Genomic DNA, 115,343 nt, shown 5'->3' on the forward strand with positions numbered 1-115,343 from the left:
AGTATGGCAGCACAGGGCTTTGTTTATTTTGCCATTGGCTATGTATTTTTAGGGATCAACATGGTGTTCGCAGAATTCTTTCAATCCATTGAAAAAATTCGTATTGCTACAACAATTATGTTACTACGTAGTATTATCTTATTTATCCCTACTCTCATCATACTACCCAAGATACTTGGCTCGCAGGCTATTTGGTGGACCTTCCCAGTAGCAGAAGGAATTACAGCATTGCTTATTTACTTGTTCATTAGGAAAAATCCAAGAACCCTTTCATCTCCTGACCATGCTTAAATGAAAGGGGACCTCATCAAGGTCCCCTTTTAATATGTTTGCCTAACAAAATTGCATTTTTAGCGTACCTCTTCCTTCTTCTACTATTACTTCCCCAACTGCTCCATTCACTAGAATTAATTGAGGGGGGACATGTCCAATATCTACTTCATAGAAAACTGGTATTCCCATCTCGTCAAAAATATCCCCTAATGCATCCACCAATGTAAAGTCCCCTAGATTTTCATATAGTCCTGCTCGTCCGATTAGAACACCATTACATTTATTGAACCAACCATTATACTTTAATTGCCATAAAGCTCGGTAGATTTTTGCTGCATCCATACCAACACTTTCTAAATACCATATTGTTCCTTCCTCAGAGCAATATTCGTTAATAAATGATTGAACGTAATCGAAGGGCGTACCTATAAGAATTTGCAATGTATTTAAACAGCCACCTATCAACCTACCTGTCATACGATTACTACGCTCTTGGTTTAGGACTTTCCATTCGGTTTCACTGTCAAAATAAAATCCTGTAGCAGGATTTTTATAAACTTGCTCCCAGCTCGATTGAAAATAGTGAGAAGAGCTTTGAGTTATTGAATGACCAGTCTTACATGTAATTACGTCTATCCATTTAGAAGAAAGTTCATCCCATTGAGGTGCAGATAATTCAGTAAAATTCACCCCATGTGCGGATGCGTACCCCGTCATGGTTGTGTATACAAAAGATAAAGTACTAATATCTGAATACCCTAATATCCATTTGGGTCCAGCTTTTTTTAATTCGTCCCAATCGATTAAAGGTAGTAACTCCATTAAAAAACTGCCTCCCCACGGTGGCATGACAACATCTATTCGCTCATCTAATAAATAGTCCATAAGTTCAGAGACTCGCTTTTCTTTTGTTGTACTTCTACCTTTAAACTGCGTCCAGGTAGTATTTCCAATAATAACTTTCATTCCTCTTTGTATTAATTGTTTTTCAGCTTCTGTTATTAATAGATGAAGATGCTGTTCAACTCCACTAGAGGGTGCTGTCACGCCAATCGTAAGAGGCGTTTTTAAAGTAGGATATTGTATTTTCATTTACCATCTCTCCTTTATGCCTGCAAAAAATAATTGTTTTACAACAACAAGACGATTTTGGGTCTCTTAATTAGTTTTGCTATATCAGATTTAGAATGCATTTTAACTAAAAATACAGCTATGAAAGTTTCAACACTATTTCTGTCCTTCACACACAGAAATTTTTACCAATTATACTTGTGTTCAGAAAAAAAACCAACACAAAAATCTGTGCTGGTTAAATTTCTACTTTTGAATTTTCATATACTCATCACGCAACAGACTCATAATGATTTCATCAGAAAATGTATTATTCATAAACAAGGCCTGCCTCAAAACACCTTCTTTTTTAAAGCCGACCTTTTCATAGGATTTAATTGCTCTACTATTGTGTGAATATACCTGTAATTCTAAGCGATTCAGATTTAGCTCCTCAAATGTAAATCTTTGAGCAAGCCTAACTGCTTCTGAACCCATACCTCTGCCACAATTCTCTATATTATGTAAAGCTATACGGAACACTGCCTTTTTATTATCTAAATCAACCTCCATAATCGCCAAATCACCAATTACCTGATCATTATCAACTAAACAAATAGCAAAATCATAGCGAGAAGAATCTGCTTTATAGCGTTTGATCGCCTCTTTGATTTGTTCCTTTGTTAAAATATTCCGTGTTCCTGTCATATACATGATTTCTTCATTTTGAAAGCATCTTATAATACTATCACTATCATCTTCACGTATTTCTCTTAAATAGACCTGTTGACCTTTTATCAATATAAACACCTCTTGTGCATTAAATAAGGAATCATCATATATGTAGATGATTCCTTTGTTTGGAACTATTCCATTTGTTTTTCAGTGTGTACCTTTACCGATTTCTTCGCAGGGTCTTCCGAGGAGGTTACACCTAGAATATCAAGCAGGAACATAAATAGTGGAATACCTATGATTAGTCCCCATACACCAAGGAAATGCTCAGAAAAGAGAATGACCATAAACGTATAGAAAATCGGTAAATCTGTTTTGGCAGACATAAGCTTTGGATTTAAGAAGTAAGCTTCAATGGCATGTAAAACCATGACAATAACTAAAATATAGACGATGTACATCAAGCCACCAATGCTATATGCGATAATACTTAATGGTATTAATGAGATGATAACTCCCGCGACTGGAACTAAGCCTAAAATAAAGAGCATAATCCCAAGTGCAATCAAATGTGGGAAGCCCATAATAGAAAGGGCAATGACGGATAACACACAGTTAACAGCAGCAATAATAAATTGTGCTTCAATTACTTTACCAAATGAGCGGATGAATATTCTTGAGAAATAATGAAGCTCATCGTAAAGCGGCCCAATTTTACTATCCTTAAACTTAGCTGTAAACTCAATAATACGATTCTTTTCTAACAAGATGAATAAACTCAAAATTAGAGAAATCAATATTTGCATAATGATTTTACCAATATTCGTAATATTTTTAAGAGTTAAATCCACACCTTGCTCTAAATATTTCCCGAGTTCTATTTTCTCAAAAGTCGGTGCTAAGTATCTCGCAATCTCATTGTCATCTGGATCGAGATTAAAACTTGCAATGAGGTCGAAAAGCTGTGTGATCTGCTGGGTCACAATTGGTAAATATTTGTAAATAACAGCTACAATACCCGCAACAAGTAAAAGGTATAATGTTACCGTCACAGCTTTTTCATTCATCGGCGTATATTTTCTTATGCTTTTCGTTGTCTTCGTAGTAAGCTGGTTCATCAAATAAGTAATAATAAACGTAAGTAAAATTAGATTGATCATACTACGCATTAAATATAATGCAAGAGCAATCCCGACTAGAATAATAAAACGCTTAAATCCATTACTCCGAAAGAAATTATTCATTTATTCACTCCTTCTACAAAACGGCCTCGCTGCCTCTGCTACCTAGGGCTACACTATAAAATTGATTTATAACAATACGCATCATTCTTATGTAAAAATTTCCCTCTCATTTAATGAGTATAGCCATCTACCTTCAAAATAAGACGAAATGTATGTTTCTTTTAGAAGTGTCTGTATAAAACCTAAGGCGGGTTTGAAGTGAATTGTATGTCTTGTCAAATTAAAAAGTCGATACTCTTATCCTTTGTGAAAGCTTTACCAGCGTATTAGCCAAAATTCTATAAATCTATTATAACCCTTTAAACCAGCATATCCAATTTGTATGTTCTTTTATAATGGTATTTGTATAGAACTTTTATCAACTATTACTTTATGCTATTTTGATTAGAGATATAAATTAAACAGAGACAAGGACTGATTCTATGAAAATTGCGAGAAACCCTCAGAACATTCATCCACCCGTTGCTCCTTATGTTCATCAAATTGAGGTGACGGGACCTCAGAGATGGTTAACATTATCAGGACAAATTGGCATGATAGCTGATGGATCTATACCTGAAGATGCAATAGCTCAATTGAAGATAGCACTTGAAAATATTAAAAGAAATCTAGATAGTGCCGATATGGAGGTTCAAGATATTACAAAGCTCGTCTTTTATTTAGTGGGGGATATGGATGCTATTCAACGTAAGGAAATTATCAGTGACTTCTTGGGGGAACATCTTCCATGCACAACATTAATGTATGTCGTTGCACTCGCTACGCCAGCTTTAAAGGTTGAGATTGACGCATGGGCTTGTAAGGAATTATAAATTCATCCTATGTTTTATAAACTAAATTTGTGCATTTTTTTCTTATTTTTTCAATACCCCTTTAGCAGTGCTAAAGGGGTATTGCCTTATTATTTAAGTAATGTCAGCGTCGTTGCAATGGCGTTATCAACAAACGAGCGTTGTGGCTGCGATTTCAGCATAACTGTTAAACCTATTAACGCAACAATTAATGCTTGCGCTAAAGACTTTGAATCCGTGTTCGCCTCTAGTTCTCCTGATTGAATTCCCCGTTCAATTGTCTCCTGAAAAATTACTGATAGATAGAGTTGATGCTCTCTTGTCAAAATCTCGAACTTCTCATCATGTGGAGCTAATTCAACCATTGTATTGATACAAAAACAGCCATTACTAAGATCTTTTGTATATTCAGCAGTAATCACATCTTCAAAAAATATAGAAAACGCCTGTTTTACAGAGGCATAACTTTGAAGTTTAGTCCGTATTTCGGATGCGCGAGTTGTCGTATATCTACGAAGGGCCGCTTCAAATAGTTCCTTTTTATCCCCAAACGTTGAATAAATACTAGGACGCTGAATCCCCATTCTAGTAGTAAGATCACTTAAAGAAGTTGCTTCATATCCCTTCTCCCAAAATAATTGCATTGCTGCCTCTAACACTTTTGCCTCATCAAATTCCCGAGCTCTTGCCATTATAGATACACCCCCATTAGGAAAAAATAGTAAGTTAATCATTGAATTTTACGATACTAAACAGTATGTAATTATTTTATATCTGGCTTTTTTTATTGTCAATTTCATTTCATAAACCGAAATAAAAAGAAAATATATACCAAATAAATATTGACAAATCCAATGTAGTTAAGATATATTTACCAATAATTATTTTGTACCGAATGGTATGTTATAATTACAATTCAATTAGAAAGGGAGGTTACAGTGTGAACAATGCAAATGATGATGCAATTCATATAAATCAATCATCTTCTATATCCCGAGCTGTAACATTATTATTCGCTACAGCCTGCGGAATGTCTGTCGCCAATATTTATTTTGCTCAGCCGCTGCTAGATGAATTATCGAATGATTTTGCTATTGATCAATCAATTATTGGTTTGATTATTACTGTCACACAAATTTTCTATGGGCTAGGCTTACTTCTTCTAGTTCCACTTGGAGATTTACTAAACCAACGACGCTTGATTATTGGACAAATGCTATTGTCCTCTGTTGCTTTGCTTCTAGTCGGTACTGCCTCCTATGTTGTAGTGCTATTTGCCGGTATGGCCTTAGTTGGTCTACTTGCAGTCGTGACTCAAACCCTTGTTGCGTTCGCTGCAACTATGGCTTCCTCTACAGAACGTGGTCGTGTCGTAGGCATTGTTACAAGTGGCATTGTCATTGGCATACTACTTGCTCGTACCTTTGCTGGGTTAGTAACAGATCTTGCAGGGTGGCGTTCTGTCTATCTAGCCTCCGCCGCGTTCATGCTTCTAATGAGTGGTATGTTTTTAAAAGTTTTACCAAGGGGCGAACGTGAAGTAAAATCAATCACCTATTCTCAGCTAATTCAATCCGTGTTTACGCTGTTTATTCAAGAGCGAACATTACGTATCCGCTCTATTCTAGCCATGCTAATTTTCGCTGATTTTAGTATTTTGTGGACGCCCCTTGTTCTGCCACTTAGTTCACCACCATTTTCTCTATCACACACTGTAATTGGCGCTTTTGGTCTTGTAGGTGTGGCAGGGGCATTAGCTGCTGCACAAGCGGGTAAACTTGCTGACCAAGGCTATGGACAAAGAACGACAGGTATTGCTTTAACGCTTTTACTTATCTCCTGGATATTTATTAATTATTTAGATAAGTCATTCTTGGCATTAATTATTGGCATTGTGTTACTTGACTTGGCAGTACAGGCAGTACATGTCACAAACCAGACGATGATTCTCCCATTACGTATAGAAGCACGAAGTCGACTGACCGCAGGCTATATGGTGTTCTATTCTATTGGTAGTGCTAGCGGTTCAATCGCATCGACTCAGATGTATGCACATTTTGGTTGGGGAGGGGTTTGCTTACTCGGAGCCTCTATTAGTACAATTGCTCTTCTTTTTTGGGCAATAACTAAACGATTTACTAAATAAAATTAGACTTGGAGAGATAACAAATGGAAATAGGAATTACTTCTTTCGTAGAAACAAAACCAGATGTTCACAGTGGTGAAGTAATTAGTCATGCACAGCGTTTACGTGAAGTAGTAGAAGAAATCATTCTTGCAGATCAAGTAGGATTGGATGTCTTTGGCATTGGTGAGCATCATCGTGAAGACTATGCCGCCTCTTCTCCAGCAATGGTGCTATCTGCTGCTGCTTCTCAAACGAAAAACATTCGACTCACAAGTGCTGTAACAGTCCTTTCTTCGGCAGATCCTGTGCGTGTTTTTCAGGATTTTGCCACATTGGATGGACTATCAAATGGACGTGCAGAGATCATGGCAGGTCGTGGTTCTTTTATCGAATCCTTCCCCTTATTTGGCTACGATTTACATGATTATGATGAATTATTTGAGGAACATTTAGACTTACTACTTAGCATTCGTCAGTCTGAGAAAGTAGTTTGGGAAGGTAGACATCGTCCAGCAATCAATCATTTAGGTGTGTATCCTAGACCTGTTCAAAAATCTCTCCCAATCTGGGTGGCTAGTGGAGGAAATCAACAATCTGCTATGCGTGCTGGCCTTTTAGGATTACCCCTTATTCTAGCAATAATTGGTGGCAGCCCAATGCAATTTGCACCGATTGTACAGCTATATAAAAAGGCAGCACTTCATGCAGGTCATGATTTATCAAAACTTCAGGTAGGTTCTCATTCAATAGGTTTCGTTGGACCGAATACGGAATGGGCAGCAGACACATTTTTCCCATCAACAATGGCTGGTATGAATAAATTAGGCAAGGAAAGAGGCTGGCCTTATTATGACCGTTCTAGTTATGATGCTGCAAGAAGCTTTGAAGGAGCATTATATGTTGGTGATCCAGATACAGTTGCTGAAAAAATTATTCATCTTCGTAAACATGTAGGAATTACACGGTTTATGCTATACGTTCCTTTAAGTACCATGCCGCATGATCAAGTCATGCAAGCTATAGAACTGCTTGGAACAGAAGTTGCTCCCCGTGTACGTGAAGAAGTCGCTAAATGGGAAGCTGAAATGGCTCTAGAAGGAAAGCCAATTCTTTAAGATTCATTATTCAACAGGAGGAGTATATATGACCATCATTAACCGAATTTTACCAGAATTAAGGCAGGCTTACTCAGAATTTCCTGGCTTTCGATTGGAGGAGGATTTAACTTGGAGTCGAGGTCTCTTGTCCAATCCACCTTCAAAAAAATCAGAAGATGTACTTACGACCAACTGTATGATTCCTAAAGGTGACGGGGACGAAATGCTGGTTAAAATCTATGAACCAGCTAAACGGGAGCAGGATAAACTTCCAGCTATGCTTTGGATTCACGGAGGTGGCTTTGTCATGGGGCACCCTGATATGGATGATGTTTTATGTGAACGCTTTGTTGAGACAGCTAACTGCGTTGTCGTATCCATTGATTACCGACTAGCGCCTGAACATCCCTACCCAGCGGCTATTGAAGATTGTTATGCTGGATTAGTTTGGATGACTAATGAGCACCAATCACTTGGTATCGATGTCAAACGGGTGGCAATTGCTGGAGCAAGCGGTGGAGGAGGATTAACAGCAGCACTTGCATTAATGGCTCGTGATAAAGGAGGACCATCAATTATATTCCAGATGCCACTGTATCCGATGCTTGATAACCGAAATGTAACACCTTCCAGCTATGAGATTATTGATGATCATGCAACATGGAGTAGAACAAATAATTTAACTGCTTGGCATTTGTACTTAGGTGAGGAGAAGGACATCAATGCCCGTACTCCGTATGCGGTCCCTGCAAGAGCTGAAAATTTAACAGGATTACCGCCAGCCTATATATGTATTGGCCAACTTGATTTATTTCGTGATGAAACCATTGATTATGTAACACGTCTTGCGCAGGCAGGAGTGGACGTTGAATTCCACCTCTACCCTGGCAGTTACCATTGCTTTGAGGTCTTTGTGCCTGAAGTAAAAGTAAGTCAACAGGCTATTCAGAACTATTTAGATGCCATGGCACGTGCACTCAATTTTTGATTAGCACTTCGCCTTCTAATAATAAAAAATGCGAAAATGTTGGCTATCAACATTTTCGCATTAATTGAAAATCTATTGTGGACGTTCTATCTCATAAATCCCGCCAACTTTAGCTTAGCTTGATCCTGCAAACCCGCTTAATCAAGCTCACGCACTTTAATCGGGATTAATGTTCTTTCTAGTTGTTCACGATGTTGCTCGTATTGAGGTGGCAACATTAATTGGCTACCCATTGTCTCTGGTGTCTCGTCATGAGCAAATCCAGGAGGATCTGTAGCGATTTCAAATAAGATTTCGCCAGGTTCACGGAAATAAATCGCATTAAAATAATTACGATCTTTTACTTCTGTTACATGTTGTCCATGATTCATCACATACTCTTGCCATTCTAAATGATCTGTATTATCTTGGGCTCTCCACGCAATATGATGCACAGTTCCTACACCCATTTGGCCACGTTGACCTGCAACTGTTTTTAAATCCACTGTATTGCCGATCTCTGCACTAGAAGTAAAACGCGTATAGTCACCTTCCGTCGCTAACTTTTCAAGACCCATTACTTCTGTTAAAACTTTGGCAGTTTCTTCAGGGTGACTTGAGAATAGTGTAGCTCCACCAAATCCTTTGATAGCAACCTCAGGTGTTACTTCACCAAATGACCATTCGTTGTGCCCGCCTTTCGCACGTGCCACGAGTTCAATATGCAAACCATTTGGATCATCGAATTGAATGACTTGCTCACCAAAACGTTCAGCTTTTTGGAAAGGAATCGAGTATTTCGCTAAGCGATTAACCCAAAATGGCAGTGCTCCTTCTGGTACAACATACGTTGTAACCCCAACCTGACCATCACCAATACGTCCTTGATAAGCATTAGCCCAAGGGAAGAAGGTAATGATTGTTCCTGGTTTCCCACCTTTGTCACCGAAATATAAATGATATGTGCCCGGATCATCAAAGTTTACTGTTTGTTTTACTAAACGTAAGCCTAATACTCCCGCATAAAAATCAATATTCTCTTGCGGATGTCCTACGATCGCTGTGATATGGTGTATACCTGCTGTATGTTTTTTCATGTTAACAAGCCCTTTCATGACTATATTTCTCACCTATACTATGCCCTATTTATACCTACCTCAATCTGTAAAAGCTTAGCGAATTGTATACAACGCTTTAGACCATGGGATCAATTGATCTAACATTTGGTTTACTGAATCTATTTGTACTTCTTTTGGTTTAAATTCTGTGCCATTTTCAAAATCTGTGAATAATGATAGTGCTGGATGAACACGCACATCTGCGATTAAAAGCTCACCCATAATCCCACGTAAATGTTCTGCTGCACGAGCACCGCCAACAGAACCATAAGATACGATTCCAGCCGCTTTGTTATTCCATTCAACACGTAAGTAGTCTAGTGCATTTTTTAATGCCCCTGTAATAGAGTGATTGTATTCTTGTACGATGAATACAAAACCATCTTGTTTAGCAATAATTTCTGACCAACCTAGTGCTCCTGAAGCATCCTGTCCTGGCTCACCTAATAATGGTAATTTATAATCAGCAATATCAATCACTGTATAATTGGCATCTCCACGTTGATCTGCAATTTCCTTTACCCACTGTGCTACTTGAGGGCTTACACGCCCCTCACGAGTTGATCCAATAATAATACCGATATTTAATTCTGCCATTGTTTGTTCCTCCTCTTTTTTTGAGCTAAAAAATTTATTAAAAAACCCCATAATTGTACCTCCTAACGAAGCTAAAGGTTCGAATTCATTTATCTTGAATTTATTTATCTTGAATTCGAGATAATAATAACACGATATTTTTATAAACGTCAACAACTTTGTTTTGAAAATTAAAAAGGCAGAGATAATTAATTCTCTGCCTTCCCTAAAAGCTTATAAACTTGTGTTTTTAGATAACGATATTGACTATCATTAGTATCTTGAAAAGCCTCTACCCTATTTGAATCAATATCTTGGTAGTCGATTAGATATGGAAATTGTTCCTCGGAGAAATCCTTTCTTTCTCCATTAATAATATTATAAAAGTGCCAGCCTTCCTCAAGAAATGTCTTCCTAATTTCTCCGCCAAGAATATCCTGCACAACTAATGAAGTGACGCCACATTGTCCTTTTGCAGGGTTGTCCACACTCCATTTAGAACTTGATTGAATGGACCATGATTTTCTTAAGGCATTTAATACGTCTTTTTCCATGCAAAAACTCCTTTCAAACACTTTAAAATGGAACTTCATCTATTTTTATTGGTGTTGACTTCCCTACTACCCAGTCATCTTTAATAGCACCATAGACAATACTATCTGTCACAGTACCAACTTCATTTTCCCAAGCATTTATTTTGCACTAATAAATGTACTAAATCATCAATTTCTTCTTCAAATAATTTGATTTCCATACATATCTCCCTTCATCTAAACGTCCTCACATATATCTGAAAAAATAAAGTTAGTTTTCGTATGTGCATATGGCTGTAATGCATCAATAAACTGCTCTACATCAGGAAAAGATTGAAAATGCCCCTTTAATAAAAAACATGACTCACCTGAAATGCGATAGCAGAAGTCTATATTTGTATAAACCTTCAGATGTTCTTTAAAGTCTGCATAGCGGTTATTTTTGATTGTCGCTTCAACAATAGCGTCAATTGGATAACCCAATGCTTTTTTATTAATATCCAATGTATACCTCTTAATAACGTTCTGTTCCTCTAATTGCCGTATTCTTTCGCGAACTGCTGGTGCAGATAAGTGAACCCTTCTTCCTAGTTCGCTCATAGAAATTCGACTATCTTCTTTTAATTCTTTAAGTATCATTTCGTTAATGAAATCCATTTTGTAAATACCCCTTCTTTTTGAAGGAAAACAATCATATTTCCCTTCGAATTGATATGTTAACTTCGTTATGAACATTTTACACTAATTAATAGAAGGAGGAATGATTGATGACACTTATTCAATTATATGACAAGGGCTTAACACCCTTTCAACAATTATTAGGCTACAACAAGGGAATTCAGCTGCACTGGCAGCAGTTGGGGGAGGTACTCGAAAAAGACGGGCATCTATCCGCTTCATTAAAAGAAGAGGTTCGAAAAACTTTAGCTCAAAAAAATGGCTGTCAGTATTGTCAGGCAAAAGGCAAGCCTGATCCCCAGAACTATGATGAGAAAACGGCAGTATGCACAGGTTTTGCGGAAGCATTCTTAGCTGCTAAGGGGCACACCGCCCCCAACGTCACGGCTGTATTAAAGGACTATTTAACAGAAGCCGAGATTAGCGAGCTACTAGCATTTATTTGCTTCACGACAGCACAGCAATATTTTGGCGCACTCATGCAATTAAAATAATAAGGAGCTAGGGGCGAAACCCTAGTTCCTTTTCCAGCTGCTATCCTTTTAATTCCATTTTATTAGCTATATCTATAATAAATTTCCTACTAAGCTCTTCTTTCATATTATTTTCAGCATCCACCATCACTTGTTCAATGAGACAGCCTTGATGATGGAAGGAATGATCGTGTTCAGAGGAACAACTAAATAATGAGGTTTGTCCTTCAATTGCATATATCACATCTAAAAACGATATTTCATGGGGGCGCTTAGAAATTCGATAACCACCGTTGACACCTGGGTTCGACTCAATTAAACCTGCCTTCACAAGCTTAGTTAATATTTTGGAAAGATAGGTTGGAGATAATTTTTGCATTTCTGCTAAAGACTCTACACTCATTGATTTCCCTTTAGGATTGCGTGTTAAAAACACCATTGTATGTAAAGCATAATTTGTTGCTTTTGAATACTTCATCATTCATCACCCTTCATTCAGGACCTTTATTATCTGCAATTAAAACACATTCTATCATAATTCAAGAAAAAAGCATGTTTTGTATGAAAACACGCTTTTATGATCCCTAGTCATGCTGTCCATAACCCGCTTCTCCAGCAAGAGCATCAGCCTTTGTTACTTGTACAGTCCCAAATGGATGATTTGGTGGCGCATAAATCGTGTAAAGCTTTAGTGGTTTATCCCCTGTATTCGTAACATTATGCCATGTTCCTGCTGGTACCATAATAGCCGTATCTTCTGCGACATGTCTCTGATAGTTTAAATAATCTCTAGTTGGCCCCATTTGAGTTAATCCATGCCCCTCCTCAATACAAATGAATTGGTCCACATGTGGGTGTACTTCTAAACCAATATCTTCTCCGACATTAAGACTCATCACCGTTACTTGTAAGTTTGACCCTGTCCACAATGCTGTACGATAATTATTATTGCGCTTTGTAGCCTCTTCAATGTCGATAACAAATGGTGTTGGTCCAAAATCATTCTGGACATTACTTCTTGGCGCTCGTTCTGCCTGATTTGGATAGGCCCAATAAACAGGTTGATAACCGTAATGATACGATTGATAATTACCGTAATAAGGGTGGTACATTTATCTCAATCCTCTCATGCATGATAACGCTATAGTATGCAGTTGAATGAAAGAAGGTACTCACATGTAGTTTGACTTAATTGAGTAATCTTTATATATAGAATGGAGATAGGTATCCTGTTTGCTACATTAGCAGAAAAGCTTGCAGGCACTACTGCGATTAAATAGTTTTCTGGACACGGTGTTGAAGATGATTGGATTGTAGAAGTTGAAGCAGAGTTAGGATTCGAATTACCACCATCCTATTGCTGGTGGTTAAAAAATTATGATAATGGGCAGCTGAATGATGGATCTATTCTCTCGATCGGTCAACCAGCATACAGAGCCATTAATGATCATGGTATTCTCTCTATCCATCCTCTTAACTACTTAATGAATGACATGATCTATGAATATGCCTCTTCTTTCTCAGAATTTCTTGAAAAACTGATTGATGAGCGTAGTCAATAGTATGAGTTGCCTTATCTATGGGCAACTCACAACTCGGAAAATTCCTCTTTCAAGCGCTTACGAAATTTATCATCTGTAAGAAATTTCAATTGAAAACTATTCATACTATTTGAGAGCTTAATCTGCTCCATTGTATTTAAGTTGTTAGCAAAAAAGGCTATCTCTGTTTGATTTCCATCTTTATCTTCCGCATAGGCTGCTAGTGTTAACACAAATGCCGTCGACCCTCCCTTTTGACCAGCATGTTTTAACCATGCTTGATTTCTAGGATTCTGCATCAATTGCTCCAACACGGGATCTAAATATTTATGTACTTCTGCGCTAAAGAAATTTTTACCATTCAATTTTTCTAAAATAGAGATGTAATCACTTGTTGTGGCCCTTATTAAACGATCAGACCATATCTTTTGAAAATCCATATTGAGCATTTTTTGAGCTTTTGTTTTCTCCTCAATTGTTAAAGGATGTTCTATCCAATTCGAATGAATAGCCAATGCACGCTCACGATATTCAACCATATCCATTTTTCGTAAAGCAGTTAATGTTGCTTTTTTCGTTAAATTTTTTTCCTCCATCAAGTGAATGGGAATATAAAGTGCACTTACAATTGGATACAAAGGTTCATGATCCTCTACATTTAACTGTGTAAGCACATCATTAATTATTTGAAAGTCTAATACATGCATTAAATATTCCGTATTTGCATTGGAGCTATAGGCAATCATGCCATTTGCTACTTCACTTAAAGGTACACTATCTGCACCCTGAAGGTTTAACTGCGCCAACCATGCTTTATGTGCGCCGCCATCTGTTTTAGGAATGTAAAATGCCTCTAACTCCTTTAGATTTACTTGCTCTTTAGGATTAATACGGCCATCCGCTGCTTGTTGCGCATAGGCGATGGCTACGATTATTTTAACTGTACTTGCTAACGGTAGCTGTTCCTTGGTGTTTAGCTCCACCCAATGTTGTTGATTATATTGAATGGCTACAGAAATATTTTTATCCTCTTTATGTTCCTTGATAAATTGCACGATATATTCAGGATCGTTCTTCTTGATTTCTTTTTGAAACTTCCAGAAAATAATGCTACATACAAAACCTATACAAAACAAAACACCGCCAATAATCCAATACAACTTTTTCATATTCATCCCTCCATCACTCAGCTGCTTCTAACAACCATTGCTGTAATACTGTAGACGACTGGTTATTTAATCGTAATGCTATTTCTGTTTTTATTTCTGGAGGCATCACTTCAACAAGTATGCATACAGAATCCCTTGCTTGATTCACCTCGAATAACCCTTCTTAGCACAAACTAATTCAGCTCCAATTGCTCGATGATATCGATCGTTGACATACCTCTCCTCCTTAATGAATTAGAGAAGCTCGTAAATTGCTAACCCCATTTTCTAAATATCCTTTGAGGCATGTTAATGTATAGACCCAACCCTCTTTTTGGCCCATCATTTTTGTCACAATTTCTGGGTCATGTGCATTTAACCCAGATTCTACAACAGTAATAATTGTTTCACTTTGTGATTCTTCAAAAGAGATGGCAACCATTGTCACTTCGCCATGCTCTTCTCCCCAAACAAACACAATTTTTTTATTCATCTCCATTTCAAGCACAGTGATCACACCCTCTGCACCATACTCCTCATATTTAAGCGTGATTCTTTTACCTTCTGCCCATCTTTCGGAACTGCTAGAAAACCAATAATGACCGATTTCAGTAGGGGAAATAATGGCTTCAAATACTTTATGGGCTGGTTGATTGATTTTTAGTTTCGTCGTCACATCCGTATTTATCATCATTCATCATCCTTTTTCATATTGTCTATCTACACCTTCGCCGAAATTTTCCATTAACCTTCCTTACTAATAAAAATTCACTAAAAAAGGTGCGATTCTCCTAATGGAATCGCACCTTTTCACTTAAAGTATTTTTTTATTATGAACAGTAAACTGAATATCTGCTACATTGTCGATAAAATTTTTATCATGTGTGACAAAGATTATTGTTCCCTCATAAGCAGCTATAAATTGTTCAAGGGCTTCTAGTGCTTGAATATCTAAGAAATTAGTTGGTTCATCCAACAGCAAAATATTATAATTTCCTAAAAATAGCTGACAAAGCTGAAGGCGTATGGCCTCACCACCACTAAGTGTGGTAATTTTCTTTTGTAAATCAGTGCCAGCAAACTGCATGGAATGAAGTACGCTTCGTAATAAACTTTCATCATATTCAGAGCGATTCTTTAAAAATTGTAGCACTGTTTCCTCACCAGCAAATTGGTAGCTCATCTGATGAAAATAACCTATTTTAGCCTTTGGAGAAATAGTTATTCCCTCACCATTATTGGCTATATGTTTTAGTAATGTACTTTTACCACTACCATTGTTACCCTTAAGCGCAATTTTTTTACCTAACGGGATTTGGAAGCTGACCTCGTGTAATAGTACCTTATCTTGAGCATGTAAAGTGAATCGATCTGCCATAATGGGATACTTATTATGCAATGCCAAGGCTTTTGATTGTCGAAAAACAATTTTTCTTTCTTCCTGCACCGCTTCTGCTTTATGAAGCTTCCCTATCCGATGTTCGATAGCTTTTGCTGCACGCTGTACGGCTTTTTGACTTGTGCCTTTGGACTTTGTCATAAACATACGATTAGGTTTAGCGTTAGCCTCTCTTTTAGACATATTGCCTGCCTGAGCAATTTTTTCAGCTTTTTTCATTTTTTCATCTACAGCTTTTTCAAGTCTGCTCTTTTCTTTCAAGTATTGTTCATGAGCCTGATTTTGTTGATCTTGCTCTAATTGCTTTTGCATGGCATACTCGCTGTAATTCCCTGAGTAGATCGTTACCTTACCACCATCTACCTCCCATATCGTTGTAACCAGCTCATCTAGTACAGCACGATCATGGCTGATGAGTATGAGGGCCCCATAATAATAACGTAATTCATCTAATAAAAATGAGATGCCGAGTTGATCCAAATGTGTTGTCGGCTCATCAATAAGCAAAGCTTCCTCATAAGAAGTAAATAATTGTGCTAGCTTTAATCTTGTTTGCTCTCCACCACTTAATCCTTCAGAATACGTAGGTACTGCTAATTTCCCTAATAACTGTGGATCTGCCTCTATTAACGTTGGTGCCTCCATCTGTTCAAAGTATCCGAAATGAACATGCCTTTTCAATTTCCCACTTACTGGTTGTATCTTGCCAGCAAGTAACTTCATCAACGTACTTTTACCTGCACCATTTTTACCAACGATTCCTATTCGGTCAAATTGATGCACAGCTAATTTTTCAATATTTAATAGTTCTTTATCTAAATAAGTAACGACTACATTTTCTAACTCAAAGCAAACCTTTTCCATTTTGCTACCTCCCGAAATTGATCATTCCGTACCGATAGCGATGGTATCGATACGAGCTTTTAATCAAAGCTCGTATTAAAAGAATAATAGACTATACATTTCACTTTCCTCCCTACATTCAATAAAAAAACACAGACAAATTTGCCTGTGATGTAAAGTAAAAGAGATTTATTATAAGACAAGCGTCTCTTTTTTCTCATGATTATGAAGATGATTAAAAAAGGACAGACTATCCCATTTACTCTGGTGTCACAAAACAGCGTTTGGCCCTATTCAGTTACTGGTTCAACATTGGGAAACGTAGTCTCATAGCATGTGTCATTTTTTAATAACCCTCCTAGCATTGTTACGACTATTATAAATTCTGGCTATAATATGTCAAGTTTCCAAAGTTCTCTCTAAAGACACACTAATTACTGTCGATATATCACAAATGAACATTCCAAAAAGTATATCATTTGCTGAAAACCTGATATAGTATGGAATTTAAGAAAAATAAAATTTGATTTGGTGGTGTTATGTGAATGAAGAAATATGTTATCGATATTTTAATGATTATGCTTGGATCACTGCTTTTTGCCCTAGCAGTTAACTTATTTGTTATTCCTAATGATTTAGGTGAAGGTGGCGTAACAGGCTTAACGATTATTGCTTATTATCTGTTCGGATGGTCGCCAAGTATTGTCAGCTTTGTTATGAACGCAGCTTTACTTATCGTTGGTTATAAATTTTTAAATAGACAAACAACAATTTATACAATCATTGCGGTCTCATTCCACTCTTTATTTTTACATTTAACAGAAACGTGGTCTATTTCTTCAGATGAGATTATCGTCAATACAATTTTTGGTGGCGTATTTGCAGGAGTCGGTATTGGCTTAATTATAAGAGTTGGTGGTACAACAGCAGGTTCTACAATTTTAGCGAGAATCACTAACAAATATCTTGGATGGAGTATTAGCTATGGACTTTTATTCTTCGATTTAATTGTTGCTTTTTCATCTTATTTTATCATTGGTGCGGAGGCATTAATGCTAACAATTGTTATGCTGTATGTTGGTACAAAGGTAATGGAGTTTGTTATTGAAGGGGTTAACCCTAAAAAGGCAGTTACCATTATCTCTAAAAAACCTGAAGACATTGCTGGACAGGTAACTGCTTATATGAATCGTGGGGTAACTGTGCTATCAGGTCATGGTTATTATACAAAGGAACAAAAGGAAATCCTGTATATTGTTATTAGTAAGCAAGAAGTTGTAAAGCTCAAAAAAATTGTCAAAGAAGTCGACAAGGACGCCTTTATTGCCATCCATGATGTAAGGGACGTTTTCGGAGAAGGCTTTATTGAATTAGCAAAATCATAAAACAATCAAAACACCTTTTGTAGGTAACAACAAAAGGTGTTTTATGTTGTTGAAAAAGATTTCACTAGCAGAAAAAGAACTTTTGGCAAAGCGAAGGGTTGATTTCCGTTCCGCCAGCGTCACTCAAATCACCATGTGCAAAAGTGTCTTTTCCTTATCTTTCATCCTAACAGTAAAGATCGAATAACCAATTAGAAGTAGCTTGGAACGGATGTTCATTTTCTCCTTTCACAAAAATTCTATTGGTGGTTTTGTTTTTCGATTTACCTATTTCTATCAATCTGTAAAGAGCTTTGGATAATGCTGTCTAATAGTGCTGAATAGCTGATCCCCGCAGCAAGGGCACTTTTTGGTAGTAGGCTATTTTGCGTCATGCCAGGCAACGTATTAACCTCCAACACATAAGGAACGCCATCCTTCATTAACATATCTACTCTTGCATAGACACTGCATCTTAAAGCCTTGTAACTGATCATCGCAGCCTTTGCCACTCGGTCATGAATTGCAAGTGGTAGTTCCACAGGCTCCTCCACGGTAGAAGCATCGTCATATTTTGCCTGGTAGTCAAAAAATACTGCTGTATGTTTGATTGACAGGACTGGCAATAGCTGTTCATTGAGTATTGGGCATGTAATTTCGTCACCAATCAAATACTGCTCAATAATGATTTCGTTATCCCACTTAAATACTTCTGCAACCGCAGCCAATAAGGCACTCCGATCATGGACAATTTGAACACCCACACTAGAGCCGCCAGCATTTGGTTTAACTACAAGTGGATAACCCATAAGCTCTATATCCTGCAAGGGCAACTCCTCTTCCTTTAGGAGATGCACCCAATCTGGAGTTGCGACACCTTCATATCGAAGGATTTTTTTTGCCATATTTTTATCCATGCACAAACTACTTGCTAGAAGACCGCTTCCTGTATAAGGAATACCCAACGTTTCTAGTACCCCCTGAATCGTACCATCTTCCCCGAACTTACCGTGAAGTGCTAATAAAGCCACATCAATATCACCTACCTTGTCAATTACCTCTTTGTTGTTATCTAATGTGATTGCCACAACTTCGTATTTTTGCTTATCTAATTGAGTGACCATTTCCTTACCTGTCATGATGGAAACCTGCTTTTCAGAGGAAGTACCACCCATAATTACGCCAACCTTCATTTTTTCAACTCCTCATAACGTTTTCAATGTATCACCAATAATTTGAATACCTCGAACAATATCGTCATCTGCTAAACGAGAAAAACCTAAACGAAATGTATTACTACCTCTTCCATTTGTATAAAATACATCACCTGGATAAAATACCACGCCCTTGTCATAGCATTTCTCAAGCAACAATCGTGCATCTACGTCCTCTTTTAGTTCTATAAAAAGGTGAAGCCCCCCATCCCCTGTTATCCTGCTATAGGGAATGTATTGCATACAAGCTTGACGGGCAAGCTCATATTTTTTCTTGTAAACAAATCTTGCTTTCTTTAAATATTTTTCAAAGTAACCATCCTGTAAATATTGATATAATACTGCCTGATCCAGTGTTGATGTATGAATTGTTCGAGCTCTTTTCATACTTTCCAAGCTATCAATTAACTCCCTATCTGCTAAAATCCAGCCAACACGTAAGCCAGGGAAAAGAATTTTAGAAAAGCTACCAATATAGACAATGTTATTACCTATACCGCTAAAAGCGATTAGTGGTGCCAAATGCGAGCTTGAATACCTTAATTCCTCATTAAAACCATCTTCTATAATGGGTATTTGATATTTGGAAAAAAGCTGAAAAATAGCACTCCTTTTCTCGGAGGAAGTGACAATTCCTGTTGGATTATGATAGGACGGGATAAGATAGGCAAAATCAAAGTCCTTATCTGCTAATGTTTTTTCCACCTGTTCCATGTCAATCCCGTCATCTTGCATATCGATGCCATGTACGTCTAACCCATGCAAACGGAAAAGCTTCAATGCTGCATGATGTGTAGGATTTTCACATAGTACACGCCCTGATTTTTTAGCTAAAGAGGACAATAAAATATCTAGACCTTCTGTAAAACCATTTGTAATTAAAATATCTTTATTAGAAATGTCCACACCTTTCATCTCCATATAGCTAAGAAGGTGGTCAATTAAGGGCTTATAGCCCTTGGCATAGCCATAGTTTAAGACAATATCTCCTTCAATGGACATCCTTGTGAGAAATGCCCTTTTGAAATTTTCAACATCAAAAAGCTTTTCTTCTGGAGCTATACTAGTAAATGAAATCATGCCTTTTTTCCAGTGTATATCTTGTCGTATTAAATCAATTTCATCAGCTAATAAAGTTGTTTCATTCAGCCTTTGTTTCCAATCTATTTCAATAGAAGAAGTTTCCAATGTAGTAACCTTTCCGATAAAATGCCCTTTTCCTTTCACTGCATAGATGATGCCATCTAGCTCTAATTCGGCATATGCGTTCAGCACCGTGTTTCTACTGACCGCTAATAACTTACTAAGTTCACGGGTAGATGGAAGCTTTTGATGTTCCAACAGATGCCCCTTGACAATCATGTCTTGAACATAATCCTTCAATTGTACATAAACTGGTCGTTCATCCATAAGCTTAAAATCACTAAACACTTCCTAACCCCCTTGCTTCATTTTTGCATAAACCCTGATAACCAAAAAGGTCCACACATTATGTAATTTCCTGTTAGAGTGGTTGCTCTTCTTTCTATCATATTTCAATATGGTCATAAGCATAAAAAGAAAACTCCTCTTTTGAGAAATATATCAGCAAAAAAGGAGTTTTATTATTATTTTAAAATATCATCCAGACCGTTTTCCTTTTTATCAGGACATACTAAAGACACCACAACTCCAACAATTAAGCAAATAAAGAATGTCGCTGCCTTGGCTGACACTACAGCCTCCATAGGTGACAGGGACCATACAATCGCACTAATAAAACCGACAATAATTGTAGCAATAACCCCAATGCCTGAAACACGTTTCCAGAAAAAGATTAAAAGGATCACAACCGAAAATGTATTGCCAATCCCTGCCCATGCAAAGGATACTAAGGTATAAATTACAGAACCTGATTTGAGTGAAATGATAATACCCACAATCCCACTAATAACAGCCACGAGACGCGAAAGGTGAACTAATTTTTTGCTAGAAATATTCCAACGTAATGTTTTATGAATTATATCCTCACTTATCGATGTTGTGATGACTAACAATTGAGACGAAGCCGTTGACATAATAGCTGCTAAAATACCAGCCACAATAATTCCTGCAACCCAAGGTGGTAAAATTTCAAATACCATATGCGGCAATATCATTTCAGGATCTTCAATAGAACCTTGCTTATACAAAGTGGACGCGAAAATCGCAGATAAAAAGGCACCCACATAGACAATTAATGTCCAAATAATCGCCATATTACGGCCAGTAATTCGCTCTTTTTCAGTCGTAATAGCCATAAAGCGAGAGCTCAATTGAGGTTGCCCCCCAAGCCAGCCAAAGAACCAGGATAGATTTGTAAATAGCATCGCCCCTAAGGCAAGTCCATTTAAGCCTCCAACCCAACTATCCGCACCATTGCCCATTTGAGCTAGCTCTGTTGAAATGCTTAAACCTTGATGTTGAATTTCCATATAAGCTGCAATCGGAACAATAACAAACGAGATCAGCATTAAAAAACTTTGGATTGTATCTGTCCAAACAACGGACATAAATCCTCCCATACATGAATAGGCAATTATTATTGCTCCAATAATAATTGTTCCCCAAGTGATGTTGAGTCCTGAGAATGAATAAATCGTTTTACCCATCCCGGAAAATTTAGCTGCTAAATAGCAAACAAAGAATAACACCATTACTGCAGAAGCTAACCAACGAATTATATCTGCGTGCTTTGGAAATTTAACAGCAATATAATCTGTTAGGCTATTCACCTTATATTTTTGTTGCTCTGTCATAAAGCGCTTTGATAAAAATAGCCATGATGCAACAACGCCTAAAAGCATGCCAGATAAAATCCAAATGCCTGACAGCCCAGCCACATATATAAAGCCAATTGCCCCTAAAAACATATAGGCGGATTCACCCGTTGCACGTTCAGAAAAGGCTAACGCCCAGCCCGGTAGTTTATTTCCCCCTAGAAAGTAATCATTATGTGATAAATCTTTTTTACTGAAGTATATCCCCACTCCTAGCATAGCGAGTAAATAGATAAATATTTCAACATAAACAATTGTATGCATATACCCAAAGTCCTCCATCTGATTAATCTAAACAATCCCAATTGGTTTTATCAGATAATAGTTCGGGTTTTTTTAATTGTCAATAACTAATTTTGTAAAAAGGAGGCAAAGTATTTCGATATTTCTACAAACCTTAAAGCTCCTGGAGAAAGATGAATACTGTGTTTGTGTGCAATTCCAACCTGTCTAATATATGCTTGATAAAATTTTTTTCTAATCAGGTTACTTGGTGCATGTAGTAAAAGCGAGTTCGGCACAACAGAAATGCCTAAATTTTCATTGACCATTGTCAAAATGACTTGGTCAACTGATAATTCATAGACTACATTGGGATGGATTTTATGTTTAGCTAAGATCCTTGATACATCTCGATCAATCGTACGTTTAGGCATAATCCAGCGTTCATCCTGCAATTGCTCTAGAGAGAGCCTCTCTTCCTTCGCCAATGGATGCTCCTGTGCCATAATGCAAACAAGCTCATCATTAAAAATCGCATCGAATACAAGATGTTTAGAATTTGGTTGCACTAAAAAACCGATATCGACAACGCCATTATGAAGCCATTCTTCGATTTGATCATAATCTCCCTCCATCAAACGTATTTGTAGGTCTGGATGATGCTGTTCGAAATACGCTAAAACCTTTGGTAATAAGACCAGAGAAACACTTGGTAGAATACCAACCGATAACGTCCCCCCAATAAGATTTTTTAAATTTGCTACAGAGGTTTCAAGCTGCTGTTGTTGCTGCAATATTTTTGAGATGTGTTCGTAAACAATTTTCCCCTCACTCGTTAAAGCAATACTATTGCGGTTTCGAATAATTAGAGAAAGCCCTAATTCTGCCTCTAAATTACTAATCGTATGACTGATTGAAGACTGTGTGAGATTGAGCTTTAAGCCTGTTTCTGTAAAATTTCCTGTATCGATAAGTGTATGGAAAGCAATATATTGTGCTAATGTAGCCATGCTATTCTGCTCCTTTTATGATTTTTTTTCATAGTTGATTGTGTAAATATTCATTTGATTTAAATTACTAGCCACCTCTATAATAAAAATAAAATCCAAGTAAATCAATATGATTTGTTAATGAGGGGGCTCATAAAATGGCAGAGGAAAAATTAATGATGAAGGCTTTATCTATGGACATAATTACCGCAAAAATGTTTACAGAATTACATCTCTCCATTACAGAGCAGTATGGAGAGCATGGTCGGAGATTAGTACAAAAAGGCTTAGAGGCGTTTGGTTTAAAGGATGCTGAAGCCATGGCGAAAAAAGCAACAGCAGAAGGGGAAAATCATACTTTCTTTGAATACTTACCCCAAATCGTTGTAGGTGAAGAGAAATTTGCTGATTTAACACCGTTTGCTCGATTTTCTAAAATGTTTGCACAGATTGCCAAGCCAGTTGTAGATGAATATGGAGAAGCTGGTGAACAAGTGATTATGCGTGCAGTAGAACGTTTTGGTCATAAGCGAGGCCAAGGTATTGCTCAACGTGCTCGCACAAACGGTCTAGAAAATTCCGTGGAGCATTATTTAACTAACTATGATATGGGTCGCAGTGATTTGTTTGAAATCGATACAGTTTATAAGGAAAATGAGGTTGAACAAACGTTTACTCACTGCCCATTAGGTCAACAATGGGCAGATGACGATATGGGTAAATATGGAATTTTGTATTGTAAAGTCATCGACCCCTCTATTGCTAAAGGGTACAATAAAAGCCTAGAGGTGGTACATGATCAATTTGTTTTACGTGAAGGACAGTGCCACTTCCAATTCCAAATGAAAGAGTGATGTCATGATTAACGGAGTTAGGCTCGTACAGCATCTTCAAGACTTAAGTCAAATTGGTCGTAATGAAAAGACAGGTGGCATTAACCGCTTCTCGTTCACACCAGAAGAAAAGCAGGCAATTGAGTTAGTTACAACTTATATGGAACAAGCAGGTATGAATGTCACAATCGATGCAGTTGGAAACCTTATTGGTACATATGGTGAAGGAAATGAAACCATTATGCTAGGTTCTCACATCGATACAGTACCAGAGGGTGGCAAATATGATGGAGCATTAGGGGTGCTAGCAGCTATTGAAGTGGTACATACTATGCATGAGCAACAGTTGATACCCTCTAAAAAAATTCAAGTTGTCGCTTTTAAGGATGAGGAAGGAACAAGATTTGGCTTTGGGCTCCTTGGCAGTAGTGCAATGGCTGGTCTTTTAACAGAGGAGCAATTACAGCATACAGATGAAGCTGGCATTTCCATCGAAGAAGCCATGAAAGATTTCCATTTATCACCTTATCCTTTAACACAAGTGCATCGTAATGACATAAAAGCTTATTTAGAAATGCATATCGAGCAAGGAAAAGTGTTAGAAAATGAAGACCTACCAGTCGGTGTTGTCACAGGTATTGCAGCCCCATTATGGTTAGAGGTAACCGTAACGGGTGTCAGTGAACATGCTGGTGCAACACCTATGCCGATTCGTCAGGATGCTCTAACTGCAGCAAGTGAAATGATTTTAGCCATTGAGCAACTATTAACCAATACAACAGATTCCGTTGCAACGGTTGGTAAGCTAACGGTCTCCCCAAATGGGACAAACGTTATACCAGGTAAAGTTACGTTCTCGATTGATCTTCGTGATATTGACGAAAATAAAGTAAGTGCATTAGAGCAACAAATTATGCAACAGCTTCAACAAATTGCTGAACGAAGACATGTCTCATTGGCTTCTAAAGTATTACAGCGCATTAAGCCTGCAAAAACCGATGCCTTACTACAACAGCAACTTACTACAAGTATTGAAAAGCAAGGTATACGTCCTTATTCTCTCATAAGTGGTGCTGGGCATGATGCAATGAATATAGCTGAAATTGCCCCGATTGGGATGCTATTCGTCCGTTCAAAGGATGGTATTAGTCACAATCCCTTAGAATACAGTTCAGATGAGGATATTATTCTAGCAACTAATATTTTTTATGATACAGTTGTTGAACTTGCTAAATAGACTACTATATAGAAGAAAGCCATTCTCTAATTTTTTTAGAATGGCTTTTTTAATTTTTTCCATAACCTTCATTTTTAGCTTGAGTAATCACCTTTTGAATAAAAGGCTCTTTTTTCAGAGTATATGTTGGGCGAATCATATTGAAAAAGATAGCCCAATTTGGTTTATAGTCAGACAATACCACTTCAATTTTTTTCATGTGTCATTCACCTCACTTTTTTGAAATAAGCCAACTATAAATAAAGCGTATTTACCTTAAAATAATAAATCTATTTCGTTTTTAAATTTCCCTTTATATAAGAAGATCTCTCTATTTTTGATTGAACTGGTTTCATTTTAGCATAAGTAATATTATCTCTTTTAATATGATATAGTGTAATTATGGTTAATTTTCCAAAATAATTGAAAGGGGCTATAAAATGGAAGAGATTTTAACAATTACGAATTTAACGAAGAGTTATGGAAACAAGGAAATTTTGAAAGGGATTGACCTTCACGCAGCTAGAGGTGAAATCATCGGTTATATCGGCCCCAATGGCGCGGGTAAAAGTACAACTGTAAAACTTATTCTAGGGCTAGAAGGTGATTTTGGTGGCGAAATTAAGCTCTTTGGGAAAAGCATAGGACAAGACCAAATTGATTATAAACGGCGAATTGGTTACGTCCCTGAAATCGCTGATGTTTATGATAACTTAACAGGCTATGAGTATTTAACCTTCATCGGCCAGCTATATGGATTAGAGCTAGAGGAGGCGGCTGACAAATCCAAATCACTAATGGAACTGTTTGGAGTTGGTGAAGCGTACCATTCTAGAATTTCTTCCTATTCTAAAGGCATGCGTCAAAAACTACTAATTATTGCAAGCCTTATACATAATCCAGACCTGCTATTTTTAGATGAACCAATCAATGGCCTAGACGCAAATAGTGTCATGATTTTTAAAGAAATCTTAACGCAACTAGCTGCGAATGGAAAGACTATATTTTACTCATCACACATTATGGATGTCGTTGAAAAAATCAGTAGCCGCATCATTTTGCTGTATGATGGAAAAATTGCAGCGGACGGAACATTTGCCCAATTACAAGCAGATAATACTGAAGGAACATTAGAAAAAATCTTTAACCAGTTAACAGGATTTCATGAACATCAGGAAATCGGAGAAAAATTTGTGTCCGTCGTTCGTGGGGGACAATTATGACAGATTTCAAAACGCTACGATTGCTTGATAAGTTCCGATGGCTTTTTATAAAAATGGGCATTGATTATGACATGATGAGAAAAATCCTCCATATAAAATTAACAATGGATGAACGGAAAGTACCTACCCTATTTAATCAAAACAAAAAGAAAGACAATCAAAAGTATGGCTACATTAAGTCGCTATGGATTTATATGTTATTCGGGCTTATACTCATCCCGCTTATGGGATTTGGTCAAAATTTTCTATTTCAGATGAGTATCGCCTTTGCAATGATCATCTTTTTGATTATGACTTCATTGATTTCTGACTTTTCTTCTGTGCTTTTAGATGTACGAGATAAAAGCATACTTTCAACTAAGCCTATTTCAGCTAAAACCATTAATGCAGCAAAATTTATGCATATTTTTATTTATTTATCCTATTTAACATTGGCCCTAACAGCCATCCCTCTAATAGTCAGCCTTTTTACTCAAGGTATTGTGTTTTTTATTTTAACAGGTCTTGAGATTCTATTAATGAATTTATTTATAGTTGCCATCACAGCCATTTTATATATTGCCATTTTACGCTTCTTCGATGGTGAAAAGCTGAAGGATATGATTAATTATGTACAAATCGCTTTATCTCTAATGCTGATGATTGGCTACCAAGTTCTTATTCGATCCTTTGAATTCGTCAATTTAGATATGGTAGTATCGTTTCATTGGTGGAACCTCTTCTTAATACCGATGTGGTTCGCTGCCCCTTATGAACTCATACTGCATGGTGACACATCTTTATTGACAGTCATTTATACCATCTTAGCAGTGATTGTACCTATTATTTCGATTTGGATCTATATTAAACTCATACCAACCTTTGAACGCAATCTCCAAAAACTGCTAAGTACAAGTAAGTCTAAAAAGGAAAAGAACAATCGAATAAAGTCGTTTTTATTAACCATTGTGTGTAGAACACACGAGGAACGAGCTTTCTATCGCTTCGCAGCTCTGATGATGAAGCAAGAGCGAGAGTTTAAGCTAAAGGTCTACCCATCTTTAGGCTTTTCATTTATTATTCCCTTTATTTTCATGTTTACTTTTAGCAGAGGGGAAGAAGTCGATTATGCTAGTAGTATGAGCTATTTAAATATCTATTTTAGTATGATGATTATACCATCCGCTGTCCTTATGCTTGGTCACTCTGCTAAATATAAGGCTGCATGGATTTATAAAACGCTACCGCTTAAAGATTATACAGATTTACAAAAAGGTAGCTTAAAGGCATTTTTAATTAAATTGTATACTCCGTTATTTTTAGTACTAAGTATAGTCTTTAGCTATATTTATGGTATTCGAATTATCCCTGATTTACTAGCTGTTTTGGTAACAAGCTGGTTATATACCATCCTTTGTTTCGTCATGATGACAAACAAATTACCCTTTACCAAACCCTATGATGAAGTTAATGATGCGCAAGGCTGGAAGATTCTTTTGTTATTGCTCCCTTTAGGTTTACTTGTAGGGCTGCACTATATAATAGCTAGTCAGATAACATACGGCTCTACTATATATTTCATTGTGCTTTTCTTCATCAACATCTTGATATGGAAACTGGTTTTTAAATCGAAAAAATAACCAAAAAACGGCTCAAATCCTATATTAGAGTGGGATCAGCCGTTTTTTCCATGCTATGGTGTTTAAAAGATAAATGCAACGATTTCTTCCTCACCGCTTTTCATATCTTTTATTTTATACATATTTTGATTGACCTCGTTATCTCCTAATACAATAACCTTTGGTGTGTTTTCACGATTGGCTTTTTCCATCGCCTTTTTCACTTTTTTCCCACTTAGCTCAACTTCTATCTTATATTTTTCTCGCCGTAATGCAGTTGCTAGCTTTAGTGCCTCTTTTTCTGTTCCCAGAGGAATAATATAAATATCCACGCTAGGAGCGTTTTGCTCTATTTTTCCCGAAAGCTCCAATGCTGTATAGATGACATCTAAACCAAATGAAATACCAACAGTAGCATAGGTTTGATTTGTCTCTAAAAGGCCACCAATAGCATTGTCATAGCGTCCCCCACTACCAATACTTGAGCGAATTGTTCCATCTGCTAAAAAAATTTCATAAATTGTTCCTGTGTAAATTTCAAGTCCCCTCGCTAAAAATGGATTGAAAATACATTGGTCACTTATTTCAAGTGCCTCTAAATAAGAAGTTAGTTCCATTAATTCCTGTAAACCTTGTTGTAAAAAGACATTCTCGGTCGCGAATCCTTCAAAATACGCCATACTTTTTTGAGGACGTTCATCTAAAAAGTGCTTTATTTTATGAATACTATTATCTGATAACCCCAATGCCTTCAATTCTGCGAGCATTGTTTTCTCGTCTATTTTTTCAATCTTATCTAATGTTAAAATAACTCGATTCATTTGTTCCTGTTCAACCTCAAATAATTGCAGTAAACCAACTAAAAGCTTGCGATTATTATATTGGAGATTAATTTTAAGTTCAAGCTGATCAAAGGCATCTATCGCCATCATCATTAGCTCCGCCTCAGCAGCCTGTGATTCTACCCCTACAATATCTACATCACATTGTGTAAATTCCCGAAAACGACCAGCCTTGATGGGGCCATCTCGAAACACTTTGCCAATCTCATATCGTTTAAATGGCATAGCAATCGCTGGATTCATCGCTACAACTTTTGCAAATGGAATTGTTAAATCATAGCGTAACGCTAAATCTCGCTCACCTCGATCTGTTAATGTATACATCTCCTCTAAAATCTCAGCACCACCAGCATATTTAGAAGCCATCAACTCTGTATAGTTAAGAATAGGTGTTTCTAACGGCTTGCAGCCATAGGCTATAAATGTATCTTCTAACGTACGTCGTATCACACGACGAGTAGCCTCTTGCTCTGGTAAATAATCTTGTGTTCCTCGAACATTCTGATAGTCCATTTTTTTCATCATAATCTCCTCCTCATTTTTTGAGCAATAAAAAAACCGTATAGCGATAAAGCTTCAAATCAGCTTTATTTATACGATTACATGAGAAATAGTCTTCCTATTCAATATTAATAAGTTAATAAGGATAGCAAGACTATTGATGATGATGATGATGATGTTTTGTTGTGAATGATTGGACAAGAGTAATGACCATGTTTATTCCCCCTTTTATATTAAGGGTTACTATAAGACACACCCAATAGAATGTCAAATTTTTTCTAAAATTCACACAGTATTTTTTTCATTTTTTCTAGAGTAGCTAACATTTCAGCTAACTCTTCAGTTGTTAAGTGAGCATGGTACTTTTCTGTAATCTGTTGATTAAAGGCTTCGACTTCCCGTTTATATAATAGGCCCTTCTCACCTAATTCGACAGAAAAGGCACGCTTATCCTCCTCATGCTGCCTTTTCATTATATAGCCATCCTGTTCAAGCTTGGTTAATTGCTGACTCACTGCACTTTTTGTAATAGCCATTTTATCTGCTAATTCTGAAGGCGAGCAGGATGGATGACGCATCACTAATGTTAAAAGAACATATTGCTGATTATTTAAGGAGAAATTAGTATAAGCCCTTTCCATTTTCTCAAGCATGATCCAAATATCTTCAATGGTTTGATTTATTTGCTCCGCTACCTGGTTATTCTTCATTTTTTTGAGTGTCACCTTTTTCTCTCCATTTTTTAGGATTTAGATAGCTTTTAAATTTGTTGGCTACTTCTTTTCCAACAAGTAAAGCACCAAGCCAAAATAAGATTTCAGCCATAATAATACTTCCTGGTATAATCCCTGCCTTTACTTTTGTAGGTATCGGTGTGAAAGGTGTAATAATTGGGATTAACCATAAAGAAAGTGAAAAGATAATAATGCCTAGTCCAAGCTTATAAGCAAAAGATTTTTGTGTTTTTTCGTTAGAGGTCATGTATCTTCTCCTGTACAATAATTAATTTATTTAAGTTAACTAAACTATATGATACATTTCTTTTTATGTAAAGCTTTTAAATCTTTATAACAAAAATCCCCATCTATTTGAATAGTGAGAATCAAATAGATGGGGCTGCTAATACTGTTATTTTCCAAATGTAAGTGGTATACGAAGCTCTGCATCTGGATAATTCGTAGTATATTTCCAAATATAAATATCAAGATCTTTATCTTTAAAATTCTTATACTCATCCATCTGCTTATTATTTTCATCACCAAGTATGCGAGTCATCATAGGCATTCCATAATTTCGCTCTTTATGATCTAGATAATAAGTCTGAGAGACACCACCAAATGTAGGTTCAGTGCTAAAGGATTCCACATAGAGATTGCTATCTTTCTTATAGTAAGTCCATGTAATTGAATACTCTCCAATCGTAGATGTCTTACTTTGAGGTGTATCTGATATATCAGTCAAATGAATCGGTTGCTCGTCACCGTCTTTTATATCAACACGATGTTTAGCTACCAATGCCACAGATTGATTCGCTAACGAGGTCACATCCACTCCAGTCAATTCAAAACGAAGTTCGGTTTTATAAGGCTCGTTTTCTATATCCCATCTACCTCCATCCAAAAGTACGCCACCAATATCCAGCTGATAGTCCATGTAAGGAATATGTGCATATTTTTCCTTATGGGCCAGTATTAAACGTACCTGTGTTGGAGTAACTTTCATTTCATGAATTACTATTCCATTAGATGCATTTTCTAAAGGAATATTGACGACTTTTTTAAATGATCCCTTGTTTAATTGTTCTTTGGATAAATTCATCTCTATATTCCAATTATCCTTTGCAATATCTAATGTATGTTCATAAGTCAGTTGGAACTTTGTATCCTTCGCTCGTAAGCTGTCTGAAGTGAAAATTTGCTGACTAAAGTATTCACCAGTTGCACCAGGAGTTCCAAAAACAGGTGTTTCCGCTTCTTTAATAGTCTGATTTTTATCATCTAGCGCCTTAATTCGTACCCATTTGTTCTTCATTTCAGAATCTGTAAATTGAACCGCTGATTGAAGCATTACTTTCCCGTCTGATTGTTCAAAGGTTTGTAGAATTACATTGTCAATTCCATCCTTTTGAATGGTGAAATTCTGCGTATGAGAGTCATTAGGGTTGTAATTAATAGGCAGTTCTTTATCACCAATAGAATGAATATTCTTCATTAAAAATTTAATGTCTGACTTCTGATTATCTGCCACCCAATCTGTCTCAAAATACCCTTGGAAAAGACCAAGATCTTCATTCCAGCGATGTGAGTAATTCCCTTGAATAAAATCACCATTAGAATCTTGAAGTCCGATTTGATCAAAACTCACATTCATTCCATCCCAAGTGGCATCAGGTTTCAAACTATATAAAAGAAAGGTTCTGTTATCATCGATAAACGCCGTATGTACGGTCAACGTAAACCCATCCTTCGTAACAGATTTCTCAATTGTCTGCCCTAAGCCCTGATCTAATGCAGACTGAATACCAGCTCTATAAGATAGAATAGTTGACCAATCATAGTTCAGTGCTGCATAGACAGGTGTAGCCATTAGAGCAACAGCTAATCCTGCGACCAAAACAAATCTCTTCCTTTTTCGAGGTAGAAGTTCGATCGGTTCATTTACCATTTTTAGTTCATCCTGCTGGATACCATTCCACATTTGTTCAAAGTCAGGATACTTCATGTTATGGTCTGCGTTCATCTCTTTTTTCAATTTCTTTTCAATGCGTTCCAAATTGATTCTCTCCCTTCAACCATAAATTTTGATTTTTTTCTAGTTTTTTGCGCATGATTTTCAATGCCTTATGGAGTCTCGATTTCACTGTTCCCACTGGAATCTTTAGGGTTTCCGCAATTTCCACTAATGATAGCTCACCAATGTAGCGGAGGGTGACAACAGCCATTAACTTTTCTGGTAGCTGTCTGAGTAGTGCCTCCCACTCCTCCTCAGCTGCCTTCTCCAGTACAATGGTGTCTACAGATTTAACTGATGCCGTAGTTTGCTCCTGTAGCAACTGTACCTGACTCACTTTTTTTAACTGTGCCTGCTTTCTTTTAAGCAAATTTAAACATTGATTCATCGCAATTCGTAAAATCCAAGCACGTGTATGCTCTACACTTCTCCAATCCTGACGAAAGACGGTGACAAATACATCATGGCAGAGATCTTCCGCATCTTGGGCATTCCGTAGCATGTAATAACAGGTACGGTAAACATCTTTGTTGTATGAATCGAATAATTCACGTTCTGTCAATCCAAGGCACTCCTTTCTGATGGTTCTACGTTATAAACAAATGACTACTAGAAAAGGTTCATTTTTTTAAGAAATTCATATACGTACTTTTTAATTTAGTGTTTATGTAAAAAGATCGGTTAACATGTGCAAAATAAAAACAGATGGCAATATAGAGGTCCATTATGGAACATCTAATCCATCTGTTTTTGCCTATCGGGTAATGGTGAATATAGGAAATACCACGAATCACATTTGATTCTTCTAGAAACTAATTTTAAACTTCACCTTTTTTTCGTGCTGTCATTTCATCTTTCATTTCATCTTTTAAAGCTTCAATTGACTGTTTACGTCGCTTATTTTTTTCCTTTAGCCTGTTACTTTCTAGAGGATCTGCAAATTCCATACTAATTTCTGCTTCCTGCACTTTCTCCTCAGTATTTTTAACAATATCACGAATGCGTTCAACATTATTGGAGCGATCATCTGGTTTTCGATGTCTTGAATTAGCCATGTTAACCTCCTCAAATTATGACATAAGGTTATTTTGGAATGATTTTATCATTATATGAGTGCTAACTTTTACTAAAATAACATCCTTTAAGCGCTATCTATCCAATAATTCTACCTTCATTAGAAGCAATTAAGTTTCCACCTGACAGGATTTTTAGACAATCTCTTCCTTCAAACCTTCATAGGCAGATTTTGAATGCATAAATACATATAAAACTAGGGAGAGGAAAATAGCTACAATTCCAAAGACAATACAGACCATTTGTAGGGAGAGCCATTCCGCTAGCAACCCTAAGGCTAACGTAAAGACAATCTGTAGCACATTAATGACCATCGTTGAAACACTACCAAAACGGCCCATAATTGATGTCGGTACACTTATTTGATAAAAGGTGCTATAGCCCGCATTACAAAATGACATACATACTCCTAATGCTATAAAGCTAATAATCGCCATTGTCACATTCGGTGAAGAGTAAAACAATGTATAGCAAAGTGTGGTCAAAAGCAGACCATAGACAATATATTGTCTTGTTGAAAATCTTTTAGCATAGCGAGCAGCCATTGCTCCACCAATAATAGCCCCAATTCCAGCGATACTAACGATGACACCATATAGACTATCTGAAGCTTGAAGGTTTTGCTTAATAAATGTAGCTTCCTGTGAATCTAATGCAAAGGCAATCATCAATGCACCTTGAAAATAAAGAAATACTTTGGAAAAGACTTGCTCCTTTTTTATATAGGCGTAGACAATACCATAATCCTCTTTTAGCATCCTCCAAGTAATGGGTTTTCGGTGCATGTCCTGATGATCTTCTACTGCGGGAAGCTTAAAAATTGAGAGTGCACAGATAAAGAACGTCAAAGCATTAAACCAAAACGCTATAGAAATATTGGAAATGGCAATGATAAACCCAGCCAATGCTGGTCCAATTAAAAATGAGCCTGAGCTAAACATTCCTAATATTGCATTAAAGGATTGTTTATCCTCATCTGGTATATATTTTGAAATATAATAGGTACTACTTGGCCCAAAAAAGCTACTTGCTATATTAGATAAAAATAAAACACAATAGATGAGCCAAATAGAGGACGTAAAAGGTAACAATAAAATCAATATGCCACGAATAATATCACTATAAATCATTAATTTTTGTTTATTCGATCGATCAATGATGGAGCCTGCAAAAAAGCTTGTTAAAATTCGAGCAATCGGTCCTACAATAAATATACTCGCCATAGCAGTAGGCGATTCTGTTAAATGCCAAACTAATAAATTGAGCGCAACTAGATTCACCCAATTTCCTAAATACGAGAAACCAAAGCCAAATAGAATGAGCCAATACTTCCTAGCAATGCTCATAAGTCCCCTTTCTATCACCAAAATGAATGATTGGTCTTTTTTGACATAAAAGTATTCCTTTAGATAATCATATCTATCGATGAATAGCTGTGCAACTAAAAATAGCAACCCTTAGCTAAATTCATAGCTTTGGGCTGCCTTTTTAGTTAGTTGAATCTCGATCGATTAATATCGGTTTGAAGCGATATAGTTTTTGGTCATCAGCTAGATGCTCTTTTTTAATTTTTGCTAAGAGCAATGATGCCGCTTTCTGTGCCATTGGTAAAATGGGCTGTTGCAATGTTGTAATGGAAGGTGTTAAAAAATTGGCATATGGTACATCATCCACAGCAATTACTTGTACATCATTAGGCACATGTAAGTTTCTTTTTTTAATATAAAGCATTAATTCTTGGAAAATACGATCATTTGCCGCAATGATTCCTCTTGGTGGTTGCTCCAATGTAAATAATTGATTAAAAATCTCTGTCATCTGAGCTGGCTCACCATTTTTTATATAGCGCTCATCGATCAACAGATTCCTATTTCTGAGCGCTTGACGAAATCCTTCTAAACGTTCGACACGAGGAGTAATCGGTAAGGCTAAAGAAGTAGTGATAATGGCTATTGGTTGCTTTCGAAATGTCTCCACTGCCGTATCCATGGCAGAAAAATTATCAAGCAATACAGCAGGAATATCTACTCCCTCAATAAAACGGTCAATAAAAACGATTGGCATTGCTTGTTGATGAAGTCTTATGTAGAGATTTTTGTTTTCTCCTGTTGGAAAAACGATTAAGCCATCCACCTGTTTTTCTAGTAAAGTTTCGATATGCTTTTTCTCTTTTTTAGGGTTATCCGCTGAGTTACACACAATCATATGAAAGCCTTCTTTATCGAACTCTGCTTCCAATGCATTTATTATTTTTGTTGAAAAGTCATGGATAATATTCGCCACAATAATACCAATTGTAAAGGTAGATTTCTGTTTTAAGCTACGAGCCATTAAATTCGGACGATATTGCAATGCTTCAATAGCCTCTTCAATTTTTTTACGAGTCTCTGCACTCATATATTCATATCGCTTATTCAAATATTGCGATACTGTACTATTCGAAACATTTGCATATTGTGCAACATCGGCAATTGTTGTTTTTTTCACTAAAATCAATCTCCTACCTATAATATGAAAACTCTCCTTGGTATTATGTAGCATAGCATACTTTACTGGTTAAATTAACTATTCAAATAGTTATATACTTGTTCAGGTAAGTCAATGCCCTTATCCATTGTTTCCACACTACGTATCTGTTCAATTTCACCAGGCACTAGTACCTGATCAAAATTTGGTGCTGTTGGCGCATCATGTAATTCATTTATCATTTGCGAGATATTTGCTTTGAATTGATCTACATCTCCAAAAATATTTGGATCTAATACATATAAATATTGTCCTAGATTACGTTTCTGTTCGTAATCACCATACATTTTTGAAATGTGTGGACCAAAAGCTGCACTTGCTAAAATTCCAGAAAGAACATCTACTACAAGTGCCATACCATATCCTTTTGGCCCTGCAAACGGTGTTAAAGATTTTACTTGGTGTGGGTCTGTAGTTGGTGCTCCTTGTGCATCAACTCCCCAGGTATTTGGAATTGTCTCCCCTTTTTCACGTGCATATAGAATTTTCCCTAGCGCTACATTGCTTGTTGCCATGTCCAAAATAATCGGTTTATCGTTGGTTGGAAAACCGTAAGCAATTGGATTCGTACCAAAGTAAGGCTCTTTTCCGCCAAAAGGAACAACTGCGGAGTCCGTTTGAGAGCACATAATAGCAATTAAATTTTCACTCGTGGCTTGTTCAAGAAAATAGCCGAGTGCCCCACAATGGCTACTCTCTTGAATAATCGTTGTACATGAGCCATGTTCCTTAGCCACTTTAATGGTTTCATCCATAGCTTCCTTACAAATGACATGCCCAAAGCCATTATCACCCTTAAAAAGAAGGTGATTTGTGCCTCTTTTTTCTACTGAAAAATGAGGGTTTTTCGTTATTCCACCTGCCTGTAAACGTGTTATATAATGCTCCACGCGCATAACACCGTGAGAACTGACACCACGTAAATCGGCATAAATCAAAACATCTGCTACTTGCGCTGCTGTTTCAGCTTCAACACCTTCAGTTGTGAATTTTTGAACTACTATTTTTTTTAATGCTGGTACAGAAATATTCATTGAAAATCCTCCCCATTATTTAAAATAGATTTGTGCTTTATTTGTGTTGTATTGTTTTGCCTCAAAGTAAGAAATAGCTTCATCGAATGCAATATGCTTCGTGACATAGCCTTTCTTTATAGCTCCTGACTGCATGTAGTTCATAACCGTCTCAAAATCTTCTAACGTAGCATTACGGCTGCTTTTCAATGTTAATTCCTTTGAATGAAATTCAGGATCATTAAATGTAATGGTTTTCTTCATTAAACCAATAAACACTAATGTGCCACTATTTTCTACGTATTGAAATGAGGATTCCATTGATTGTTGATTGCCTGTTGCATCAAAGACAACTGTAGGAAGTTCACCATTAAATTTTTCATGTAACTGCGCCATTATGTCATGGCTACCAACAATCACACCATCCGCTTCCGACCATGCCTGTCCTTCTTTTAAACGTTCTTCGTTCAAATCCATTAATACTGTTTTTGCACCGCGTAACTTAGCAAAACGTGCTGCTCCTAATCCAATTGGCCCTGCACCGATAACAAGTACCGTATCATTTTCTGTTAGTTCCGAACGACGTACTGCATGGGCACCAATAGCTAATGGTTCCACAATGGCTAATTGGTCACCTGACACAGCATTATCAGTAATTACAATACTGTCATCAACTACGATATATTCGCCCATACCACCATCCATATGTACACCTAATACTTTCAAAGATTTACAGCAGTTTGTTTGACCTCGACGACATGCAACACACTCTCCACAATGGATGTATGGAATAACTGTTGCACGATCTCCTACTTGGATGTCCTTAACTGCTTCACCGACTTCTTCCACAATAGCAGCTAGTTCGTGGCCTAACACTCGTGGATAACTAAAGAATGGTTGTTCACCTGCAAAAGCATGTGTGTCTGTTCCACATACACCAATATGCGTGATTTTTAATAAAACATCATGACTTCCTTCAATACTAGGCTTGTCTACTTCACGTTCCACCATTTGAAACGGTTCATTAATGATTAATTGTCGCATGCTATTGCCTCCAATAAACTAGTAATTGTAGATAATTGCTGAATAACCTCTACTGCATCACACTGGAAATATTGTTCGATAAATTGTTGCATTGGCTCTGACTGACCTTGTTCAAAATAGTTATGGATTTCAGTCAGTTTTTCAATAATTTGATCAGATTCACGCACGGAAAAGCGTGTTGGATTCATTGCATATATCCCTATTGCTAAAGCTTGATAGTATATTTCTGTTTCAGCGTAAGGGGCAATACGTGTTTGCCACTTGGATAACTCATTTAATTGAATATCATATAGCTGATGCTCAATAAATGGGTTTAAAAAACGTTCAAAGACATCTTGCTGATAGTGCTCATCCACTTGGAAGCGTTGGGTAAAATCGTTTGTTACTTTTTCAATAAAGGCTCGAACACCTGCATGTGAAAATGCCTCTCTTACAGTTTTATAGTTAAAAATCTTGCCGAATGCTGAAAGCAAAATATGACTACCATTTAAAATGGCAACTTTGCGTTTTCGATACATGTCTAAATCATCAAAGACAAAAGGGAAATCATGACTTGTTGGCCAATGTTTAAATGGCTCTTTTTGATCAATTACAAATAAGAAATACGGTTCACAAACTGTGTAAAGGGCATCCTCCCCCTGATAATCCTGTGGATAACCTGTTACAATACGGTCTACAAGTGTATTACAAAAAGTTAACGTAGCAAGCCAATCATTAAATGCTGTAGGCAACTTCCAGTCTTTAGCATGCTGTAGACAAATTGTTTTTAATGTAGAGCCATTCTGTTCTATTAATTCCAAAGGCACAATTGCCACTTGTTTTTCACCTTGAAAATGTTTGTAATATTGTTCTAGAAAGACGGTTAACTTTGCTGCATAGCTTGTTGGACAAGCCGTAGGATAAGGAATATTTTCATAATAAATCCCTGCCTCTGTTGTATTAGACACAATCATTTCTAATGTCTCAGACTGTGCATATTGTAAAAATGTAGGCCAGTTCTCATATGGATGAATAGTATCTTGAATAATCTTAACAGTGGTTTCTTCTTCTACGACCTCACCGTTTTTTAGCCCACGTTCCATCACAGTGAATTGCAGCTGTTGTTCTTCTAGCAGTTTAACTGTTTTTCCTCTTGCTGTTGCTGCGACAGAAACAATACTGCAAGGGACTTGTAGTTTTTCAACTGCTAGGTCAAAAAAGCCTCTGATAAAATTCCCATCACCTATTTGCATAATTTTAATAGGATGTTTCATGTCATTTCTCTCCTACATCGTCACACCATCTTTAAAAATGGCGATTTCTTTGAATCCATATTTCTCATTATTCGTTTGCACTTCACCTGAAGCTAGCGCTACTATATAATCCATAAATTCATCGACTAATATATCCATCGGCTTCCCATCCACTAACTGCCCTGCGTTAAAGTCAATCCAATTTTTTTTTCGTTCATAAAGTGGTGTGTTTGTTGAAATTTTGACTGTTGGTGTAGGTCCTCCAAAGGGTGTTCCCCTACCAGTTGAGAAAAGGACGATTTGGCAGCCTGTTGAGGCCAGTGCTGTTGTTGAAACAAGATCATTTCCTGGACCGTTTAGTAAATGTAGCCCCTTTGTTGTCATACGTTCGCCATAATCAAGCACTTCTTTTACCTCTTGAAAGCCCCCTTTTTGTATACAGCCAAGTGATTTTTCTTCCAATGTTGTTATTCCACCCGCTTTATTTCCTGGAGAGGGATTTTCATAGACAGGTTGATTATATTTCATAAAATACTGTTTAAAGTCATTTACTAAATGCACAATATCCTCAAAAACAGAGGCATCTTTTGCACGTTCCATTAAAATCTGTTCAGCACCAAACATCTCTGGAACTTCCGTTAACACCGTTGCACCTCCAGCTGAGATCAACTGGTCAGAAAATACACCAATCATCGGATTAGCGGTAATGCCAGAGAAACCATCACTACCACCACATTTCAAACCAATTTTCAGTTCTGAAATAGGTAATGTTTGTCTGTCAAATGTCGACACATAGTCAAAGGCTTTTTCAAGCAGTTGTTGACCCTCTTCCATTTCATCTGCTGATTCTTGAACATTTAAAAAGGAAACGCGTTGTTCATCATAATGACCAATTTTTTTCTTAAAAAGCTCAATATAATTGTTCTCACATCCTAGCCCTAATACAATGACTGCCCCTGCATTAGGGTGATGAATTAAATTAGCTAAGATTTTTTGTGTATACGTTAAATCATCACCAAGTTGTGAGCAACCATATGGATGAGCGAAATGCTGTACACCATCAAAATTGTCAGCCTTCAATAATTGGTTGCCTAACTTCGCCAGATTTTCAGCTACTTTGTTAATACATCCAACAGTATTAATAATCCAAATTTCATTTCGAACACCAACCTGACCATCTTTTCTACGATACCCCTTGAACATGCGCTGTGCATGACGAGACTCGGCTACGGGATGTTTTTTTTGATTAAATTCATAGCTTAATTCACCCGATAAATTGGTTTTCATGTTATGGGAGTGAACCCAGCTACCTGCTAGGATTTCTTCTGTCGCATGACCAATTGGAAAACCATATTTCGTGATGTGTGCATCTTTAGAAAGAGTCTTGATGGCGATCTTATGCCCACGTAGTACTTGTTGCTGTAACGTTATTTCCTTTCCATCCAATGGAAGTAAAAAGCCTTGAGGAAGATCACTCAAGGCTATGGCAACATTGTCCATCGGATGAATTTTAATAACTGATTGATTGTTCATTTGAATCCATCCTTTCTATTTCTAAGCTATTTCTTTATGAACTATTGGTGTAACAAATTTAATAACTGCTAATGAAGCGATAACCGCTAAGCCGCCTGCAAGTAGGAAAGCTGCGGAGAATGTTCCTGTTCTGTCTACTAGGAAACCTGTTAAAGTTGGCCCAATAATACCAGCTGTGTTTGCAAGGAAGTGCATAAAGCCACCAACAGATCCAACATACTTAGATTCCACCACATCATTAATGATTGCCCAGTAAATAGCCCCTGTTAAATATAAGAAGAAAACAGAGGTAGCAACAAGCGCAACAGCACTAACTGTTGTTGTTACAATACCTGCACAGCCAATCGATACAGCTGCTAAAAATAAACATGTCACTAGAACGACTTTACGAGAGAATAAAACTCCCTTACGCATAAAGCGTTTGTAAATGAAATCTGAGACAATTCCGCTCAATGCTAAACCTAGGAATCCTAAAATCCACGGAATAACCGTTACAATACTCATATCTTTTACAGCCATTCCACGAGCTTCTACTAGATAGCTTGGGAACCAAGTTAAGAAAAAGAATAGGATATAGTTATAGGCAAAGAACGAAAAAGCAGTAAATAATACTGTTGGTTGTTTTAAATAATAAGATAGACCACGACTATGATTGATATCTTCTGCTGCAATCTCTAAGTTTGCCATTGATTCTACACTGTCTTCTTTGTTTGGCTTTTCTTTCACCACTTTAAACCATACGATTGCCCAAATAAATCCAAGAATCATGATCGCAATAAATGAATATTTCCATCCATATGCTAATGCAATATAACCAACGATTGGACCTGCGATTGCACCACCAAGTGGCGTACCACTATTGGCTAGCCCTACTACAGAGGCACGTTTATCCGCAGGAAACCAGTTATTCACCATCTTATTTATGGTTGATGACAATGGCCCTTCCGCCATACCAAATACAATACGAACAATAATCAACGATGCGAACCCAACGACTAAAACCATTGCTCCACTAAATAAAGACCATACAATCATCGCTACAAATAGCGTTAACTTGGCACCAAATTTATCGGAAGCCATTCCACCTAAGAAGTTAAAAATGGCATACCCAACAGAGAAGCTACTAAAGATAATCCCTAATTGGGTTGACGTTAGATGAATATCTTCTTGAATAAATGGTGCTGCAATTGATAGTGCTGAACGATCTAAATAGTTAATGACACCCGCTAAAAATAGCATGACAATTACAACCGTTTTGCCGTCTCCAAAAATACCTTGTTGTTTCATATCATTCACCCCTAAATTTGAAATAAATCCCCTTTGCTAAACGCCTGAATAAGCCATAAATCCACCATCAACAGGAATTGTTACGCCAGTGACAAATGCTGAGTATGTATCATCAGCTAAAAATAATAAAGTTCCTAATAAATCTTGTGGTTTTCCAAAACGCTTTTGTGGTGTAGCTGTAATGATTTTTTCTGAACGTGCAGTTAATGAACCATCTTCTGTTAGCAATAAATTACGGTTTTGTTCGGTAATAAAAAATCCAGGTGCAATGGCATTAACACGTAAACCTGCTTCTGCAAAATGCACCGCCATCCATTGCGTAAAGTTATTAATCGCTGCCTTTGCCGCGCTATATGCAGGCACTTTTGTCATAGGGGCATAGGAGCTCATGGATGAAATATTAATAATCGTCCCCTTCGTTCTCAGCAATGCTTCACCAAAAACTTGGGCAGCCAAAAATGTTCCTGTAAAATTATTCGAGAATACGCTTTCAAAACCACTTGGTGTTAATTCAAAGAAATTTGGTGTAGTCGATTGTTCTTTATATACTTCATCAGCCGTAATGGCATCTGGATGATTGCCGCCCGCTCCATTAATCAGTACATCAATTTGACCATATTGCTGTAAAATTGCTTGTCTCGCTGCTATTAACGACTCTTTGTTTAAAACATCCACAGAAAAATTAATTGCTTCTCCGCCATTTTCTGTAATCGATCGGACGACTGCTTCTCCTTTTTGCGCCGTACGATTTAAAATAGCAACTCGCATACCTTGCCTAGCCAATTCTATTGCCATCTCTGAGCAAAGAACTCCACTACCACCCGTTACAACAGCCACTTTATTTTGCAATGCTTCATGCACCTTACTCACCTACTTTTAAAATAACTTTACGTACTTCATTTTGGTTTTTTTCTATATATTCAAATGCTTCTTTTGCTTCATGTAATGAGAAAGTATGTGTAATTAAACCTTGATGCTGTAGCTTTCCAGCATCAACAAGCTTCACTACATTTTCAAATTGGAATGTTTGTAAACGTGAGCCTTTTATCGATAATTCCTTTTTCGTAATTGGTAGTGGGGCAAGCTCAATGGCTTCCTCTCCAAAGCTAAGGACTACTACTCTCCCAGCAACTGAAACAGCATCGATAGATTGCTTAAATGTTAGTGGAATACAAACTGCATCAATAGATACATTGACACCTACTCCATCTGTCCATTGGTTAACAGCCTCTAATAAATCTTGCTCGTTTACATTAACAACTACATCTGCACCAAGTTCTTTTGCAAATGAGAGCTTTGCTGGATCCAGATCAGAAATCATCACGCGTGCATCTATTAATTTAGCCATCTTTAAAATACAAATGCCAATCGGTCCGGCCCCTTGAATCAATAGTGTCTCACCAGCCTGTAATTCACCACGATATACTGCCTGCGCGCCAATTGTATAAGGTTCAATTAAGACTGCCTCTTCTAAAGAAGTGTGGTCTGCTACTTTATGCAATTGCTTTTCAGCTACAACAAAACGCTCACGCATGCCTCCATCTTCATGAACACCAAAAACAGAAAGTTGTTCGCAGACATTTGGTTGTCCTTTACGGCAAGCATAGCACTCACCACAATAACGAATTGGTTCGACTACAACCTTGTCACCAGCTTTTAAACCTTGTACGTCTTGACCAACCTCTAACACTCGGCCAGCAACTTCATGCCCAGGTACACGAGGCAATGTCGCTAATGGATTCGAGCCATGATAAATATGCATGTCTGAGCCACAAATACCAACATATTCTGTTTGAACAAGGACATCTGTTGACTTTGTTATTACTGGTTCTGCTACGTCAATTAAAGCCATTTCAAAAGGTTTTATTACTTGTAGTGCTTTCATACACGTCACCTATTTCTTCAGATTTTCATAAGCATCCCAAAGTCCATTTAAATACATAATGCCAAGTGCTCGATCATATAAGCCGTAGCCTGGACGACATTGTTCTCCCCAAATATGACGACCATGATCTGGACGTACATAACCTTCATAGTTTTGGTCATTTAATGTACGTACAATATTTTTAATATCGATTGAACCATCCGATGTAAAATGTGATGTTTCAAAGAAACTACCATTTTCCATAATCTTGACATTGCGGATATGAGCAAACGGAGCACGATATGCATATTTTTCAGCGATGGCTACCATATCATTTTGTGGGTCTGCTCCCATTGAACCTGAGCAGAACGTAAAGCCATTTGCCATGGAATCAGAGATTTTAATTAATTTTTCATAGCTTTCTGCTCCTGTAATAATGCGAGGTAAGCCAAAGATGGAATACGGTGGATCATCTGGATGAATCGCCATTTGAATACCTACCTCTTCCGCAACTGGTAAAATAGCTTGTAAGAAGTAAGTTAAGTTATCCCAAAGTTTAACTTCATCTACTTCTTTGTACTGCTCAAATAATTCTGAAAGTCGAGCTAATCGTTCTGGTTCCCATCCTGGAAGGGTTAAATCCGAAGATGCGCTTACTTCATTCACCAGTTCTTGTGGATCTAAGTTCATGACCTTTTCCTTATCAAAATAGAGAGCCGTTGAGCCATCTTCTAATGGATGGAATAAATCTGTACGTGTCCAATCAAATACGGGCATGAAGTTATAGCAAATAACTTTGACACCCACTTCACCAAGGTTGCGAATAGATTGTTTATAGTTTTCTATATATTGATCACGTGTTGACAATCCTAATTTAATATCTTCATGGACATTGACACTTTCCACGACATCTGTATGGAATCCGAACGATTGAATATAGTCAACTTCATCTTGAATAGCCTCTTTAGTCCATACCTCTCCTGCTGGTAGGTGATGGAGTGCCCAAACAATACCTTTTACATTTGGTATTTGCTTCACATCTTCTAATTTCACTGTATCATTGCCACGACCATACCATCTAAATGTCATATTCATACGTCATTACCTCCTAGTTTGATAGATTTTCGATATATGCTTTGGCACGTTCCACTACACCTGCATAGCCATCTTTTACAAATGCTTTATTTAAATCACTTCCAATCCCAACTGCAACTGCGCCTGCTTCTAACCATTCATTCATATTAGCCAAACCAACACCACCTGTAGGCATAATTGTGATATGTGGTAGAGGCCCTTTAACGACTTTAATAAAGTTTGGTTCAAATTGATTTCCCGGGAATAGTTTAATAATGTCACTTCCACCTTCAAGTGCTGTCACCATTTCTGTAATGGTCATACAGCCTGGTAAATATGGAATGCTATAGCGATTGCAAAGCCTTGCAATTGCAGCGTTATAGCTTGGACTAACAACAAATTTGGCACCGTTTAAAATCGCATGGCGTGCAGTTTCAACATCCAAAACTGTGCCAGCTCCAATTATTGCATCGCTATTGCGTAATGCTTTAAAAGTTTCTTCAACAAAAGGCGTTGTATACGTTATTTCGATTGCTCGAATGCCACCTGAGATAGCACCTTTTGAAATTTCCGTTGCTTCTTCAGGTGAATCCCCACGAATAACAGCTACAATTTTTGCATCTGACAACGCTTTCAAAATTTCGATTTTTTGCATTCCTGACAACTCCTAACGCTCAATTAGTTTTTCATCACCAATAAATTGCCTTAATTCTTGCAGGGATGGAAGCCCTTCATTATCTCCTTTAATTGTTGCTACCAATGCACCTGCACCATTAGCTAAACGGAGGCGTTCTACGATATCATCACCATTTAAATAGCTATAGACATAGGCAGCATCAAATGCATCCCCTGCTCCAACTGTATCAATGGCACGAACGGAAAATGCTTCTCGATCGTACTGTTCAGTGGCTGTATAAACGGTGGCGCCTTGTTCACCTTTTTTCACAATAATTTCATCTATTTTATAACTCTCTTGAACGTCTTTCACTGTACGCCCTTCAAATAAAAGCTCAAATTCATCCTGTCCTGTTAACAGAAGATTGATAGATGGATACACTTTTTCGTATACCGCTCGGGCATCTTCTATAGTCCATAGTTTTAAACGTAAATTTGGATCAAAAGATATTGGAATATTTTTCGCCTGTGCTAAAGCAATTAATTTCAATGCAACTTCAATGTTATGTTCACATACTGCTAAATACACGCCGCTAATATGTAATAGGTCCACATCATCCAGTACTGACTCATCTATACGATCTTTTGTCAGCTCCAGTAAAGGTGATGGGTTGCGGTAGTAAAACGATTTACCTGCACCGTCTTCCCGAATCTCCTTAAAGTAGATAGACGTTGGAATATGTGGTGTTCGTAAGACATGTGATACATCAATCCCTTCACCACGCGCAAAGTTATAAATTAATTTGCCAAATTCATCGTCTCCAATACAACTAATCCATTTTGCTTCCATATCTAAACGCGTAACACCTATCGCAAAATTTAATTCTGCACCACCCACAGCTCGCTCAAAGGAAGGAACGAAACGTAGAGGACCTGTCTTAGATGGATTAAAAACGACCATTGCATCCCCAATCGTTGCAATTCGTTTATTTCTCAATATGTTCATCCCCTTCACAAGTAAAACGTTTTAGTAAAACGTTTTACTAATACTAACACGATTTTTTTTACGTTGCAACAATAATCCGATTATTTAGATTGTTAGCGTCAAATGACCATTATTGTCTTACATGCATAAAAAAACCTCGTAAAAGACAGAAAATAATCTATCCTTTTACGAGGGCAATCTATTTTATTGATAAAATGGCTTTACCTTGTAGCCGTTTTTCTCTAAATGATAGCGAATATTTTTATCGATTAGGAAGTGACCTGAACCAACAACAACAAAGTACTTACCTTCTTTTTCTTCCAGTACATTCATGATTTTCTTGGCCATTTGTTCATCACGTAGACCAAATAGCATTTCATTAAATTCAGATGATGTACCTTCCATTGCTTGGAAGCTTTTTGCAAACTCTTCAACATTTCCTTGCTTCCAGCTTGTAAACCACTCTTGAAGTACTTCAGATTGATTTTCTTCCGCTGGATGAATGATACTATCCAGTACAGCGACTAATGACTGCTCCTGTGCCTCTGGTGATAATCCTTCAAACATATCAACCTGTGCTCTTGTACCTTCTAATTCAATCACTGGCTTTTGCTGCAACTGTGCATTTAATAAAAAGTAGACATCGATACCGTGCATAGCCATCTCTTGAGGTGTCATACCAAAGGAATCGTCCATAGCTAGCATCGATAATGCACTCGAAAGCATCCACGGCTTTTGAACTGTTAGCTGGTCCATTGGCAGATCATAAAGCTTTGCCACTTGTTCAAGCTTCGCATATGTTTCTGGTGCAACAGCATCTTTCAATGTTGAGCCATCTGTATACATTGCTTTCTCTGAATAGTATTCAAGTGCTTCCGTATCCAAGATATTCGCCTCTACTAGCAGTGCATCAGATTCATCAAATGCCGTTACTAATTTTTTATCGAATGGATATAAGTCTGGTGTTCCTAAATGAATAGAGCCTAATAAGTAGATAAGCGTATCCTCGTCCTCTACTACCCAGGCCACCCCTTTAGAGCCTTGCTCTGCAAGTGCATATGTACTCTGAATGAAACGAACAGCTAGCAAAACAGCCTGTTGAGTGGTTGCCTTTTTCTCTAACTGAAGTCCATTGGGAGAGCCTTGTAATATATTTTGCTCTTTCATAAATTGAACAGCATCTGTACCAACAGGTAAATCATACCGTGCTACAATATTATACAAGCGATTGACAATATCACCACGTGTATTATCGTTTTTCACACTTACTGGTTTGTATTGTTTATTTTCAGCTAAACCTAGAGAGGCAACCTTCTTTTCTGTTAAAGCTAGTAGTTCATTTACTTTGTCCACTGGAATTTCCTGAAGAAAACCATCGAAGTACCATTCAGTTGAGTAAATCCCGTATTTTTCGCCCTCATTTAATGTTTCTATTGCCCATTCGCTTATCGACGGTAATAGGGGTGTTGTTTGCTCTTCAGCATGAATCACAGGGACAACTGTCGTCAGCATTAATGAGGCACCAAGCAACGCTGCACTCGTTCGTTTCATCATCTTTTTCATCAAATTCTTTTCTCTCCCTTTTCCTATTTTATGTATAAGTATCGTATGAAATTATACCATATACTTTCCAACTATTTTATAAGTAAAAGTGTAAATATTGACAAATATGTATTGACATTTCTCTATTTTGAAATAGTGGAGGTCAAATTTAATAAGACGATGACAAATTATTATGTCATCGTCTTTTTCGTTTATTAGTAGAGAAGGTTTATTGAATAAATTTAGGATCTAATATACCTAAACCACTGCCTTCAAGTTCAAACTTCACTTTTGAAACTCCATCTAAATTAACATGAACCTTTACCTTATCTTTGATTGCTCCACTATCATAAACTAATTTCCCATCTGCGTAAATTTTCATGAAACCTATTCCGAAGGAATTAGCTGCTAATTTTTTAATTGGTGCCAAATAGGTTTCGAATCCCTTGTAATTTCCATTGGCTAAGTATTCCACTGTATGGTCTTGAACTGCGCCTCCCCCATGATAACCACCAAGCTGATAGGATCGCTCAAATTTTTCACCTGTACTAATAATGACAGAGCTTGGATTGTGGAAGAAGTGGTCTTCATCACTTCCAATAGGTTTTACATCTTTTAAAGCGATGAATTTTGGAACATCACCAATATAAACGGATTTTGTTTTCCCATCCCATGTTACTTTTTCACCTAAAGATTCAGCAATAAATCGCATTGGGACATATATCGTGCCTTGATAATTAAATCCAGATTGACCTTCTGGCGGTACTTTCTCAACCTTATCTACATAATAATTAATTGGATCCTGAAACACGCTAATCTTTTTCATGTCACTTGCTGCTTCCGTTGTTGAAAAGTAGGTAAAAGTCAAACCTCCTACTATAAAAAACCCTATGTAACTAGTTATTATAAATAGCTTTTTCATAAAATCACTCCTTAAAATAAACATAGATATATGTAATTATACCAGAAATTTCATACAGCCTTTAAAAGATTTTTATATCAGGATATTTTTTAAATTTATTTGTGAGCAATTATACGATTAATGGCAAAAACTCAATCCAATTAATGGATCGAGTTTTACTTTTTAATTATCGAATAACTTTCTTCTTAAAAATAGACGGTAGAACCTCTAACAACCGTTCACGTGTAATGGGATCACAATGATTCCATGTAAAATCTATGAAATGAGTCTTACCAGGAGCAAGCTCGATTAACGTGGCGATTTGTGGGCAGTAAGTAATCGTTAGTAATTCTTTGGGGGAAGCCAAAATAAAATTACGCTCTCCAGCATAGTGATTTATTTGATGCTGCTGAATTTCTATCCATGCTTGCCCTTGCTCGATTAGCTGCATTACCTGAGGAGTAGGACGAAAGCCAAGAGATTCATACAAGCTTGCAGCCAATCCAGTCTGACACATAACATAATATTTAGTATCTAACTTGAGATAAACAGTAGCCGTCTCCCCAGCAACATAAACATCTGCTAATTGCCTACGTACCAATCTTACTTTGTTCTCATATGTAGAAATCCACTTCTCTGCCGCTTTACTCCGTTCAAATAGTTTAGCGATATATCGTAACCGCTCAAATAGACTAAACTTGCTATTCAGTATAATAGTAGGAGCAATCGCATCTAGTTTCTGCAAATCATGTTCAGGATGAAAATAACTAAGCAATAATAACTCTGGCTGCAGCTGTGCGATTTTATCCGGATCTACCCAATGCCCAATACTATGAATGTTCCTTAATTTATTGTGATAAACCACGTTATCTTTCATAATTGAGATGGCCGCACCTATAGGAGGTATGCCTAGAACAAGTAATTCCCCAAGTGTAAATTTGCCATCAGTCACAATACGTGTTGCATCTTTAGGAACATGAATCTTTCTACCAAATGAATCGATAACTGTTCTTTCTGGAGTATGAAGTTGAATGTTTGCATATTCACGTGGGGTGTTTCCGGTTAATTTATGAAAGCATCGACTAAAATAATATTCATCCTTAAACCCAATTTGTCGAGCTATTTTTCTCAATGGCTCAGTTGAATTACTTAGAATTTTTTTTGCCTGGTTTATACGTACATGAGTCAAATAATCCGTCGGCTTTTTACCGGTCAATATTTTAAACTTTTGACTATATTGCCATCTTACCATTCCAGCCATGTTAGCTAATTGTTCAACTGTCAAGTCCTCATCATAGTGCTGTTCTATGTACTGTACAGTTTGTTGAACCAATTTTGTCTTTTCTTCGTGCTGTAACTGGTTAGCTTGTTCATCTAACTGAACCATCATAGCTAGTATTTGCTGAAGTCTACCTTGCAACATGGCCATTTCTAATGTGGATAGAGAGGAACAAAATTGATTATTGTTCGAAGCTTCATTTCCTAATACCTGCTTGACTTGAGAAAACAACAGATGATAGGGATAACCATGAAGCAGGGGTGGATGAGCAATTCGGTTCAAAGTCATTCCTTCTACTTCAAAGGTTTCAAAGGTAAAGCGAGCAAGCTGTGCCTCTTTGTTACTTGACTCTACCGTGTAGCTTTGTATAGGCAAAATGAGCGTACAGCTTCCTTGTCGTAGATCGATTGCCATTTTGTCTACATACAGTCGTATGGCAGGACTGAGTGCTATCAATAATGTGCATAAATTTGTTTCATGATTATTTATTCCCTCATTATGGCTAGTAGCTGACATTATTCGATCAACTTGAAATCGATCATAGTGTTGTAGTCTAATATATAAGGATGTCAGATTCATAAGCAACTCTCCAAACATTGAAAATGATTCTCATTATCGTCATTGTAACATATAATGACCCACTATCAACGATTGTTCGAGTATGTGCTATTTAGAATACTAGCGGTTTAAAAATTGATTGGACGGATACAATTTTTACTGTTTGCGCATCCACTCTGGTAGCTTTTGGAACAATTGCTTCAAAGCTAATAAATTATCTGTATTCCATTCATTAGGAACAACATAAACTTTTCCCTTTTTGACAGCAGGCAAAGTTCCCCATATCGGGCTTTGTAGCAGCCGATCAGCTTCTGCTTCACTTTCACTATCCTCTTGTACAATTACAAACAAATGATCACCAGCAAACTCAGGAAGCACCTCTTCGGAAACCTCTAGGAAAGATACCCCTTCTACATCAATAATATTCTTTTGTACTGCTGGTGGGACAGCAAAGCCATTTTTCCCATAAATAATAGCACCTAGGCTACGATCACCCATAACATAAAGCGTTTTTCCTAGCTGATAGAAAACTGTTGCGGTTTCCCCTTCTGTTAATTGAAACTTGTCAAACATTTCTTTAGACTCTGTTTCAAACTTAGCAAGCAATTGAGCTACTTCTTCCTGCTTATCTAGGATATTCCCCATCTCTTTTACTCGTTCTGTATAAGGAAGAGCAGGATTAAAGGGAATCGTAGTAGCGATTTTTGACAATTCTTCATTAAGATTTGGATCCGCCTTGTAATAGCCATTAATAATCAAATCAGGTTTTAAAGTCAAAATCGTCTCTAAGTCAGCAGGATTACCAATATCAACGATCCCTTCAAGTTTGCCTTCATAGTAACTAGGAGAATCTTTAGGAAGATTATTACCAACAACGGGAATATCCATCGCCAAGAAATCACCAATTGTCTGACCAATATAAACGACTCGTTTTGGATTCGCAGGTATTTCAACCTGTTCACCTGTAATCGTTGTATATTGAACAGTTGACTCACTTTCCTCTGCTTTCACATCAGATTGAGTTATTTTCTCGTTTTCCTTTTTCTGCGCATCAGATGTGTTGCCATTAGAACTACATGCCGCTAATATCATTAGCAACAGGAGGAAACTCCCCCATAGTATAATTCTCTTTCCTATATATTGCTTCATATTTGTTGCCCCTTTCAGATTTACCCTTAATTGAAAATGATTATCATTTACAGAGTTATTATAGATTTTATGAAAGGGCGAAACAATGAAAAAAACGCAATAATTTATTTGGATAAATGTCAATAATCAGGATTATGAATGCCTTTTGGTTTTTTTAGTGAAGAATTATTCATTTTAGGGTTTATTCTATTTCGACTATATGATCAATTAGAATCTCAAGAGAGAAAATGGGGAAATGTAAGCATAAGTATTAGCTCCCTATAGAAAAAAAGAAACCATTTCAGTGGTTTCTTTTCATATTAACAAGCTGTTAATTACTATTCTATTTGATTTCTTCAGCGAGCTCTAAAATAATTCCTTCTGGCCCACGAACGTAGCATAGTTTATAGGCGTTTTCGTACCTATAAATGTCACTAATAAGTTCTGCGCCCTTCTTTGTCAATTTGTTAACGAGGGCTTCAATATCTTCAACATTGAAGGCAATATGCTGGATACCCAAAGTATTTGCTAAAGGATGCTGGATGCCTATTTCATTTGATGGCGCGTTAAATTTTACTAGTTCAATATTCGTCTCACCGTCTGGCGTTCGCAGCATTACTATTTCTATATTTGCGTCACTATCTGACGTTCGCAATTTTGCAACGTCCTCTTTTATATCTTGAAGCCCTATTACCCGCTCCATCCTCTTCACCCATTCACCCTCCACTTTTCCTTCCCCTAACACCTCAAGGCCAAAGTCAAGAAAAAATGCTTTCGCTGCAGGAAGATCATTGACGATTATCCCCACATGGTCAATCTTACGGATTTTCATATTTCAAACCACCTTTCTCCTATTTGAATAATTTCTTTTTAATTGCAGAATCCTAAGTCTTAATTATTTTTATCGTATATGATGATTGTCCTTTTTACGAATAAAAACGCTTTAAAACCCCTATCTGAAACATCCTTCTAAACAATTTTTAATTTATGGCGGGTACTCGAATAAGAATAGAAAAAAAGAAGCCCATTAAAATAGGCTTCTCTTACACTTATAAATAAAGGATTTTTACTAGGTAATCTTTTTCACCCCATGAACCGTAGCTTTTAAAGCGGGAAAATCCCCAACACTACACAGACAATAATCATGACAATTGTAGAACCAAATGCCCACTTTAAGAAGATACGTTGTAGTGTTCCGAAATCCTCTCCAACCATTCCTACTAATAAATACGTAGAGGGAACAAGCGGACTTAGAAGGTGTACTGGCATGCCTAAAAGAGAAGCTCTACCGATTAGGGCTGGATCAATGCCATATACTGCTCCTGCCTTTGCAAGTAACGGCAGTACGCCATAGTAAAAGGCATCATTAGACATAAAAAATGTAAAAGGTGCGCTGAGAATGGCTGTAACAACAGCAAAATGAGAACCCATTGCATCTGGAATATAATGAATCACTGAGTTTGCCATTGCATCTACCATTGATGTACCTGAAAGAATGCCTGTAAATATCCCAGCTGCAAAAACCATAGAAACAACAGATAATGCATTGTCAGCATAATTCGCAACACGTTCCTTCTGATCTTTCAATTTTGGATAGTTTACAGTAATCGCAATCGCAAAACCAAGCATGAATAATGCAACAGGTGGTAATAACTCCATAATTAACGCTACTAAAAGAACAATTGTCAAAGTATAGTTAAAGATAATTAGTTTTGGACGTTTCAAATAGTCATCTTCGACTGTAGCAGCAGACTGAGCTGCCGCTTCATAATCATATTCTATAATACCAATCCGTTTTCTTTCCTGTCTTCCGAACGTAAATGCCATGAACAGAACAAAGATAGCCCCGCCAATCATCGCTGGAATCACTGGTGTAAAAACCTCAGACATTTCCAGATTCAATGCTGTCATAACCCTTGCTGTTGGTCCTCCCCAAGGTAGAAGGTTCATCACACCCGAAGCTGATACGGCAATACCAGCTAATACAATTGGTCGCATGCCAATTCTTTTATAAAGCGGTAGAAAGGCAGAAATAGTAATCATGTATGTTGTCGTACCATCACCATCTAAAGAAATAAAAAGGGCTAATACGGCTGTTCCGATAGCAATTTTTACAGGATCCCCTTTTACTAGCCTAAGAATCGTTTTAATGATTGGATCAAATACACCAGCATCGATCAAAATACCAAAGAAAAGAATTGCAAATAAAATCATAATCCCTGTTGGAGCGACACTTTTAATCCCATCCAACATCATAGGTCCCATTTCACTTCCGAATCCACCAATAACTGCGAACGTAATTGGCACTACAATTAATGCAATCATTGCTGTAAGACGGCCCGTCATAATCAAAATCATAAATACTATTATCATTAAAAAACCTAAAATTGCTAGCATAATACTCCCTCCAAATGCTTTGTGAAGTTATTTATCAATTCTTTAAATAACTAATTTTCCGAATATTACACCTTATAATAAATTAACATCGACCAAATGTAATCGTTTACAAATTAATGTTTATTAATTTCTTTATAGCTATTTTGTACATTTTGTTCACGAAAAGCATTGTATACCTGTCTATTTTTGATAAACAAAAAAAGAGGCTAACCTTGGACTATGTATTCTCTCCACCATCGTATAAGACGATAGAAAGGAAAACACATAGATCTCAATAGTCAACCTAATAAAGCAAATATATTACTATGCATAATAAGAATAAATTTACTCAGTAAATCTCCAATAATTTCTCATATTTCTTATTTTCATCATCAAGAAATCTAGATGTATCTCTACTGTTCATATAAAAATCTTCCCACATATACGTCTGCAAAGTTTGTTTCCATTCTTTAGTTTTGACCATTTTTGCAAATGTCGTCTCCCAGAATTCGATTTCCTTTTTTGACATATTAGGTGGTCCCATAATACCGCGCCAGTGTTTAAAAACTACATTTATTCCCTCTTCCTTCCATGTAGGAATTTCTGGGAGCTCCTTTAAACGTTTCTCCGAGGAAATGACAAGCAATTGTACCTGATTCAAATCATAATATTTTTTAGCCTCGGACAAAGTCATAGTTGCCACATCTATTTGCTTTTTTAATAATGCATCAACAACTTCATCACTATTCTCATAAACTAAAAAATCTAGTTTTTCAGGATGCACTCCTGCCTGTTTACTCGCTAATACAAAAGAAATTTGATCATCATTGCCTAATCTCGGAGAAACTCCTATTTTATACGCTTGAGGTGTTTCTTTGAGCTCTTCCATTAAACCTTTTGCACTTTTTATTTCTGAATCCTTGGAGACAATTACGACATTCCATTCTGTAGCCAAAGTGGCAATGGGTGTAAAATCTTTGTAGGTTAGCTTACTTTGCCCCAACAAATGATTGGTAATGAGTAGGCTTGAATTCATTGCTAGCACATGTTTTTTTTGTTGTTTAGTATATTTCCATCCTAGCTCTCCACCAGCACCTATTTTATTCAGTACATGAATATCCTCATCAATCAAATTGTTACTCAGTAAAATATCCTGTATGGCTCTTGCTGTTTTGTCCCAACCTCCACCAATAGAGCTTGGGGCAATGAATGTTACTGTATCTGTTATTGCTTCATGCCCCTCATCTTGTGAACAACCAAAGCAAAGCATGACAACAAGCACGAAAATAAACATTATTTTTTTTCTCATTGTTCATCCCTTGTCCTTATTTTTAAGTTAACCTTGTTGTTATTCTTTATAGTAATATTTCCTCTCAGGCCTTCCAACAACTCCATATTCATGTTTTGCCGTACAGACATCAATTGAAACAAGAAACTCTAAATACCTTCTAGCAGTTGTTCGAGATGCACCGATTTGTTCACCCATCTCCTCGATGGAAATACCACCTTTTAGTTCCTTCATTACCTCTTTCACTTTTTCTAAAGTATGACGATCAACACCTGAAGGTAAGTCTTTTTGAGATGAGGACAATTGATTGGCAACACCAAAGTATTGATCAATCAATGTTTGGTCGACCTCATCACGATGACTTAGAAGTTTTTTCTTTTTTTTATATTCTTCCACCGCTTCAACAAATTTCTCCATTGTCACAGGCTTCAACAAATAGTTACTCACACCATATCTAACTGCCGTCTCCAACATCGTTTTTTCTGTTGCAGCAGTCACTATAATAATATCGATTGTTGGATAATGATCGCGAATTTTTGCTAACAAATTTGTTCCAAGATCATCGGGCATATAGATATCCAAAAAAAGCAAGTCAACTTCATATTTCTCTAGTATGTCCATCGTTTCCTTTGCATTCAATGCCTTCTGAACAACCTTTACATCTGGTACTTTATGCAAAAACTGTTCTTGCACTTGTGCAATACGAAAATCATCTTCCGCAATGACAACCTTAATCATTTTTCCCCTCTCCTTCTTTTATCTCCCTGTGCTGACATTTAGAAACCCGACTTAAAGGGAAGTACCTCCAACATCAGTAGTACTATAGATTATCTCATTGAGTAAGCTTCATTATTTCGGTAGAAATACCGTGAAAATGGCCCCACCGTTTTTGTCATTTTTTACTTCTACTGTTCCACCTAAAGATTCTACAATTTGTTTAACATTAAATAAACCGTACCCCCTATTTTTTCCTTTAGATGAACTACGTAAATCAAATATAAAATCTAACATATCTTCTGCAATTCCCTTTCCGTTATCTGCTACTTCTATAATGATATCACTCCCAATTCCTGTAATTGAGAAAGACACCCTTCTCTCTTTTCGATCGGCTACGGCATCAAATGCATTATCAATAAGATTTCCAATGATTGTGATGATATCCGTGATTTCAATGTGACTTGGTAAGACATCTACATAACTATCAGGATCAATTTCAAAGGCAATCTTCTTTTCCGATGCATTGCCCAGTTTCCCTAATAATATAGCTTGAACATTTATATCTTGAATTTGATTAAATAGGATTCGGTTTTGGTGTTGGTGATTGGCTGACTCTTTTTGTATAAATTCAAACGCATCCTGATATCTCTCTAATTGGATTAATCCTGATAATAAGTAAAGTTTATTTGAGTACTCATGCGTTTGTGCACGAAGTCCCTCAGAATATGCGCGAACCTCTGTGATCGTATCAATAAGCTTTTTAAGCTCCGTTTTATCACGAAAACTAGAAACCACACCCATAATCTTTCCATTTTCGATAATGGGAATAAAATTAAAAATAAATACTTTATCATTAATTAATATCTCTACATTATGAATGGGCTTACCTTTCTGTAATACATGATCGATATTAATTGCTGGTAAGACAAATTGAATATGTTCACCAATAGAGGATTCATCCTTGAGGTTCAACATCGAACTAGCAGAATTGTTGATTAAGGTTAAGAAACCCTTTTGATCGATTGCAATGATTCCTTCCTTTACTGATAACAGAATGGCACTTCTTTCTCTATATAGTGAGGAGATTTCATGCGGTTCCAATCCCATAGTATCTTTTCTAATACTTTTGGTTAAAAAAATACCACCAATGATTCCTAAAATTAAAACAATCAGAGAAGCAATGAGAATGGACTTAATTCGTTTATAAATATTTTGAAAGATTTCTTTTTCTGCGTATTCAACCGCTACGGTCCCAATTACACGAGTATATTCTCCATTGTCTGCTATGATAGGAACCTTTCCTATTAAAACAGAACCACTCTCTCGTTCCAATTCAAAATTATTAGAACCACCAAATATTAACCCATAATTATTTGTATGGTCAAAACTCTTCTGACCAACCTGACTTGGGCTTCTGTGCGAATAAATAATCTTCTCCCGATCTTCAATAATAATATTTTCTGCATTTACCTGATCTATTACTTGCTCAGCAATTGGACGAAAACGTAGCTCTAAATCACTTTTCCCAATGGATTCTTTAAGTTCTGGCATAAGAGAGATTGTCATAGCCGTTTGCAATGCCAATTGTTTAACTTGAGTCCTTGCATCGACATATTGTAAATAAGCAAATATACTGGCGAGCAGAAAAACAATAAAAAGAATTAACGTGCTAATCAGTCCCAATATTTTTGTTTGTAATGGTATCTTTTTTTTGTTCAATATACTTAACCTTCACCCTTTTCAACTAGTAATTCATATAACTTTCATCCTACTTTTATTTAAATCCCTTTGTTCACATATTTAAGAGAATATAACTTAGCTCATGGTAATTTGACTGTTATGATTGTCTTAACTAGAAAAATCATAAGAACTTACTAAATATCAGAGGAAAACCTAGTTTGAATCCAGCTTAATTTCTAGATTATACTATATTTCAAAGGAGTTTTAGAATGCATAAAATTCTTCCACCAAAATCGGTGGAAGGTTTATGTAAATCAATAATAAAATCTTATACACACATCAGGAAAGTCCTGTTGTTAATCCATGCTTATACGCTAAGTCTCCATTTTGTAATTCTTGGTTAAAATAAACTTGTGATTTGATATTGGATTTCGGCGTTCAGGATGAAAATAGAATAAACATGAATTTATTACTATCATTAAAATAAAGATGCTCCTCTTATTACAGAAATGCGCCAATGTCTGATATCTCCCTTGAAACTTCCCCAAATTTTTATTTTTTCCCTCCTTATAGTTTGAAAGAGTTCAAAAAAGGTTATAAAACACTATAACAAAATATTTAAAATACAAAATAGGAGATGGATAGTATGAGTTTCATTTGGTTTTTAATAATTGGCGGGCTTATCGGTTGGCTTGCAGGTATAATTTTGGGTAAAGATATCCCAGGTGGAATTATTGGTAATATTATTGCAGGTATTATCGGCGCATGGATTGGTGGTATGCTTCTTGGAAGTTGGGGTCCTAAAATTTCCGATTTCTATATCTTCCCTGCCCTCATTGGAGCAATTATACTAGTTTTCATTTTGAGTTTAATTCTGAAATCATTGCGTAGTGCTTCGTAAGCTAAATAGATCTCTTAATCTATTACTATAGATTAAGTGAATCAGATGTAACCAATAATAAATGGTGACTGTGCTTATAACAAAAAAGCGGCCTTCCACATCATATCTGTGGAGGACCGCTTTTACTTTGTTTTTAATTAACTTAACAATCCTACGCTCTGTGAATTCAAGAAGAACAGAACAGCCTATACAACAATAGCGCCGGATTGAGGAGGACTATGCCATACAAAGCTTGATAATTAATGTTCTATAGATGTGATCCTCCACTTGCATCGAGCAATTGACCAGTTACCCAACGGCTGTCTGATGAAGCAAGAAAGGCGGCAATATCTGCCACATCCCCGGGCTCTCCCCATCTGTTGAAAATTGAAAGACCAGCCGCATATTTTTGTCCATCAAGGTTTTTCAAAGTCTTAGCATTCATTTCTGTATTAATAATCCCAGGCTGGATGGCGTTTACCGTAATATTCCGGCTCCCTAGTTGTTTGGCTAGAAGACGCGTAAACGTGTCGATTGCACCTTTGGACATACTGTACGTGAAGACACTTGGTGAAGCTGCACGTGTCACAAAAGATGAAATATTAATAATACGCCCCCCATCTTTTAAACGTGGTAAAGCTTGCTGAGTAACAAAAAGTGGTGCTTTAACATTTATCTTCATTACCTCGTCAAATGATTCCTCTGTCGTCTCTTCTAAACTGATAATTTGACCAATTCCAGCATTGTTGACAAGAATATCGAATCCGCCACCGCCCATATATTCCCGAATAGTATCATCCAAAGTAGTAAATAAATCTTGAATACCATCTAGTGTACTAAGGTCAGCACCAATCGCCAAAGCATTTCCTCCGCTTTGTTCGATCTGGTGAACAACTGCTTCTGCCTCAGTACGTCTTTTCCCATAATGAACGACGACAAAGGCTCCCTCTTGTGCCAGACGCAATGCAATACTGCGACCAATTCCTCGACTTGATCCTGTAACTAAAGCGATTTTGCCCGTTAACTTACCCATGCTTCCATCTCCTTGTTCAAACATAGTTAGATTACATAGAGAATTATATCAAGGGACATTATTTGAAATGTTGCTCTCCTATTCGGTTTCAAGGAGTGTTTCGTTATGGATAAAAACACCCCTTTAGAATAATAGTATCCAAAGGGGTAAAATGGTGTAATTTATTTACAAACGGTATGACTTTATTTAAAACCCAAAACACATGGCTTTGGAATAAAGATTGATCAAAATGAAGGTACTCTTTAAAGATAAGTATGATTTTTATAAAAAAGTTTGATCATTTTTCAGCTATGTTGTTCAACAATTGCGCCCGTCAATGGAATAACTGTAAACCTAATGAAGCTTTTTTAAAAGCTGCGTTTCCCTGCCCAGGCTCCTTGCATTTTACTGAGGAATACAATTTGCCCAATATGATATGCATTGTGCATTGCTAAACTCTTCAGTTCAAGCACTAATGGATTGTCATCGGGAATTGGTCTATACAAATCTTCAAGTTCTGATTTTGCTAGTATTTTTTCTAGTTCACGATGAACAGAAAAGTATTCTTGTCTTGTTTCCTTCCAATTTAGAAAGGTCTCAGTTGATAATCGATATGTAGCGTCATTATTTTCTGCCTTTGGTTCATTTGCTGTTTCACCAAGAAAGCGTAACAGAATTCTCTTTTCATAGAAAAGTAAATGACAAACTAATTCCCAAATGGAATGTGCCCCCTCTACTGGTTTCCAAATTGCCTGTTCCAAAGTAATATTCTCAAGTACTTTTTCAAGTGGTGGGAACCAGTCTTCTTTATCTAAGCAGCTTGCCCATTGTTGTAACAAAAGTGTCCTTACATCCATTTTATATTCTCTCCAATCATCTATATGGCATAACTAATAATTTCGAGAAGAATCATCTGATTACCTTCCTTATTCCACAATCTGGCCCTTTAGATAAAGAAAGACGCATTCCTTGATAAAAGTGCTGGTTCCCCTTACCTTTTGTAAGAGTTGATTAGATTAAATCTGACTTACATTACTTGAAAAAAACCTCAAACTTATTTTATAAATTTGTTCTTTTTCTTTTTTCTTTTAATACAATTCTTTGAATACTTTCCTGCTTCGTTAGTTTAAGTACATTACTTCGCAATCGTTTTTACATAAATATCAAATAAAAAAATTATCTAACCTCTAAAAAATATATAGAGGAGAGACGATTCTAATCAATTTTTATTACAAACTTACGTGGCATATAAATGGATTTTCATGATGTGTGGGATATACATCTGCTTATGCCCTTGTGAAGATAGAACTGTGACATAGGCTGTATTGTTCAAGGGCAATTACTTGATTGTTCCTTCAACCTATCCAAATCGCCATTCTTCCAATACTGAATTCTAACAATACTATGCGTTTGTACAGCCATTTGGATTTGATGTGCGGATTCTTTAAAGTCATATTCATCATGTTTTGGCTCTGGTATAATATTATCTTCAGCCTGCCGTTCACGCAGTGGCTACACATGTTCAGGTAGCATCACCGCTGTCTGTCTATTTAATCGTACCACGATCTCGGTTTCTTTTTATATCCGTTTTATCATCAAACGAATAAGAACGCCTGTTTCCACTTTATATAGGGATGATTAAAAAAGTATAGCAATGACATTTATCAATTTTTTGGTTAAAGAACATTTCCAAATTTATTCCGATTAATAAATGTGGATTTATGTCAATTTTAATTATAAATAGCTTATGTAGTTTTATAATTATTTTTATAATTTATGACTATTATGAATAGGTCAATAAGAAAAAAGAAAACCTTGATACAGCAAGCATTCTAGCTGTATCAAGGTAATATTTGATGTCATTTTTAATTATAATTATGTGACAAGATTAATTATAACTCACAATTAAATCTAATTTTTGTTCTTACTCAACAGTTACCGATTTAGCTAGGTTACGTGGTTTATCTACATCACAGCGGCGGTGAAGTGCAGCATAGTAGCTAATTAATTGTAAAGGTACTACTGATACAAGCGGTGTTAGTAATTCATGAACATGCGGAATGACTAAACGGTCGCCATCTTCATCAATGCCTGCCATCGCGATAATACATGGATATGCACCACGAGCTGCTACTTCTTTGACATTACCACGGATGTTTAATCCTACTGAAGCTTGTGTGACAAGCGCAAACACAGGTGTACCTTCTTCGATTAAGGCAATTGTTCCATGCTTCAATTCTCCACCAGCAAAGCCTTCTGCTTGGATGTACGAAATTTCTTTTAGTTTTAAGGCACCTTCAAGACTGACATAGAAGTCCATATTACGGCCAATGAAGAATGCGTTGCGTGCGATTTTTAAGTAATCTTCTGCAATGTCTTCTAACACATCTTTTGAATCAATAATTGTTTGGATGCCATTAGCGGCAATCGCAAGCTCTTGTTTTAAATCAAATTCTAAGCCTTTGCCATTTGCCTTTGCTGTCACATAGGCTGCTAATGCAAGTACTGCTACTTGTGCCACATAAGCTTTTGTAGAAGCTACAGCAATTTCTGGACCTGCATGTAATAACAATGTATGGTCAGCTTCACGTGATAACGTAGAGCCAGGTACATTTGTGATCGTTAATGTTGGATAGCCCAACTCTTTAATTTTTACAAGTACTTGACGACTATCTGCTGTTTCCCCTGATTGTGTAATGAATATAAATAATGGTCTTTCTGAAAGTAATGGCATGTTATAGCCAAATTCACTAGAAATATGCACTTCTACAGGGATACCAGCCATTTTTTCAAAATACTGTTTACCAATAAGACCCGCATGATAGCTTGTGCCCGCTGCAATAATATATAAACGATCTGCTGCTCGTAAGGCTTCTAAAATCTCCGCATCAATCGTTAAATCACCGTTGTCACCTTCATATGCTTGAATGATTTTACGAATAACTGTAGGCTGCTCATCCATTTCTTTTAACATATAGTGTGGATATGTGCCTTTTTCAATATCACTCATATCAAGCTCAGCAGTATATGGTGCACGCTCTACTACAGTACCATCTAATTTTGTAATTTCCACACTTGCTTTGTGTACGATAACTACCTCTTTATCGTGAAGCTCTACGTATTGATCTGTTACCTGTAGCATCGCCATTGCATCTGACGCAACAACATTGAAACCTTCACCAATTCCAACTAGAAGTGGTGATTTATTTTTTGCTACAAAGATTGTATCTGCTGCCTCTGCATCTAATAATGCCAGTGCATAGGAGCCATGTAATAGAGACAATGTTTTACGGAAGGCGTCTGCAGTGCTTAGACCATCTTTCACAAATAACTCTACTAATTGCACAATAACCTCTGTATCTGTATCAGATTTCATTGGAATGCCTTTTAAATATGTTTTTTGCAATAAGTGATAGTTTTCAATAACCCCATTATGCACAAGTGTAAAGCGTCCTGATGCACTTTGATGTGGGTGAGCATTTAAACGATTTGGCACACCATGTGTTGCCCAACGTGTATGACCAATACCAATTTTCGCAGCAACATCTTCATCTACCGCTTCTCGTAAATCTGCAATACGCCCTTTTTCTTTGAAAACCGTTACGCCTTCCTCGTTACGTACTGCAATACCCGCTGAATCATAACCACGGTACTCTAGCTTTTCTAAGCCTTTTAATAGAATTTCCTTTGCATCTGATTCACCAATATATCCTACAATTCCACACATAATTCTCGTCCTCCGATAATGTCAATTTAATGCAATGACAAACTAGGCCTCATCCTATCGATTTTTTTGAATGTATAAGCGAAGCTTTATTTTTATAAAAATAAAGCACTCCAATACACACAAGCTACTCAGCCAACTGAATAGAGATCTTCGATATGTGAAGCTTCATCTATTTATCTATTGCTTTTACAATACCTTCTCCACTTTCTGTACATTCAATCACTCAAATGCTTTCAAAATGGAAAATGACAATCGGGTATGTCGATTGGGAGGCATCCGCCGAATTTTCGATAAACCTCCACCTCGTCTGCTGAAGATCTTTTCGTCCGATTTCTTCAGCTCAGGCGCTATAATTGTTTTCCGATTTTACGCTTTCTTCCCTCCTTAGGCGTTCGTTAAAGGATAAGGTCGGACCTCATCTTCAACTTCTCCATCATACTCAATCATATGCTATCCGTCAAATTTTCGTTATAAAAAACACCTAGTCCTAAAGCTTTTTCGTGACAAATATGTAGACAAAGCGATACATAAGCACTTTGATAAGCATTGTAATAGAAATTAGGCACAAGCATTTAAAATGCTTGTGCCTATCCTTTATTTACTGTCTAATAATTTAACAATTTCTCTATTAAATGCAGGAAGATCATCTGGCGTTCTACTTGTTACAAGCTGTTTTTGACAGACAAATACTTCTTCATCATGGAAGATTGCCCCTGCATTTTCTAAATCCACTTGGATGGATTTATAACCTGTGGCGTCACGCCCATTTAATGTCTTTGCAGTAATAAGAAGTTGTGGTCCATGACAAATGGCAAAGGTAGGCTTCATTTCATCCATAAAGGACTTTGCAAATGCTACTATACGATCATCCGCACGTAATATATCGGGAGAAAAACCACCAGGAATAAATAATGCATCGTAATCTGTAGCTTTTACTTCATCAATGCCTTTATCAATTTTCACGGACTCTCCATGCTTACCCTTAACTTCCTTGCCTGCTTCGATATCAATTGTTACTAGCTGATGCCCAGCTGCTTCCAAAGCTTCTTTAGGGCTTGTAAACTCAATGTCCTCAAACATATCTGTTATAACTGTAGCAATTTTAGCCATATCAATTAAACACTCCTTGTTATTGTGACTCCTAATTACTGTTCCCCATCTCGCTTATTTAAAACATTCCTTTCAAATAAGTAAACCCGATTTCCTGTTTACGGAAATCGGGTTTACACTCTATTTCTTATTCTGTTAGGCCCATTTCTACACGTACAACATCTGCAATACGTTCTACAAAACGCTCGCAATCCGTTTCTGTTGCTGCTTCCACCATGACACGTACTAATGGCTCTGTACCTGAAGGACGTACTAAAACACGACCATTTCCAGCCATTTCAGCTTCTACCTCTGCAATTACTGCAGCTACTTTCGCATTATCAGTCACAGCATGCTTATCTGTTACACGCACATTGACAAGACGCTGAGGGTAGATTTTCATTTCAGCTGCAAGTTCTGAAAGCTTTTTACCCGTCGCTTTCATAATGTTGACAAGCTGAATTCCTGTCAGTAAGCCATCACCTGTTGTATTAAAATCTAGAAAGACGATATGCCCTGATTGCTCGCCACCTAAATTGTATTCATTCGCACGCATTTCTTCCACAACATAACGATCACCTACAGCTGTTTGTACACTTTGCATACCATTGTCAGCCACAGCTTTATAGAAGCCCATATTGCTCATTACTGTTGAAACAATTGTTTGCTTCTTTAAACGCCCCACCGCATTTAAATGCTTACCAATGATAAACATAATTTGGTCACCGTCAACAATTTTTCCGTTTTCATCTACAGCAATTAAACGGTCTCCATCGCCATCAAAGGCTAAACCAACATCTGCACCTTTTTCAGTAACAAATTTAGCTAGTCCTTCTGGATGTGTTGAGCCTACACCATCATTGATATTTAAGCCAGTTGGAGAAGCACCCATTGTAGAAATGTCAGCTTCTAAATCAGCAAATAAATGTGTAGCTAAAGATGAAGTTGCACCATGTGCACAATCAAGCGCTACATGGATACCATCAAATTCTTCATCCACTGTTTGCTTTAAGTATTGAATATATTTTTGACCACCTTCGAAATAGTCACTTACAGATCCTAAATCTGCTCCTATAGGACGTGGTAATGTATCCTCTTGCGCATCAATTAACGCTTCAATTTCCGCTTCCTGTGCATCTGTTAGCTTAAAGCCATCAGGACCGAAAAATTTAATACCGTTATCTGCAACTGGGTTATGTGAAGCTGAAATCATGACGCCTGCATCTGCGCTCATAATTCGAGTAAGGTATGCCACACCTGGTGTTGAAATAATACCCAGACGCATTACCTCTACCCCAATTGATAAAAGACCAGCCACAAGTGCACCTTCAAGCATCTCGCCTGAAATACGTGTGTCACGACCAATTAAAACCTTTGGACGGTCAGTTGCATCTTTTGTTAAAACATAGCCGCCTATACGACCAAGTTTAAATGCAAATTCTGGTGTTAATTCACTATTCGCGACGCCACGGACGCCATCTGTTCCAAAATATTTACCCATTCTACTTATTCTCTCCTTCAATGCAAGACAGTGCCTAGTGAGTTTCTATCAAGCATTAGACACTTGTCCGCTTACTTTTGGAAAAGTCTGCTTTTGTTCATTTCATTGGTAATTATTAATATTCCACTCTGCCAGTTTGTTTGATGAAACCTGAATTACAAACCTGATTGGATTTTTGATTTAGAATCAAAATAAAATTATAGTCACATATTGTTTAAGAATCAATATCTTCCGATTCCTCAGTTGACGTATTTTTATCAGTTGTAGTACTCTCATCTGTCACATCAGGTTCTTCAGTTGGAGGTGGCGTTTCCTCTGTAGAAGCTGGTGTTTTCTGCTGTTCTTCTTGTTCAACCTTTGTAATATCTGCCTTCACTTTTATTTTCTTGTCAGATATTTTTGTCACACCATCTGGTAATTTTACATCAAATTCATAAGTTTTGGACTCAGTAATTTTTGACAGGTCAACTGTTATTGGAATGGATGTTAAACTGTCAATAATTGATTTTCTACCATACACTTTGATCATTTTCGGTGTAAATGTTAATGAGTTAATGGTAATGTCTTCGGCAGCTTGCCCTGTTTCCTTAAGGACAACTGGGATCTCTCGACTATACTCCGCTATATCTACTTGAACTTTCACAATTTCAGGTTCAATAGTCACGTCTAACTTATTTAAATCTCTATCTAATACTTTTACAGCTGCTTCCTGCGTGAATGATTGCTTCAAGCCCTGCTCTCCTGTAACAGTTGCTTTTACATAACTAATGCTTTCAATAGCACTTTTTGCACCTGTTACATAAACAGTTGGCGGGTTGGCCGTCATTTCTTTTAAGATAAAACCTTCTTCGATTAAACGTTTGTTCATTTCAGGGTCCACTCGGAACTCCTGCGTGACCTTTTCCTCAATATTCACATGAACAGTTGCAGGGTCTAATGTCACCTTTAACTTTTCTGAAATATTTTCGTATTGCAGTTTTACATCATGCTCTCCCAGCAATAAATTGCTCAAATCCGCAAATATAGAAAAATCCTTAGCTCCCTTTGCTTTTAAAACCAATGCCATGGGACCTTCTATCGTTACATCCACAGTTTCAGGTAAACCTGTCACAATAAGATTCTCATTATCGTAATAAACATCCACTGGAACATCACGAATAACATCCGTTTGTTCATTTGAGGTAGCTTTATTTAAAGGTGACAACTCAGTACGCACTGAGAAAAAAAGCAAAAACGCTAAAAATAGCGCGATGATTCTAAGTACCCAAGGGCTATCCATCATTTTATCCATTCTTTTTCCCCCTCCAAGTCAACTTAGAGGATGCATTTGATTCTTGTACTGATCCGAACCACATTTTTCTTAATAATGTTTCAAACTCCTCTAGAGATAGATTTCGATGGAGATTACCATTTAATGTTATACTAATTGCGCCTGTTTCTTCTGACACAACAATTGTAATAGCATCTGTAACTTCACTTAAGCCAAGAGCAGCACGGTGGCGTGTCCCTAACTCTTTTGAAATAAATGGGCTTTCAGATAAAGGTAAATAACAAGCCGCTGCTGTAACTTTATCTTTTTGCATAATAACAGCCCCATCATGTAGCGGGGTATTTGGTATAAAGATATTAATCAGTAATTCTGATGAAATTTCAGCATTTAGCCCTATACCTGTTTCAATATATTCATTAAGACCTGTTTCTTTTTCAATAGAAATTAACGCACCTATTCGACGTTTAGCCATATAACTTACAGACTTCTTCATAGCCTCAATAAGTCTTGTTTGTTCTTCTTCTTCTTGACTTGATGAACGTTGGAATAGCTTTCCTCGTCCAATTTGTTCTAAACCACGTCTGATTTCAGGTTGGAAAATAATAATAATCGCTAGGAAACCAAACTCAATAACTTGTTGTAGCATCCAGCCAAGTGTTTGTAACCCTAAAAGGTCTGTTGCAATTCGTGCAATAATAATGACGAATATTCCCTTAAGTAATTGGACAGCCTTCGTACCTTTAATGAGGGTTAAGACTTTATAAACAACGTACCAAACGAGCAGTACATCAATGAAGTTAATAACAATATTCACAGGTGTTAAATCCGTGAAATGTTCGATAATTTGCACGTGGCATCCCCCACTTTTCATTACGAATCCATACACATTCAAGTATATCACATTCTTATCAAATGTAACTTTTTTCAAATAAAAAGTCTACTCAGAAGAGTAGACCTTTCAGCCTCTCACGTGCACTATTTTTTAGGACGTATAGAGTGTTATTTAGTTTCTTCTTTTTCCTCAAATGTCATGGCTGTCTTAACAGAATTTTTAATTGTATACCATAACCATTCAAATACTTCGTCAATTTCTTCGATTCTCCCTGAAACTACCGCTGAAGATGCCATATATTGCCCGTTGATTACTGTGACGTTGCCATCAACTTCACCTTCAACAATCAAATCGCCATTTTTCACAACAATATCGCCTTTTACCACTTCTCCTTCAGGGACAATCACTGTTTGACCATCCACAACTAAATTAGGTTGCTTGGTCACCGAGAAATGCTGGTCATCCATGAAGCTACCCAATAATGTAGCACTCATGAATAAGCAAAATACTGCTGCTGCCACAAAGAACGGATGCCGGCGAATCCATTTTTGTATACCTACTCGACTTTTTGGTTTTGGTAAACGAGCCATAACTGCTGCTTCAAAACTCGGAGGCGCTGTAATGTGGGAAGCACTCTTCACAAAGGCGATTGTTTCACTCAATTCTTGCATCAACTGTTTACAATCATTACATGTATGCAAGTGTTGTTTCAACTCTTGCTCATGCTCACGACTAATGTCACCGTCTAAATAATCATGCATATAGTCTATAATATGCTCTGGACAAGTATTCATGACGCTCCCCCTCCTACAGATTGTTTAATTGCTTACGTAATGCCTCACGTCCGCGGTGAATCCTCGTTTTCACCGTTCCAAGCGGCATATCTAAAATCTCGCTAATCTCTTGTAACGATAACTCTTCTATATATTTCAATACTATAACCGAACGGTATTTATCCGGCAATCGTCCAATTTCATATTGAATGCGATCTTGCAGCTCCATTTGTTCTAACTGCTCCTCTGGTAGCTGGTCATCTGCTGCGATTTGCGAATACATATCAAGCCCTTCTGTACCAGCTACTTCTGCATCTAAATAATAATCCGGTTTCTTTTTTCGAATACGGTCAATGCAGAGGTTTGTCGCTATGCGATAAAGCCACGTTGAAAACTTTCTTTTCTGATCAAATGTATGCAAGTTCATATAAGCTCGCACAAAAGCCTCTTGAGCAATGTCTTCAGACTCTTGTTTGTTGCCTAACATTCGATAGCATACTTGGTACAGTTTGTGCTGATAGAGACTCACAATATCGGCAAATGCGTTTTGATCGCCTTTAAGCACTTGTTTTATTCTCTTATTTACTAACGCATCCATTGTGTTGACTTCTCCACCTTTACAACTGTCTTATACTATACGAAGCACCAATAAGAAAAGTTTCGTTTTAATTCAATTATAGCAAAAGATTTTTATGCAATGTGGCAACAGGCAATTTTTTGTCAAATTTTCTTTAAACTAGTGTTTCGCCAAATAAAGATCCCATTAATGCAACAGCCACATTTGCTGTTGTATTCTTTTCATCTAATATAGGATTTACCTCTACAAACTCTGCTGAAGTTACCATGCCTGATTCTTGTAACATTTCCATTGCTAAATGGCTTTCTCGGTACGTAATTCCGCCTGGAACTGGTGTACCCACACCTGGCGTATAAAGTGGATCTAATCCGTCTAAATCAAGTGATAAATGTAAGCCATCAACATTTCGTTCCTTTAAATAAGCAAGTGCATCTTCCATCACACGTGTCATGCCAAGTCGGTCGATTTCATGCATTGTATATACTTTAATTCCTTGTTGACGTATCAATTCACGTTCTCCTGGGTCTACTGAACGAGCTCCAATAATAATCACGTTTTCTGGCTTAATTTTTGGAGCATAGTTGCGAATTTGCACTAAACGTTCATGTCCTAGCCCAATACTAACAGCTAACGGCATCCCATGTATATTGCCTGAAGGTGTTGTTTCAGGTGTATTTAAATCTGCATGAGCGTCATACCAGATAACACCGAGATTTTTGTAATGCTCACCTAATCCAGCTAATGTTCCAATAGCAATGCTATGGTCTCCACCAAATACGAGTGGGAATTTCTTTTGTTCCACTACTTCATGCACACTATTTGCTAATGCAGTACTAACATCTACAACTTCCTCTAAATTTAGTAATTTTTCATCCACAGCTCCGTCAGCAAGCTTTTGACTAACACGAATATCCCCTTGATCCTGTACATCGTGTCCGATAGCCTCTAAACGTTCAACAATACCTGCATATCGAATAGCACTTGGTCCCATATCTACCCCACGGCGTGTTTGTCCGTAATCTGTTGGTACTCCAATAATAGAAATATTAAGTTTATTCATGTTTTTATACCCCCTAAAAGTTATAAGATTATTGTAAAGCCTACATACCACTTGGCTCAACTCGACAAAAAGTTGTATATTTATTCATTTATAAATAACATAAAAAAATCTCCTACTGTTTTCAGCAAGAGATTAGTTATCTGTAGTTAATATAACACTTTTGAATAATTTTCATTCTAAAAAAGTGAGCCATGAAGGACTCGAACCTTCGACCCTCTGATTAAAAGTCAGATGCTCTACCAACTGAGCTAATGGCTCATAAAAGAAAAAATGGCTGGGGTACTAGGATTCGAACCTAGGCATGACGGAATCAAAATCCGTTGCCTTACCGCTTGGCTATACCCCAATCATTTATAAAACTGGTGGAGGGGGACGGATTCGAACCGCCGAACCCTAAGGAGCGGATTTACAGTCCGCCGCGTTTAGCCACTTCGCTACCCCTCCGAAATAACACAATAAGAATGGTGGAGGATGACGGGCTCGAACCGCCGACCCTCTGCTTGTAAGGCAGATGCTCTCCCAGCTGAGCTAATCCTCCATAGAAACAGGTGTTATATCACAGTTTATATTCTTTATAAAGCCTATGTTTTAAATGGTGACCCCTACGGGATTCGAACCCGTGTTACCGCCGTGAAAGGGCGGTGTCTTAACCACTTGACCAAGGGGCCAATATTATGTCTCAAACAAGACAAGAATTATAATAACATTTTTCATTAATAATTGCAATGCTTTTCCACAAATTTTTTTATGTATTATAGCATTTGAAAAAAGGACAAAAAAATGGCTCCGAAGGCAGGACTCGAACCTGCGACAACCTGATTAACAGTCAGGTGCTACTACCAACTGAGCTACTTCGGAACAATGCTATTCACTTTGGTTTTAGACAACCTCTTAAGTACATTTATTATTATAGCAAGCATTATAAATAATGCAACACATTTTGTGAAAATTTTTATATTTTTTGTCGAAGTATGCTCCTATATTCGTTTGAAAGCATAATAGTTCTCTATTAATTCTAATATTTCTATTTAACGTACTAAATATTCTTGCTGTATATTATTGTAATTGTTAAAATAAAAATAGTTTTATGAATTTTCTATCAAATTTTCTGGGGGAGGATGTTCAAGATGGTATCAAATGATTTAATTGCACCTGAATTTTATAACATCACAGAGGAATTAGAAAAATTTTCGCAAGATAGTGATCGCCAAGCAATACGTTGGTTAAATACACAACAAGAGAGACGTACAGTTTCTTATGTGGAGCTTAACCAAAAAATGAATCAATACGCAAACGCTTTTACGGAGAAGGGGCTTCAAAAAGGTGATCGTGTATTAGTTATTATTCCTCGACTTCCAGAAGCCTATTTCGTTTTTCTAGGCTGCTTAAAGGCTGGTATCGTACCCATTTCATGTTCAGAGATGCTACGTGCAAGCGATTTAGAATATCGGATGGAACATTCTTCTGCTAGTGCAGTTATTGCTTATGAGGCTTTTACTAGTGAAGTTGATCAAATTGCTTCTTCTGTAGACGCATTGAAAAATAAACTAGTGATCGGTGCTGCGAAAGGAGATTGGACTTCTTTAGATGAATTAGCAAGCAGCCAGCCAGCTACATTTACAGCCGTAGCTACTACACGTGATGACATGGCATTCCTTTCTTATACATCTGGTACAACTGGTAAACCTAAAGGCGTTGTTCATTCACATGGCTGGGGATATGCACATATTAGAACTGCAGCTTCAAAATGGCTTTGTGTACGTGAAGGAGACCTCGTGTGGGCAACAGCTGCTCCTGGTTGGCAAAAGTGGATATGGAGTCCTTTTTTATCCACAATCATGCTCGGTGCTACTGCATTTGTCTATCATGGTGGATTCGATGCAAAAACCTATCTTCAATTAATGCAGGATGAAAAAGTTAATGTTCTATGTTGTACACCGACTGAATACCGAATTATGGCGAAAATCGATAATTTACAAGACTACAATCTATCATCTCTACGTAGTGCCGTTTCTGCTGGTGAACCTTTAAATCGTCCAGTTATCGAAACATTTATGAATCATTTTGGACTAAAAGTACGTGACGGCTATGGACAAACAGAAAACACATTATTAATTGGTACACTCGAAAACACAGAATTACGTCCTGGATCTATGGGTGTTCCAACTCCAGGTAATATTGTACGTATTATCGACAATGAAGGGAATGAAGCGCCAGTTGGAGAAGTTGGTGATATTGCTGTTCACAAATCTTCACCAGCTTTATTTAAAGAATATTATAAAGAACCAGAGCGCACACAAGCTGCATTTCGTGGGGATTGGTATATTACAGGTGATCAAGCAAAATGTGATGAAGACGGTTACTTCTGGTTTGAAGGTCGTGGAGATGACATTATTATTTCATCTGGTTATACGATCGGACCATTTGAAGTTGAAGATGCATTAAACAAACATGAAGCTGTACAAGAATGTGCAGTTGTAGCTGCGCCAGATGAAATTAGGGGGCATATTGTAAAGGCATTTGTTATCTTACGAGAAGGCTTCAAAGAATGTAATGAAGAGGAGTTAACAAAGGAGCTACAGGAGCATGTAAAAGCGTTAACAGCCCCTTATAAATACCCTCGTAGTATCGTCTTTATTGATGAGTTACCAAAAACGACATCAGGGAAAATTCGCCGTATCGAACTGCGAGCTACTACAGTTCATACGCATTAAGTTAAGTATCAAAACAAGAAGGCATCCTCAATGGGTGCCTTCTTTTATGTATTTATAAATAAATAATCGGCTCAAAAAAAAAGCCACTACTGAGTGTATCAGTAGCGACTTTTTGCGCCTAGCGACGTCCTACTCTCACAGGGGGAAGCCCCCAACTACCATCGGCGCTAAAGAGCTTAACTTCCGTGTTCGGTATGGGAACGGGTGTGACCTCTTTGCCATCATCACTAGACTTTGTATTTAATTGAAAGATTTGCTCTTTCAAAACTGGATAAACGGTGCATTGAATGCTTCAAACGTTTTGGTTAAGTCCTCGATCGATTAGTATTCGTCAGCTCCATGTGTCACCACACTTCCACCTCGAACCTATCTACCTCATCGTCTTTGAGGGATCTTACTTACTTGCGTAATGGGAAATCTCATCTTGAGGGGGGCTTCATGCTTAGATGCTTTCAGCACTTATCCCGTCCACACATAGCTACCCAGCGATGCCTTTGGCAAGACAACTGGTACACCAGCGGTGTGTCCATCCCGGTCCTCTCGTACTAAGGACAGCTCCTCTCAAATTTCCTACGCCCACGACGGATAGGGACCGAACTGTCTCACGACGTTCTGAACCCAGCTCGCGTACCGCTTTAATGGGCGAACAGCCCAACCCTTGGGACCGACTACAGCCCCAGGATGCGATGAGCCGACATCGAGGTGCCAAACCTCCCCGTCGATGTGGACTCTTGGGGGAGATAAGCCTGTTATCCCCGGGGTAGCTTTTATCCGTTGAGCGATGGCCCTTCCATGCGGAACCACCGGATCACTAAGCCCGTCTTTCGACCCTGCTCGACTTGTAGGTCTCGCAGTCAAGCTCCCTTGTGCCTTTACACTCTACGAATGATTTCCAACCATTCTGAGGGAACCTTTGGGCGCCTCCGTTACCTTTTAGGAGGCGACCGCCCCAGTCAAACTGTCCGCCTGACACTGTCTCCTGCCCCGCTAAGGGGCATGGGTTAGAATTTCAATACAACCAGGGTAGTATCCCACCGACGCCTCCTTCGAAGCTGGCGCTCCGAGATCTCTGGCTCCTACCTATCCTGTACAAGTTGTACCAAAATTCAATATCAGGCTACAGTAAAGCTCCACGGGGTCTTTCCGTCCTGTCGCGGGTAACCTGCATCTTCACAGGTACTATAATTTCACCGAGTCTCTCGTTGAGACAGTGCCCAGATCGTTACGCCTTTCGTGCGGGTCGGAACTTACCCGACAAGGAATTTCGCTACCTTAGGACCGTTATAGTTACGGCCGCCGTTTACTGGGGCTTCAATTCGCAGCTTCGCTTGCGCTAACCACTCCTCTTAACCTTCCAGCACCGGGCAGGCGTCAGCCCCTATACGTCACCTTACGGTTTTGCAGAGACCTGTGTTTTTGCTAAACAGTCGCCTGGGCCTATTCACTGCGGCTCTCATGCGCTTGCACGCTCAAGAGCACCCCTTCTCCCGAAGTTACGGGGTCATTTTGCCGAGTTCCTTAACGAGAGTTCTCTCGCACACCTTAGGATTCTCTCCTCGACTACCTGTGTCGGTTTGCGGTACGGGCACCTCTCACCTCGATAGAGGCTTTTCTTGGCAGTGTGAAATCAGGAACTTCGTCCATACGGACTCGCCATCACAGCTCAACGTTACAGTGTGCGGATTTGCCTACACACACGCCTTACTGCTTGGACGCGCACAACCAACGGCGCGCTTACCCTATCCTACTGCGTCCCCCCATTTCTCAAACGGTGAGGAGGTGGTACAGGAATATCAACCTGTTGTCCATCGCCTACGCCTATCGGCCTCGGCTTAGGTCCCGACTAACCCTGAGCGGACGAGCCTTCCTCAGGAAACCTTAGTCATACGGTGGACGGGATTCTCACCCGTCTTTCGCTACTCATACCGGCATTCTCACTTCTAAGCGCTCCACCAGTCCTTCCGATCTGACTTCAACGCACTTAGAACGCTCTCCTACCACTGACATCGTAGATGTCAATCCACAGCTTCGGTGAATCGTTTAGCCCCGATACATTTTCGGCGCAGCGTCACTCGACCAGTGAGCTATTACGCACTCTTTAAATGATGGCTGCTTCTAAGCCAACATCCTGGTTGTCTGTGCAACGCCACATCCTTTTCCACTTAACGATTACTTTGGGACCTTAGCTGGTGGTCTGGGCTGTTTCCCTTTTGACTACGGATCTTATCACTCGCAGTCTGACTCCCGTGTATAAATATCTGGCATTCGGAGTTTGTCTGAATTCGGTAAACCGGGATGGCCCCCTAGTCCAAACAGTGCTCTACCTCCAGTATTCTCATCACGAGGCTAGCCCTAAAGCTATTTCGGAGAGAACCAGCTATCTCCAAGTTCGATTGGAATTTCTCCGCTACCCACACCTCATCCCCGCACTTTTCAACGTGCGTGGGTTCGGGCCTCCAGTAAGTGTTACCTCACCTTCACCCTGGACATGGGTAGATCACCTGGTTTCGGGTCTACGACCACGTACTATTTCGCCCTATTCAGACTCGCTTTCGCTGCGGCTCCGCCTTCTAAAGCTTAACCTTGCACGTAATCGTAACTCGCCGGTTCATTCTACAAAAGGCACGCTATCACCCATTAACGGGCTCTAACTACTTGTAGGCACACGGTTTCAGGATCTCTTTCACTCCCCTTCCGGGGTGCTTTTCACCTTTCCCTCACGGTACTGGTTCACTATCGGTCACTAGGTAGTATTTAGCCTTGGGAGATGGTCCTCCCGGATTCCGACGGAATTTCACGTGTTCCGCCGTACTCAGGATCCACTCAGGAGAGAACGAACTTTCGACTACAGGGCTTTTACCTGCTCTGGCGGACCTTTCCAAGTCGCTTCATCTAACTCGCTCTTTTGTAACTCCGTATAGAGTGTCCTACAACCCCAAGAGGCAAGCCTCTTGGTTTGGGCTCTTCCCGTTTCGCTCGCCGCTACTCAGGGAATCGATTTTTCTTTCTCTTCCTCCAGGTACTTAGATGTTTCAGTTCCCTGGGTCTGCCTTCAAGACGCTATGTATTCACGTCAAGATACTACGCGATTAAACGTAGTGGGTTCCCCCATTCGGAAATCTCCGGATCAAAGCTCACTTACAGCTCCCCGAAGCATATCGGTGTTAGTGCCGTCCTTCTTCGGCTCCTAGTGCCAAGGCATTCGCCGTGCGCCCTTAATAACTTAACCAAGTTATTAAGCCTATAAAAAACTTAAAAAATAAATGTGTTTGTTACAATTTCAATGTCGTTTTATCCAGTTTTCAAAGAACAAGTTTTGAAGTGTTTCATTCAGATAGAATGAACCTTCAAAACTGAACGCAAAACGTAATCTTACAAACCCAAGGTTTGTATTCCGAAATAATCCTTAGAAAGGAGGTGATCCAGCCGCACCTTCCGATACGGCTACCTTGTTACGACTTCACCCCAATCATCTATCCCACCTTCGGCGGCTGGCTCCAAAAGGTTACCTCACCGACTTCGGGTGTTACAAACTCTCGTGGTGTGACGGGCGGTGTGTACAAGGCCCGGGAACGTATTCACCGCGGCATGCTGATCCGCGATTACTAGCGATTCCGGCTTCATGTAGGCGAGTTGCAGCCTACAATCCGAACTGAGAACGACTTTATCGGATTAGCTCCCTCTCGCGAGTTGGCAACCGTTTGTATCGTCCATTGTAGCACGTGTGTAGCCCAGGTCATAAGGGGCATGATGATTTGACGTCATCCCCACCTTCCTCCGGTTTGTCACCGGCAGTCACCTTAGAGTGCCCAACTAAATGATGGCAACTAAGATCAAGGGTTGCGCTCGTTGCGGGACTTAACCCAACATCTCACGACACGAGCTGACGACAACCATGCACCACCTGTCACCGTTGCCCCCGAAGGGGAAACTATATCTCTACAGTGGTCAACGGGATGTCAAGACCTGGTAAGGTTCTTCGCGTTGCTTCGAATTAAACCACATGCTCCACCGCTTGTGCGGGCCCCCGTCAATTCCTTTGAGTTTCAGTCTTGCGACCGTACTCCCCAGGCGGAGTGCTTAATGCGTTAGCTGCAGCACTAAGGGGCGGAAACCCCCTAACACTTAGCACTCATCGTTTACGGCGTGGACTACCAGGGTATCTAATCCTGTTTGCTCCCCACGCTTTCGCGCCTCAGCGTCAGTTACAGACCAGAAAGTCGCCTTCGCCACTGGTGTTCCTCCAAATCTCTACGCATTTCACCGCTACACTTGGAATTCCACTTTCCTCTTCTGCACTCAAGTCCCCCAGTTTCCAATGACCCTCCACGGTTGAGCCGTGGGCTTTCACATCAGACTTAAAGGACCGCCTGCGCGCGCTTTACGCCCAATAATTCCGGACAACGCTTGCCACCTACGTATTACCGCGGCTGCTGGCACGTAGTTAGCCGTGGCTTTCTAATAAGGTACCGTCAAGGTACAGCCAGTTACTACTGTACTTGTTCTTCCCTTACAACAGAGTTTTACGATCCGAAAACCTTCTTCACTCACGCGGCGTTGCTCCATCAGGCTTTCGCCCATTGTGGAAGATTCCCTACTGCTGCCTCCCGTAGGAGTCTGGGCCGTGTCTCAGTCCCAGTGTGGCCGATCACCCTCTCAGGTCGGCTACGCATCGTCGCCTTGGTGAGCCGTTACCTCACCAACTAGCTAATGCGCCGCGGGCCCATCCTATAGCGACAGCCGAAACCGTCTTTCAGTCTTTCACCATGAAGCAAAAGAGATTATTCGGTATTAGCCCCGGTTTCCCGGAGTTATCCCAAACTATAGGGTAGGTTGCCCACGTGTTACTCACCCGTCCGCCGCTAACGTCAAAGGAGCAAGCTCCTTTTCTGTTCGCTCGACTTGCATGTATTAGGCACGCCGCCAGCGTTCGTCCTGAGCCAGGATCAAACTCTCCATAAAAGAAATTTGATTAGCTCAAATTTTGCTGGCATCATGTTTGATGTCCAAAATTTTTGTTTTGTTCACTAGCAAAACTAGCTACTTAAAACTTTATTGATTACGTTTTGCTTGTTCAGTTTTCAAGGTTCATGTTTCTTTATTTCGTTGTCACCTCTTGGCGACTTATACATAATAACATCGATTATTCATGAAAGTCAACACAAAATCATAAGTTTTTTTAAAGAGATTCATTTTTTATTTTAAATTTTAGAAACGAGGTTATCATTATGGTCCGTAAAACGTTGATTTCGCTGCTTTTAATTGTAATGCTCTTTGCCTTTTTAAAGCCTATAAATTCAACGATGATTTCTGTATTTAATATTGCGAATGCACCAGTAGTGGTCACAAAAGGACATTATGGCACATCTCTTATTGTAGAGATCTCTTTCTCTGATGACTCTCTATTAGAATGGCTCCAAACGGTGAAAGAGCCTTATCCACTTCTACTTTTAGATGCTGATTGGATAAAACGGTCACCCGATCATTTAAAAATTATCCAACAACGAAAATTGCCTACAGGATTACTTGGGCCGGATGATTCAGTAGAAGAACCCATTGACATTGCGCTCATCCAAAAGGATATTGATACTTACGAAAAATATTTAAAAGAAAAACCTTTATGGTTTGCTACCCGAAATCATCAATATTCACAGGATTTACAGAAAGCCTTATTCCAACAACAAGTGAATTTACTATCTCCTTCGCTTATTTGGCAAGGTGAAAAAACTCCGAAATTACAAAAAGGTGATTTTGTCTTTTTCCCGCTCCATCAAAATAATCAAATATCCTTTAAAGAGCTTAACACTCTCATACAACAGCATAAGTTTATGTCGATTGAAGAAAATATATTTGGTTATAAGGTTCAAACTAAAAAAGCGCCATAAAAAAATTGCCTCCAATACAGCGAGGCAATTTTTTCCTTATGCGTTTTTAGCCTGTTCACGACGAGCTTGGCGTCGTGCTTCTAATTTTTGACGATCTTCATCAGATTTTGCATTATATTTAGGTAATACTAATAATTGATACGCATTAACCGCCAATAATGGGAATAATAAAAGCGCAACATACTCATTAATATTTTCATCGCGACCCATCAAGGCAATTGTCCATTCCAACGTTGTAATGACAATCATAAAGAATAGTGCCGAAATCATTACATGTTTTTTCCCTGTTAATTTTACTTTTTGAACAGCTGTTGCTATTGCCCCAAAAATGAGGACAATTAATAGTCCTACATAGAACAACCAGCTTTGCCCATCCTTCACACCAGGAATAAAGCGGAAGAAAATTATATCGAAAATCGTTATGGCAATTAATAATAGCTGTACCCAATTCCATAATGTCAGTGTTCTAAAAATATTAACACCTACCTGATGAAGTGTTAAATAAGCAAAAAAGCCAGCTTGCGCTATAACACTCATTGTAAACCCTAAGAAAACCATCCATAAAAGTCCAGCGAAAAACTCACCCCATTGACCGTTTGCTATGTATGGTTGGAAGAATTCCCAGCGAATAAATAAACTAAAAACTCCGTTGACTCCACCACCAACGAGCATTGCAAAGAAGAAAAACTTTGCCCAATTTCGTATCGTCACAACTAAAAGTCCCCCAATTTCTCAATATATCTGTCCTTATTTTATCAATGCCTTGTTAAAAAAGCTATTTCTCATCCTAACCAATACATAAAGTCCTGAGAAATGTGAACAATAATTGAAAGAGTCTATCTAGAGAAAGGACTGATTGTCGATGCGAAAATTCACCTTATTACTGATTCTAATGCTTTTTCTTTCTGCCTGTTCACAAGATAAAACCTCTACCATGTCCTATGATGAAATAAAAAAAATCATGATTGACTCTTTACAAACAGAGGATGGTAAAAAGGCATTGCGACAGCTTTTAGAAGAGCCGAGTTTCCGTGAGCTCTTGATTTTAGAGCATGATGAAGTGAAAAAAGCTACCGAGGAAACTTTACTTTCCAAGGAAGCAGAAGACTTTTGGAAAAAAACCTTTGAAGATCCAAAGTTTAAAGAAACTGTTGCGAAAAGTATGCAAAAACAGCAACAGGATATTATGAAGAACTTAATAAAAGATCCGACTTTCCAAAAGGATATGGAGGCATTTTTCGGGCAACCCGATATGCAAAAGCAGTTGGAGACTATCCTTAAATCATCCAATATGCGCAAGCAAATGGAGGAAGTTGTAAAGGAAACGATCGAAAGCCCTTTAATGCAATCTAAATGGCAGGAACTTATTAAGAAAAGTGGCGAAACAGGTTCATCAGGAAGTGGCGATAAGAAAGAAGCGAGTGGCGATAGTGGTGGCGGATCGGATAAGGGACAAAAAAGTACCGAGTAACCTTGGTAATGTAAAAACGGATTTCCCCATAAAACTGGTGGAAATCCGTTTTTTATTATTTATTTAATTTATCGATGATTTTCGTCGCGATGTCTAAATAAATTTGTCCTGTTGTATGTTTTTCAGCGTATACAGAAGGAGCAAAATCTTCATCTGTCCAATCTGGTTGCCCAAGCGGGATTTGTCCAAGCAACTCTGTACGTAGTTCGTCAGCTAGCTTTGGTCCTCCTCCTTGCCCAAAGACAAATTCTCGGTCACCTGATTTAGATTCAAACCAAGCCATGTTTTCGATAACTCCTAAAATTTCATGGTCTGTTTGAAGCGCCATTGCCCCTGCACGAGCTGCAACAAATGCTGCTGTTGGGTGTGGAGTTGTTACAACAATTTCTTTTGATGATGGCAACATTTGATGGATATCTAATGCAACGTCACCTGTGCCAGGAGGTAAATCTAATAATAGATAATCTAATTCACCCCACTCAACATCACGGAAGAATTGATCTAATACTTTACCAAGCATTGGTCCGCGCCATACGATCGGTGCGTTATTTTCTACAAAGAAGCCCATTGAAATCATTTTTACCCCAAAGCGATCTACTGGGAAAATACGATTATCGACTACCTTAGGCATATCCGTTACACCCATCATATCAGGTACACTAAATCCATAAATATCTGCGTCAATTAAGCCGACTTTCTTTCCTAGACGAGCTAAAGCAACAGCTAAGTTTACTGATACTGTCGATTTACCAACTCCACCTTTACCAGAAGCAATTGAAATTACTTGGACTGTGCTTAATGGAGATAAAATATCTTGTGCTTCCGACTCTGTTGCTGTGCCACGGAAGCTTTGCAATTTTTCTGTTGATAGTTCTTCAAAACGAATACCAACAGTGTTTACACCTGCTTCTTTCAACACCTCAACAACTTTCATTTGTAGTTGTAATTGTTCCGGTGTATTCAGTTTAGCAATGGCAATTTTTACACTGACATGATTTTTTTCTTCTTTTATTGCTACGTTCGTAATACCATCTGTTTCTGCAAGCGATTTATGTAAAAATGGATCTTGTAGTTGTCCCAGTATTTCTCGTACTTGTTGTTCAGTAATCACAACGAACACTCCCCTTATATTGTCTCAATATTAGTATATCATAATGATTTGATTTACGTTGTAGATGTTGCTCTACTCAATTTTGGCTAATAAATAGTCTTCTATACCTTCAACTATGGCATCTGCCATTTTTTCTTGATAGTTTTTGTCCACTAATAATGCTCGTTCCTCATCATTACTAATAAAACCAGTCTCCACTAAAGCTGCAGGTACTTCCGCTTTCTTCAATAAATAGATTTGCTTAATAGACAATGCTTCACGGTCTGTATTTTTTAAATTAGTGCGAATGGATTGTTGAATACTCTTGGCAAGAATCTCTCCATCAGCATGTCCTTCCTTATGGTAAAATACCTGTGCGCCACGCCATTTTGTTTCAGGAATGGCATTTGCATGAATAGTTATAAATACATCAGGCTTTTCCTTTTCCACGATATCCTTTCTTAGGAAGATATCTTGCTTTTTCCGTTCTCTCATTGTTCCATATTTTTCTGATGGCGCATGCTCATCGATTACATCACCATTTTTTGTTCGTGTCATTATAACCGTTGCGCCTTTTTTCTTTAATTGCTTCTCTACATGCTGAGCAATTGCAAGTGTAATATCCTTTTCAATCACTTCGCCCTTTGAAGCTCCTCCGTCCTCACCACCATGCCCTGCATCAATGACAATTTTTATGCCACCAAGTGGGTCCGGTAAGAAGAAGTTACGGTCCGAAGCATTTGTTTCATATGCCACGACCACTATACTCATAAGCATAATTACTCCTAGTGCAAGCCAGCGCTTCACCCATATACACCACCCTTTTACATTTAGTGTACGAAATTAGTGGATGAACTATGCCAGAAAGTAAAAAAAACTCCCAAGTCACAAACTTGAGAGTTTTAATTTCTTCTATATTAAGGGAGGAAGAACAATTTTATTGGTTTGTAAAAGTAGGTTTGAATTCACCTGTATATGGCTCATGCTCTACAAATACAGTTATATCATTGCCATCTTTGTCTTTACCTGTTCGTTTATACGTGAACTTCTTATCGTTGATTTCTGTAATTTCAAGAGCTACACCATACTTATTATCACCGACAGAAACATGCGCTCTTATTTTATTATCATGAATGACATTAAAGTAACCATAGTCTCCACGACTTTCACCTGTTTCAGGATTAAAGAACTCATATTTATTTGTATTTGCATTATACTTTGCAATGCTAATGAAATTTGAATTGAATTCTGTTACATCATTACCCGCTTCATCTAACACAACTGTTCCATGCCATAATGTATCAGCGAGAATTTTATCTCCGTCAACGTCTGTAACAATTTGACCTGTAGAAGCATCTAACGTTTTATCGGAATCAGTAAATGCCAGTTCTTTTTCTTTATATGGAATATGTTCCACGAATATTTCTACATCATTGCCCGCAGCATCTTTACCCATTCTCTTATAAGTAAAGATACTATCGTTTAGCTCAGTGATCTCGACAACTGCTTGGTAGTTTTTTGATTCGGAAATTAATATTCTTTGTTTCCCATCATTTGTGATAAAGAATGTCCCTTTATCCTCACGGCTTTTACCTGTAGCCGCGTCAAAGAATTCATAATGACCTGTCTGGGCATCATATTTTGCTAAGCCAATGAAGTTTGCGTTCTCCGCCGTTAAATCATTGTTATCTTGATCATAAACCTTTGTACCTTTCCAATTTGTACCACTTAGAACATTAGCCATTTCTTGTCCCTTTGTTAATTGCTCTTTGGCAGTATTTTCTGTTACAGTACTTTCTGTTTTAACTTCCTCACTATTTGTCTTATTACCTTTTGCAGGCTCCTTATCTTGACATGCTGCCAGTAATGCAATAGCAGCAACAGATACTATTAATATTTTTTTCATACCTACTTACCTCCATTGGTTAGTTTATATTTTGAGTTACATCAAACCCATAATGACAATTTTTAAAAATGAAAGGTTTGTTGTACCTTCTAAAAACTATATTAAAGTGGAATGTTAAACTCCCCCTAAATAATTTCTTAAAAAAACATAAACTTATACGAAAATATTTTTAATATATATTAAATCTGTACACTAATAGTGAGGTTTATGTAAAAAGCTATTTATTTTTTTCTACATATACTTAATTTATGGGTGATCGACATTTCTCACAAACGAGTACTTCAACATTATTTATTATAGGAAAAAGCTAAGCCTAGCATATCTTTTTAATATTACTCGTATAATTCGCAACATGTTACCATATTTTTATAAACGGAAAAGTAGGCTACAGTGATATACCATTAGTCATTTGGCTGTTTTAACCAAAGAAAAGAGGGTGGAAAAATGAATGATCAATTAATACTTTCAGCAGCGAACGGTGATACTGATAAAGTATTAGCACTTCTGCAAAAAGGCATCAATATTAATACAACGGATCAGAATGGAAGAACCCCTGTCTTAGCTGCCACTTATAATAACCAGGTGGATACTGTGAAGGTGCTCATTCAACATGGTGCTGATATTAATATTAGAGATAATAACCTTGAGAACGTACTTTTACATGCAGGGGCATCAGGCTATTTAGAAATCGTTAAACTTGCCATATCTGCAGGGGCAGATACAAAGCTAACTAATCGCTTTGGTGGAATTGCCATCATCCCTGCATCCGAACGTGGACATGTTGAGGTGGTCCGAGAGCTACTTAATCACTCGGACATTCATGTCAATCACATTAATAATTTGCATTGGACAGCTCTATTGGAGGCAGTCACATTAGGCAATGGTGGGGAGAAACATCAAGAAATTGTGCAATTATTGGTGGATCATGGTGCTGATATAACTATTGGAGATCAAGATGGTGTCACACCATTGCAGCATGCAAAAAAACTAGGCTTTTATGAGATTGAGCAAATTTTAATAGAAGCTGTACCCGAACGAAATAACAGTTAACACTATAGGAGATTTTTTCATATACTTTTCTAGATGGCCTCACTTCGGAATTAGCTTACCTGTTGCATCAATTTCACCTGCAATTTCAAAAGAAATAACGTTAAGCAATCTTTGGGTTACTTCACAGATTGCTTTTTATGATGGAATGACAAAAAGACTCTTTCCTCGAAAGTAGAAAGAGTCTTAGGATAGATGTTTTGTCTGCCTCTGACTCCGTAAAGACCAAATCATCTTTAAACGGTACGCCATTTGTAAAGGTTACGAATTCTCTTCTGGTAATAGAATAATAACAGTAGTTCCTTTTCCTTCTTCACTATATATACGAAAACTGGCATTTCTCATAAGCTTAAATTTTTTCAAAGGATTCGTAAATCCAATACGTGAGTTTTCTTCATTTACTAATCGTTGCAACTTTTCTTCTGAGATACCGACCCCATTATCATAAATTTTAATACGTATAAATTGACCTTCTCGTTGCACACTCACCTCAATAGTACCACCTTCTTTTTTCTTCGAAATCCCGTGAAAAACTGCATTTTCAACTATAGGCTGAATTGATAATGCTGGAATCAAAGATTGAATGGACTCATCAATATCATACGCAACTGTAAGACGATCACCAAAGCGCATTTTTTCAATATAGAGATATGCTTTTACAAGATCTATTTCATCTTCTATTGAAACCATGCTGTTACGATAATGGACATTTAGCTTGGCACGGAAATAGGTGGCTAAACTGTATAACGCCTCTCGTGTATTCTCTATATTTGTATAGCTTAAGCCGATAATAGTGTTAAGTGTATTGTAGACAAAATGAGGAGTTACTTGCGCATATAAATAATTCATTTCATCTTCAATCGCATCAATGGAAGATTGTCGAACCGCTAGTAATGATTGAATACGCACTAGTAATTCATCCATCGCAATCGGTTTTTGCAGATAATCATTTGCCCCAACTTGTAAAGATAACACTAAATCCGAATGCTGCATAATTGCTGTTAAAACTATAATCGGTAATTCCAACATATCGTATTGCTTTCGTACTTGTTTGCATAATTCATAGCCTGACATACCATTCATCATTAAATCGACTAACATACAATCTACTTTATGTTTCTTTAGATAATCCATCGCTTCAAACCCATTATCTACTCCAATAACGGTATAGCCTTTTTGAATTAATGCGTCCACTAGTACTTTTATATTCACATGATCATCATCAACAATGAGTATGGCTTTGTCATTACCTTTATGCAGTAATGGTAAATCTAGCTGTAGTATAGTATTATCTGCTCGATTGCCTATCTGGTGTTGTGTTTCAATATCTAGTTTTTCGAGTGTGGCAAGTGGCACCGTAAATGTAAAAATTGTTCCAACACCTAATGTACTTGTTACATGAATTTCCCCATTTAACTGTTCTACTATATTTTTTGAGATACTTAATCCTAACCCAAGACCCCCACTTTTTTTACCTTTCTTTACTTGATAAAAAGAATTAAAAATTCGATCTAAGTCTTGTGATGGTATACCAATTCCAGTATCGCTTACTTGTATTTCCATATAATCATTACGTACACTAGCTAAGACTGTAATTTGCCCATGTTTTGTATGTTGCAGAGCATTATAGAGTAAATTATAAAGCACTTGTTTCAATCGTAATTCATCTGTATACATATGGGGTAAATTAGAATCTACTGCACTCATTAACCTTATGGATGTATCACTCGACATTAAACTACGAATTTCCTCAATTACTTCATCAATTACGCTTATCGGAACAACACGAGGGATAACACGAACTTCTCCGGTCATATGATTCGAAGAAATCAATAAATCCTCTACTAAATAACCTAAACGTTGCGCGACATTATGTATTAAAATGACATTTTCTTGTTGCTCACGCTTTAAAGGTCCTTGTACACCTTCCATTAATGATTTGGATATATTTAAAATACCATTTAAGGGCGTACGTAATTCATGAGACGTTTTCAATAAAAACTCATCCTTCATTTGATTATGCATCAAAAGCTCTTCCGATAACGCTTGAACTTCCTTAAAAGATGTATTTGCTCGGAAGCTAAGCAGAGATGCAAAACTATATAGCGTAAAAATAAACAATAATTGTTCACTATAAACCATAGGTATATCGAAAATGTAATACATTACCATTAAAAAAGTATAACAAGTAAGAGATACTAAAAGAATTAGAATATAATGTGAGCCATCTACACCTTTCACAAGCACACGTAATAGCACAAACACATTATAAAGCCCAACTGGAATAAAAATTACTGCAAAGATTATTTGGGAAAGAACTAGATTTTCTATTGGTATAATCATACTATTTTTTGTCATCGGGTTGTAAATCCCATAGATAAAAAAAAGTAAACCTAACAAAATACTAATAATATAAATCGCTTTTTTCCTCATAAACTCCGGATACAAATAATAGAGAAATAATGCTAAACAAACATCAACAAGTGGTAAAATCCCTAATTGTAAACGTACTTGTTCATTTATAGTTAAATGTGTAAAAATAAGGAAAAATACTTTTTCATTTGTAAACGACATGTACAGTCCGAATAATATAGTGAATAACCCCAAAAACAATTCTTCTTTACGCTTCCGATTTTGACTATACGATATAATATAAATTGCACCGAATACAATATAACCAATACATACAAACGATTCTGCTAAAATTTTCATGCTAAAATCTCTTTGAATAGCTTCCTTTGTTCCAAACTCAATAGGAAAAGTAATACCAGCTTTTGGATAATTATAATTCCCGACATGAATTACTATATCAAGCATTAGATTCTCACTTTGTGCAAACACCGTATATTTATCATCATTTTCGAACTTAAAGTCCTTTAAGGTTTCACTGGGATTCCCCTTACTACCTACATCTTTTCCATTTATGAAAACACGGTTAGATTGACGAATTGAACGAATGTATAATCCATATTCCCCTTCAACTGGTACATTTATCTTAACATGATACGTTCCTACAGTAAGTCCTTCCTCATTTGGTTCTACAAAGCTATTCCAAGTAGCTGGCACCTCAATTGGTATTTTCTCGCTCTCGTACGCGTCGAGTGAATCGCTTGATGATATTAAGATATTTGGATAGAAAGACCATTCTCCATCTAGTTTTAAAATAGTCTTTTCTTGTAGTTCTTGTTCTTCAATCGTAACGATCCCATTCTGCGCAATCGGCTGACTACTACTAACAAAATACTCTCCATTGCCAATAAAGTATACGATAATAAATAGCATGATAATGGTCAAAGTAATGCTAATATTTTTTTTCACTATCACCCCTCCCCTACTTGAAAACAATTATATATAACATCAAACTATCAGTTAGTTAGAATGAAATCCATTATGCAATATGACTTTCACCTGTATTTCATTAGTCCTCTTAGGCATCCTATCATAGGGCTGTTAAACAAATTCTGAACAAATCCTATTGTTTTTGTTATCGACGTAAAAAAAGCTCCTCTCAGGTAAACCTGAGAAGAGCTTGAAATCGTTGATATAACAACGATATTAACGTTTTGAGAACTGAGGTGCACGACGAGCGCCGCGTAGACCTGGTTTTTTACGTTCTTTCATGCGTGAATCACGAGTAAGTAATCCAGCTGATTTTAATGCAGCACGGAAATCTGGGTCTACTTGAAGTAGAGCACGAGCGATACCGTGACGAACAGCACCAGCTTGACCAGTGTATCCACCACCGTTAACGTTTACGTGGATATCATAGCTTCCTGTAGTTTCAGTAGCTACTAATGGTTGTTTAATTACTTCGCGTAATGCAGCGAATGGTACGTATTCTTCGATTTCACGTTTGTTGATAACAATTTTACCTGTACCTGGTACTAAACGTACGCGAGCTACAGAGCTTTTACGGCGACCAGTGCCGATGTATTGAACTTGTGCCAAAGTAATATCCTCCTCTTAATTTATATTATCCGCGAAGCTCGTATGCTTCTGGTTTTTGTGCAGCATGTGGATGCTCTGTTCCAGTGTAAACATTAAGTTTAGTGAACATTTTGCGACCTAAAGAGTTTTTAGGAAGCATTCCTTTAACTGCTAATTCGATCATTCTTGTTGGGTACTTATCTAGCATTTCACCAGCAGTACGTGTTTTTAAACCACCCGCAAATTGAGTGTGGTGGCGGTATAATTTACCCTCTAATTTGTTACCAGTTAAATGGATTTTGTCAGCGTTGATGATGATTACGTGATCACCTGTGTCAACGTTTGGTGTGAATGTTGGTTTATGTTTACCACGTAAGATTGCAGCTACTTCAGAAGCTAAACGTCCAAGAGTTTGGCCTTCTGCATCAACTACTAACCATTTACGGTCTACTTCGTGACCTTTAGCCATGAATGTTGTACGCATGTATATATCCTCCTAATCGATTCGATTACCGTTATTTTTCATTAGACTACACTATAAGTTTCGGGGCTTATTTGTGGTGGTAATGAAAATACCATCTGTTATCATATAATGAATGACTTTTAAAGTCAAGCAATTTCATTAAACACCTGGTGAAGTTGTTCAGAATTATAGAACGCCACTAATAGAACACTTTTTCTAAGTATAGCCCTTGTGGTGGAGCAGTTTTTCCTGCCTTATCACGATTACCTGAAGCAACTACATAGGACACATTGTCAATCTTACGCCGACCTATCCCAACCTCCCAAAGAGTACCTGCAATAATACGTACCATATTATATAAGAAGCCATTCCCTTCAATCACCATATGTAGCTCTTCACCATGCCATTCAAATTGTAACAATGTTACTGTGCGTACTTTATCTTTCACGCTTGTATTCGCCGCGCAAAAACAAGAAAAGTCATGTGTACCAATAATAGCCTTAGCTGCCTCTTGCATCGCCTCTACGTTAGGTTTGACCCCATTGGTCTCCACAGTATAATATCTGCGGAATGGACTTTGGATAGGCTCACAAGACCAAATATAGCGATATCTTTTTCCAGCCACATCGTAACGCGCATGAAAGTCATGTGCCACTTCCTCAACCGATAATACACGAATATCTCTTGGCAGTTGCACATTCAAAGCCTTACTATATTTTTCTGCTGGAATGACAAGTGGTGTGTCGAAATGCAATGTTTGCCCTGTCGCATGTACTTTAGCATCTGTACGACCACTTGCAGTTACCTTAACCTGTTCTCCCTTATGCATAATAGCTAGAACACGCTCAAGCTCAGCCTGCACTGTGCGTTCACCTGGCTGTACCTGATAGCCCGAAAAAAGTGTGCCATCATAGCTTATAATTACTTTTAATCGTCGCATATAGCCTACTCCTTTAACTTCTATAGAAGAATAGCAATACGCCTATTGCTACTAATAACACAATCGCAAATGTGTCCCCCATATCCCATTTTAACCTACGGTACCTAGTGCGTCCTTCACCACCGCGATAGCCTCTTACTTCCATCGCTGTTGCTAAATCCTCAGCCCGTTTAAATGCACTGACAAAGAGAGGCACAAGCAATGGTACTACTGCCTTTATACGGTCCTTAATTGGCCCAGATGATAAATCAGAGCCTCTTGCCATTTGTGCCTTCATAATTTTATCCGTCTCATCCATTAAGGTTGGAATAAAGCGTAATGAGATGGACATCATTAAAGCCAATTCATGTACGGGTACTTTTATTGCTTTTAAGGGATTCAGTAGAACCTCGATACCATCTGTAATGGAAATCGGTGATGTAGTTAACGTTAAGATTGACGTCATAAATACTAATACTAGAAAACGAATTGAGATAAATATTCCCCGCCTAATCCCTTCGTCATAAATCGTAATGAATTTTGATTCAAACACAGGGACGCCTTCCTTCGTCATGAAAATATGGAGAAGGAATGTGAAGGCCATCAAAAAGAGTACTGGTTTGAGTCCATTTATTAAAAAGTATAGACGAATGCGCGATACTAATACAATCAGTAGCGTGAATGCGAGTAACATAGCATATGTCACGGTATTATTAGCTAAAAACACAATAATAATAAAGGCGAACACAAAGATCAGCTTTGACCGTGGATCAAGTTTGTGTACAGGTGAATCACCAGGTAAGAAGCGACCAAAGATCATTTTTTCCATCATGACTCTGCACGCTCCTCTCTAAGGGCTTGAGCAATTTCAGTAGCAAGCTCTTCCTCTGTTAAGCAAACCTTAGACAAGGAATGCCCCATCATGTGCTCAATCTTTTGCTGAAAGCGGACAATACGTGGTGGCTCTAAACGGAATTCCTTTAATGTTGCAACATCTTTAAAAATAACTCGTGGTGATCCACTTAAGACATTCTTCCCTTCATGCATAATCACAATATTATCTGCATATCGAGCTGCATCCTCCATACTATGGGTTACTAGAATGGTTGTGAGATGACGTTCTTGATGGAGCTGATAAAACATATCCATAATTTCCTTTTGACCACGTGGATCAAGACCTGCTGTTGGTTCATCTAAGACAATAACCTCAGGGTCCATCGCCAAAACGCCTGCAATCGCTACTCGACGCATTTGACCACCTGATAAATCAAACGGTGATTTATCCAAAACGTTATCTGGCAAACCGACTAAGCTGACAAGTTCTCTTGCACGAGCTTCAGCCTCCTCCTCTGATATACCAAAGTTCATTGGGCCAAACATAATGTCCTTCAACACGGTTTCTTCAAATAGTTGATGCTCTGGAAATTGAAAGACAATGCCGACCTTTTGTCTTACAGTTTTTAAATCCTTTGCTTTTTTCCCAGCTACAATAAGACGATCCCCTATATGTACTTCTCCTGAAGTAGGTCTTAGAAGCGCGTTAAAATGCTGCAAAATCGTTGATTTCCCAGAACCGGTATGGCCAATTATCGCTTGATAAGTATGAGATGGAATGTCAAAATCCACATCGAATAATGCCCGTTTTTCAAAGGGCGTTCCTTGTGCATAGGCATAGCTTACTTGTTGAAGTTTGATGTCCATAAATCATTCACCAACTCTTCTTCTGTCATATGTTGCCCCATTAATGGAACACCTTCCTTTTGCAATAGCTTTGATAACTTCAAGGCAAATGGCAAATCTAGTCCAAATTCAACTAGCTTGTCCCCAAGTGCAAAGATTTCAGCAGGTGTACCTTCTGCAAATTTCTTACCATCATTCATAAAAAGAACACGATCCGCTAACATTGCCTCTTCTAAATCATGGGTAATAGATAAAACTGTTAATCCTGTTTCTGCACGTAATGTTTGAACCGTTTGTAACACCTCTGCACGCCCCTGAGGATCTAACATGGATGTAGCCTCATCTAAAATTAAAAGCTTCGGCTTTAATGCAAGTGCCCCAGCAATGGCTACACGCTGTTTTTGTCCACCAGATAAATGATGTGGCTCATGGTCTAAAAACTGACTCATTTTTACCTGTTCGAGTGCCGCATGTACACGTTTTACCATTTCTTCAAAGGGGATACCGTTGTTTTCCAAGGCAAAAGCTACATCATCCTGTACCGTTGCTCCAACGAATTGATTGTCAGGGTTTTGAAAGACCATTCCCATTAAGGAGCGAGATTCCCAAAGATTTTCTTCATTCAAGGGTTCTCGCAATATTCGTACATCTCCCTGTTGAGGAAACAATAAACCATTCATCAGCTTGGCAATAGTGGACTTACCAGAACCATTATGTCCTACTATAGCAATCCACTCACCTTCTTCCACAGCAAAGCTAACATTTTCAACAGCATTACGACTATTTGGATTTTCTGGTGTATATGAAAAAGTTACATTATTTAAAGATAAAATTTCAGGCATATCTAGAACTCCTCTCCCTACGCTCAGCTCTACTAATTAACTTACACTTTTTTATGTATGAATTCTACTACAATCCGTATGTCGATAAAAGAAAAATACTACAATAACAACTCAAATTGATATCGGTTTAATAAAAAACAAAATAACACCCATATATTAAAAAAAGCACCACAAATTGGCGCCATCTAATCTAATAAAAAAGCGCGCACCTCATTCGATAGAAATGCGCTAGTCGTTACATTTACAAGAAATATGGGTGCTCAAGCCCTTATTTCTCCTGAATGAGGTGCGGAGAGCTAAACGAGACGCCACACTAATAAATGTCCGCTCATCATAACGCTCAGCTTAATTATTTGTCGTATAAATCATTTATAAAGAAAGAGGGTGGTGATTCCCACCCTCTTCACCACAAGTTTTCTCTTATGATTAAACTAGTTCAATCACAACAACAGGTGCACCGTCGCCACGACGAGGACCTACTTTAAGAATACGAGTGTAACCACCTTGACGCTCAGCATAACGTGGTGCAACATCATCAAATAACTTTTGAAGTGCAAATGATGTTGATTCGTTACCTTCTGCATCAGTCGTTGTTACTAGTTCACGACGGATAAATGCAGCAGCTTGACGGCGTGCATGTAAATCTCCGCGTTTACCTAAAGTAATCATTTTTTCAACAGCTTTACGTACTTCTTTAGCGCGAGCCTCAGTAGTTTCGATACGCTCGTTGATGATTAAATCAGTAGCTAAGTCACGTAACATCGCTTTACGTTGAGAACTTGTACGACCAAGTTTTCTGTAACCCATGGATGTTTCCCTCCTTTATAGAAAAAAATCTGATCTTGTTAGTTGTGTTTAAATCGCTTAGTCTTCTTTGCGTAATCCTAAACCAAGCTCTTCTAACTTCGCTTTTACTTCTTCTAATGACTTGCGTCCAAGGTTACGAACTTTCATCATGTCGTCTTCTGATTTATTCGCAAGTTCTAGTACTGTATTAATACCAGCGCGTTTTAAACAGTTATAAGAACGAACAGAAAGATCAAGCTCTTCGATAGTCATCTCTAAAACTTTTTCTTTTTGATCTTCTTCTTTTTCGACCATGATTTCAGCAGTTTGTGCCTCATCTGTCATGCCAACGAAGATGTTAAGATGCTCGGTTAAAATTTTTGCTCCGAGCGAAATCGCCTCTTTCGGACCGATGCTGCCATCTGTCCACACATCAAGAGAAAGTTTGTCGTAGTCAGAAGACTGACCAACACGAGTATTTTCCACTTGGAAATTGACGCGTGATACTGGAGTGTAAATAGAGTCGATCGGGATCACGCCGATAGGAAGATCCTCACGTTTGTTTTGATCAGCAGGAGTGTAACCACGGCCGCGTTGTGCATACATACGCATACGTAAATGACCGTTTTTAGCGATTGTTGCAATATATAGATCTGGGTTTAAAATTTCTACGTCACTGTCATGTGTAATGTCAGCAGCCGTAACTGTACCATCGCCTTTAACATCAATCTCAATAACTTTTTCTTCGTCAGAGTAGATTTTAAGAGCTAGTTTTTTCACGTTCAAAATGATTGAAGCTACATCTTCTACTACGCCTTCTACAGTTGAGAATTCGTGAAGAACACCATCAATTTGAATTGAAGTGACAGCAGCTCCTGGTAATGAAGACAGAAGGATACGACGTAAAGAATTACCCAAAGTGTTTCCATATCCGCGTTCAAGCGGTTCTACAACAAACTTTCCATATTTGGAATCTTCGCTGATCTCCACCGTTTCAATCTTTGGTTTTTCAATTTCGATCATTTTATTTACCCTCCTTCAAAACATCGAATGTATAGGTTCTTTCCATCATAGATTCGATCGTCAATGACGTATCGTTTATTATCTGCACAAGACAGTCTGTACAAAAAATGATGTTCTCATACAATATGAGACGCACCCATTACACGCGACGACGTTTTGGCGGACGGCAACCATTATGAGGAACTGGAGTAACGTCTTTAATAGCAGTTACTTCTAAACCAGCAGCTTGAAGTGCACGAATAGCAGCTTCACGACCAGCACCAGGACCTTTAACAGTTACTTCCAACGTTTTCAGACCATGTTCAAGGGATGTTTTAGCAGCAGTTTCTGCAGCCATTTGAGCAGCGAATGGTGTAGATTTACGTGAACCACGGAAACCAAGAGCACCAGCACTTGACCAAGATACAGCGTTACCTTGCATATCTGTAATCGTTACGATTGTATTGTTAAATGTAGAACGAATGTGTGCGATACCAGATTCGATATTCTTTTTCACACGACGTTTACGAGTTTGTTGTTTACGAGCCATGTTAAGAAGGAACCTCCTTTACCAATTATTTTTTCTTGTTCGCAACTGTTTTACGAGGACCTTTACGCGTACGCGCATTGTTCTTCGTATTTTGACCACGAACAGGTAAGCCACGACGGTGACGGATACCACGGAATGAACCGATTTCCATCAGACGTTTAATATTTAATGAAGTTTCGCGACGTAAGTCACCTTCAAGTTTGTATGAATCTAATTGTTCACGGATTTTGTTTAACTCATCTTCAGTTAAGTCGCGTACGCGTGTATCTTCTGAAATACCTGCATCAGCTAGTACTTTCTGAGCTGTAGTTTTACCAATACCGAAAATGTACGTTAATGAAATTACCACGCGTTTGTCGCGAGGAATATCAACACCAGCAATACGTGCCATGTACGTTGTGCACCTCCTTTAGAATTAACCTTGTTTTTGTTTATGTTTAGGATTTTCACAGATTACCATTACTTTACCGCGTCGGCGAATTACTTTACATTTTTCGCAGATCGGTTTCACAGATGGTCTCACTTTCATCTAACCTAACCTCCTTAGTAGTCCGGAGCGCAAAAGATTATTTAAAACGGTATGTGATACGACCGCGAGTTAAATCATAAGGAGATAACTCAATAGTAACCTTATCTCCAGGTAGAATACGGATAAAGTGCATACGAATCTTACCAGATACGTGTGCTAGAATCACATGTCCATTTTCTAATTCTACCTTAAACATCGCGTTTGGCAAAGTCTCAACAACTGTCCCTTCGACTTCAATTACATCATCTTTCGCCATCTACTCTGTCTCCTCTCTATATGCAAATTAAAGTTCTCATCGTTACATCAAACGGATATCTGCTGCAACTTTAGAAGCAACCTCGTTTCAACATATGTTTGGATTGTATGAGAGATGTTTGAAAGACGCTCGTCTGGTTTCGCTTCACACAATCCACGGAATATACAGAACCAGTAAGGGCACTGAATCTCCCATGTTTACACGAATACCGGAATGTCTTGGATGAGATATTCATACCCGTTACACAGATGCTTCCACGAAACCCATTATACTCCTCCAAAAGGTATGTTGCACTTTTAAGAAGAAATATATACCGGGCACAATATGCTTTTGCAACTCTCAAAAAAATTATGTTTCGTTGTTGCTCCCGCATGCCTCCCGCGGAAGCAGTACTCTGCGCCCGGAGCCGGGTATCAGCTGCGGCTGCTCTGTAATAGAGCATCAAGATCAGCAAACACTTTGTTAATATCTTGCTGTCCATCTATATTAGTTAACACGCCTTTAGCTTGATAGAAATCAAGTAGAGGTTGTGCTTGTTTCATATTTACTTCCAGACGGTTCGCAACCGTTTCAGGATTATCATCTGCACGTGTATAAAGCTCGCCACCATCTTTATCACATTTCCCTTCCTCAGCAGGAGGATTGAAAATTAAATGATAGGATGTACCACAAGTTTTACAAATACGTCTACCTGAAAGACGAGCAATTAACTCATCCTTTTCAACTTGAATGTTTAATGTATGCTCAATAGCTTTACCTAGGTCAGCAAGAATGCTATCTAAGGCTTCAGCTTGAGGAACAGTACGTGGGAAACCATCTAATAAGAATCCTTTTTCACAATCAGGTTTAGCCAGTCGCTCACGAACAATACCAATCGTTACTTCATCAGGTACAAGTGCACCTTGATCCATAAACGACTTAGCTTGTAAGCCTAGTTCAGTACCTTCTTTAATTGCAGCACGGAACATATCGCCTGTAGAAATATGAGGAATTGCGTACTTCTCAACAATTTTATCTGCCTGCGTACCTTTACCAGCACCTGGCAGACCCATTAAAACGATATTCATTAGGAAATATTCCTCCCACAAAAGGTTTGCTGATTAAAGGAAACGATGGAACGTTCCCTAAAAACCAACATTATTTCATAAAGCCTTTGTAGTGACGTTTAACAAGTTGAGATTCTAGCTGCTTCATCGTTTCGAGCGCTACGCCGACTACGATAATAATACTAGTACCACCGATCTGCACTGAGGCAGGTAGATTCATAAAGTTTATGAATATAACCGGCATTACTGAAATAACAGTTAAGAAAATCGCGCCAACAAATGTCAGACGATATAACACGCTTGTTAAATACGTTTGAGTGTTTTCACCAGGACGAATACCTGGAATATAAGCACCTTGCTTTTTCAAGTTATCTGCCACATTTTCTGGATTCACTTGTACGAATGCATAGAAATATGTGAATGCGATGATTAATGCCACATAAATAATCATTCCAACAGGTTTTGTATGATCAAACGTGTTATTAATGAATGTTGTAACATTATTTTCACCGAAGAACGGAACTAACGTACGAGGTGTCATCAGAAACGCTGAAGCAAAGATTACAGGAATAACCCCTGCAGCATTTACTTTTAACGGTAAATGAGTTTGTTGACCACCAGTTTGTTGATTTCGCCCAGTAACTCGTTTTGCATATTGAATTGGAATTTTACGTAGTGCTTGTTGCACGTAGATAACTCCAATAACAACCGCAAGCAAGATTAAAACAAGTAGACCAAGGATAATTAGGTTGATAAATAGCTTATCACCCGCACCCTCGATTTGTTGTGCATAGATTTGGTTGATACCTGTAGGTAATGCCGCAACGATACCTGCGAAGATTACAACAGAGATACCATTACCAACGCCATGCGCAGTAATTTGATCAGCAAGCCATACTAGGAATGCTGTACCCGCTGTTAATACAATAGAGATTATAACATATGTTAAAACTCCTTCTTCCTTAATCAATGACCCGCCATACATTCTATTAAAACCAAATGACATCGCGAATGATTGAATAAAAGCAAGAATAATAGTAAAGTAGCGTGTAAATTGCGCAAGTTTACGTCTTCCGACTTCACCTTGCTTTGCCCACTCAGCAAACTTCGGTACTACGTCCATTTGCAATAACTGAACAATAATTGAGGCTGTGATGTAAGGCATAATCCCCATTGCAAAGATGGAGAAGTTCTTTAAAGCACCACCGCCAAAAGTATTCAGGAAACCAACGAGGTTAAACTCATCAGTTGCCTTTAATACATTAGCGTCAACGTTAGGTACTGGAATGAAAGTTCCAATACGAAAAACGATTAACATTAAAAGTGTGAAAATGATTTTATTTCTTATATCTCGAACACGCATAAAGTTAGAGATTGTCTGAAACATTAAATCACCTCAGTAGTTCCGCCGGCATTCTCGATTGCTTCTTTCGCTGAAGCTGAGAATTTATGAGCTTTGACAGTAAGCTTTTTATTAAGAGTTCCGTTGCCTAGAACTTTAATTCCAGCTTTTTCATTGCTCACTAGACCAGTTTCAAGTAATAATGCAGCAGTTACCTCTGCACCGTCTTCGAAACGGTTTAAAGCATCAAGGTTAACGATCGCGTATTCTTTACGGTTAATGTTCGTAAAGCCACGTTTTGGTAAACGACGGAATAATGGGTTCTGACCGCCTTCAAAGCCTGGGCGTACACCGCCACCAGAACGAGCGTTTTGACCTTTATGACCTTTACCTGCTGTTTTACCGTTACCAGAACCGATACCACGACCAACGCGGTTGCGTTGCTTACGAGAACCTTCTGCTGGTTTTAACTCATGCAGTTTCATAGTGGGTGGCACCTCCTTGTTCAATAATTGGAAATTAAATTTCTTTTACAGTAACTAAGTGAGCTACTTTATCAAGCATACCGCGAGTAGCTGCGTTATCAGCTTTCTCTACAGTTTGGTGTAATTTACGTAAACCTAAAGCTTCAACAGTTTTGCGTTGTGCAGGTTTAGTACCAATCACAGATTTAGTAAGGGTGATTTCTAATTTGTTAGCCATTATCTTTCCCCCCTTATCCTAATAGTTCTTCCACTGATTTACCACGTAATTTAGCTACGTCCTCTACGCGTTTTAATTCAGTTAAACCTTGAATTGTTGCACGCACCATGTTAATTGGTGTGTTAGATCCAAGTGATTTTGAAAGAATATCAGTAATACCAGCAAGTTCTAGTACAGCACGTACTGGACCACCAGCGATAACCCCTGTACCAGGAGCAGCAGGTTTGATTAGGATTTCTCCTGCACCAAAGCGACCTTGCACTAAGTGTGGAGTTGTTCCACCTACGCGTGGCACTTCGATTAAGTTTTTCTTCGCATCTTCAACAGCTTTGCGGATAGCATCTGGCACCTCTTGAGCTTTACCAGTACCGAAACCTACATGACCGTTTCTATCGCCAACTACAACTAATGCTGTGAAGCGGAAGCGACGTCCACCTTTAACAACTTTAGCAACGCGGTTAATAGTAACTACGCGTTCTTCAAGTTCTCCAAGTTTGTTTGCGTCAATACGACTCATGAAATGTGTCCCTCCTTCTTATTAAAATTCTAAACCGTTCTCACGTGCAGCTTCAGCTAAAGCTTTCACACGTCCATGATATAAGTAACCACCACGGTCAAATACTACAGCAGTAATATTTTTTTCCGCAGCGCGTTTTGCGATTGTTTCACCGACTTTAGTTGCTGCGTCAACATTGCTACCAGCACCTTCGAAACCATTTTCTTGAGAAGATGCGCTAACAATTGTTACGCCTGCTACGTCATCGATAAGTTGCGCGTAAATGTTCTTGTTAGAACGGAATACGTTTAAGCGTGGACGCTGAGCAGTACCCGAAATTTTAGAACGAACGCGAGCATGACGTTTTTTACGAACCTGATTTTTATCTTGTTTCGTAATCACAAGGGTCACTCCTTTCTAATGCTTAAGCTGCATTATTTACCTGTTTTACCTTCTTTACGACGAACATATTCGCCTTCATAACGAATACCTTTACCTTTATAAGGCTCTGGTGGACGAACGTCACGGATGTTAGATGCAAGAGCACCAACGCGTTCTTTGCTGATACCTTTAACGATGATCTTTGTGTTTGAAGGAACTTCAATTTGTAGACCATCTTCAGGTGTGAACTCTACTGGATGAGAGTAACCTACGTTAAGTACAAGTTTATTACCTTGTAATTGCGCACGGTAACCAACACCGATAAGTTCTAAAGCTTTTTCGAAACCTGCAGAAACACCAGTAACCATGTTCGCAAGAAGCGCACGAGTAGTACCGTGGTTTGTGCGGTGTTCTTTTGAATCAGAAGGACGTACTACAGTGATTACGTTACCCTCTTGCTCAATTTTCATATCTTGGTGGAAAGAACGAACAAGTTCGCCTTTAGGACCTTTAACAGTAACAGTGTTGTCAGCTGCAACAGTAACAGTTACGTTAGCTGGTACCTCGATAATTTTTTTACCTACACGAGACATTTAGTTGCACCTCCATTCATTTATTGCTAATTACCAAACGTATGCTAGAACTTCGCCGCCAACTTGTTTAGCGCGAGCTTCTTTATCTGTTAATAAACCTTGTGAAGTTGACACTAAAGCGATACCAAGACCGTTCAATACTTTAGGTACTTCATTTGTTTTAGCATATACACGTAAACCAGGTTTAGAAATACGTTTTAAGCCAGTGATAACGCGCTCGTTATCTTTTCCATATTTTAAGAAAATACGGATGATACCTTGTTTGTTGTCTTCCACGTATTCTACGTCACGTACGAAACCTTCACGCTTTAAAATTTCAGCGATTTCTTTTTTCACGTTGGAAGCTGGTACTTCTAACTTCTCGTGACGAACCATGTTCGCATTACGAATGCGAGTAAGCATATCTGCAATCGGATCAGTCATTGTCATTACATTTACCTCCTTCCCAAATTAGGGGATTACCAGCTGGCTTTTTTCACGCCAGGAATTTGTCCCTTATATGCAAGTTCTCGGAAACAAATACGGCAAAGTTTGAATTTGCGATATACTGAATGTGGACGACCACAGCGTTCACAACGTGTATACTCTTGCACTTTAAACTTTTGCTTACGTTGTTGTTTAACGATCATAGATTTTTTAGCCACGTTTTCGCCCTCCTTGTTTGATTACTTTTGGAACGGCATACCGAATTGTGTCAATAACTCGCGAGCTTCTTCGTCAGAGTTCGCTGTCGTTACGATCACGATGTCCATACCGCGTACTTTTGAAACTTTATCGTAATCGATTTCTGGGAAAATTAATTGTTCTTTAACACCTAGTGTGTAGTTACCGCGACCATCGAATGCTTTTTTAGAAACACCACGGAAGTCACGTACACGAGGTAGTGAGATAGAAATTAATTTGTCCAAGAATTCATACATACGCTCACCGCGTAATGTAACTTTAGCACCGATAGGCATACCTTCACGAAGACGGAAACCTGCGATCGATTTTTTAGCTTTAGTTACTACTGGTTTTTGACCAGTGATAATTGTTAATTCTTCAACAGCTGCATCTAACGCTTTAGAGTTTTGAACTGCATCACCAACACCCATGTTGATAACGATTTTCTCAACTTTCGGTAGTTGCATAACTGATTTATATCCAAATTTGCTCATAAGAGCTGGAGAAACTTCATTTAAATATTTTTCTTTTAGGCGGCTCATGTGTGTACCTCCCTTCTATTTATACTAATTAGTCGATTACTGCACCTGATTTTTTTGCTACACGAACTTTTTTACCGTTTTCGATTTTATAACCTACACGAGTCGGCTCGCCAGATTTAGGATCGATTAGCATTACGTTCGAAACGTGAATTGCAGCCTCTTGGCTAACAATACCACCTTGTGGATTCAATTGGTTAGGTTTAACGTGTTTTTTCACGATGTTCACACCTTCAACAAGAACGCGATCTTGTTTTGGGAAAGCAGCAAGGATTACGCCTTCTTTGCCTTTATCCTTACCAGTGATTACCTTAACCTTGTCACCTTTTTTTACATGCATGCTGTCGCACCTCCTTGATTGGCACTGTCATGAAATTAAAGAACTTCTGGAGCTAGAGAAACGATTTTCATGAAGTTGCTGTCACGTAGTTCACGTGCAACAGGTCCGAAAATACGAGTTCCGCGTGGTGATTTATCATCACGAATAATTACACAAGCATTTTCATCAAATTTGATGTACGTGCCGTCTTTACGACGAACGCCTGATTTAGTACGAACGATAACAGCTTTAACAACGTCACCCTTCTTGACAACGCCACCTGGTGTTGCTTTCTTAACTGTACAAACAACGATATCACCGATGTTAGCAGTTTTACGGCCAGAGCCACCAAGCACTTTAATTGTAAGAACTTCACGTGCACCTGAGTTGTCAGCAACTTTCATACGACTTTCTTGTTGGATCACTTAGGTTACCTCCCTTCGGAAATTGGTTGTTCCGAAATAGTTATTAAATAATAACCGCTTTTTCTACAACTTCTACTAGACGGAAACGTTTAGTAGCTGATAGCGGGCGAGTTTCCATGATACGTACGATATCACCGATTTTCGCTGTGTTTAACTCATCATGAGCTTTAAACTTTTTAGAGTATTTTACACGCTTACCATAAAGCTTGTGCTTTTTGTAAGTTTCAACTAAAACAGTAACAGTTTTGTCCATTTTATCTGAAACAACGCGGCCCGTGTAAACTTTGCGTTGATTGCGCTCAGTCATACTTGAAAACCTCCTTTATCAGTTATTTGCACTGATTTCTCTTTCACGAATAACAGTTTTCATACGCGCGATTGCTTTACGCACTTCACGAATACGAGCTGTGTTTTCTAATTGACCAGTCGCCAATTGGAAGCGAAGGTTGAAAAGCTCTTCTTTCAGTGATTTCACTTTTAATTCTATTTCAGAAGTAGCAAGGTCACGGATTTCATTAGCTTTCATTAGATTCACCACCAGTTTCTTGACGTTTTACGATCTTACATTTAACAGGAAGTTTGTGTGATGCTAAACGAAGTGCTTCACGTGCAACTTCTTCAGATACGCCAGCAATTTCGAACATTACTTTTCCTGGTTTAACTACTGCTACCCAACCTTCAGGAGAACCTTTACCAGAACCCATGCGGACTTCTAGAGGTTTTTTAGTGTAAGGTTTATGTGGGAAGATTTTAATCCAAACTTTACCGCCACGTTTCATGTAACGAGTCATCGCGATACGAGCAGATTCGATTTGACGGTTAGTAATCCAGCTAGCAGTTTGAGCTTGTAAGCCCCATTCGCCGAAAGTTACTTCTTTACCGCCTTTCGCTTCGCCACGCATGTTGCCGCGGTGTTCACGACGGTATTTAACGCGTTTAGGCAATAACATATTATTTGCCTCCTTCCACAGATTTCTTCGTAGGAAGAACTTCACCACGGTAGATCCATACTTTAACGCCTAATTTACCGTAAGTAGTATCAGCTTCTGCGTGTGCATAATCGATGTCAGCACGTAGAGTATGAAGTGGAACAGTTCCTTCACTATAGTGTTCAGCACGCGCGATATCAGCGCCACCTAAACGACCAGATACTTGTGTTTTAATTCCTTTTGCACCAGCGCGGATTGTGCGTTGGATCGCTTGCTTTTGCGCACGACGGAATGATACACGATTTTCTAATTGACGAGCGATGTTTTCAGCTACTAGACGAGCGTCAAGATCTGCACGTTTGATTTCAATGATGTTGATGTGTACACGTTTACCAGTTAAATCGCTAAGGTATTTACGAAGATTTTCAACTTCAGTACCACCTTTACCGATTACCATACCTGGTTTCGCAGTGTGAATTGTAATGTTTACACGGTTTGCAGCACGTTCGATTTCTACTTTAGAAACTGAAGCGTCTTTAAGAGCCGTTTCAATATATTTACGCACTTTGATGTCTTCGTGAAGTAGAGTTGCATAGTCTTTTTCAGCGTACCATTTTGACTCCCAGTCACGAATAATACCAACGCGTAGTCCTATTGGATGTACTTTTTGACCCACGGATTAACCCTCCTTCTTCTCAGATACCACTAGAGTAATGTGGCTTGTGCGTTTGTTAATTGCGCTTGCACGTCCTTGTGCACGTGGACGGAAACGTTTTAAAGTTGGACCTTCGTCAACGAATACTTCAGAAACTACTAAAGAGTTGATGTCAAGATCGTAGTTGTGCTCAGCGTTAGCAACTGCAGATTTTAATACTTTCTCAACGACTGGAGACGCCGCTTTTGGAGTATGACGTAAAATTGCAACTGCTTCACCAACTTGCTTACCTCGGATTAAGTCTACAACTAGACGTACTTTGCGAGGAGCAATGCGTACTGTACGAGCGATAGCTTTAGCTTGTGTCATTAGGATTTACCTCCTCTCAAAATTAGCGTCTTGTTTTCTTGTCGTCTGCACCGTGACCTTTATAAGTACGTGTCGGTGCGAACTCACCAAGTTTATGGCCTACCATATCTTCTGTTACGTATACAGGAACATGTTTACGTCCATCATATACAGCAATCGTTAAACCGATGAAGTTCGGGAAGATTGTAGAACGGCGTGACCAAGTTTTGATAACTTGTTTTTTCTCAGAAGCCTCTTGCGCTTCCACTTTTTTCATTAAGTGGTCATCGACAAAAGGTCCTTTTTTCAAGCTGCGACCCATGTAGGAACCTCCCTCCGTGATTCCACCACGGCTCTCACATAGAACCGTAGTTTAACCACTTTATTTTTTACGACTACGGATGATAAATTTATCCGATTTGTTTTTCTTCTTGCGAGTTTTGTAACCAAGTGCTGGTTTACCCCAAGGAGTCATTGGTGATTTACGTCCGATTGGAGAACGTCCTTCACCACCACCGTGTGGGTGATCGTTAGGGTTCATTACAGAACCACGAACTTCTGGGCGTTTACCTAACCAACGGCTACGACCTGCTTTACCGATGTGTACAAGTTCGTGTTGTTCGTTACCAACTTGACCGATTGTAGCGCGGCAAGTAGCTAAAACTAAACGTACTTCACCAGATTGTAAACGAACGATAACGTACTTATCTTCACGACCAAGTACTTGCGCAGAAGTACCAGCTGAACGTACTAATTGTCCGCCTTTACCAGGTTTTAACTCGATGTTATGGATTGTAGTACCCATTGGAATGTTTGCTAATGGTAAAGTGTTACCTACTTTAATATCAGCATCTGGACCAGAAACGATTGTTTGACCAACCTCTAGACCTTTTGGTGCTAAGATGTAAGCTTTTGCTCCATCAGCGTAGTTGATTAATGCGATATTCGCAGAACGGTTTGGATCATATTCAATAGTAGCAACTTTTGCCGGAATGCCATCTTTAACACGTTTGAAATCGATAACACGGTATTGCTTCTTATGACCACCACCATGATGACGAACAGTGATTTTACCTTGGTTGTTACGACCAGCTTTGCGTTTAGTTGGTTCAAGCAATGATTTCTCAGGCTTGTTAGTTGTAATTTCCGCAAAGTCTAATGACGTCATGTTACGACGACCATTAGAGGTAGGTTTATACTTTTTAATCGCCATTGTGTTTTCCCTCCTTCTTGAGTGTTCAAATCATAAATCCGTTAGGATTACATTTCGAATAATTCAATTTCTTTGCTATCAGCAGTTAGTTTAACGATCGCTTTACGACGTTTGTTAGTGTAACCACCGTAACGGCCTACGCGTTTGAATTTACCTTTGTAGTTAAGAACGTTTACTTTCTCAACTTTTACGCCAAAGATTTCTTCTACAGCGTCTTTTACTTGAGTTTTGTTAGCGCGAGTGTCTACTTCGAAAGTATACTTTTTCTCTGCCATAAGTTCTGAAGAACGCTCAGTAATGACCGGACGTTTTAAAATATCACGTGCTTCCATTATCCAAGCACCTCCTCAACTTTTTCTACTGCAGACTTAGTGAATACAACTTTATCATGACCTAATAGATCAAGAACGTTGATTCCGTTTGCAGTTAAAACTGTTACACCTGGGATGTTACGAGCAGATAATGCTACGTTTTCATCTAGGTCAGCAGTTACGAATAAAGATTTTTTCTCTAAAGAAAGATCTTTAAGGATTTTTGTGAATTCTTTTGTTTTTGGTGCTGCTAGAGTTAGAGCATCAAGAACTAAGAAGTTTTGTTCTACTACTTTAGCTGATAAAGCAGATTTAAGAGCTAAACGACGAACTTTTTTAGGTAATTTATAAGAATAGCTACGTGGAGTAGGACCGAATACGATACCACCGCCGCGCCATTGTGGAGAACGGATAGAACCTTGACGAGCACGACCAGTTCCTTTTTGACGCCATGGTTTACGACCACCACCAGCAACTTCAGAACGGTTTTTAACCTTGTGATTACCTTGACGAAGAGAAGCGCGTTGAGCAACTACTGCGTCGAATAATACTGCTTCATTTGGCTCGATTCCGAAGATCGCATCGTTTAATTCGATTTCACCAACTGAAGCACCTGTTTGACTAAGTACAGATACTTTTGTCATTCCTGTTTCCTCCTTTCCTTAAGTGATTACTTAGCTTTAATTGCAGTTTTTACTGTAACTAGAGCTTTTTTAGAACCAGGAACATTACCTTTAACAAGTAGTAAGTTACGATCTGTGTCAACTTTCACGATTTCTAAGTTTTGGATTGTAACTACATTGCCACCCATTTGACCAGGTAATTTCTTTTGTTTGAATACGCGGTTCGGAGCAACTGGACCCATTGAACCAGGACGACGGTGGTAACGAGAACCGTGGGCCATAGGACCACGAGATTGTCCGTGGCGTTTGATAACACCTTGGAAACCTTTACCTTTAGTAACTCCTGTTACATCGATTACATCGCCTTCTGCGAAAATTTCTACTTTGACTTCTTGACCAACTTCGTATTCTTCCACGTTCACGTTGCGGAATTCACGAATGAAGCGCTTAGGAGCAGTGTTCGCTTTTGCTACGTGACCTTGTTCTGGTTTGTTAGAAAGCTTAACGCGCTTGTCTTCGAAACCAACTTGAATTGCTTCGTAGCCGTCTGTTTCAACAGTTTTCTTTTGAAGAACTACGTTTGGAGTAGCTTCGATAACTGTTACCGGGATTAAATCGCCGTTTTCAGCGAAAACTTGTGTCATACCAATTTTTCTACCTAAGATTCCTTTAGCCATTTGTCACACCTCCTGTAAGTTTTAAAAGTTATATTGTTTTTACCATTAAAGTTTGATTTCGATATCAACGCCAGATGGTAAATCAAGTTTCATTAACGCGTCAACAGTTTGTGGTGTTGGGTTAACGATATCGATCAGACGTTTATGCGTACGCATTTCGAATTGTTCACGAGAATCTTTGTACTTGTGAACCGCACGAAGAATTGTGTACACAGACTTCTCAGTTGGAAGTGGAATCGGACCTGATACACTTGCACCTGAACGTTTTGCAGTTTCCACAATTTTCTCAGCAGATTGATCTAAAATACGGTGATCATACGCTTTTAAACGAATACGAATCTTTTGTTTTGCCATTATTTTCCCTCCTTCTCGCCTATTTTCTAGACATTCTCCACGAAAATTTTCCTACACACCGCCATGGCAAAGCGGCCGGGTGTGTCGGCAACCTCTCGCTTCATCGCAGTCAAAGACCAACATTCAACATTATATACAATAAAAAAAGAATAAGCAAGTCTTTTCGCTAAATTCTTTTAAATGTTGCAGATATTCTTAGTACTACTATTTCTTCGCTTTATTAAGCCGTTTATTAGTATATAAAATTTCTATACATATTGCAACACTTAAGGTTGTCATATCAACATTTTCGCACATTTCAAATAACTCAAAAAAGAAAAAAGTAGTTTCTATATAATTATAGAAACTACCTCCTTATTATAGAAAGAACACACAGGCAATCCAACCAAATAGGATTAGTGGTATGTTAATGAAAATAAACGTAGGAACACAAGTATCCCAAATATGATGATGCTGGCCATCAACATTAAGGCCTGCTGTTGGCCCTAATGTAGAATCGGATGCTGGAGAACCTGCGTCTCCTAGAGCACCAGCTGTACCGATTAAGCATAATATCGCTAAAGGACTCATATCTAAACCTTGTGCTAGCGGAACAAATAGTGTCGCGATTATAGGAACTGTAGCGAAGGACGAACCAATCCCCATCGTCACAACTAATCCTATGATTAACATGATGAAGACAGCAAGACTTCTATTTCCTTCTAATACAGTGAGTGAATTTGTAATTAAGCTGTCCACATGACCTGTTGCATTGATTACCGCCGCAAAACCATTTGCCGCAATCATAACAAAGCCAATAAAGGCCATCATCTTCATTCCTTCAGAAAGAATCTCATCTGCTTCTCTCCATTTAAGAGCACCTGTAAAATACATAATCATAATACCTGCAAACGAGCCTACAATCATTGAGTCTGTTAACACTTGAGCGCATAGTGATATTACTAGTGCCAGAGCTGTAGAAAACATAATGAATTTGCTGACGTTTACATTTAAAGATTCCATCTCCACTTCACTATGCTTATAATGTCTTGGTTTGCGGTATACAGCGAAGGCAATTATCAATCCGATTAGCATTCCTAATACGGGAATACCCATTGCTGCAGGGACATCACGTGAAGAAACAGCCATTCCTGCCTCTGACACTTGTGTAGCAACGATATCTTGAAAGATTGCTCCAAAACCAGCAGGTACAAAACTATAAGTACCAATTAAGCCTACTGCAATCAACGTTGCAATTATACGTCGATCGACTTCTAGCATATTTAAAATCTTTAAAATAGGAGGTATTAATAATGGAATGAAGGCAATATGAATAGGAATAACATTTTGAGATAAAATAGACATCACAAAAATAAGGAAGAAAATTAATACCTTCACAAGTCCTTTTCTATTACTTTCACCCTTTAATATTTTTAACATCCCGGCTATCATTAATTCGGGTATTCCTGTTTTGGCAATGGCGATTGCAAAACCACCAAGTAAGCCATAACTTAATGCAATGGTTGCTCCTGCTCCTAATCCTTCTGTAAATGATTGGACTGTTGACTCAATGCCCATCCCACTAGTTAGACCACCTACAAATGCTCCTAGAACTAACGAGAGAACTACATTGATGCGAAGCAAGCTTAATATTAACATAACGGCAACAGCCGCAATTACTGCATTCATTGTTACACTCTACTTTCATACACTAAATTACTAACATGTTAAACTTTATTATTCTGATAATTGAAAGTCAAGGTTTTTTGTAACTTCTATATTTTTTGCACTAAAAAAACAGTGTAATGATAACCACCACACTGTTTCCGAGTTTCCTCTTATTTAATATTACAACGACTGACGTACAACCTTTTTATAGTAGCCTACCGATAGAATAGCAAAAATCGTATATAAAGCTATATAACAGCACATTGCAATCCACAAGGGAGCTGTTAACTCTGTCCCAAATAAAAACCATCCTGACTTAACAGCAAAGTAGCTATGCAATAACCCAATAACTAGTGGAACACCGAAATTAAAGGCCTGTTTCATATAAATACCCTTCATGATATCTTTTTCAGCAAAACCAATCTTTCGTAGGATTGTATAGGAATCACGTTCTTCCTCCGCCTCAGACATTTGTTTAAAGTATAGAATACTACCTGTGGTCATTAAAAACGCTAACCCTAAAAATGCTGTTGTAAAGATGGTAAGACCCAATGATTCAATATTGTCTTTACGTTTTCCTTCATAGGATGATTGTGTATATTGCTTTGTCTTCCCTTTATCATCTACAGCCGTAATAATACCTGCATTTGATTGAATATATAATTTTTCTGCTGTTGCAATATCTTCGTTAGATTTTAAAGTAATTGTTGTTTGATGATGCCAAGGATAAAGAGCTGCCTGTGTAGTTAAACTTTTAAACATATCATCTGTCACAACAAAGATAGGTCCACCACCCCCAGCCGTTACAATACCACTTATCACGCTTTTATCGTGGATATCAACGACATGAAAAGTTTCTTCAAGTTCTCCTGCAGATACTACTAAATCATGATCTTTCTCTAACGGGAACATTTCAGCCATATAACCACCATAGTTTGTCAAGATAACCTCATTCCCTGAAAGCTTAGCCTCAGGAACACTCTGCTGGTAATCTGAAAGCGGAATGGTATAAATTGTGCCTTCCATTGTATATAAAGGGTTATCCTGCTGTTTTTTAGACATCAATTGACCTACAGCAGCGGTTACTCCCTGAAGACGGTAGTCAATTTTATCATAAGCAATATTATTTTCCTCTAACTTCTCTAAAAATTCCTCCCCTTGCTCTTCAAGCAATATGAAATCACCAGGTACTTGGCTATATGCAGATGCTTCCGAGGAGTAGTAGGCGATATAGGAAAGAGTCGTCACGCCTAGAGAAACGCCTGTTAACACGGTGATTAGCGTTAATGACTTTGCATTGCTCTTCATGCGATGCATGATGGGCGTTAATGCTAATACATCCTTTATGGATAAATGCCCTTTTTTCTTTAGGCGAATAGTATTCATAATAAATGCTACAGAGAAACGAAAAACAAGGAATGTTCCACCAATTGTAGTAGCTAAAATAATTATCATATTGATAAATAAATTACCAGCAGATTCGATATCGAACAACTTTGTCGATGCATAGTAGCCATAAACAATCAGTATAAGACCCAAAAAGCCAATAACCATCTGGAACGCACTAAAGCGTCTCACACGCTCATCTGCTTGTTTTGCTGCACTAAATAATGATAACAATGACACATGATGAATCATCCAAGCCATCTGTATAAGAACGATGATCAATAAGATAGTAAATACAATCATCGACTGCAGTAAAGCTTGTGTACTAAAAGTCATGGTTACGAGAGCTTCTTTTTCAAGCACACGAAGCAAAATCATTGCAAACACACGAGAGCTAAAGAAGCCTGCCAACATACCTATAATAACGGCTCCAACAAATAAGAGAATGTTTTCAACCGCTAATAAACGCACGATTAGCCCCTTAGTCATGCCGATCAGTTGATACAAACCTATTTCCTTACTACGACGCTTCATAAATAAATGGTTTGCATACAGAACGAAGAATAAAACGATAAAATAAAGAATATAAGTTGCTGCCTTAAATCCGGCCGTAGCTGTTCCACTCATTTGAACAGCAGCCCACACCTCCGTATTATTTTGCAAGGTGACAAACGAAAAGTATAAGGTAACACTAAAAATAAGTGCAAAGAAATATAGATAGTAGTGTTTCATATTTTTCTTCATACTTCGAAGTACTAACTTACTAAGACTCATACCCGTCACCGCCTAGCACACTTTGTGTATGCATGATTTCTTTGAAAAAGGCCTGCCTTGTTTTATCGCCCTTATAAAGTTCACTATAGATAAGGCCATCCTTTAGAAATAACACACGTGTACAGAAACTTGCGGCTACAGCATCGTGTGTAACCATCATAATTGTCGCTTCTTTTGTTTCATTTATATTTTGTAGATTTTGAAGCAGGGCTGTAGCTGATTTAGAATCTAGTGCACCAGTGGGCTCGTCTGCAAATACCAATGACGGATTGGTAATAAGTGCACGTGCAGCTGAGGTACGCTGTTTTTGTCCACCTGATATTTCGTTGGGGTATTTATTTAAAATTTCCGTGATTCCCAACAAAGAAGTGAGTTCCTTCACTCGACTTTCAGCAACAGCTTTTGGTAACTTACTGATGGCTAACGGTAGAAGAATATTTTCTTTTACTGTCAAGGTATCTAATAAATTATAGTCTTGAAATATAAATCCCAGCTGCTCTCTTCGGAAGTTTGCTAAAGCCTTTTCTTTCATACCACGTAAACTATGACCGTTTATCTCAATAACACCTTCTGTCGCAAAGTCAATTGAGCATAAGACATTTAAAAGCGTTGTTTTACCAGAGCCAGAAGGTCCCATAATACCTACAAATTCTCCTCTATTCACTTCTACATCAATACCCTTTAATACTTCCTGAGCCGTTGATTTTTTTCCATACACTTTCTTTATTTTACGTCCTATTAAAACTGTCACTTCATAACGCCCCTTTCTATAGTTCAAGTGTACCCTGTCAAACCTAATCATTCGTGCGTTTTACATGACAATATAAAAAGGTAGGTGACATTTTCGTCATCTACCTGTTAGTTTCGCATATTCATTTTGTAAGGGGAAACGTAGTGTAAATAGCGAGCCTTCACCAACTTTAGATTGAACATTAATACGAATACCAATTTTATGGGCTACATTAGATGCTAAATAGAGACCCATACCTGTAGATTGAGAGGATTCCCTTCCCGCTGTTCCTGTATAAGATTTTTGAAAAATCCGAGGTAAATCGTCTAAAGGTATACCCCTACCTATATCTTTAATATGTAGTAATGTTGCACCTGTAGAATCATGTTCTGTAAAGATTGTTATCTCAGAATTTACTGGGCTATACTTGATGGCATTCGAAAGAATTTGTCGAATAATAAAAGCAAGCCACTTGCCATCTGTCATAACTATCTCTGTCAGTTCACCAATTTCAAAGCCAATGCCTTTTTCAAGACACCAAGCTTGCATAGCTCGGATTTCTTTATAAATAATGGGCTTCAGTTCAATCTCAGTTAAATAATTATCTTTTTCAATAGCGTATAATCTTGTTTGATGCAGTTGTTGATCAACCAAAAGATGTAATCTTAGCCATTCATTCTCTAATTTTCGACGTAGCTGTAAATCCTCAATATGTTCAAACATTAAATTAATGGCAGTTAAAGGTGCTTTTACTTCATGGACCCAAGCTAATAGTTCATCAGAATGTTCCTGTATCTGCACTTTGGCTTGATTTAACTCTAAATTCTTTTCAAAAAAGGCATCCTCCATTTTTCGAAAGTATACTTCTTGGAAAGGAGATAAAGCTAAACTATTTCTATGTGCATCATCAAGGTGGCTATCCATATTTCCCAGGAAATCTTTTAATTTCCCAACTTCGATGACATAGCGACACCAAAAAAAGAGTATAAAACATACAAGTAAACTAACGTTTACATACCAAATGGAAACTCCATTTAAACCAACATCTAAAGAAAATAGCACATTTAGAATTATCAGAGTAAAAATAAAAAATCCTATCCAAGCAAAGCGTTCTCTAACAAATAATAATAACAACTTCCCTCACATCCCTCAGCTTACTGCCATATAACCAAGTCCCTTTTTTGTTAGTATTACCTCATGTAAACCAATATCCTCTAGCTTTGCACGTAACCGATTAACGTTTACAGACAAAGTATTATCGTTTACGAAACGTTCGTCATCCCATAGTTTTCTCATTAGCTCGTCTCTTGAAACGATATGATTAGCCTGCTCCACTAATATTCTTAAAATAAAAAGTTCATTTTTTGTTAAAGAAGCAATGGCACCATTATACATAATTTCACTTCTCGCATAATCAATTATGGCATCGTTAAAACGTGTAACATCCATTTTTTCTTCAACGTAATCATAGGTTCTACGTAAAATAGCCTGTGCTTTTGCGAGTAAAACTTCCATATGAAAAGGCTTTTGAATAAAATCATCAGCCCCCATTTGCATAGCCATCACCATATCCATCGGGTGATCTCGGGAAGAAAGAAAAAGGATTGGCACTTTGGATAAATGACGAATTTCACGACACCAATGAAAGCCGTCATAGGCAGGCAATTGAATATCAATTAGTACGAGATGGGGCTTCTCCTCTATAAAGTCATCCATCACCTTCTGAAAATTTTTAGGTCCCACCACGTTTAGTGACCACTGCTCAAAACGTTCTTGAATCATGCTAAAAATAGAAGGATCATCTTCAATCAGCAAAATTTTCATGTCCATACTCAGTTCCCCTTTCCCTTTAATTATTTACGCTAGAGGACATGCTTGTGGTTATGTACACATACACTAATTAAAACTCTAATTTTTCTTTATTTTAACACAAAAAACCAATCTGTAGGCGTCCCTACAGATTGGTTTGGAATTAGCAAGAGCTAAAATTATTTTTGGATAGAAGCAACTACGCCAGCGCCTACAGTACGGCCACCCTCACGGATAGAGAATTTAGTACCTTCTTCAAGAGCGATTGGAGCGATAAGTTCAACTGTCATTTCGATGTTATCACCAGGCATTACCATTTCAACGCCTTCTGGTAAGTTACAGATACCTGTTACGTCAGTTGTACGGAAGTAGAACTGAGGACGGTAGTTAGAGAAGAATGGAGTATGACGGCCACCCTCTTCTTTTGATAAAACGTAAACTTCAGCTTTGAAGTTAGTGTGTGGAGTAATTGAACCTGGTTTAGCTAATACTTGACCACGTTGGATTTCTTCACGAGCAACACCACGTAGTAAAGCACCGATGTTGTCACCAGCTTCAGCATAGTCTAATAATTTACGGAACATTTCTACACCAGTTACAGTAGTAGATTTAGCTTCTTCAGCGATACCGATGATTTCAACTACGTCACCAACTTTAACTTGACCACGTTCAACACGGCCAGTTGCAACTGTACCACGACCAGTAATAGAGAATACGTCCTCTACTGGCATCATGAATGGTTTGTCAGTTTGACGTTCTGGAGTTGGGATGTAAGAATCTACAGCGTCCATTAATTCAACGATTTTTTCTTCCCATTCTGGTTCACCTTCAAGAGCTTTAAGAGCAGAACCTTTGATTACAGGAATATCGTCACCTGGGAAGTCATATTCAGATAGTAGGTCACGGATTTCCATTTCTACTAATTCTAATAATTCTTCGTCGTCAACCATATCACATTTGTTCATGAATACTACTAAGTATGGAACACCTACTTGACGAGATAAAAGGATGTGTTCACGAGTTTGTGGCATTGGGCCGTCAGCAGCAGATACTACTAAGATACCGCCGTCCATTTGAGCAGCACCAGTGATCATGTTTTTAACATAGTCAGCGTGTCCTGGGCAGTCAACGTGTGCATAGTGACGAGTTTCAGTTTCGTATTCTACGTGAGAAGTATTGATTGTGATACCACGTTCTTTTTCTTCTGGAGCGTTATCGATATCAGCGTAAGATTTAGCTGTACCACCCATTTTTTTAGAAAGAACTGTAGCGATTGCAGCAGTTAAAGTAGTTTTACCATGGTCAACGTGTCCGATTGTACCAATGTTAGCATGCGTTTTAGAACGGTCAAATTTTTCTTTAGCCATTAGAGATTGCCTCCTCAAAATTGTATGTTTTAGATTTAAAATTTATAGAATGAATGCTGATAGAGAACGGGCCCATCCCCTATCCTGCAATCATAGCTTACAAATTAGTTATACTTTATGCAAGATGAAATTTCAATTATTCACCTTTATTTTTTTTGATGATATCTTCAGAGATTGATTTTGGTACTTCTTCATAATGATCGAATACCATTGAGAATACACCACGACCTTGCGTTGCAGAACGTAAAGTTGTTGCATATCCAAACATTTCTGAAAGTGGAACCATCGCACGAACAACTTGAGCGTTACCGCGAGCTTCCATACCTTCTACGCGACCACGGCGAGAAGTGATGTTACCCATGATATCACCAAGATATTCTTCAGGAATTACAACTTCAACTTTCATCATAGGCTCTAAAAGAACTGGACTACATTTTGATGCAGCA

Annotated in this window: 118 protein-coding genes, 6 tRNA genes, 3 rRNA genes and 3 pseudogenes (2 of these 130 cut by a window edge); 17 read left to right on the plus strand and 113 right to left on the minus strand. The window is 38.1% G+C overall.

The window, feature by feature from the left end:
- Positions 1 to 291, plus strand: partial view of an MATE family efflux transporter gene (locus tag MKY76_RS22075; protein ID WP_257961854.1) — the 3' portion only. Its footprint begins 1,053 nt before the window's first position; 291 of the gene's 1,344 nt are visible here — the last part of the coding sequence; its start codon lies beyond the left edge, outside the window; its stop codon occupies positions 289 to 291.
- Positions 292 to 333: 42 nt separating this feature from the next.
- Here MKY76_RS22075 and MKY76_RS22080 read toward each other — a convergent pair whose 3' ends face one another.
- The 3 genes from MKY76_RS22080 to MKY76_RS22090 form a co-directional block, all read right to left on the minus strand.
- Entirely contained in the window at positions 334 to 1,365 is a 1,032-nt protein-coding gene (locus MKY76_RS22080) for a S66 peptidase family protein (protein ID WP_257961853.1), read from the minus strand.
- 225 nt (positions 1,366 to 1,590) lie between these two features.
- On the minus strand, positions 1,591 to 2,124 hold the full coding sequence (locus tag MKY76_RS22085; RefSeq protein WP_257961852.1) for a GNAT family protein: 534 nt from the start codon (positions 2,122 to 2,124) through the stop codon (positions 1,591 to 1,593).
- Between the two features lie 65 nt (positions 2,125 to 2,189).
- Positions 2,190 to 3,242 carry an AI-2E family transporter gene (locus tag MKY76_RS22090; RefSeq protein WP_048394009.1) on the minus strand — a complete coding sequence of 351 codons (1,053 nt, stop codon included), beginning with the start codon at positions 3,240 to 3,242 and terminating at the stop codon, positions 2,190 to 2,192.
- 422 nt (positions 3,243 to 3,664) lie between these two features.
- On the opposite strand from MKY76_RS22090, the gene MKY76_RS22095 reads away from it, so the two are divergent.
- Complete coding sequence (locus tag MKY76_RS22095; RefSeq protein WP_054549691.1) at positions 3,665 to 4,054, plus strand: RidA family protein; 390 nt, start codon at positions 3,665 to 3,667, stop codon at positions 4,052 to 4,054.
- Between the two features lie 89 nt (positions 4,055 to 4,143).
- Here the strand turns inward: MKY76_RS22095 and MKY76_RS22100 are convergent, their stop codons facing one another.
- Positions 4,144 to 4,725 (minus strand): TetR/AcrR family transcriptional regulator, encoded by a 582-nt coding sequence (locus tag MKY76_RS22100; RefSeq protein ID WP_342557165.1) that lies wholly within the window; start codon positions 4,723 to 4,725, stop codon positions 4,144 to 4,146.
- Positions 4,726 to 4,973: 248 nt separating this feature from the next.
- On the opposite strand from MKY76_RS22100, the gene MKY76_RS22105 reads away from it, so the two are divergent.
- The 3 genes from MKY76_RS22105 to MKY76_RS22115 are packed head-to-tail and all read left to right on the plus strand — an operon-like array spanning position 4,974 to position 8,246.
- A complete protein-coding gene (locus MKY76_RS22105; protein ID WP_066037940.1) occupies positions 4,974 to 6,179 on the plus strand; it encodes an MFS transporter in 1,206 nt (401 codons plus the stop codon).
- 23 nt (positions 6,180 to 6,202) lie between these two features.
- Positions 6,203 to 7,276, plus strand: a complete 1,074-nt coding sequence (locus MKY76_RS22110) for an LLM class flavin-dependent oxidoreductase (protein ID WP_313870717.1) — start codon at positions 6,203 to 6,205, stop codon at positions 7,274 to 7,276.
- Between the two features lie 28 nt (positions 7,277 to 7,304).
- The gene (locus MKY76_RS22115; RefSeq protein WP_342557166.1) at positions 7,305 to 8,246 is read left to right on the plus strand and encodes an alpha/beta hydrolase; all 942 of its coding nucleotides are present in this window, start codon (positions 7,305 to 7,307) and stop codon (positions 8,244 to 8,246) included.
- 137 nt (positions 8,247 to 8,383) lie between these two features.
- On the opposite strand, the gene MKY76_RS22120 is transcribed toward MKY76_RS22115, so the two are convergent.
- The 4 genes from MKY76_RS22120 to MKY76_RS22135 all read right to left on the minus strand — a co-directional run bounded on the left by MKY76_RS22120 (position 8,384) and on the right by MKY76_RS22135 (position 11,109).
- Entirely contained in the window at positions 8,384 to 9,322 is a 939-nt protein-coding gene (locus MKY76_RS22120) for a ring-cleaving dioxygenase (RefSeq protein WP_342557167.1), read from the minus strand.
- A 75-nt stretch (positions 9,323 to 9,397) separates the two neighbouring features.
- Positions 9,398 to 9,991, minus strand: coding sequence for an NADPH-dependent FMN reductase (locus tag MKY76_RS22125; protein WP_342557168.1), 594 nt, complete (start codon positions 9,989 to 9,991; stop codon positions 9,398 to 9,400).
- A 137-nt stretch (positions 9,992 to 10,128) separates the two neighbouring features.
- Positions 10,129 to 10,473, minus strand: coding sequence for a hypothetical protein (locus MKY76_RS22130; RefSeq protein ID WP_048393998.1), 345 nt, complete (start codon positions 10,471 to 10,473; stop codon positions 10,129 to 10,131).
- Positions 10,474 to 10,689: 216 nt separating this feature from the next.
- A complete protein-coding gene (locus MKY76_RS22135) occupies positions 10,690 to 11,109 on the minus strand; it encodes an Lrp/AsnC family transcriptional regulator (RefSeq protein ID WP_054549696.1) in 420 nt (139 codons plus the stop codon).
- Between the two features lie 110 nt (positions 11,110 to 11,219).
- On the opposite strand from MKY76_RS22135, the gene MKY76_RS22140 reads away from it, so the two are divergent.
- The gene (locus MKY76_RS22140) at positions 11,220 to 11,624 is read left to right on the plus strand and encodes a carboxymuconolactone decarboxylase family protein (RefSeq protein WP_048393996.1); all 405 of its coding nucleotides are present in this window, start codon (positions 11,220 to 11,222) and stop codon (positions 11,622 to 11,624) included.
- A 40-nt stretch (positions 11,625 to 11,664) separates the two neighbouring features.
- On the opposite strand, the gene MKY76_RS22145 is transcribed toward MKY76_RS22140, so the two are convergent.
- Positions 11,665 to 12,084 carry an Rrf2 family transcriptional regulator gene (locus MKY76_RS22145; RefSeq protein ID WP_342557169.1) on the minus strand — a complete coding sequence of 140 codons (420 nt, stop codon included), beginning with the start codon at positions 12,082 to 12,084 and terminating at the stop codon, positions 11,665 to 11,667.
- A gap of 103 nt (positions 12,085 to 12,187) precedes the next feature.
- The gene (locus MKY76_RS22150; protein ID WP_112116843.1) at positions 12,188 to 12,715 is read right to left on the minus strand and encodes a cupin domain-containing protein; all 528 of its coding nucleotides are present in this window, start codon (positions 12,713 to 12,715) and stop codon (positions 12,188 to 12,190) included.
- 198 nt (positions 12,716 to 12,913) lie between these two features.
- On the opposite strand from MKY76_RS22150, the gene MKY76_RS22155 reads away from it, so the two are divergent.
- A complete protein-coding gene (locus MKY76_RS22155; protein WP_233436351.1) occupies positions 12,914 to 13,165 on the plus strand; it encodes an SMI1/KNR4 family protein in 252 nt (83 codons plus the stop codon).
- A 26-nt stretch (positions 13,166 to 13,191) separates the two neighbouring features.
- Here the strand turns inward: MKY76_RS22155 and MKY76_RS22160 are convergent, their stop codons facing one another.
- The 4 genes and pseudogenes from MKY76_RS22160 to MKY76_RS22175 all read right to left on the minus strand — a co-directional run bounded on the left by MKY76_RS22160 (position 13,192) and on the right by MKY76_RS22175 (position 16,555).
- A complete protein-coding gene (locus tag MKY76_RS22160) occupies positions 13,192 to 14,313 on the minus strand; it encodes a serine hydrolase (protein WP_342557170.1) in 1,122 nt (373 codons plus the stop codon).
- A gap of 13 nt (positions 14,314 to 14,326) precedes the next feature.
- Positions 14,327 to 14,464 (minus strand): annotated as a pseudogene (locus tag MKY76_RS22165) (hypothetical protein); the annotation flags it as partial.
- A gap of 75 nt (positions 14,465 to 14,539) precedes the next feature.
- A complete protein-coding gene (locus MKY76_RS22170) occupies positions 14,540 to 14,983 on the minus strand; it encodes an SRPBCC family protein (protein WP_048393990.1) in 444 nt (147 codons plus the stop codon).
- A 123-nt stretch (positions 14,984 to 15,106) separates the two neighbouring features.
- Positions 15,107 to 16,555 carry an Msr family ABC-F type ribosomal protection protein gene (locus MKY76_RS22175; RefSeq protein WP_313870725.1) on the minus strand — a complete coding sequence of 483 codons (1,449 nt, stop codon included), beginning with the start codon at positions 16,553 to 16,555 and terminating at the stop codon, positions 15,107 to 15,109.
- A 524-nt stretch (positions 16,556 to 17,079) separates the two neighbouring features.
- On the opposite strand from MKY76_RS22175, the gene MKY76_RS22180 reads away from it, so the two are divergent.
- Positions 17,080 to 17,919: a YitT family protein gene (locus MKY76_RS22180; protein WP_036079667.1), complete on the plus strand. Its 840-nt coding sequence runs from the start codon at positions 17,080 to 17,082 to the stop codon at positions 17,917 to 17,919.
- A gap of 263 nt (positions 17,920 to 18,182) precedes the next feature.
- Here the strand turns inward: MKY76_RS22180 and MKY76_RS22185 are convergent, their stop codons facing one another.
- From MKY76_RS22185 to MKY76_RS22200, 4 genes are all read right to left on the minus strand, one after another.
- Positions 18,183 to 19,091: a D-alanine--D-alanine ligase gene (locus MKY76_RS22185; RefSeq protein ID WP_342557171.1), complete on the minus strand. Its 909-nt coding sequence runs from the start codon at positions 19,089 to 19,091 to the stop codon at positions 18,183 to 18,185.
- 12 nt (positions 19,092 to 19,103) lie between these two features.
- Entirely contained in the window at positions 19,104 to 20,543 is a 1,440-nt protein-coding gene (locus MKY76_RS22190) for a PLP-dependent aminotransferase family protein (protein ID WP_112116847.1), read from the minus strand.
- A 176-nt stretch (positions 20,544 to 20,719) separates the two neighbouring features.
- Positions 20,720 to 22,174, minus strand: coding sequence for a sodium/proline symporter (locus MKY76_RS22195; protein ID WP_342557172.1), 1,455 nt, complete (start codon positions 22,172 to 22,174; stop codon positions 20,720 to 20,722).
- A gap of 86 nt (positions 22,175 to 22,260) precedes the next feature.
- Positions 22,261 to 23,142 (minus strand): LysR family transcriptional regulator, encoded by an 882-nt coding sequence (locus tag MKY76_RS22200; protein ID WP_342557173.1) that lies wholly within the window; start codon positions 23,140 to 23,142, stop codon positions 22,261 to 22,263.
- A 137-nt stretch (positions 23,143 to 23,279) separates the two neighbouring features.
- On the opposite strand from MKY76_RS22200, the gene MKY76_RS22205 reads away from it, so the two are divergent.
- The gene (locus MKY76_RS22205) at positions 23,280 to 23,975 is read left to right on the plus strand and encodes an L-2-amino-thiazoline-4-carboxylic acid hydrolase (protein ID WP_103118971.1); all 696 of its coding nucleotides are present in this window, start codon (positions 23,280 to 23,282) and stop codon (positions 23,973 to 23,975) included.
- 4 nt (positions 23,976 to 23,979) lie between these two features.
- On the plus strand, positions 23,980 to 25,191 hold the full coding sequence (locus MKY76_RS22210; RefSeq protein ID WP_342557174.1) for a Zn-dependent hydrolase: 1,212 nt from the start codon (positions 23,980 to 23,982) through the stop codon (positions 25,189 to 25,191).
- Positions 25,192 to 25,240: 49 nt separating this feature from the next.
- Here the strand turns inward: MKY76_RS22210 and MKY76_RS22215 are convergent, their stop codons facing one another.
- Complete coding sequence (locus MKY76_RS22215; protein ID WP_156181906.1) at positions 25,241 to 25,390, minus strand: hypothetical protein; 150 nt, start codon at positions 25,388 to 25,390, stop codon at positions 25,241 to 25,243.
- Between the two features lie 220 nt (positions 25,391 to 25,610).
- Between MKY76_RS22215 and MKY76_RS22220 the strand changes: the two genes are divergently transcribed.
- On the plus strand, positions 25,611 to 26,393 hold the full coding sequence (locus tag MKY76_RS22220; RefSeq protein ID WP_342557175.1) for an ABC transporter ATP-binding protein: 783 nt from the start codon (positions 25,611 to 25,613) through the stop codon (positions 26,391 to 26,393).
- Positions 26,390 to 28,012: a hypothetical protein gene (locus MKY76_RS22225; protein WP_342557176.1), complete on the plus strand. Its 1,623-nt coding sequence runs from the start codon at positions 26,390 to 26,392 to the stop codon at positions 28,010 to 28,012. Before MKY76_RS22220 ends, MKY76_RS22225 begins: the two co-directional genes overlap by 4 nt.
- A 62-nt stretch (positions 28,013 to 28,074) precedes the next feature.
- Here MKY76_RS22225 and MKY76_RS22230 read toward each other — a convergent pair whose 3' ends face one another.
- The 27 genes from MKY76_RS22230 to MKY76_RS22360 all read right to left on the minus strand — a co-directional run bounded on the left by MKY76_RS22230 (position 28,075) and on the right by MKY76_RS22360 (position 57,822).
- Positions 28,075 to 29,355, minus strand: coding sequence for a histidine--tRNA ligase (locus MKY76_RS22230; RefSeq protein WP_342557927.1), 1,281 nt, complete (start codon positions 29,353 to 29,355; stop codon positions 28,075 to 28,077).
- A gap of 257 nt (positions 29,356 to 29,612) precedes the next feature.
- Entirely contained in the window at positions 29,613 to 30,044 is a 432-nt protein-coding gene (locus tag MKY76_RS22235; protein ID WP_342557177.1) for a MarR family transcriptional regulator, read from the minus strand.
- Entirely contained in the window at positions 30,034 to 30,315 is a 282-nt protein-coding gene (locus tag MKY76_RS22240) for a transporter suffix domain-containing protein (protein ID WP_048393970.1), read from the minus strand. Before MKY76_RS22240 ends, MKY76_RS22235 begins: the two co-directional genes overlap by 11 nt.
- 147 nt (positions 30,316 to 30,462) lie before the next feature.
- Entirely contained in the window at positions 30,463 to 32,106 is a 1,644-nt protein-coding gene (locus tag MKY76_RS22245) for a DUF4179 domain-containing protein (RefSeq protein WP_342557178.1), read from the minus strand.
- Positions 32,093 to 32,626, minus strand: coding sequence for an RNA polymerase sigma factor (locus tag MKY76_RS22250; protein ID WP_066037930.1), 534 nt, complete (start codon positions 32,624 to 32,626; stop codon positions 32,093 to 32,095). The genes MKY76_RS22245 and MKY76_RS22250 overlap by 14 nt, the downstream gene beginning before the upstream one ends.
- A gap of 256 nt (positions 32,627 to 32,882) precedes the next feature.
- The gene (locus MKY76_RS22255; protein WP_066037929.1) at positions 32,883 to 33,119 is read right to left on the minus strand and encodes a small acid-soluble spore protein Tlp; all 237 of its coding nucleotides are present in this window, start codon (positions 33,117 to 33,119) and stop codon (positions 32,883 to 32,885) included.
- A 153-nt stretch (positions 33,120 to 33,272) separates the two neighbouring features.
- Positions 33,273 to 34,484, minus strand: coding sequence for an MFS transporter (locus tag MKY76_RS22260; protein WP_342557179.1), 1,212 nt, complete (start codon positions 34,482 to 34,484; stop codon positions 33,273 to 33,275).
- A gap of 142 nt (positions 34,485 to 34,626) precedes the next feature.
- Positions 34,627 to 35,625: a LacI family DNA-binding transcriptional regulator gene (locus MKY76_RS22265; RefSeq protein WP_054549715.1), complete on the minus strand. Its 999-nt coding sequence runs from the start codon at positions 35,623 to 35,625 to the stop codon at positions 34,627 to 34,629.
- A 74-nt stretch (positions 35,626 to 35,699) separates the two neighbouring features.
- The gene (gene allD, locus MKY76_RS22270; protein WP_342557180.1) at positions 35,700 to 36,698 is read right to left on the minus strand and encodes an ureidoglycolate dehydrogenase; all 999 of its coding nucleotides are present in this window, start codon (positions 36,696 to 36,698) and stop codon (positions 35,700 to 35,702) included.
- A gap of 15 nt (positions 36,699 to 36,713) precedes the next feature.
- Complete coding sequence (locus MKY76_RS22275) at positions 36,714 to 37,721, minus strand: zinc-binding alcohol dehydrogenase family protein (RefSeq protein ID WP_054549717.1); 1,008 nt, start codon at positions 37,719 to 37,721, stop codon at positions 36,714 to 36,716.
- Complete coding sequence (locus MKY76_RS22280) at positions 37,709 to 38,974, minus strand: hypothetical protein (protein WP_342557181.1); 1,266 nt, start codon at positions 38,972 to 38,974, stop codon at positions 37,709 to 37,711. Before MKY76_RS22280 ends, MKY76_RS22275 begins: the two co-directional genes overlap by 13 nt.
- A gap of 12 nt (positions 38,975 to 38,986) precedes the next feature.
- Complete coding sequence (locus MKY76_RS22285; RefSeq protein ID WP_342557182.1) at positions 38,987 to 40,486, minus strand: altronate dehydratase family protein; 1,500 nt, start codon at positions 40,484 to 40,486, stop codon at positions 38,987 to 38,989.
- 21 nt (positions 40,487 to 40,507) lie between these two features.
- On the minus strand, positions 40,508 to 41,773 hold the full coding sequence (locus tag MKY76_RS22290; protein WP_112116856.1) for an MFS transporter: 1,266 nt from the start codon (positions 41,771 to 41,773) through the stop codon (positions 40,508 to 40,510).
- Positions 41,774 to 41,809: 36 nt separating this feature from the next.
- Complete coding sequence (locus MKY76_RS22295; protein ID WP_103118980.1) at positions 41,810 to 42,643, minus strand: SDR family oxidoreductase; 834 nt, start codon at positions 42,641 to 42,643, stop codon at positions 41,810 to 41,812.
- Positions 42,636 to 43,658, minus strand: a complete 1,023-nt coding sequence (locus tag MKY76_RS22300) for a zinc-binding alcohol dehydrogenase family protein (RefSeq protein WP_048393955.1) — start codon at positions 43,656 to 43,658, stop codon at positions 42,636 to 42,638. The genes MKY76_RS22295 and MKY76_RS22300 overlap by 8 nt, the downstream gene beginning before the upstream one ends.
- Positions 43,659 to 43,667: 9 nt before the next feature.
- Positions 43,668 to 44,732, minus strand: coding sequence for a mannonate dehydratase (uxuA, locus tag MKY76_RS22305; RefSeq protein ID WP_103118982.1), 1,065 nt, complete (start codon positions 44,730 to 44,732; stop codon positions 43,668 to 43,670).
- Positions 44,733 to 44,745: 13 nt separating this feature from the next.
- A complete protein-coding gene (locus MKY76_RS22310; protein WP_342557183.1) occupies positions 44,746 to 45,366 on the minus strand; it encodes a bifunctional 2-keto-4-hydroxyglutarate aldolase/2-keto-3-deoxy-6-phosphogluconate aldolase in 621 nt (206 codons plus the stop codon).
- Positions 45,367 to 45,378: 12 nt separating this feature from the next.
- Positions 45,379 to 46,332, minus strand: coding sequence for a sugar kinase (locus MKY76_RS22315; RefSeq protein WP_112116859.1), 954 nt, complete (start codon positions 46,330 to 46,332; stop codon positions 45,379 to 45,381).
- 183 nt (positions 46,333 to 46,515) lie between these two features.
- Positions 46,516 to 47,874 carry a TraB/GumN family protein gene (locus MKY76_RS22320; RefSeq protein ID WP_342557928.1) on the minus strand — a complete coding sequence of 453 codons (1,359 nt, stop codon included), beginning with the start codon at positions 47,872 to 47,874 and terminating at the stop codon, positions 46,516 to 46,518.
- A 208-nt stretch (positions 47,875 to 48,082) separates the two neighbouring features.
- Positions 48,083 to 48,775, minus strand: coding sequence for a stalk domain-containing protein (locus MKY76_RS22325; protein ID WP_342557184.1), 693 nt, complete (start codon positions 48,773 to 48,775; stop codon positions 48,083 to 48,085).
- Positions 48,776 to 48,941: 166 nt separating this feature from the next.
- Positions 48,942 to 50,612, minus strand: a complete 1,671-nt coding sequence (locus MKY76_RS22330; RefSeq protein ID WP_342557185.1) for a helix-turn-helix domain-containing protein — start codon at positions 50,610 to 50,612, stop codon at positions 48,942 to 48,944.
- Between the two features lie 135 nt (positions 50,613 to 50,747).
- Entirely contained in the window at positions 50,748 to 51,740 is a 993-nt protein-coding gene (locus MKY76_RS22335) for an ABC transporter substrate-binding protein (RefSeq protein WP_048393947.1), read from the minus strand.
- 322 nt (positions 51,741 to 52,062) lie between these two features.
- The gene (locus MKY76_RS22340) at positions 52,063 to 52,551 is read right to left on the minus strand and encodes a VOC family protein (RefSeq protein WP_054549725.1); all 489 of its coding nucleotides are present in this window, start codon (positions 52,549 to 52,551) and stop codon (positions 52,063 to 52,065) included.
- A 272-nt stretch (positions 52,552 to 52,823) separates the two neighbouring features.
- The gene (locus MKY76_RS22345; RefSeq protein WP_054549726.1) at positions 52,824 to 54,116 is read right to left on the minus strand and encodes a CitMHS family transporter; all 1,293 of its coding nucleotides are present in this window, start codon (positions 54,114 to 54,116) and stop codon (positions 52,824 to 52,826) included.
- Between the two features lie 328 nt (positions 54,117 to 54,444).
- Positions 54,445 to 55,404, minus strand: a complete 960-nt coding sequence (locus MKY76_RS22350; RefSeq protein ID WP_054549727.1) for a tripartite tricarboxylate transporter substrate-binding protein — start codon at positions 55,402 to 55,404, stop codon at positions 54,445 to 54,447.
- A 39-nt stretch (positions 55,405 to 55,443) separates the two neighbouring features.
- The gene (locus MKY76_RS22355; RefSeq protein WP_054549728.1) at positions 55,444 to 56,121 is read right to left on the minus strand and encodes a response regulator; all 678 of its coding nucleotides are present in this window, start codon (positions 56,119 to 56,121) and stop codon (positions 55,444 to 55,446) included.
- Positions 56,122 to 56,232: 111 nt separating this feature from the next.
- Positions 56,233 to 57,822: a sensor histidine kinase gene (locus MKY76_RS22360; protein WP_288585592.1), complete on the minus strand. Its 1,590-nt coding sequence runs from the start codon at positions 57,820 to 57,822 to the stop codon at positions 56,233 to 56,235.
- Positions 57,823 to 58,426: 604 nt separating this feature from the next.
- On the opposite strand from MKY76_RS22360, the gene MKY76_RS22365 reads away from it, so the two are divergent.
- Entirely contained in the window at positions 58,427 to 58,681 is a 255-nt protein-coding gene (locus MKY76_RS22365; RefSeq protein ID WP_048393940.1) for a GlsB/YeaQ/YmgE family stress response membrane protein, read from the plus strand.
- Positions 58,682 to 58,928: 247 nt separating this feature from the next.
- On the opposite strand, the gene MKY76_RS22370 is transcribed toward MKY76_RS22365, so the two are convergent.
- From MKY76_RS22370 to MKY76_RS22445, 16 genes are all read right to left on the minus strand, one after another.
- Positions 58,929 to 59,693, minus strand: coding sequence for an SDR family oxidoreductase (locus MKY76_RS22370; RefSeq protein WP_342557186.1), 765 nt, complete (start codon positions 59,691 to 59,693; stop codon positions 58,929 to 58,931).
- A gap of 347 nt (positions 59,694 to 60,040) precedes the next feature.
- The gene (locus tag MKY76_RS22375) at positions 60,041 to 60,529 is read right to left on the minus strand and encodes a DinB family protein (RefSeq protein WP_342557187.1); all 489 of its coding nucleotides are present in this window, start codon (positions 60,527 to 60,529) and stop codon (positions 60,041 to 60,043) included.
- A 1,067-nt stretch (positions 60,530 to 61,596) separates the two neighbouring features.
- On the minus strand, positions 61,597 to 63,399 hold the full coding sequence (gene glmS / locus MKY76_RS22380; protein ID WP_054549731.1) for a glutamine--fructose-6-phosphate transaminase (isomerizing): 1,803 nt from the start codon (positions 63,397 to 63,399) through the stop codon (positions 61,597 to 61,599).
- A 594-nt stretch (positions 63,400 to 63,993) separates the two neighbouring features.
- Positions 63,994 to 64,509 (minus strand): type 1 glutamine amidotransferase domain-containing protein, encoded by a 516-nt coding sequence (locus MKY76_RS22385; RefSeq protein WP_054549732.1) that lies wholly within the window; start codon positions 64,507 to 64,509, stop codon positions 63,994 to 63,996.
- A 127-nt stretch (positions 64,510 to 64,636) separates the two neighbouring features.
- Positions 64,637 to 65,989 (minus strand): phosphoglucosamine mutase, encoded by a 1,353-nt coding sequence (gene glmM / locus MKY76_RS22390; protein WP_054549733.1) that lies wholly within the window; start codon positions 65,987 to 65,989, stop codon positions 64,637 to 64,639.
- Between the two features lie 214 nt (positions 65,990 to 66,203).
- Positions 66,204 to 67,280 carry a CdaR family protein gene (locus MKY76_RS22395; RefSeq protein ID WP_048393928.1) on the minus strand — a complete coding sequence of 359 codons (1,077 nt, stop codon included), beginning with the start codon at positions 67,278 to 67,280 and terminating at the stop codon, positions 66,204 to 66,206.
- On the minus strand, positions 67,273 to 68,109 hold the full coding sequence (gene cdaA, locus MKY76_RS22400) for a diadenylate cyclase CdaA (RefSeq protein WP_009370548.1): 837 nt from the start codon (positions 68,107 to 68,109) through the stop codon (positions 67,273 to 67,275). Before cdaA ends, MKY76_RS22395 begins: the two co-directional genes overlap by 8 nt.
- 149 nt (positions 68,110 to 68,258) lie before the next feature.
- Positions 68,259 to 68,885: an anti-sigma factor gene (locus tag MKY76_RS22405; RefSeq protein ID WP_009370547.1), complete on the minus strand. Its 627-nt coding sequence runs from the start codon at positions 68,883 to 68,885 to the stop codon at positions 68,259 to 68,261.
- Between the two features lie 13 nt (positions 68,886 to 68,898).
- The gene (sigW, locus tag MKY76_RS22410; RefSeq protein ID WP_004225410.1) at positions 68,899 to 69,462 is read right to left on the minus strand and encodes an RNA polymerase sigma factor SigW; all 564 of its coding nucleotides are present in this window, start codon (positions 69,460 to 69,462) and stop codon (positions 68,899 to 68,901) included.
- A gap of 133 nt (positions 69,463 to 69,595) precedes the next feature.
- The gene (rocF, locus tag MKY76_RS22415; RefSeq protein ID WP_004225412.1) at positions 69,596 to 70,501 is read right to left on the minus strand and encodes an arginase; all 906 of its coding nucleotides are present in this window, start codon (positions 70,499 to 70,501) and stop codon (positions 69,596 to 69,598) included.
- Positions 70,502 to 70,686: 185 nt separating this feature from the next.
- Positions 70,687 to 70,759 (minus strand) — tRNA-Lys (locus tag MKY76_RS22420).
- Positions 70,760 to 70,772: 13 nt separating this feature from the next.
- Positions 70,773 to 70,847, minus strand: a tRNA-Gln gene (locus MKY76_RS22425).
- Positions 70,848 to 70,861: 14 nt separating this feature from the next.
- Positions 70,862 to 70,945 (minus strand) — tRNA-Tyr (locus MKY76_RS22430).
- Positions 70,946 to 70,963: 18 nt separating this feature from the next.
- A tRNA-Val gene (locus MKY76_RS22435) sits at positions 70,964 to 71,039 on the minus strand.
- Between the two features lie 55 nt (positions 71,040 to 71,094).
- Positions 71,095 to 71,169: transfer RNA gene (locus MKY76_RS22440), tRNA-Glu, on the minus strand.
- Between the two features lie 113 nt (positions 71,170 to 71,282).
- Positions 71,283 to 71,359: transfer RNA gene (locus tag MKY76_RS22445), tRNA-Asn, on the minus strand.
- Between the two features lie 269 nt (positions 71,360 to 71,628).
- Between MKY76_RS22445 and MKY76_RS22450 the strand changes: the two genes are divergently transcribed.
- A complete protein-coding gene (locus MKY76_RS22450; protein WP_066037912.1) occupies positions 71,629 to 73,215 on the plus strand; it encodes an acyl--CoA ligase in 1,587 nt (528 codons plus the stop codon).
- A 116-nt stretch (positions 73,216 to 73,331) separates the two neighbouring features.
- Here the strand turns inward: MKY76_RS22450 and rrf are convergent.
- The 3 genes from rrf to MKY76_RS22465 all read right to left on the minus strand — a co-directional run bounded on the left by rrf (position 73,332) and on the right by MKY76_RS22465 (position 78,177).
- Positions 73,332 to 73,447: ribosomal RNA gene (gene rrf, locus MKY76_RS22455) — 5S ribosomal RNA — on the minus strand.
- A 69-nt stretch (positions 73,448 to 73,516) separates the two neighbouring features.
- A 23S ribosomal RNA gene (locus MKY76_RS22460) occupies positions 73,517 to 76,444 on the minus strand.
- Between the two features lie 181 nt (positions 76,445 to 76,625).
- Positions 76,626 to 78,177, minus strand: a 16S ribosomal RNA gene (locus MKY76_RS22465).
- The 16S, 23S and 5S rRNA genes sit together here, the layout of an rRNA operon.
- A gap of 266 nt (positions 78,178 to 78,443) precedes the next feature.
- Here MKY76_RS22465 and MKY76_RS22470 point away from each other — a divergent pair.
- Positions 78,444 to 79,100: a hypothetical protein gene (locus MKY76_RS22470; protein WP_342557188.1), complete on the plus strand. Its 657-nt coding sequence runs from the start codon at positions 78,444 to 78,446 to the stop codon at positions 79,098 to 79,100.
- 36 nt (positions 79,101 to 79,136) lie between these two features.
- Here MKY76_RS22470 and MKY76_RS22475 read toward each other — a convergent pair whose 3' ends face one another.
- Complete coding sequence (locus tag MKY76_RS22475) at positions 79,137 to 79,811, minus strand: KinB-signaling pathway activation protein (RefSeq protein WP_112116879.1); 675 nt, start codon at positions 79,809 to 79,811, stop codon at positions 79,137 to 79,139.
- 151 nt (positions 79,812 to 79,962) lie between these two features.
- On the opposite strand from MKY76_RS22475, the gene gerD reads away from it, so the two are divergent.
- Positions 79,963 to 80,571 (plus strand): spore germination lipoprotein GerD, encoded by a 609-nt coding sequence (gerD, locus tag MKY76_RS22480; protein ID WP_004233763.1) that lies wholly within the window; start codon positions 79,963 to 79,965, stop codon positions 80,569 to 80,571.
- Positions 80,572 to 80,626: 55 nt separating this feature from the next.
- Here gerD and MKY76_RS22485 read toward each other — a convergent pair whose 3' ends face one another.
- The 3 genes and pseudogenes from MKY76_RS22485 to MKY76_RS22495 all read right to left on the minus strand — a co-directional run.
- Positions 80,627 to 81,682, minus strand: coding sequence for a P-loop NTPase (locus MKY76_RS22485; RefSeq protein ID WP_004233758.1), 1,056 nt, complete (start codon positions 81,680 to 81,682; stop codon positions 80,627 to 80,629).
- Between the two features lie 72 nt (positions 81,683 to 81,754).
- Positions 81,755 to 82,468: an N-acetylmuramoyl-L-alanine amidase gene (locus tag MKY76_RS22490; protein WP_004233756.1), complete on the minus strand. Its 714-nt coding sequence runs from the start codon at positions 82,466 to 82,468 to the stop codon at positions 81,755 to 81,757.
- A 130-nt stretch (positions 82,469 to 82,598) separates the two neighbouring features.
- Positions 82,599 to 83,426: pseudogene (locus tag MKY76_RS22495) on the minus strand (DUF4822 domain-containing protein); the annotation flags it as partial.
- Positions 83,427 to 84,011: 585 nt separating this feature from the next.
- Between MKY76_RS22495 and MKY76_RS22500 the strand changes: the two are divergent.
- A complete protein-coding gene (locus tag MKY76_RS22500; protein ID WP_342557189.1) occupies positions 84,012 to 84,617 on the plus strand; it encodes an ankyrin repeat domain-containing protein in 606 nt (201 codons plus the stop codon).
- A 258-nt stretch (positions 84,618 to 84,875) separates the two neighbouring features.
- Here MKY76_RS22500 and MKY76_RS22505 read toward each other — a convergent pair whose 3' ends face one another.
- From MKY76_RS22505 to fusA, 44 genes and pseudogenes are all read right to left on the minus strand, one after another.
- The gene (locus MKY76_RS22505) at positions 84,876 to 87,932 is read right to left on the minus strand and encodes an ATP-binding protein (protein ID WP_342557190.1); all 3,057 of its coding nucleotides are present in this window, start codon (positions 87,930 to 87,932) and stop codon (positions 84,876 to 84,878) included.
- Positions 87,933 to 88,169: 237 nt separating this feature from the next.
- On the minus strand, positions 88,170 to 88,562 hold the full coding sequence (rpsI, locus tag MKY76_RS22510; protein WP_004233744.1) for a 30S ribosomal protein S9: 393 nt from the start codon (positions 88,560 to 88,562) through the stop codon (positions 88,170 to 88,172).
- 25 nt (positions 88,563 to 88,587) lie between these two features.
- Positions 88,588 to 89,025 (minus strand): 50S ribosomal protein L13, encoded by a 438-nt coding sequence (rplM, locus tag MKY76_RS22515; RefSeq protein WP_004233742.1) that lies wholly within the window; start codon positions 89,023 to 89,025, stop codon positions 88,588 to 88,590.
- Positions 89,026 to 89,203: 178 nt separating this feature from the next.
- Positions 89,204 to 89,944 (minus strand): tRNA pseudouridine(38-40) synthase TruA, encoded by a 741-nt coding sequence (gene truA / locus MKY76_RS22520; protein ID WP_342557191.1) that lies wholly within the window; start codon positions 89,942 to 89,944, stop codon positions 89,204 to 89,206.
- A 13-nt stretch (positions 89,945 to 89,957) separates the two neighbouring features.
- Entirely contained in the window at positions 89,958 to 90,755 is a 798-nt protein-coding gene (locus tag MKY76_RS22525) for an energy-coupling factor transporter transmembrane protein EcfT (RefSeq protein ID WP_004233739.1), read from the minus strand.
- Positions 90,752 to 91,624, minus strand: a complete 873-nt coding sequence (locus MKY76_RS22530; protein ID WP_342557192.1) for an energy-coupling factor ABC transporter ATP-binding protein — start codon at positions 91,622 to 91,624, stop codon at positions 90,752 to 90,754. The genes MKY76_RS22525 and MKY76_RS22530 overlap by 4 nt, the downstream gene beginning before the upstream one ends.
- The gene (locus tag MKY76_RS22535; RefSeq protein ID WP_115673256.1) at positions 91,600 to 92,445 is read right to left on the minus strand and encodes an energy-coupling factor ABC transporter ATP-binding protein; all 846 of its coding nucleotides are present in this window, start codon (positions 92,443 to 92,445) and stop codon (positions 91,600 to 91,602) included. The genes MKY76_RS22530 and MKY76_RS22535 overlap by 25 nt, the downstream gene beginning before the upstream one ends.
- A 426-nt stretch (positions 92,446 to 92,871) precedes the next feature.
- On the minus strand, positions 92,872 to 93,252 hold the full coding sequence (gene rplQ, locus MKY76_RS22540; RefSeq protein WP_008181938.1) for a 50S ribosomal protein L17: 381 nt from the start codon (positions 93,250 to 93,252) through the stop codon (positions 92,872 to 92,874).
- A 57-nt stretch (positions 93,253 to 93,309) separates the two neighbouring features.
- A complete protein-coding gene (locus tag MKY76_RS22545) occupies positions 93,310 to 94,254 on the minus strand; it encodes a DNA-directed RNA polymerase subunit alpha (RefSeq protein ID WP_004233733.1) in 945 nt (314 codons plus the stop codon).
- A 139-nt stretch (positions 94,255 to 94,393) separates the two neighbouring features.
- Complete coding sequence (gene rpsK / locus MKY76_RS22550) at positions 94,394 to 94,783, minus strand: 30S ribosomal protein S11 (protein WP_004233731.1); 390 nt, start codon at positions 94,781 to 94,783, stop codon at positions 94,394 to 94,396.
- Positions 94,784 to 94,808: 25 nt separating this feature from the next.
- Positions 94,809 to 95,174, minus strand: coding sequence for a 30S ribosomal protein S13 (gene rpsM, locus MKY76_RS22555; RefSeq protein ID WP_004233729.1), 366 nt, complete (start codon positions 95,172 to 95,174; stop codon positions 94,809 to 94,811).
- Between the two features lie 24 nt (positions 95,175 to 95,198).
- The gene (gene rpmJ / locus MKY76_RS22560; protein WP_000868344.1) at positions 95,199 to 95,312 is read right to left on the minus strand and encodes a 50S ribosomal protein L36; all 114 of its coding nucleotides are present in this window, start codon (positions 95,310 to 95,312) and stop codon (positions 95,199 to 95,201) included.
- Positions 95,313 to 95,349: 37 nt separating this feature from the next.
- Positions 95,350 to 95,568 (minus strand): translation initiation factor IF-1, encoded by a 219-nt coding sequence (infA, locus tag MKY76_RS22565; RefSeq protein WP_004233690.1) that lies wholly within the window; start codon positions 95,566 to 95,568, stop codon positions 95,350 to 95,352.
- Positions 95,569 to 95,654: 86 nt separating this feature from the next.
- Positions 95,655 to 95,732: pseudogene (locus tag MKY76_RS22570) on the minus strand (type I methionyl aminopeptidase); the annotation flags it as partial.
- A gap of 249 nt (positions 95,733 to 95,981) precedes the next feature.
- Entirely contained in the window at positions 95,982 to 96,635 is a 654-nt protein-coding gene (locus tag MKY76_RS22575) for an adenylate kinase (protein ID WP_004233689.1), read from the minus strand.
- A gap of 70 nt (positions 96,636 to 96,705) precedes the next feature.
- Positions 96,706 to 98,001, minus strand: a complete 1,296-nt coding sequence (gene secY / locus MKY76_RS22580) for a preprotein translocase subunit SecY (RefSeq protein WP_004233672.1) — start codon at positions 97,999 to 98,001, stop codon at positions 96,706 to 96,708.
- Positions 98,001 to 98,441: a 50S ribosomal protein L15 gene (rplO, locus tag MKY76_RS22585; RefSeq protein WP_004233670.1), complete on the minus strand. Its 441-nt coding sequence runs from the start codon at positions 98,439 to 98,441 to the stop codon at positions 98,001 to 98,003. Before rplO ends, secY begins: the two co-directional genes overlap by 1 nt.
- Positions 98,442 to 98,475: 34 nt before the next feature.
- On the minus strand, positions 98,476 to 98,658 hold the full coding sequence (rpmD, locus tag MKY76_RS22590) for a 50S ribosomal protein L30 (protein ID WP_004233668.1): 183 nt from the start codon (positions 98,656 to 98,658) through the stop codon (positions 98,476 to 98,478).
- Between the two features lie 13 nt (positions 98,659 to 98,671).
- Positions 98,672 to 99,175 carry a 30S ribosomal protein S5 gene (rpsE, locus tag MKY76_RS22595; RefSeq protein WP_004233664.1) on the minus strand — a complete coding sequence of 168 codons (504 nt, stop codon included), beginning with the start codon at positions 99,173 to 99,175 and terminating at the stop codon, positions 98,672 to 98,674.
- 21 nt (positions 99,176 to 99,196) lie between these two features.
- The gene (rplR, locus tag MKY76_RS22600; protein WP_004233662.1) at positions 99,197 to 99,556 is read right to left on the minus strand and encodes a 50S ribosomal protein L18; all 360 of its coding nucleotides are present in this window, start codon (positions 99,554 to 99,556) and stop codon (positions 99,197 to 99,199) included.
- Positions 99,557 to 99,588: 32 nt separating this feature from the next.
- Positions 99,589 to 100,128, minus strand: a complete 540-nt coding sequence (gene rplF / locus MKY76_RS22605) for a 50S ribosomal protein L6 (protein ID WP_048395570.1) — start codon at positions 100,126 to 100,128, stop codon at positions 99,589 to 99,591.
- A 30-nt stretch (positions 100,129 to 100,158) separates the two neighbouring features.
- A complete protein-coding gene (gene rpsH, locus MKY76_RS22610; protein ID WP_008181717.1) occupies positions 100,159 to 100,557 on the minus strand; it encodes a 30S ribosomal protein S8 in 399 nt (132 codons plus the stop codon).
- A 29-nt stretch (positions 100,558 to 100,586) separates the two neighbouring features.
- Positions 100,587 to 100,772: a type Z 30S ribosomal protein S14 gene (locus MKY76_RS22615; protein ID WP_004233656.1), complete on the minus strand. Its 186-nt coding sequence runs from the start codon at positions 100,770 to 100,772 to the stop codon at positions 100,587 to 100,589.
- A 21-nt stretch (positions 100,773 to 100,793) separates the two neighbouring features.
- Positions 100,794 to 101,333, minus strand: a complete 540-nt coding sequence (gene rplE, locus MKY76_RS22620) for a 50S ribosomal protein L5 (RefSeq protein WP_004233654.1) — start codon at positions 101,331 to 101,333, stop codon at positions 100,794 to 100,796.
- Between the two features lie 28 nt (positions 101,334 to 101,361).
- On the minus strand, positions 101,362 to 101,670 hold the full coding sequence (gene rplX, locus MKY76_RS22625; RefSeq protein ID WP_004233652.1) for a 50S ribosomal protein L24: 309 nt from the start codon (positions 101,668 to 101,670) through the stop codon (positions 101,362 to 101,364).
- 35 nt (positions 101,671 to 101,705) lie between these two features.
- Complete coding sequence (gene rplN, locus MKY76_RS22630) at positions 101,706 to 102,074, minus strand: 50S ribosomal protein L14 (protein WP_004233650.1); 369 nt, start codon at positions 102,072 to 102,074, stop codon at positions 101,706 to 101,708.
- Positions 102,075 to 102,117: 43 nt separating this feature from the next.
- Positions 102,118 to 102,381, minus strand: coding sequence for a 30S ribosomal protein S17 (rpsQ, locus tag MKY76_RS22635; RefSeq protein ID WP_004233648.1), 264 nt, complete (start codon positions 102,379 to 102,381; stop codon positions 102,118 to 102,120).
- Positions 102,382 to 102,399: 18 nt separating this feature from the next.
- On the minus strand, positions 102,400 to 102,600 hold the full coding sequence (gene rpmC, locus MKY76_RS22640; protein WP_004233646.1) for a 50S ribosomal protein L29: 201 nt from the start codon (positions 102,598 to 102,600) through the stop codon (positions 102,400 to 102,402).
- Positions 102,590 to 103,024, minus strand: a complete 435-nt coding sequence (rplP, locus tag MKY76_RS22645) for a 50S ribosomal protein L16 (protein ID WP_004233644.1) — start codon at positions 103,022 to 103,024, stop codon at positions 102,590 to 102,592. Before rplP ends, rpmC begins: the two co-directional genes overlap by 11 nt.
- 1 nt (position 103,025) lies before the next feature.
- Entirely contained in the window at positions 103,026 to 103,679 is a 654-nt protein-coding gene (gene rpsC / locus MKY76_RS22650; protein ID WP_004233642.1) for a 30S ribosomal protein S3, read from the minus strand.
- 3 nt (positions 103,680 to 103,682) lie between these two features.
- Entirely contained in the window at positions 103,683 to 104,027 is a 345-nt protein-coding gene (gene rplV, locus MKY76_RS22655; protein ID WP_004233639.1) for a 50S ribosomal protein L22, read from the minus strand.
- A 22-nt stretch (positions 104,028 to 104,049) separates the two neighbouring features.
- Complete coding sequence (gene rpsS, locus MKY76_RS22660; protein ID WP_004233637.1) at positions 104,050 to 104,328, minus strand: 30S ribosomal protein S19; 279 nt, start codon at positions 104,326 to 104,328, stop codon at positions 104,050 to 104,052.
- Positions 104,329 to 104,388: 60 nt separating this feature from the next.
- Positions 104,389 to 105,219, minus strand: a complete 831-nt coding sequence (gene rplB, locus MKY76_RS22665) for a 50S ribosomal protein L2 (protein WP_009373990.1) — start codon at positions 105,217 to 105,219, stop codon at positions 104,389 to 104,391.
- 47 nt (positions 105,220 to 105,266) lie between these two features.
- Complete coding sequence (gene rplW, locus MKY76_RS22670) at positions 105,267 to 105,551, minus strand: 50S ribosomal protein L23 (protein WP_004233628.1); 285 nt, start codon at positions 105,549 to 105,551, stop codon at positions 105,267 to 105,269.
- Positions 105,551 to 106,174 carry a 50S ribosomal protein L4 gene (gene rplD, locus MKY76_RS22675; protein WP_004233626.1) on the minus strand — a complete coding sequence of 208 codons (624 nt, stop codon included), beginning with the start codon at positions 106,172 to 106,174 and terminating at the stop codon, positions 105,551 to 105,553. Before rplD ends, rplW begins: the two co-directional genes overlap by 1 nt.
- 26 nt (positions 106,175 to 106,200) lie before the next feature.
- A complete protein-coding gene (gene rplC / locus MKY76_RS22680) occupies positions 106,201 to 106,830 on the minus strand; it encodes a 50S ribosomal protein L3 (RefSeq protein WP_004233625.1) in 630 nt (209 codons plus the stop codon).
- Between the two features lie 45 nt (positions 106,831 to 106,875).
- The gene (gene rpsJ / locus MKY76_RS22685) at positions 106,876 to 107,184 is read right to left on the minus strand and encodes a 30S ribosomal protein S10 (protein ID WP_004233624.1); all 309 of its coding nucleotides are present in this window, start codon (positions 107,182 to 107,184) and stop codon (positions 106,876 to 106,878) included.
- Positions 107,185 to 107,541: 357 nt separating this feature from the next.
- Complete coding sequence (locus MKY76_RS22690) at positions 107,542 to 108,852, minus strand: Na+/H+ antiporter NhaC family protein (protein WP_048395568.1); 1,311 nt, start codon at positions 108,850 to 108,852, stop codon at positions 107,542 to 107,544.
- Between the two features lie 159 nt (positions 108,853 to 109,011).
- The gene (locus tag MKY76_RS22695) at positions 109,012 to 110,991 is read right to left on the minus strand and encodes an ABC transporter permease (RefSeq protein WP_066038309.1); all 1,980 of its coding nucleotides are present in this window, start codon (positions 110,989 to 110,991) and stop codon (positions 109,012 to 109,014) included.
- On the minus strand, positions 110,981 to 111,742 hold the full coding sequence (locus tag MKY76_RS22700) for an ABC transporter ATP-binding protein (RefSeq protein WP_048395566.1): 762 nt from the start codon (positions 111,740 to 111,742) through the stop codon (positions 110,981 to 110,983). Before MKY76_RS22700 ends, MKY76_RS22695 begins: the two co-directional genes overlap by 11 nt.
- 96 nt (positions 111,743 to 111,838) lie before the next feature.
- On the minus strand, positions 111,839 to 112,855 hold the full coding sequence (locus MKY76_RS22705) for a sensor histidine kinase (protein ID WP_257962044.1): 1,017 nt from the start codon (positions 112,853 to 112,855) through the stop codon (positions 111,839 to 111,841).
- Between the two features lie 15 nt (positions 112,856 to 112,870).
- Positions 112,871 to 113,551 (minus strand): response regulator transcription factor, encoded by a 681-nt coding sequence (locus MKY76_RS22710; protein WP_082148187.1) that lies wholly within the window; start codon positions 113,549 to 113,551, stop codon positions 112,871 to 112,873.
- Positions 113,552 to 113,709: 158 nt separating this feature from the next.
- A complete protein-coding gene (gene tuf / locus MKY76_RS22715; RefSeq protein WP_004233614.1) occupies positions 113,710 to 114,897 on the minus strand; it encodes an elongation factor Tu in 1,188 nt (395 codons plus the stop codon).
- Between the two features lie 136 nt (positions 114,898 to 115,033).
- Positions 115,034 to 115,343 carry the 3' portion of an elongation factor G gene (gene fusA, locus MKY76_RS22720; RefSeq protein ID WP_048395562.1) on the minus strand. Its footprint extends 1,769 nt past the window's final position, so only the last 310 of its 2,079 coding nucleotides appear in the window; its start codon lies off the right edge, out of view; the stop codon is at positions 115,034 to 115,036.

This window comes from Lysinibacillus sp. FSL P4-0201 (assembly GCF_038593425.1).
Taxonomy (GTDB): Bacteria; Bacillota; Bacilli; order Bacillales_A; family Planococcaceae; genus Lysinibacillus; species Lysinibacillus capsici.

What these genes read in the sequence shown, in the direction of transcription:
- MKY76_RS22220 (WP_342557175.1), top strand. Translation starts at nt 25,611, where the DNA reads ATGGAAGAGATTTTAACAATTACGAATTTAACGAAGAGTTATGGAAAC.
- MKY76_RS22145 (WP_342557169.1), bottom strand. Translation starts at nt 12,084, where the DNA reads ATGATGAAGTATTCAAAAGCAACAAATTATGCTTTACATACAATGGTG.
- MKY76_RS22355 (WP_054549728.1), bottom strand. Translation starts at nt 56,121, where the DNA reads ATGATTAAGGTTGTCATTGCGGAAGATGATTTTCGTATTGCACAAGTG.
- MKY76_RS22525 (WP_004233739.1), bottom strand. Translation starts at nt 90,755, where the DNA reads ATGATGGAAAAAATGATCTTTGGTCGCTTCTTACCTGGTGATTCACCT.
- rpsM (WP_004233729.1), bottom strand. Translation starts at nt 95,174, where the DNA reads ATGGCACGTATTGCTGGTGTTGATATTCCTCGCGACAAACGCGTGGTA.
- MKY76_RS22325 (WP_342557184.1), bottom strand. Translation starts at nt 48,775, where the DNA reads ATGAAAAAGCTATTTATAATAACTAGTTACATAGGGTTTTTTATAGTA.
- MKY76_RS22160 (WP_342557170.1), bottom strand. Translation starts at nt 14,313, where the DNA reads ATGAAAAAGTTGTATTGGATTATTGGCGGTGTTTTGTTTTGTATAGGT.
- infA (WP_004233690.1), bottom strand. Translation starts at nt 95,568, where the DNA reads ATGGCGAAAGATGATGTAATTGAAGTCGAAGGGACAGTTGTTGAGACT.
- MKY76_RS22210 (WP_342557174.1), top strand. Translation starts at nt 23,980, where the DNA reads ATGATTAACGGAGTTAGGCTCGTACAGCATCTTCAAGACTTAAGTCAA.
- MKY76_RS22135 (WP_054549696.1), bottom strand. Translation starts at nt 11,109, where the DNA reads ATGGATTTCATTAACGAAATGATACTTAAAGAATTAAAAGAAGATAGT.
- MKY76_RS22470 (WP_342557188.1), top strand. Translation starts at nt 78,444, where the DNA reads ATGGTCCGTAAAACGTTGATTTCGCTGCTTTTAATTGTAATGCTCTTT.
- tuf (WP_004233614.1), bottom strand. Translation starts at nt 114,897, where the DNA reads ATGGCTAAAGAAAAATTTGACCGTTCTAAAACGCATGCTAACATTGGT.
- MKY76_RS22330 (WP_342557185.1), bottom strand. Translation starts at nt 50,612, where the DNA reads ATGAATCTGACATCCTTATATATTAGACTACAACACTATGATCGATTT.
- rplQ (WP_008181938.1), bottom strand. Translation starts at nt 93,252, where the DNA reads ATGGGTTACAGAAAACTTGGTCGTACAAGTTCTCAACGTAAAGCGATG.
- uxuA (WP_103118982.1), bottom strand. Translation starts at nt 44,732, where the DNA reads ATGAATATGACATTTAGATGGTATGGTCGTGGCAATGATACAGTGAAA.
- MKY76_RS22320 (WP_342557928.1), bottom strand. Translation starts at nt 47,874, where the DNA reads ATGAAAAAGATGATGAAACGAACGAGTGCAGCGTTGCTTGGTGCCTCA.
- MKY76_RS22175 (WP_313870725.1), bottom strand. Translation starts at nt 16,555, where the DNA reads ATGGAAAAGGTTTGCTTTGAGTTAGAAAATGTAGTCGTTACTTATTTA.
- rplV (WP_004233639.1), bottom strand. Translation starts at nt 104,027, where the DNA reads ATGACACAAGCTAAAGCTATCGCTCGTACAGTACGCATTGCTCCTCGC.
- MKY76_RS22365 (WP_048393940.1), top strand. Translation starts at nt 58,427, where the DNA reads ATGAGTTTCATTTGGTTTTTAATAATTGGCGGGCTTATCGGTTGGCTT.
- rplP (WP_004233644.1), bottom strand. Translation starts at nt 103,024, where the DNA reads ATGTTATTGCCTAAACGCGTTAAATACCGTCGTGAACACCGCGGCAAC.
- MKY76_RS22110 (WP_313870717.1), top strand. Translation starts at nt 6,203, where the DNA reads ATGGAAATAGGAATTACTTCTTTCGTAGAAACAAAACCAGATGTTCAC.
- MKY76_RS22310 (WP_342557183.1), bottom strand. Translation starts at nt 45,366, where the DNA reads ATGCAAAAAATCGAAATTTTGAAAGCGTTGTCAGATGCAAAAATTGTA.
- MKY76_RS22225 (WP_342557176.1), top strand. Translation starts at nt 26,390, where the DNA reads ATGACAGATTTCAAAACGCTACGATTGCTTGATAAGTTCCGATGGCTT.
- MKY76_RS22240 (WP_048393970.1), bottom strand. Translation starts at nt 30,315, where the DNA reads ATGACCTCTAACGAAAAAACACAAAAATCTTTTGCTTATAAGCTTGGA.
- rpsQ (WP_004233648.1), bottom strand. Translation starts at nt 102,381, where the DNA reads ATGACTGAGCGCAATCAACGCAAAGTTTACACGGGCCGCGTTGTTTCA.
- MKY76_RS22215 (WP_156181906.1), bottom strand. Translation starts at nt 25,390, where the DNA reads ATGAAAAAAATTGAAGTGGTATTGTCTGACTATAAACCAAATTGGGCT.
- rocF (WP_004225412.1), bottom strand. Translation starts at nt 70,501, where the DNA reads ATGAATAAACTTAATATTTCTATTATTGGAGTACCAACAGATTACGGA.
- MKY76_RS22535 (WP_115673256.1), bottom strand. Translation starts at nt 92,445, where the DNA reads ATGCCTGAAATTTTATCTTTAAATAATGTAACTTTTTCATATACACCA.
- rplD (WP_004233626.1), bottom strand. Translation starts at nt 106,174, where the DNA reads ATGACAAAAGTATCTGTACTTAGTCAAACAGGTGCTTCAGTTGGTGAA.
- rpsE (WP_004233664.1), bottom strand. Translation starts at nt 99,175, where the DNA reads ATGAGTCGTATTGACGCAAACAAACTTGGAGAACTTGAAGAACGCGTA.
- gerD (WP_004233763.1), top strand. Translation starts at nt 79,963, where the DNA reads ATGCGAAAATTCACCTTATTACTGATTCTAATGCTTTTTCTTTCTGCC.
- MKY76_RS22195 (WP_342557172.1), bottom strand. Translation starts at nt 22,174, where the DNA reads ATGCATACAATTGTTTATGTTGAAATATTTATCTATTTACTCGCTATG.
- MKY76_RS22120 (WP_342557167.1), bottom strand. Translation starts at nt 9,322, where the DNA reads ATGAAAAAACATACAGCAGGTATACACCATATCACAGCGATCGTAGGA.
- MKY76_RS22130 (WP_048393998.1), bottom strand. Translation starts at nt 10,473, where the DNA reads ATGGAAAAAGACGTATTAAATGCCTTAAGAAAATCATGGTCCATTCAA.
- MKY76_RS22260 (WP_342557179.1), bottom strand. Translation starts at nt 34,484, where the DNA reads ATGAGCATTGCTAGGAAGTATTGGCTCATTCTATTTGGCTTTGGTTTC.
- rpmD (WP_004233668.1), bottom strand. Translation starts at nt 98,658, where the DNA reads ATGGCTAACAAATTAGAAATCACCCTTACTAAATCTGTGATTGGTACT.
- rpmJ (WP_000868344.1), bottom strand. Translation starts at nt 95,312, where the DNA reads ATGAAAGTGAGACCATCTGTGAAACCGATCTGCGAAAAATGTAAAGTA.
- MKY76_RS22280 (WP_342557181.1), bottom strand. Translation starts at nt 38,974, where the DNA reads ATGAAACATCCTATTAAAATTATGCAAATAGGTGATGGGAATTTTATC.
- rplC (WP_004233625.1), bottom strand. Translation starts at nt 106,830, where the DNA reads ATGGCTAAAGGAATCTTAGGTAGAAAAATTGGTATGACACAAGTTTTC.
- MKY76_RS22575 (WP_004233689.1), bottom strand. Translation starts at nt 96,635, where the DNA reads ATGAATATCGTTTTAATGGGTCTGCCAGGTGCTGGTAAAGGTACGCAG.
- rpsK (WP_004233731.1), bottom strand. Translation starts at nt 94,783, where the DNA reads ATGGCTCGTAAACAACAAACTCGTAAACGTCGTGTGAAAAAGAATATC.
- MKY76_RS22185 (WP_342557171.1), bottom strand. Translation starts at nt 19,091, where the DNA reads ATGAAGGTTGGCGTAATTATGGGTGGTACTTCCTCTGAAAAGCAGGTT.
- MKY76_RS22125 (WP_342557168.1), bottom strand. Translation starts at nt 9,991, where the DNA reads ATGGGGTTTTTTAATAAATTTTTTAGCTCAAAAAAAGAGGAGGAACAA.
- MKY76_RS22180 (WP_036079667.1), top strand. Translation starts at nt 17,080, where the DNA reads ATGAAGAAATATGTTATCGATATTTTAATGATTATGCTTGGATCACTG.
- MKY76_RS22500 (WP_342557189.1), top strand. Translation starts at nt 84,012, where the DNA reads ATGAATGATCAATTAATACTTTCAGCAGCGAACGGTGATACTGATAAA.
- glmM (WP_054549733.1), bottom strand. Translation starts at nt 65,989, where the DNA reads ATGGGTAAATATTTTGGAACAGATGGCGTCCGTGGCGTCGCGAATAGT.
- MKY76_RS22095 (WP_054549691.1), top strand. Translation starts at nt 3,665, where the DNA reads ATGAAAATTGCGAGAAACCCTCAGAACATTCATCCACCCGTTGCTCCT.
- allD (WP_342557180.1), bottom strand. Translation starts at nt 36,698, where the DNA reads ATGAATATTTCTGTACCAGCATTAAAAAAAATAGTAGTTCAAAAATTC.
- MKY76_RS22230 (WP_342557927.1), bottom strand. Translation starts at nt 29,355, where the DNA reads ATGAAAAAAATGGACTATCAGAATGTTCGAGGAACACAAGATTATTTA.
- MKY76_RS22405 (WP_009370547.1), bottom strand. Translation starts at nt 68,885, where the DNA reads ATGAATACTTGTCCAGAGCATATTATAGACTATATGCATGATTATTTA.
- MKY76_RS22530 (WP_342557192.1), bottom strand. Translation starts at nt 91,624, where the DNA reads ATGGACATCAAACTTCAACAAGTAAGCTATGCCTATGCACAAGGAACG.
- MKY76_RS22695 (WP_066038309.1), bottom strand. Translation starts at nt 110,991, where the DNA reads ATGAGTCTTAGTAAGTTAGTACTTCGAAGTATGAAGAAAAATATGAAA.
- MKY76_RS22335 (WP_048393947.1), bottom strand. Translation starts at nt 51,740, where the DNA reads ATGAAGCAATATATAGGAAAGAGAATTATACTATGGGGGAGTTTCCTC.
- MKY76_RS22115 (WP_342557166.1), top strand. Translation starts at nt 7,305, where the DNA reads ATGACCATCATTAACCGAATTTTACCAGAATTAAGGCAGGCTTACTCA.
- MKY76_RS22140 (WP_048393996.1), top strand. Translation starts at nt 11,220, where the DNA reads ATGACACTTATTCAATTATATGACAAGGGCTTAACACCCTTTCAACAA.
- rpsS (WP_004233637.1), bottom strand. Translation starts at nt 104,328, where the DNA reads ATGGGTCGCAGCTTGAAAAAAGGACCTTTTGTCGATGACCACTTAATG.
- rplE (WP_004233654.1), bottom strand. Translation starts at nt 101,333, where the DNA reads ATGAGCCGCCTAAAAGAAAAATATTTAAATGAAGTTTCTCCAGCTCTT.
- MKY76_RS22370 (WP_342557186.1), bottom strand. Translation starts at nt 59,693, where the DNA reads ATGGGTAAGTTAACGGGCAAAATCGCTTTAGTTACAGGATCAAGTCGA.
- MKY76_RS22235 (WP_342557177.1), bottom strand. Translation starts at nt 30,044, where the DNA reads ATGAAGAATAACCAGGTAGCGGAGCAAATAAATCAAACCATTGAAGAT.
- rplF (WP_048395570.1), bottom strand. Translation starts at nt 100,128, where the DNA reads ATGTCTCGTGTAGGTAAAAAAATTATCGAGGTACCAGCTAACGTAACT.
- rpmC (WP_004233646.1), bottom strand. Translation starts at nt 102,600, where the DNA reads ATGAAAGCTAATGAAATCCGTGACCTTGCTACTTCTGAAATAGAATTA.
- rplM (WP_004233742.1), bottom strand. Translation starts at nt 89,025, where the DNA reads ATGCGTACAACATTCATGGCTAAAGGTCACGAAGTAGACCGTAAATGG.
- glmS (WP_054549731.1), bottom strand. Translation starts at nt 63,399, where the DNA reads ATGTGTGGAATTGTAGGATATATTGGTGAATCAGATGCAAAGGAAATT.
- MKY76_RS22080 (WP_257961853.1), bottom strand. Translation starts at nt 1,365, where the DNA reads ATGAAAATACAATATCCTACTTTAAAAACGCCTCTTACGATTGGCGTG.
- MKY76_RS22100 (WP_342557165.1), bottom strand. Translation starts at nt 4,725, where the DNA reads ATGGCAAGAGCTCGGGAATTTGATGAGGCAAAAGTGTTAGAGGCAGCA.
- MKY76_RS22150 (WP_112116843.1), bottom strand. Translation starts at nt 12,715, where the DNA reads ATGTACCACCCTTATTACGGTAATTATCAATCGTATCATTACGGTTAT.
- rplW (WP_004233628.1), bottom strand. Translation starts at nt 105,551, where the DNA reads ATGGAAGCACGTGATATTTTAAAACGTCCGGTCATTACTGAGCGTTCT.
- MKY76_RS22375 (WP_342557187.1), bottom strand. Translation starts at nt 60,529, where the DNA reads ATGGATGTAAGGACACTTTTGTTACAACAATGGGCAAGCTGCTTAGAT.
- MKY76_RS22290 (WP_112116856.1), bottom strand. Translation starts at nt 41,773, where the DNA reads ATGAAACAACAAGGTATTTTTGGAGACGGCAAAACGGTTGTAATTGTC.
- MKY76_RS22395 (WP_048393928.1), bottom strand. Translation starts at nt 67,280, where the DNA reads ATGGATAAAATGATGGATAGCCCTTGGGTACTTAGAATCATCGCGCTA.
- rplB (WP_009373990.1), bottom strand. Translation starts at nt 105,219, where the DNA reads ATGGCGATTAAAAAGTATAAACCTACCTCTAATGGTCGTCGTAACATG.
- MKY76_RS22690 (WP_048395568.1), bottom strand. Translation starts at nt 108,852, where the DNA reads ATGAATGCAGTAATTGCGGCTGTTGCCGTTATGTTAATATTAAGCTTG.
- MKY76_RS22275 (WP_054549717.1), bottom strand. Translation starts at nt 37,721, where the DNA reads ATGCGACAATTAATCATTAATGAACCGTTTCAAATGGTGGAACGTGAA.
- rpsJ (WP_004233624.1), bottom strand. Translation starts at nt 107,184, where the DNA reads ATGGCAAAACAAAAGATTCGTATTCGTTTAAAAGCGTATGATCACCGT.
- sigW (WP_004225410.1), bottom strand. Translation starts at nt 69,462, where the DNA reads ATGGATGCGTTAGTAAATAAGAGAATAAAACAAGTGCTTAAAGGCGAT.
- MKY76_RS22450 (WP_066037912.1), top strand. Translation starts at nt 71,629, where the DNA reads ATGGTATCAAATGATTTAATTGCACCTGAATTTTATAACATCACAGAG.
- rplO (WP_004233670.1), bottom strand. Translation starts at nt 98,441, where the DNA reads ATGAAACTGCATGAGTTAAAACCAGCAGAAGGTTCTCGTAAGCAACGC.
- truA (WP_342557191.1), bottom strand. Translation starts at nt 89,944, where the DNA reads ATGCGACGATTAAAAGTAATTATAAGCTATGATGGCACACTTTTTTCG.
- MKY76_RS22340 (WP_054549725.1), bottom strand. Translation starts at nt 52,551, where the DNA reads ATGAAAATCCGTAAGATTGACCATGTGGGGATAATCGTCAATGATCTT.
- secY (WP_004233672.1), bottom strand. Translation starts at nt 98,001, where the DNA reads ATGTTTCAGACAATCTCTAACTTTATGCGTGTTCGAGATATAAGAAAT.
- MKY76_RS22255 (WP_066037929.1), bottom strand. Translation starts at nt 33,119, where the DNA reads ATGGCTAATTCAAGACATCGAAAACCAGATGATCGCTCCAATAATGTT.
- rpsH (WP_008181717.1), bottom strand. Translation starts at nt 100,557, where the DNA reads ATGACAATGACTGATCCGATTGCAGATATGCTTACTCGCATTCGTAAT.
- MKY76_RS22285 (WP_342557182.1), bottom strand. Translation starts at nt 40,486, where the DNA reads ATGAACAATCAATCAGTTATTAAAATTCATCCGATGGACAATGTTGCC.
- MKY76_RS22710 (WP_082148187.1), bottom strand. Translation starts at nt 113,551, where the DNA reads ATGGACATGAAAATTTTGCTGATTGAAGATGATCCTTCTATTTTTAGC.
- MKY76_RS22300 (WP_048393955.1), bottom strand. Translation starts at nt 43,658, where the DNA reads ATGAAAGCACTACAAGTAATAAAACCTTTTGAAATGGCTTTAATTGAC.
- MKY76_RS22545 (WP_004233733.1), bottom strand. Translation starts at nt 94,254, where the DNA reads ATGATCGAAATTGAAAAACCAAAGATTGAAACGGTGGAGATCAGCGAA.
- MKY76_RS22350 (WP_054549727.1), bottom strand. Translation starts at nt 55,404, where the DNA reads ATGAGAAAAAAAATAATGTTTATTTTCGTGCTTGTTGTCATGCTTTGC.
- MKY76_RS22170 (WP_048393990.1), bottom strand. Translation starts at nt 14,983, where the DNA reads ATGATAAATACGGATGTGACGACGAAACTAAAAATCAATCAACCAGCC.
- rplX (WP_004233652.1), bottom strand. Translation starts at nt 101,670, where the DNA reads ATGCATGTAAAAAAAGGTGACAAGGTTAAGGTAATCACTGGTAAGGAT.
- MKY76_RS22345 (WP_054549726.1), bottom strand. Translation starts at nt 54,116, where the DNA reads ATGCTAGCAATTTTAGGTTTTTTAATGATAATAGTATTTATGATTTTG.
- MKY76_RS22205 (WP_103118971.1), top strand. Translation starts at nt 23,280, where the DNA reads ATGGCAGAGGAAAAATTAATGATGAAGGCTTTATCTATGGACATAATT.
- MKY76_RS22090 (WP_048394009.1), bottom strand. Translation starts at nt 3,242, where the DNA reads ATGAATAATTTCTTTCGGAGTAATGGATTTAAGCGTTTTATTATTCTA.
- MKY76_RS22200 (WP_342557173.1), bottom strand. Translation starts at nt 23,142, where the DNA reads ATGGCTACATTAGCACAATATATTGCTTTCCATACACTTATCGATACA.
- MKY76_RS22385 (WP_054549732.1), bottom strand. Translation starts at nt 64,509, where the DNA reads ATGGCTAAAATTGCTACAGTTATAACAGATATGTTTGAGGACATTGAG.
- MKY76_RS22315 (WP_112116859.1), bottom strand. Translation starts at nt 46,332, where the DNA reads ATGAACATATTGAGAAATAAACGAATTGCAACGATTGGGGATGCAATG.